A 96,239-nucleotide genomic window follows, 5' to 3' on the forward strand; every position below is an offset into this window, starting at 1 on the left:
GTTTAGACACGGTAAATGTACGACAGGTTAAAGAAAGACTTTCCTCGTGTTGAAAGTAGAAATCTACCACTTGTTGTTTAAATGTTTGGTTATATTTAGTCATAAAAAATCTGCACCTTTGTCTGTTGGATAATAAGTCCAACTTTTGGGGTGCAGATCAAATCACAGTGGCTCTAACTTATAACAGAAATTATTGTATTGCCTGTTCTAATTCAGAAATCATATTTTCTGTTGCTTTTAATCCGCCAAATGCCAAATACCAATTTGCTGCATTTAAATAAATAATATGATTTTGTTGATAAGCTTTTGTTTTCTTAATTAAATCATTATTCAATACAATTTTTGCATTATCCTTTTTATCAGTAATTGCAGCTGTACGATCTACTACCAATAAATAATCTGGATTTTTTTCAACAATATACTCAAAACCGACACTCATACCGTGGGTAGATGATTTGATATTTTTATCTACCGGTGTAAAACCAAATTTTTGATATACCAAACTATAACGAGAAGTATCACCATAAGCACTAATGCGATTTTCATTAACCAATATTAATAAAGCGTTTTTTCCTTTAGTGAATTTATTTAATTCATCCACTTTTTTATTCAATTCTGTAATTTTCTGTTTTACAACTTCCTCTTTATTTACAATTTTTCCTAGAATTTCTAAATTATTGACTAATGATGGGTAATAATTGTTGTAATCATTCTGATAATAAAATACCGGAGCAATCTCTTTAAAACGATCCAACATTTTTTGTTGACGACCGGAAACAATAATTAAATCCGGATTTAATTCATTAATTTTTTCAAATGCTGGTTCAGGCAAAGACCCCACATTCTCAAATTTATCTGATTTAAATGACTCTAAATAAGCCGGTAACGCTGAAGATTTAGGAATACCGACAATACGATCTTCGGCATTTAATTCCCGTAATGTATCCGCTACACCAAAATCTAACACCACAATGCGCTTCGTATCTTGTGGAATAGTCTGCTTACCTATTACCGAATCGACTGTTATATCCGCTGCATAAGCAGAAGTACCAATAAGAAAGCCTAGTAAGCCAATAACAAATTTTAATGATTTTTTCATCATTTTCTCCTTAAATATCGATGTTTTAAATTTAACGGAAATAAGTTGCAATTCTTTGCCCATTAATTTGTTGAATTGGAATATGCATATCATAAATATTTGCTAAAACATCTGTTCTCATAATATTATCCACTGCTCCCTCAGCAACTAATTTTCCTTGCTGCATCGCAATAATATTATCAGCATAACAAGAAGCAAAATTAATATCGTGAATAACTATTACGACTGTCTTTCCTAATTTTTCTACTAACTGACGTAACACTTGCATAATTTGTACAGAATGTTTCATATCTAGGTTATTAAGTGGCTCATCCAATAAAATATAATCCGTATCCTGAGCTAATGTCATTGCAATATAAGCCCGTTGCCGTTGTCCACCACTTAGTAAATGAATTTGTTTATGTTTCAATTCATTTAAATTCATATAATCAATAGCATGAGCAATTGCATTATGATCTTCTGAATTTAATCTTCCTTTACTATATGGGAAACGACCAAAAGAAACTAATTCTTCAATGGTTAGACGTAATGGAATATGATTACTCTGTTTTAAAATCGCCAGTTGACGTGCAATGTTTTCACTCGACTGTTGTTGTAAAGGAATTCCATTTAAAATTACTTCACCTGTATCCGACATCAATAACCTACTAATAATCGCCAGTAAAGTACTTTTTCCTGCACCATTCGGACCGATAAATGCAGTTATTTTTCCTTCCGGAATAATCAATGACACATCATCCACTACTTTTTGCTGTCCGAACTGTTTACTAATATTTCTTAATTCTATTGCCATTGTTTATTTGTCCTAAGTAATAAATAAATAAAATAAACTCCACCGATAAAATTAACCAAAATACTCAATGTTGTTTTAAAGGTAAGTAATTGTGAAACAATAAACTGCCCTAATACCAATACAATAATTGCTATTAAAATAGAAGTAGGAATCAACCATCTATGCTGATATTTCGGCATAAATTCAAAAGTAATATTCATAACCAATAAACCTAAAAAGGTAATAGGGCCAACCAATGCAGTTGCTACTGATATTAATAATGTTACTATAACTAATAACTGTTTAGTTATTCGTTGATAATTGACACCTAAATTTATTGCTTGATCACGTCCAAGTGATAATACATCCAAAACCCTAAAATAACGGATACTAAAAAGAGAAATAGCTATAATCATTATTGTTGCAATCCATAAAATATTGCTATTAATTCGGTTAAAACTAGCAAAACCAATATCTTGTGCAATTTGAAATTCATTAGGATCAATCAATACTTCCATAAAAATCGTCATACTTTGGAATAATGTACCAAATACTATTCCTACTAATAATAAGAAAAACATATTTTGCTGTTCTTGTCTAAATAACAATTGATATAAAACTAACGCAAATAACAACATTACTGCACTTGAAAAGAAAAAGAGTCCAATAGAATCAATGGCAAATAGTGTTGCTGATCCTGAAAAAAATATTATTGCAGTTTGTATAAACAGATATAATGAATCTAAACCTAACACACTTGGCGTTAAAATTCTGTTATTAACCAATGCTTGAAACAGCATTGTTGATAATGCTATTGCTATACCAGTAACAATAATAGCTAATAAAGATAAACTTCGATGTGTTAATGCATATTCCCAACGATTTGGTAATTGGTATAGCAAATAAAAAACAGTTACAACAATCGCAACTACAATCAATAATATAATCTTTAAACGGCAAGAGAAAATATTACGCATTACGATACCTTTTAAATAATAAATAGAGGAAAATAGCACTACCAAAAACGCCAACTACTGCATTAATCGAAATTTCATAAGGATAAATCACAATGCGTCCAAGAATATCGCAAAATAATACGAAAATAGCTCCTAATAATGCAGTATGAGACAAAGTATTGCGTAAGTTATCTCCTAAATATAAGGCAACAATATTGGGGATAATTAATCCTAAAAAGGGAATAACTCCTACGGTAACAATAACAATTGACGATACAATAGAAACAATAGCCAACCCTAAATAAAGTACCTGTTTATAATTTAATCCTAGATTAGTGGCAAATTCTTCTCCCATTCCAATAATGGAAAAACGTTGTGCATAAATATAAGCAAATAATATTGTTGGTATGCTGATATAAAGCATTTCATATCTTCCACTCATAATCAAAGAAAAATCACCTTGTAACCAAGCAGATAAATTTTGTAATAGGTCTTGTTGATAAGCGATAAAAGCGGTCATAGAACTAATAATATTGCCAAACATAATGCCAACTAACGGTACAAAAATAACATCAGTAAATTTTAGTTTTGACAATAAAGTCATAAATAACAATGAGCCGGCAAATGCTGCAATAATTGCAATAGCCGATTTTAATAACATTGAAGCATCAGGAAAGCAAAGAATAGCTAATAAAACACCTTATCGCGCACAATCCATCGTTCCGGCGGTGGTTGGTGAAACAAAGCGATTACGACTAAGTTGTTGTATAATTAAGCCACAAATGCTTAAACCAGCACCGGCAATCAATATACTAATTAAACGTGGAATGCGGCTAATCAATAAAATTTGCCATTGTTCAGCATTAAACTGTAGTAAACCGCTAATAGTGACAGAACTCACACCAATTAATAAAGAAATGATTGATAATACTACTAATAATAACAATAGATATCGTCGTTGAATCATCATTTTATACCGCTTCTAATAAATGATAACAATTCTTATTTTTTGAAAGAATATTGCCACGATAGGAAATGAATTTCAAGTAAAAAATAACCCTGTTATCCATTGGAAATAACAGGGTTTTCACAAAAAATAAACTATGGTATTTCAATTTACAAAGTAGTATTTCTCTAAGAAAAAATTCTGATATCAATTAGTTATATACACTAAATCCATATTTTTCAAACACTTTTGAGGCAGATTCTGTCTGCAAATAGCTAAAAAATGCTTTTGCAGCTTCACTATCATTGCCTCTAATTAACGCTGCCGGATACTCAATTTTAGGGTAACTACCTGCTGGGAAAATACCCACGACCTTTACTTTTTCACTTTGCTTCGCATCAGTTCCATACACCACGCCTAAAGGAGCTTCATCTCTTTCCACTAAGGCAAGCGCTGCTCGTACATCTTTGCCTCGAGCCAATTTAGATTCGATCTTATCCCACAGACCAAGTTTTGTTGTCGCCGCTTTCATATATTGCCCTGCCGGAACGTGATCAGGATCACCGACAGAAAGAAAACTATGCTGCAACGCTTGTATCCAATCCCCTTTTGCAATATCAATTTGCTGCAAATGGCTCTCTTGATTAGCGATCATCACTAAATCATTACCGACCAATACACGGTCTGAATCTTTTAGCAACAACCCTTTCTCTTTCAAATAATTCATCCATTTTGTATTAGCAGAGATAAAAATATTTGCCGGTGCTCCCTCTTCAATCTGTTTTGCTAATGTTGACGATGATGCAAAAGAGAAGACAATCTCATCTTTCGGCGAGTTTTGTTTATACTGTTGAGCAATATCCTGCAACGCATTGGTCATTGATGCCGCAGCAAAAACCGTCACCTGTTCTGCATATGCATACATTGTAGCGATGGAAAATAATGAAGTAATTAATAACTTTCTAAACATTACCGTTCTCCTTTTCTTGTGATGAATAAATTTTCTAACTATTGCTACTTAAGTAAAATCTGTATATCTAACAAATAGATATAAACCATTTGTTGCGCAACGAATATTGACGAAAGTTGTTGCTTAACGGGAATATCAATCACCATATCATCAGACAGACAAACAATCACAGTACTTCCGGCACTATTGGCTTTTATCGTCTGAATCGTTCCTTGCAAACAATATGGAATGCTGCTATTTGCTATCGGCTGTGAGCTTAAAACCAGATCACGCTGGCTAATCAAACATTTTACCGAGCAACCAACATCGATTTTCGATATGGTTGGAATCGCTAACGGTTGTTGAGCTAATTCTACACAAACAAGGTTCTCTTTATTCGCTGTCACTGTTGCCGGGAATAGCCACTGTTTTGCTTGTTCTCTTTGCCACTCTCTTAATACGCCACTATTCCAAATAGTTTCAATATCAGAAAACGCTGCCACTTTGCCGTTCTCTAATAACACCACACGATCCGCCAATGTTTTCAATTCATCCAAACTATGCGTAACATAAAGAATTGGAATATCAATTTCTTGCACTAATCGCTGCAAATAGCGCATTAACTCCTGTTTTCTCGGAATATCCAGTGCGGATAAAGGCTCATCCATCAATAATAATTTTGGTTCGGAAAGCAAGGCTCGACCAATAGCAACACGCTGTTTTTCACCTCCTGACAAGGTTATCGGATAACGATTTAAAAGTTGTGATAATCCTAATAACTCTACAATCGCATTAAACTTTTCTTTTGAAAAAGATTTCATACCGTAGGTTAAATTTCCTTTAACGCGATAATGAGGGAATAGACGTGCTTCCTGGAAAACGTAGCCGATATGACGTTGTTCAATGGGCAAGTTAATCTGTTGTGCGGTATCAACTAACCTATTGTTCTGCAAGCAAATATATCCCTGATCAATATGACTCAACCCCGCAATCATATTTAACACCGAAGATTTTCCGGCTCCGGAACGCCCGAACAACATTGTGATACCCTGTGTCGGCAACTGCAGATCAAGCTCTATCTGAATATCAGGAAACTGTTTTTTAATCCGTAATTCAAGCATAACGTTGCCCTAATTTTTTGTACATATAACGCGCCAACCATTCTGATAATGCTAATGAACTCAAGGATAACATTATAGAAAGTAAGCATAGTTTAAAGGCTTGATCCTCTGCCCCCGGTGTTTGAATAAAGGCGTACATCGCTAATGGAATGGTTTGCGTTTGCCCAACGATATTGGAAACAAAGGTAATCGTTGCACCAAATTCGCCCAAAGAGCGCGCAAAGCCTAACACCATTCCAGCCAATACCCCCGGCAATGCCAATGGCAATGTAATGGTAAAAAATACGCGTTTTGGCGAAGCACCTAATGTTCTTGCCGTTAATTCTAAATGCGGATCAATATTCTCTAATGAAAGCCGAATTGAACGTACAACCAATGGAAATGCCACTACCGCTGAAGCTAACACCGCACCTCGCCAGCTAAAAGCGAACGATAAACCAAACCAATCAAACAGATATTGCCCAATGATGCCTTTTCTTCCCATCACCACCAACAATAAATAACCAATCACCACCGGTGGCAACACTAACGGCAAGTAGACCAAACTATTAAGCAATGATTTACCCCAAAACTGTTTTCGCGCCAATAACCAAGCAATAAAAATTGCAAAAGGCAAACTCCATAGCATTGCATTCAGCGCCACTTCCAAACTTAGCCATAATGCTTTCACTTGTTGTGGCGTAAACATAAAATAGTTTAACCAATCCATACAGAATTTCCCTTCAAGCCATCACTTAGTTTCTTAGACCAACGCCGCGTTTAATTAATTGATAAACAAAGCAATATAAGATTGCAATAAACAACGCCAATACACTGAAAGTGTAATGCAGCGACACATCGCTGATGCCTAAAAAGCCATAACGAAAACCGTTAATCATATAAACGATCGGGTTTAATTTAGATACCCATTGCCAAAATTCCGGTAATAACGAAATAGAATAAAAAACTCCGCCCAAATAAGTTAGCGGCGTTAAAACGAAAGTCGGAATAATAGAAGTATCATCAAATGAACGTGCAAACACCGCATTAATTAAACCGCCTAACGAGAATGTTGCCGTGGTCATCAACAAAATACAGAGAATAACGACCCAAGAATAGACATCAAAACGGACAAAAAAGAGGGAAACTAAGGTAACCAAAAAACCAACAAAAATGCCTCTTGCCATTCCGCCGGAAATATAACCTAAAATGATGATATGTGGTGAAGTAGGCGATACCAATAACTCCTCAACGTTACGTGCAAATTTTGTACTATAAAAAGATGAAGCGACATTCGCGAATGAATTGGTGATTGCCGACATCATAATTAATCCCGGCACAATAAATTGCATATAACTTACGCCATTCATTTCACCGATCCGCCCACCGATTAATTTTCCGAAAATCACAAAATAGAGCATCATCGTGATCACCGGCGGCACTAAAGTCTGTACCCAAATACGCATAAATCGTTGAATTTCTTTGCGTAAAATGGTTTTATAGGCAACCCAAGACAGTGACGACATTTATACTCCCTCCTGTTTTGCTTTATCCGCATCTGATTTATTTAACGCCATACTGACGAACAACTCTTCTAATCGATTTGCCTTATTACGCATACTTAACACCGTAATATCCTGTTTTGCCAGTTCAAGAAAGAGCCCGTTTAATCCCTGTTCACGATGTACTTCCACCTCTAACGTGACAGGATCGACAATTTTCACGGCATAATCACTTAATTTCACCTCAGATACGCTATGCGCAAGATCCAAAATGAACGTTTCCGTTTCCAATTTTGATAACAGAGATTTCATCGAGGTATTTACAACTAATCTCCCCTGCTGAATAATGCCAATATTTCGGCACAGCATTTCCGCCTCTTCTAAATAGTGCGTAGTTAAAATAATCGTGGTTCCCTGTTGATTCAGTTCTTGTAAAAATTGCCACATAGTACGGCGTAATTCGATATCCACACCGGCAGTCGGTTCATCCAAAATTAATAGACGAGGTTTATGCATCAAGGCACGAGCAATCATTAAACGGCGTTTCATACCGCCGGATAACTGCATCGATTTTTGATAACGCTTATCCCATAAATCCAGTTTTTTTAGCCAAATTTCCGCCCTTTTTAAAGCTTCCTGACGAGGCACTCCGTAATAGCCGGCTTGATTAGTCAAAATATCAATCACTTTCTCAAAATTATTGAAATTAAATTCTTGAGGTACAACGCCCAGCTGTTTTTTCAACTCACTCTGTTGAGTATCTAAATCATAACCGAACACTTTTACTTGACCACTCGTCTTATTGACCAAAGAGCTGATAATACCAATTGTGGTAGATTTTCCGGCACCGTTATGCCCGAGCAATGCATAAAAATCACCCTCTTTTACAGTAAGATCAATACCGTGCAAGGCTTTAAAACCATTGCGGTATGATTTTGTTAATTGCTTAATTTCTAATGCAAACATTAATGATCCTTCAATTATTTTCTTATTGTTGATGAAAATGTCATAGGCAGGTAGGATTTTATCGGTATAATGCAAAATGCTCGACAATAATAACATATCTTCAAGATTAAGGTGTAACAATGAAGAAAATCGAACAGCTGTTTGCCAACAATTTCAAATGGGCAACAGAAATGAAAGAGCAACACGCAGATTACTTTGCTCAACTTGCCGAACATCAAAAACCGACTTACCTTTGGATTGGCTGCTCCGATAGCCGCGTTCCTGCCGAAAAACTAACAAATTTAGGTCCTGGAGAACTGTTTGTACATCGCAATGTCGGCAATCAAGTTATCCATACTGATCTGAACTGTCTGTCCGTAGTGCAATATGCCGTTGATGTACTCGATATTGAGCATATCATTATTTGCGGTCATACCAATTGTGGCGGCATTCACGCAGCGATCAGTAACCAAGAACTTGGTTTAATTAATAACTGGCTACTACATATTCGCGATATTTGGTTCAAACATAGCCATCTATTAGGAAAATTGTCACCGGAACAACGTGCAGATGTTTTAACCAGAATTAATGTTGCCGAGCAGGTCTATAACTTGGGAATGTCTTCTATCGTACGCTCTGCTTGGAATCGTGGCAAAAAACTCTCACTTCACGGTTGGGTTTACGATGTTAGTGACGGTTTTCTCATCGATCAAGGTGTAATCGCTACTAGTCGAGAAACATTGGAGATCACTTACCGCCAAGCTATTGCCAAATTACTCTTAGAATATGTTGATCAACCACAATCAGTACCAGATTCCAAACTCAAATAGAAAATCTTAAATCTTGTCGACATCAAATTCGGCAAGATTAATCTCTAATGGTCGTTGATAAAATTTTGCTAATGCGAGGCGAAGTTTTTCCGCTCTTTTTGGTAGCCCTTTTTCCACATAGTTACAAACTTGTTGATATACGGCTTGCTTAAAAGGTTGTGTATTCCCAGGATTACCATTTAAATTATCAACACTAGCAAAATAACGAAAACCAGCTGCATTAGCTAAAATCCATTCCAAAGCTTGCGGCTTTACCTCTACTTTTTCAAATTCTCTTTGCTGATCTTCGCTACGTCCATCAGGCTCATACCAATAGCCAAAATCTACCAACTCTCTCCGTGCTTTACCTGCAACCAACCAATGCGCTATTTCGTGTAAACCACTGCTATAAAATCCTCGTGCAAAACAGATTGCGTGATAAGGTCGTACTTTCGTTGCAGGCAAATAGACAGGTTCATCCCCACCTTTTTCTAATTTTGTATTATATTCTTCATAAAAACAGTGATTAAAAATTGCCATTAAATCTTCTATTTTATGTTCCATTATGCCTTCCCTAAAAAACAATTAATGCCTTAATTACACTAATTAAGGCATTAATCAACAAGCAATTTAACTGATTATTTTAAATTTTGTAACGCTTCAATACGTTTTTCTAATGGTGGGTGACTCATAAATAAACTTGCCAGCCCACTGCTTTTACCATTGATAGCAAATGCCGCCAACTGACCGTTAAGCTCTTCCGGCTCGTGAATTGATTGTAAACGACGCAATGCTGCAATCATTTTTTCTTTCCCTACAAGCCGAGCTGATCCGGCATCTGCGTGAAACTCACGATAACGTGAGAACCACATTGCAATAATACTGGCTAAGAAACCAAATACGATTTCTAATACCATTGATACAAGAAAGTAGATACCTGAATTTGAGCTACTTTCCTCATTGCTACTACGGCTTTGCGCCGCCACACTGGCAATTAAACGTGAAAGGAAAATTACAAACGTATTCAATACACCTTGTAACAATGTCATTGTTACCATATCACCATTACCGATATGGCTCACTTCGTGAGCCAACACAGCTTCCGCTTCATCTCTTGTCATACTGTTCAATAGACCAGTACTTACTGCAACCAAAGAATTATTTTTACTTGCTCCAGTAGCAAATGCATTTACATCCGCAGAGTGATAAATCGCTACTTCCGGCATTGGTAAACCAAGTTTTTCAGTCTGTTGCTTAACAGTATGAATCAACCAACGTTCTGTTTCATTTTGTGGATTTACAATTACTTCAGCGCCAACAGCACGTTTTGCCATTGTTTTTGATAAAAATAATGAAATTAATGAACCACTGAAACCAAATAATGCAGCAAAAATTAACAACCCTGTCGCTTCTTGAGCTCGAATACCCGTGAGCGTTAGAATAATATTAAACACAAATAAAACAGCCATATTTGTGATTAAAAATAAAGCAATACGCATCATATACGATCTTCTCCTTTTCATAATGCTTCTGTGCAAATTGTGCTTTTATATAGCATTTCTTTATCAATTTTCAAGAGTTTAAAAAATTTTTTTATTCAAAATTAATCCCAAAGACTCATTTGCTGCTGTTGATGTGGTGATGGCAAATGAAGGTTCAGACCGATTAAACGCACTTTTCGCCCGTAACTTCGCTGCCAGGCAATCTCTAACAGTTGCTGAAAATTCCAAAATTCACACATCAATCCACTTTTTTCTACTGTTGTAATTTGAAAATCAGAAAATTTTAGCTTTACGCCTAATTTAAAAGATTGTTCTGAAATATTAACAGAGTAACGATGCAAACGTTCTATCAACTGTTGATATAATTTTTCAACTGTCGACAAACTTTGTGATAATTCAGCCAAATCAACTATTAATGTTTCCTCAACTCCAATTGATTTTCGCTCTCTATATGGCTGTACTCGCCTTCCATCATTAGCGTGACTAAATTGCCAAATCCGTTCCCCTATTTTACCTAACTGATCATACAATATATGTCTTGGAAAATGCCGCACATCCTCGCAAGTTATTAGCCCCATTGCAGATAGTTTTTCTGTTACCACCTTCCCCACACCGGGAATTTTAGATAGCGTTAAATTTTTTACAAATTCATCCACTTCACTTGGTGAAATAACAAACATTCCATTCGGTTTATTTTTCTCAGAAGCTATTTTGGCTAAAAATTTTAATGGTGCAACACCGGCTGACGCAGTTAAATGGAGTTCCTTCTCAATATCGTGCCTAATTGCCTGTGCGATCCAAGTTGCCGATCCAGAATAGGCATTAGATGCCGTTACGTCCAAATAAGCTTCATCTAATGAAAGCGGTTCAATAATATCAGTATACCGTTGAAAAATGTGATGTAATTGCCGTGATACCTCTTTATATAGTGGCATATTAACCGGTAACAAAATTAAATCAGGACAACGCCTCAATGCCTGTGCACTGGACATTGCACTATGCAATCCATAACGCCTTGCAATATAGTTACACGTTGCTAAAACGCCACGTTGTTGGGGCAAACCACCAACGGCGACAGGCTGATTAGCTAAAGCTGGATTATCTCGAATTTCTATTGCCGCATAAAAACAATCCATATCAATATGAATAATTTTTTGCACTGTCATTATGTTTTCTTATTAAGTTAATAGATATAAAACATTTTACACAATACTGTATAAAAATACAGTTGTTTACTACTTAACTTCTCTATTTTGAATAAGTAAAAACCAATCACTAGCATTTTATGACTAATAATCAAGCAACTATTCAAAATATGATTTTCATTACTTGACTTACCATTTTGAAATCCGTATTATTCACACCGCTGAAAACAAGCTATCCTGCGGAGGAATGGTCGAGTGGTTGAAGGCACCGGTCTTGAAAACCGGCGAGGATTTACGTCCTCCAAGAGTTCGAATCTCTTTTCCTCCGCCATCTCATTTCTTAAAAAACCGTAAGTTTGAAAAATAACTTACGGTTTTTTGTTTTTACTCTTTATGCCAACCTTGCCGCCACCACTGCTTATTTAATCGTTCTCAATGTCAATGACTATCTAAATGAAATGCTATAAAGCCTCTTCGTTTAAATACGGTAAATTTCTAACATTTTCTATGGCAAGTCACAAAGGATAGTAAAATATTGAATAAAAATTATGAAGATAATAAAAAGACTAAACACTATTTCAATCTAAAACGCCCTCGACTATAACGTGTCTTCAGTAACGCCGTATTGGCGCTTAATGTTGATTGTGTTGTTATCGCTACCTGCAACGAATGTTGCATAGTATGTGCGTGCGTAATTGCAATCGCTAACGCGTCAGCAGCATCTGCTTGTGGAGATGCGGACAAATGCAAAATTTTGGTGACCATATGTTGCACTTGCTTTTTATCCGCCGAACCAATACCAACAACAGTTTGTTTCACTAATCTGGCAGCATATTCAAATACAGGCAAATTTTGATTTGTTGCAGCTACAATCGCCACACCTCTAGCCTGCCCTAACTTTAATGCTGAATCGGCATTCTTTGCCATAAAAACCTGTTCAATAGATAACATATCAGGTTGAAATTGCGTAATAATTTCCGTTACGCCACTATAAATCCGTTGCAATCGGGTCGGCAGATCATCCACAGCAGTACGAATCACACCGCTGCCTAAATAGGTCAGTTGTTTACCCTGTTGTTTAATCACACCATATCCGGTTAAGCGAGAACCGGGGTCAATACCAAGAATAATTGACATAACAGAAAAAATAAAAAAATAGGGCGAATTCGCCCTATTTTTAAAAGTTAAATTATTCTAAAGTTGCAGCAACTTCATCGCTCATATCACCATTGTGATAAACGTTCTGAACATCATCACAATCTTCTAACATATCAACTAAACGCATTAATTTTGGTGCAGTTTCCACATCCAATTCTGCAGTAGTTGAAGGGATCATTGTTACTTCAGCTTCATCAATTTTGAAACCAGCCTTTTCCAAAGCATCACGAACAGCCCCCAATCCTTCCCAAGCTGTATAAATTTCAAAACTGCCGTCATCTTGAGGCTGAACATCATCCGCACCAGCCTCAATTGCTGCTTCCATTAACGCATCTTCATCCGCCTCATTAATTAAAATTAACCCTTTACGAGTAAATAAATATGCTACCGAACCATCCGTTCCCAAGTTACCGCCAGATTTAGTAAAAGCGTGACGCACTTCAGAAACAGTACGTTTACGATTGTCCGTTAAGCACTCAACGATAATTGCTGTACCACCTGGGCCATAACCTTCGTAAACAATAGATTCCATATTGGTATCATCGCCGCCACCAGCACCACGTTGAATTGCACGATTAATAGTATCACGAGTCATATTATTGGATAATGCCTTATCCACTGCTGTACGCAAGCGTGGATTTGCTCCTACGTCCGCACCACCTAATTTAGCTGCAGTAACCAACTCACGAATTAATTTAGTAAAAATTTTACCGCGTTGTGCATCTTGTGCCGCTTTGCGGTGTTTAATATTAGCCCATTTACTATGACCAGCCATGAAAAATCCTCTTTAATTTTCAATAGGTTGATATATTACAAATTTCTCTATCGCTTGCGCGTTATTCCAAGATTTCGTCATCTTAACTGCCTCGTCTGCTTCAACCCAACGATAAGCCAGATGTTCACTTAATATAACATTCTGCTCTTCATTCAACGGCAAAGTAAACCAATATTCATGACAATGCGTTACATTAGGGGCATAACGTTGCCGAAATTGGGCAAAGATTTCAAAATCAACTTCATAATGACAATCGTTTAATTTAAACGGAAGTTTAGAAATATCCAATTGCAACTCTTCGAATACTTCTCGCTGTGCAGCCTGTAATGGAGTTTCTCCCGGTTCCAAACTGCCTGATACCGATTGCCAAAAATCCTGATCGTCTTTACGTTGCAACATCAAGACACGTTTTGTGGTGCGACAATATACCACAACTAAAACCGATTCAGGGTGTTTATATTTCATCATTTATTCAGAAATAGTCGTTTTAGTGGTATTAAATAAATATTCTGGCTTAACAATATCGATTAATCTTGAATATGGAATTAACAATTGGATCTCGCCTTCCGCAAAACTGCCCAACATATAAGGAAAATAATCCAATAATAAGCCGTTATAAGCAAATGCAAAATTATTTGTCGGTTCTGCAATCCACCCACTATCTTCTCTTTCTAAAAGGCGTTTCTCCGCTTTTGCCTGATCCGGTTCAGATTCCGCTACAGAAATATATTCAAGATAGGCATCTCTCAGTAATTCGGAAAATTCTCGTTGTTTACCCGGTAACAAAATATCATCCAAATCTAATAATTTTTTTGTTTTTAAATCAAAATTATAAAAACTTGTACCATAAATACCGTGAGCTCCACCGGTAAAGGCATAGTAATAAGTCACAAACATTGCCAATTGGTTATTTTGTGCAAGAAACCGTGGTTTATATTCTAATGAATATCCTACAGGCATCCCCTCATTACTATCAAACAATCGTTCAACATTTGCTATAAATTCCTTTTTCAATTTATCAACGGGCAATTTATCCCATTGTGCCTGCTTTTCTTCAATTTCTCTATCAGAAAGTGTATAACTATCAAATTTTAATAGTGAACGCGCAGCCTTTTGAAAATAAGGATCAATCCAATCAATATTTGTCTTTAATGTATAAAGATCCATCTGATAACAACGTTCCTTTATACATTTCTCAGCCTGTAAAAATGGCTCAGGCTGTGCAATAACTACTGGAACAACTTCCTTATCAACCGGCAATGAACTTACCGCTTCTGCAGCATTACTTTCTTTACAAGAAAACAGCGCTAAGCCAGCAATTCCCAACAAGCTCCATTTAATGAGATTCATTATATCTCCTTTGTTTAGTCTTTCGCCTTAACTACTTGGATTGATAATTCCTGCAACGCCGCCGGATTTGCTACACTAGGCGCTTCGGTCATCAAGCAGGCTGCTGCAGTAGTTTTAGGGAATGCAATAACATCACGAATATTTTCCGTACCTGTCAACAACATTGTCAAGCGGTCAAGACCGAATGCTAAACCAGCGTGCGGAGGTGTACCATATTTCAATGCATCAAGCAAAAAGCCGAATTTTTCATATTGTTCCTGTTCATCAATACCTAGAATACGGAAAACTGTCTGTTGCATTTTTGGATCAAAAATACGAACGGAACCACCTCCCACTTCGTAGCCATTAATCACCATATCATACGCATTGGCAACTGCATCAACCGGTGATTTTTCCAATTCTTCAGGGGTAACGTGTGCTGGTGAAGTGAATGGATGGTGCATTGCCGCCAAACCACCTTCACCATCGTCTTCAAACATTGGAAAATCAATTACCCATAAAGGAGCCCATTGATCTAATTGAGTTAAGCCACAATCACGACCTAATTTTAACCGTAATGCCCCCATTGCATCCGTAACTACTTTGTAACTATCAGCACCGAAGAAAATAATATCGCCGCTTTGTGCTTGTAAACGTTCAAGTAACGCTGTAACAACCTCTGCAGATAAGAATTTAGCAATCGGACTTTGAATACCATCAATACCGGCATTAACATCATTGACTTTCATCCACGCTAAACCTTTCGCACCATAAATAGTAACAAACTGGGTATACTCATCGATTTGTTTACGAGTAATATGTGAACCATTCGGTACACGAATAGCCGCAATACGACCTTTAGGATCATTTGCTGGTCCACTAAATACTTTAAAATCAACTTCTTTTAATAAATCAGCAACATCCACCATTTCCAATGGATTACGCAAATCTGGTTTATCAGAGCCGAAACGACGCATTGCTTCCGCATAAGTCATAATTGGGAATGTACCTAAATCAACACCTAAAATTTCCAGCCATAAACCGTGAATCATCTCTTCCATAATGGCACGCACTTCCGGTGCAGTAAGGAATGAGGTTTCCACATCAATCTGTGTAAATTCAGGCTGACGATCAGCACGTAAATCTTCATCACGGAAACATTTTACAATTTGATAATAACGATCAAAGCCAGACATCATTAATAGCTGTTTAAACAGCTGCGGAGATTGTGGTAATGCATAGAATTTGCCTTTATGCACACGACTTGGCACAAGATAATCACGTGCACCTTCTGGTGTTGCTTTAGTCAACATTGGCGTTTCAATATCTAAGAAGCCGTGGCTGTCCATAAAACGGCGTACATAACTAGTAATTTTGGCACGTGTTTTTAAACGTTGTGCCATTTCTGGTCGACGTAAATCCAAATAACGGTATTTAAGACGCTGTTCTTCTGTATTATTTTGATTGAAATCTAGAGGTAAAACCTCAGAAGCGTTATAAATCAAAACATCAGTTGCAGAAACTTCCACGTCACCAGTCACCATATTTCTATTAATTTGGTTTTCTGGACGGGCTATTACTTGTCCTTTAATTTGAATACAATATTCACTGCGTAAATTTGCCGCTTTTTCAAAAGCTTGTTGATTTTTTGGATCGATAAAAACTTGTACAATTCCTTCACGATCACGCATATCGATAAAAATTAAACCGCCTAAATCACGACGACGATGAACCCAACCACTAAGAGTAACTTCCTGACCAATATGGCTGCGATTTAATGCACCGCAATAATGTGAACGCATCATAAAATAAATCCTTGTTGTATATAATTTAGCTAAAATAATTTGATTCGGGCGATTATAGCGAAAATCAACCCTACTTTGAATTGGAAAATAGCCTGTTTACGCTTTAATTGCAAGCATAGAACCAAAGTTAAAACATTGAAACCACATTTCAATATGATTGAAACCTATATGTTGCAAAAGTTTCTTTTGATGTTCGATGCTATCAGTCTTCATCACATTTTCCAATGCAGTACGTTTCTGACTTACTTCCAATTCACTATAGCCATTAGCTCGCTTAAATTCGTGGTGCAAATCAATCAAAAGGTCATTGACTATATCATCTTCAAAACGATATTTTTCCGATAACACTAAAATTCCCCCCGAATTTAAACCTTGATAAATCTTAGTTAGTAATGCTTCTCTATCTTCCGGTGGAATAAATTGTAATGTAAAATTCAACACAACCATTGATGCATTCTGGATGTCTACTGTACGAATATCGTCACAAAAAATTTCAACCGGCACCTCGCTATGATAAGCGGCTAAATGTTGTCGACAGCGTTGTACCATAGCTTCAGAATTATCAATACCAATAATTTTAACGCCATCACAATGAACGTTACGGCGTACAGATAATGTTGCTGCACCACGAGAACACCCCAGATCATAAACCTGTGTTTGCGGTTGCACAAAACGAGCCGCCAACATTCCAATAGCCGTAATAATATTAGAATATCCCGGAATTGAGCGTTGAATCATATCAGGAAAAACTTCAGCGACACGCTCATCAAAAGTAAAATCACCCAATTTTTCAATAGGTGCGGAAAAAATTGTATCTTTAGACATATGGATAAATAGGAAAGTAAACTTTTTAACTCAAAAATATAATGGGGGAAATTGGGGTAGGTCGCGGAACGACCCACCCTATAAAATTTATTCGACTTTGAAAATCCAACCTTCCGGTGCTTCAATATCGCCGAATTGAATGCCGGTCAATTCTTTATAAAGTTTTTGGGTAACCGGACCAACTTCAGTTTCAGAATAGAACACGTGGAAATCATCACCATACTGAATACCGCCAATCGGGCTAATCACGGCAGCAGTACCACACGCACCTGCTTCAGTAAACTGATCCAACTGATTAATATAAACATCGCCTTCAATTGCTTTTAAGCCTAAGCGTTTTTCTGCAAGATAAAGCAATGAATATTTTGTAATACTAGGCAAAATGGATGGTGAATATGGTGTAATAAATTCGTTGTTTTTCGTAATACCAAAGAAATTAGCTGAGCCGACTTCTTCAATTTTAGTGTGTGTGGCCGGATCAAGGTAAATACAATCACTAAAATTACGTTTGTGTGCATCAGCTCCCGGAAGCAAACTCGCTGCATAGTTGCCTCCCACTTTCGCAGCACCAGTACCTTGCGGAGCTGCCCGATCATAATTAGAAACAATAAAGTTTGTAGGTTTTAATCCACCTTTAAAATAAGCGCCTACCGGACAACAGAACACGGTAAAAATATACTCCTTCGCCGGATGCACGCCGATATTTTCGCCAACGCCAATCAATAATGGGCGCAAATAAAGTGTCGCTCCGGTACCATAAGGTGCTACCCATTCTTCATTAGCTTTAACGACCTGCTTACAAGCATCAATAAACATTTCTACTGGCACGTGTGGCATTAAAAGACGATCACAACTGCGCTGCATACGTTTTGCATTTTCATCCGGACGGAATAGATTAATTGAACCGTCTTTGCAACGATAGGCTTTTAACCCTTCAAAACATTGCTGACCATAATGCAATGCCGGCGAACCTTCGTGCAGAACAAGTTGATTATCTTTAGTCAGTTCACCTTTTGACCATTTACCATCTTTCCAATGTGCGATGTAGCGATAATCGGTTTTGATATAACCAAAGCCCAAATTTTTCCAGTCAATATCTTTCATAATTCTTCCTTAATTTGTTGTGTCCTAAAAATTAGATATTAATCTACACCATAATAACGGCTTTGCAAGTATTTCTAACTGAGAGTGGGCTTTTTATAAGCAAAAACAAAAAGTGCGACTTTTATCAGCCGCACTTTTTATTATCAAGCGTTAAGGAGAATTTTATTTAACAAAATTTTCACCTAATTCAATGTCTGCTTTTAAAGTCGGCAACATTGCTTCAACTGCTGCTTTTTCAAATTCACTCAATGGACCAATCGGTAATAAGGCTTCAACCCCTTCTTTACCTAAACGAACAGGTTGTGCGAAGAAACGTGCATATTCACCGTTACCTTCAACATAAGTACATTCAACTACTTTTTCACCATTTAATGCACGAATAAGTGATAATGCGAAACGTGCAGCTGCTTGAGCCATAGATAATGTTGCAGAACCACCACCAGCTTTTGCATTAACAACTTCTGTACCAGCATTTTGGATACGTTTTGTTAACGGTTCGATCTCTTCCTCTTTCCATTCAACATAATGAACTTGTGATAATAATGGGAGAATAGTTACACCTGAGTGACCTCCAATAACCGGAACTTGTACTTTGCTAACATCAACATTTTTCAATTCAGCCACAAAAGTTTCTGAACGAAGAGTATCCAAAGTGGTCACACCGAAAAGTTTACGTTTGTCGTAAACACCAGCTTTTTTCAACACTTCTGCAGCAATTGCCACAGTAGTATTTACCGGATTAGTAATAATACCGACACAAGCTTTTGGACAAGTTGCAGCTACTTTTTCAATTAAGTTTTTCACGATACCAGCATTGATATTGAACAAATCAGAACGATCCATACCAGGTTTACGTGCTACACCTGCTGAAATTAATACAACATCCGCACCTTCAAGCGCAGGAGTCGGATCTTCACCGGCAAAACCTTTAACAGTAACCGCTGTCGGAATGTGGCTTACATCAACTGCCACGCCCGGAGTAACCGGAGCGATATCATATAACGCCAAATCAGAACCTGCCGGCAATTGTAGTTTCAATAATAAAGATAATGCTTGACCAATTCCGCCTGCCGCACCTAAAACAGCAACTTTCATTTGTATACTCCTTAATGGTTAGATAAATAATTAATGAAGAAATTCTATGCCTACTGTAACAAATTTTCAAACAAATAAATTCAATATTGAGAGCTATGCCACATTTTCTAACAAAAGTTTGATTTATTTTCAGAAAAAATACCACTCAACTATTTTTATGCAGTATAATTCCAATTTAATCTTCATTTCTGCATTTTTATGCAATTCTTATCTTGGTTACTATGGAAAATAAACAAGAAAAATTATTTTCAGCATTTAAATCTTTATTAGCAGAAGAAAAATTCAGTTCACAAAGTGAAATTGTCAACGCTTTAACCGATATGGGCTTTAAAAATATTAATCAATCCAAGGTTTCAAGGATGTTAGCAAAATTTGGTGCAGTGCGGACTAGAAACACAAAAATGGAAATGGTTTATTGTCTACCGAATGAGTTAAGCGTGCCGACAACCTCCAGCCCATTAAAAAATTTAGTACTAGATATCGATCACAATAACCACCTTATTGTGATTAAAACCAGTCCAGGAGCGGCGCAATTAATTGCACGCTTATTAGATTCCGTCAGTAAAGCTGAAGGTATTTTAGGAACTATTGCCGGCGATGACACCATTTTCGTGTCGCCGACAAGAGATATTCAAATTGATCAACTTATAGAGAATATTCAAGCATTATTCAACGATTCTCTATAATTTCACAAATGGGGAAGAGTATGAATATACTAATTACAGGCGGTACAGGTTTTATTGGTCGAGCGGTATTGAAACAGCTCGAAAGTGAAGGGAATCAAATTACGCTCATTTCTCGTTCACCAGAAATATATCGTTCTCAATTTTCCACCAAAACAACTATTCTTTCTTCTTTATCATCTTTCAAGAATTTAGATACATTTGACGCTGTAATTAACCTTGCCGGCGAGCCTATTTTTGATAAACCTTGGGATAATGAACAAAAGAAATGTTTGATCGATAGCCGTGTACATATTACACAGCAATTGGTTGAACTGATTAACAGAAGCAATCAACCACCACATACCTTTATTTCCGGCTCTGCTACTGGTTATTATGGGCATAATAATCAAACTACACTCACGGAAAAAATGCCTGCTGCTAATGATTTTCAAGGTCAACTCTGCAAACAATGGGAAAATACCGCTTTACAAGCGAATACACGAGTCTGTTTATTACGTACCGGCTTAGTATTAGGCAGTTACGGCGGTCTGTTAGCAAAAATTCTACCGTTATATAATCACTGGTTTGGCGGTAAATTAGGTAATGGTCAACAGATTTGGTCTTGGATCAGTCTTCCGGATATGGTTAATGCGATTATTTTTCTATTAAAAAACCCTCAGTGCAGCGGTGCTTTTAATTTAGTTTCACCAAATCCGGTCAGCAATCAGGAATTCAATAAAACTTTAGCAAAACTGATGAAGCGTATTGCTATCTGCCACGTTCCTGCGTGGTTATTACGCTTAATTCTAGGCGAGCAAGCCTCATTATTGCTAAATAGTCAGAAAGTTTATCCAGAAAAACTGCTAAAAGCCGGTTTTCAATTCACGCTGCCAACCTTAGCAGATGCCTTAAACAAAATTCTGAAAAACTGATTGTTTAAATATTGGTAATCACTGAAATAGCTTGCGGGAGGATCAAATCTCCCGTACTATCGCTACATCTTTTTTGTTTTCATCTCTTTTATTCAAATCGAAAACAAATCTATTTTAATCTTTTTCAATGCATTAAAACGCTGTAATTACTAACAATAACAAAATAAGGATAATGTATGACAGAACAAACTTTTATTTTAGGCAAAGATGCCGCTTTGGAAGATTCTATTTCCAACTTCCAACAAAAATTAAAAAATCTCGGTTTCAATATTGAAGAGGCCTCTTGGCTTAATCCGGTGCCTAATGTCTGGTCGGTACACATTCGTGATAAAGAGTGTCCGCAATGCTTTTCCAACGGCAAAGGTGCCAGTAAAAAAGCGGCTCTTGCATCCGCTTTAGGTGAATATTTTGAACGTCTTTCCACCAACTACTTTTTCTCTGATTACTATTTAGGCAAAAACATTGCTGACAGTGAGTTTGTTCATTATCCGAATGAAAAATGGTTCCCAATTGAGGATCCGGAATTACTACCGAATGGTATTCTTGATAATCAGTTGCTGGATTATTTTGATCCAAATCAGGAACTAACACCGGATCTATTGGTCGATATTCAATCCGGTAATGATGAACGAGGTATTGTTGCATTACCTTATGTACGCCAATCCGATCAAAAAACAATCTATATTCCACAAGCAATCATCAATAATCTCTATGTGTCTAACGGAATGTCTGCGGGTAACACACAAAATGAAGCTCGCGTGCAGGGGTTATCAGAAGTTTTTGAACGTTATGTAAAAAACAAAATCATTGCCGAAGCAATCAGTTTGCCACAAATTCCAAAACAAGTATTGGATCAATATCCCTCTGTGCACGCATCGATTGCTAAATTAGAGGAAGAAGGTTTTCCTATTTACGCATTTGATGCCTCATTAGGTGGACAATATCCAGTTATTTGCGTGGTGTTACTTAACACTCATAACGGCACTTGTTTTGCCTCTTTCGGTGCCCATCCTAACTTTGAAGTCGCATTGGAGCGTACTGTTACTGAATTATTACAAGGTAGGAGTTTAAAAGATCTTGATGTTTTTTCACCGCCATCATTCAATAATGATGATGTTGCCGATCACGCTAACTTAGAAACTCATTTTATTGATTCCAGCGGTTTGATTTCGTGGGATTTATTCAAACAACAAAGCGATTATGAATTTGTTCATTGGGATTTTTCCGGCACAACTGCTGAAGAATATGAAAATCTGATGTCTCTGTTCCACCGTGAAAATAAAGAGGTCTACATTATGGATTATCAACATCTCGGTGTTTACGCTTGTCGTATTATCGTTCCGGGAATGTCTGATATTTATCCGGCTGACGACTTAATTTACGCCAACAACAATATGGGAATGGATTGGCGTGAAATTATATTGGATCTACCTAATTTCAATCACGATCCAGAAACTTATCAGGAACTATTAGCAGAATTGGATGAACAAGCGATTGACGATGCAGTGCGTGTACGAGAATTTATTGGTATCATCGCTCCGAAAAATAGCAGCTGGCAAACATTACGTATTGGCGAATTAAAATCAATGCTTTATCTTGCCTTAGGTGATTTAGAAAACGCATTGGAATGGGCAACTTGGACATACCAAATGAATAGCTCTATTTTTAATGCTGAACAGGCTAACTATTATCGTGCTTTGATTAATAGCCTTGAGTTATTTTTAGATGAAAATCGTGATCCAGCACAATATCGAGAAGTATTTAATCGGATGTATGGTGAAAAAGCCGTTGATTTTGCTTGGAATGCTATTAATGGTGGCAATCCGTTCTTTTTATTACCAGCTAGCGATGAAACATTATCTAATTTTAATGAACATCAAAAATTATTACAGGCATATGAAAAACTACAAAAAGCAAAAAAAGTATTCTATTAATTAACATATCAGGTGTGCTTAAGGCACACCTCAGGTTGCTGACAAGCTTCTATTTTTGTATTACTAAAGTATAACTCCGTATCAAAAACTGCTCTTATCATTAATTTTAATGCCAAACGGTCATATTATAAAAGTCTTGGTTTGTAAAGTAGAGACAATATCAACACTCTTGTCCTTTTGTAAGGATTTATAATATCTTAGTAATTGCTTTTTCAGTCATTTTTCATTATTTATTATCCCTTTTTGTTAAAAATATCATCACTATTCAGGTGAAGATTAAAATAAAAGATAGTAAATCAAATTGGCTAACGTTTAGCGGTTGCTTTCAGTGTGTAATATTCGTAAGCGGATCCCTTAATACCATCAGCAGAAACTGCACTACCACCGTATTCAAGATTAAATCCAATTTTTTCTAAAAGCGGTGTAGCAACGTTCATAATGATATTTGATACTGAAATAGGTTTTTCTGCTTCCGCTTTATTTTCTTTCTGCTCATCTGCCTTTTTAATCTCTTCTAATGTTTTCGGTGTCTAATAAAGTTCGAGTTCTGAATTTGCATTTTACAAAAAATAAAAATTTATTTTTTATCTTCAATATTCACATAATTATTTCTTTTTTATAAAAAGTTTATCCACGACACAACCTGACGCACGGATTTTTCATTGTGCTATTAAAATAATGCTCAACTTAACAAACAGAGAGGGATTTTAATGGAAAATCAATATTATTTAGAAAGCAACGTTATCGATGGGCAAGGGAAGCAGGCAAGATTGAAAAAACTGTTGCGTCAGCTTAATCAGGGAATGCACGAGCGGAAGCATATTCTTGCGGTGAGTTTGTTGGCGGCAATTGCGGGGCATAACACCTTTCTTTATGGCCCACCTGGGACGGCGAAAAGTCTGATTTCTCGCCGTTTAGCCTGTGCTTTTGAAAGCAAAAATTATTTTGAATGTTTAATGAACCGCTTCACCACCCCTGAAGAAATTTTTGGACCGATTTCGCTTAAGGCGTTAAAAGAGGATAATTATGTACGGCAGATTGAGGGCTATTTACCCACCGCAGACTTTGCTTTCTTAGATGAAATTTGGAAATCTAGCCCTGCGATTTTGAACAATTTGCTCACGATTATTAATGAACATTTATTCAAAAATGGGAGCGACCGCATTGATGTGCCGTTGAAATCTTTGATTGCGGCATCTAATGAAATTCCTGAAGAAAATCAAGGCTTAGAAGCACTTTATGATCGCTTTATTGTGCGTATGCTCGTGCCGCCTATTCAAAACAATGCCACTTTCAACCAACTGCTCAATAGCAAGCCGAGTGCAGAAAAATTGTATATCGATCAAGATCTGATTATTAGCAATCACGAAATGCAGCAATGGAGGCCGCAAATTCAAGAAGTGCAACTCAGCGAAGAAACCCTTGAGGTGATTCAGCAAATCCGCCAGCGGTTGAGCCAAGCAGAGCAAGAGAAAAAGAAAAAAGCGTCTAAAACAAAGAAAGGCACGGCAGAAACCACTAGTACCGAAGAAAATACAGAGGAAGAGAAAGAAGAAATCCCATCTATCTATGTGTCTGACCGCCGTTGGCAACGGGCAGCGATGTTATTAAAAGCCTCTGCCTTTTGTAATGATCGCATAGAAACCAATTTTACCGATTTGTTTTTGCTCAAATATTGTTTATGGACAACGCCAGAAAATCGGGAATATATTGCGGAGGTTGTTGATTTAATAATTAGCATTCAAGCTAATAAAAAAACTGGCACGGATTTTATTCAGCTCTTTAGTTTAGAGAAATTAGAGAAAGAGATTTTAAATTTATATTATTATCAAGAAGATATATATCACACTGTAGTATTAGAAAATAGAAATGAATATTATTTTGTTAACATTAATACTTTAGATCATATAAATCCACACTTTAAAAATCTTATTTCTAAAAATATTAATATAATAGAACATATCAATTTTTACATTCCTATAGATAGAAAAATTAATGAATTATTTCACCCTATTGATTATTTAGGAAATGAAATGACAGAGTATAATATAAAAAAATAAAAAATAGTGAATTTATTATTTCACTTAATTTAAGAAAAGATTTTTTCTATTCTAAAATACCTATAATTTTTACACCTGACATTTTATTTAGAAAAAATGACAAAAAAACCATACACACGGAAAAGGAATTAATTTTATCAAGAAAACTAAATAAAAAGATAAAAACAATAGAAAATAAAATCAAGAAAGAGATAAAATCACTCAATATGGAAAGATATTATGATAAAAATATATTTTTATCTTCTAAAGAAAATAAAATAAATTCAATATCTATTATTAAAAATGAAAAAAATTTAGATATAGCAAAATTAGAATTAGAACGAATTAAAAACCTTATACCTATTCAATACAAATAAAATACATTATCAATCCTTATTATAATATAGAGAAAATATGAAACTATCAAAATATCAACAGAACATAATAGATTCAAATAATATTTTAGAAAATGAAACTCAAGCATCAGATCTACTGGCTAAGTATCAGTCATTTTGTCAAGAGATGAAAATATACTTTGATCATAGATTTTGGCAAAAAAAGCTACAAATTGAAAAAAATGATCTTTTCTGTAATTTTATAAAATTGAAATGGAAAAATGATCTTAAAAAACTTGAAGAACTCCATTACATCTTTAATAAAAGCATAGATGAAAAATTAAAAAAAGATCATAATAATTATCTAGAACATAAAAATAACGATGATAAATTTCTTTCTAAATACAAAAAAATACAGAAAAAAAATTATTTTGAAAAATATTATATTAAAATATCAGAATATGAAAATAATTGCTCAGAACTTTTCTTGGCACAAAAAGAACACTTAAAAAATAAAAATGAAAATTTATTTCAAAAAATAATATCTTTCCTAAACCTTAAAAATAGACATAGCTCAGATCCAGTTTATCAACTTCTCAAAGAGTACAAAGATTTTTGTTATGAAAACAATCACATTTTTGATAAAAGATTTTGGAATAAAAAAATAAACTCAGATGAGAAAAGCGAAATTATCTATAAAGATATATTAACACACTGGGCTAAAGAACTAGATAATTTAGAATTTAGATGGAAAAAATTTTGGATATCCTCAGATTCCAAATTTTTAACAAAATGGGGAGATTCATTATTAAACCATATCGATCATCTTTTTGAATCTGGGATTTCATTTGGCAATGAAATTAAAAATATTACTCCACAAGGTCTTGAATTTTTAAAAGAACTAAACAACAAAATAAAAAAGAATAAGAAGATAAAAGATCTTCTTAATTCATTAGGTCGTTCTTTTCAAAAAAGAGATAAAAAGAAGGTGATAAAAAAAGAAATAAAAAAAGAAATAAGGAAAGAGATAGAAAAAGAAATAGAAACTATTGAAAAACATAATCCTATCATTGATTACCACGCAAAAGAAGAAATTACAGGTATTTATTTAAGTAAAGAACTAGAGAATATCTTACCTGCTGAATTAGCATTATTAAACAATGAGGAAAGTGCGGTATTATTTGATCTTAAATTTTTAGAAAATAAATTAATGTGTTTTCAGCAACAAGGAACTACTCTTTCTACGGAAACCGAATATAAAATTAAACATAAAGAAATAGAGAAAGAAGTCGAGATTGAGGTCGAGGTTGAAGTAATGGTAGAAAATGAAAAGCTAGGTCCAGTAGTTTTATGTATCGATACCAGCGGTTCAATGATGGGCGATCCTGAAAATATTGCTAAAGCGATAGCACTTTATCTAGGTCAAGAAGCGAAAGCACAAAAACGGGCTTATTTTATTATTAACTTTTCTAAGCAAATTGTAACTTATGAACATACTAAGAGAAAAACTATTGAAAACCTTATTTCTTTCCTTCAAGGTTCATTCCACGGCGGCACAGATGTCGAACCAGCATTGAACTATGCATTAGATTTGTTGCAACGAAAAAACTATGCAAAAGCAGATGTCTTAGTGATTTCTGATTTTGAAATACCTCCATTTAGCTTAGAAATACACGAGAAGATAGAAATGCAAAAACAGAAGAAAACCAAATTTAATGCCTTAGCTATATCCAGTCAGAACAATATAAATTCGTTACTTTCCATTTTCGACAACCAATGGAAATACTCCCCAACAACAGGCGAAATTATTGATCTTACCAAGCCAACTTCATCGCCATAGCCTATACGAGCAACCATTAAATGCCTATTAACGCAATCAAACAGATAAAAAGCTATTTAGCAAAAATCTTAAATGCCACAACTCAAATGCTGGCATTTTATGACCTCGCTACCAAAAAAATTGCACTTACATTTTTGCTAATCTATGACGGTGTAAATACTCAACCACCGATGCGATAAAAGTCTTTAATTGCAGTGCTTATCATTCACTCTCTAAATCAAAGATCTAGCTTTTTACCTAGATCTTTGAAATCTGAGGTATGCTTAAGGCACACTATTTATATGCTTGCCTGAAAATCTACTTCTTTCCGATAATCTGTAAATAAAGTAGGTAACGTTTTCACAATCGCTTCTAACTGTTTTACTAATGGAAGAAGTGCTGATAACTCACTGTTCACGCTACCTTGTTGTTGTAAATCAGATAATAATTTTGTGACATCCAGCATTGATTGCTCAAATTCCGGCTTACTAAGTTGTGCAAAATTATCCAATATTTCCACAATATGACGAGAAATAGGATATAAATGAATTAGCATCTGTGTATTTAAATGTGAAACTCCCATTTGACTACGAAATGTTCCCAATGCAGCAATATAACTTAGTAAAGCATAGTTTGATTTTAGTAAATCAAAAGCATTGTTTAAACGTGATTTATCCTTGTAACCTTGATAATTAAGATTAGACACAGCAGTATTTAATGCCGTTGCATTATCATGTGCCTGACGGCGAATAATACGATATTTCAGATCATTATGATTACCAAATTGCAACTGCACAATAATCGTTAATAAATATCTCGCATTGCTCTTCAAAGCGTTAATTAACGTATAACTTAAACGTAGATATTTCCAATCCGGCCATAAATAAGAAACAGCTAATCCGGCAATAAAACAACCTATTAAAGTATCAATTGCTCTCGGTAAAGTAGCCGAAGCAATATCAACTCCAATAATATCAAAGCTCATTAATACCTGAATAGTAATAAAGAAAGTGGAAAAACTGTAATTATTGGTGCGGAAAAAGAAGAATAAAGTACTAGCAATCACCACAATTCCCAATTTACTTTCCAAACTAGTGGAAAAATAAGGTAATAATGAGCCGACTAATACACCTAAAATCGTGCCAATAATACGCTGTCTAAGTCGTGCTTGAGTAGTCGTATAATTCGGCTGGCACACAAAAACAGCTGTTAATAAAATCCAATATCCGCGCTCAATCGGCACATTATTAGCAATTAGGCAACATACCGTTACCACAATTGTTAAACGCACGGCGTGTCTGAATAGTTGAGATTCAAATGTACATTGATTTTTAATTACCCGAAAAATATTGGCCAATCCAGTAATACGATCCTGATGAATACGCCAATTAACTGTTGTTGTATCAATGTCTTTTGCTCTTGCATCTAAACGAGATAATTGCTGCTCTATTTTATGGAAACTCTCCAATAAAATATTAAGATTACTCAAATGTTCACAATGAGGAAATTGTTGTTGAAAATGTACATAAGACTGTTGCAACTGTTCAAACGCATATCTGAGTTTTTTATGATAAATAAAGTTTTCATTTTTCTGTAGATGTTTCGCAAACGCCTTGCATATTTTAGCTTGTAACTCAATTAAATAACGAATTCTAAAAATCAAATCACTATATTTCATATCTTCCAATAATTTTGGATAATCAAAATAGTTTGAATTAATTCTTTCGTGAATATCTTGCGCAATAAAATAACTATTAATCAATCTTAATGTTGTATTAGACACATAACCGCCGGAGGAGCGATAAAATAATGCACTTCGACAAAGATTAAAAGCCTGAACCACTTTACTGTTTGTCATCACCAATCGAGTTTGATATCGATCCAAATCCAGCTCTCGATTATCCGGATTAAATAACTCTGCTTTCGCCTGTAAATATTCTGCAAGTGATAAATAGGCTTTAGCTAAATTTTCTTGCACGGGTCGCAAAGGGAAAACCAGATAAACCAACATTGTTAAGAAGCTGTATAAAGATGTACCAACTAAAATAAGCAGTGGATTAATAAACCAAATTTGATTCGGATCATAAGCAAGAATAGTATAAAGTGCGACCACTAAACTACCGAACGCAATCGTATTATAACGTTGTCCAATTGCACCTAACATTGTGAATAAAAAAGTTAAAATCGCCATTATTAAAATAAATAAATAATGATCGACAAAGGTAATTTGAATAACTAAAGAAGAAATAGCAAAGGCGATTAATGTATAAAAAAGATTTTTTAATCTGCCACTTAAACGATTATCTAAATCAACCAAGCCACCGGCAATTGTCCCCAATATCAAAGGCATACTGACTGAAGCAATATTAAAATACCAAACAATTATTGAAACAATATTCACTGCTAAAAAAATAGGAATAATGGCAATAACCTTGCTATTTAACCAATTTGTATTTATTTTTTTTATTATTTGATGAATCATAATTCTATTTTTTAATCAAAAAATTTATTTTGTTTTAAAAAATTCGCATACTCTTTATCCACCACCCGTTGTCCAACCGGAAAGAGTGAAATACGAACCAATTTAAAATGCATAATGCCGGTCGGTATGCCGATAATAGTTAAACATTGAGTTACACCGACAATAATATGCATTATTGCCAACCACCAACCAAACAGAATAAACCAAATAATATTTAATACCGAACCTAGTCCATTCATTATCGGATGTTGCGGTTCAATCTGATTAATATGCACAATATCGTGACCAAAAGGGACTAGTGATAATTTAAAAATTTCCCAACAACTGCGTGTATAAGGCAATGTAACAATTAACATTGCACTAAAAAAAGAGGCGATTAGCCATCCTAATGAAGTGGCAAAACCGCCCAATATAAAATTTAAAAGATTAAAAATAAAATTCCACATATATTATTTCAAGCGCTCCGTTAAATAACCTTGATAATCAGGAATCTGAATTTCTGTTTCTTGCGTGAAGAATGGTGATGAAATTAAAAAATTAGCTGAAGCTTTGGTAATTGCGGTTGGAATATTCCAAACAGTAGCAATACGCATCAATGCTTTTACATCTGGATCGTGTGGTGCGGCATTCATCGGATCCCAGAAAAAAATTAAAACGTCTATTTTCCCTTCGGCAATTAATGAACCTATCTGTTGATCGCCACCCATCGGTCCACTCAATAGACTATGAATATTAAGCCCCGTTTCTTTTTGAATAAGATGGCCTGTCGTTCCAGTAGCCACTAAATGATGTTGTGATAATTGTTGCTGATGAGTTTTACACCACAAAATCAAATCCTGTTTACAATGGTCGTGTGCAACCAAAGCTACTGTTTTCTGCTGCGCCAATTTTCTAGTTGTTTGTTGCATAAATGACTCCTTTTTTATAAAAATAAAGCGGACAAACTGCCCGCTTATTTTACCTTAAATCAATAACTAACCCTATAGGATTATTTTCCTTGTGCCCATTTTAAGAAACGAGCTTGAGTTTCTTTATCTGCCTGTTGATACCAATATTGCAACATTTGTTCTGCAACATTTTCACCTTGAACAGTAATTTTCGCTTTAGTCGCTTTTGCGCCTGCTGCAGTTGGAATCGCTGCCGGCATACTGACTGAAACTAAATTAGGTACAGCTGCCACACCTTGGGAGGCATTGTATTCTGCTAAGTCTTCCACAATACGGGTATCAGGAAAAATACCGGTTTGTTTAAGAATATCCTGTTTACTTGCCACAGTTTGATCTGCACTGGTTTTTACTACAATTTTTGGATCTTTAGCAAACATATTTGCGTTACGCATATTATCTAAACGCGGTGCGCTAATCACTAAATCCTGATTGCCTGCTTGGAAAGTTACAATAATAGGATCAGATTCAAATAGCGTTTTATCTGAACCGTTATCAACTACTTCAGATACACGAACAACAACTTGGTGTTTGTTGTTATCATTGATATTGAAACTGTTTTGAGATTTTGTAAGAGAGGATTTTGCTTTTTCACCATCAATGGCAAGAAGAGAAATGTTTGGTGTTACGGTTACAGTTGCTGCCAAACTGCTCATTGAAACAGTTGCGGCGACACAGGCCAATGCAAAACGTGATAATTTCATGTACACTCCTAGTAAAAGTTAAAGCGAGTTTAAGAAGTCATTATCTTATGCCATTTCTTTTCAAAAGAACATAAAAATTTGGAGGGTTTCGTATGAAAACACAACAATTTATCGTTTATGGTCATGTTCAATGCGTTGGTTTTCGTTATTTTACTTACCGCGAAGCGCAACGTTTAGGTATTTTCGGTTGGGTCAAAAATCAAAATGACGGTAGCGTTGCCGTGTTGGCACAAGGCACGGAACAACAACTTGCTGCCTTTCAACAGTGGCTACAAAAAGGTCCGAAAACTGCTAATGTTTCCCATTTGGAATGTTTTCCGATAACGGAGCAAGAAGCTTTAGAAGAGTTTCGTATTTTGCACTAATTAACGCTCACTTTACTTAATTGGCGATCTTTCCATTTATTAATTATCACAGCAAAGATAAAAAGTATAGCTTGGGTCAATACAATCGTTGCGCCAGTTGCACTATCAAGATGATAACTGATGATAATTCCGCCAATATTGGATAATAATGCGCTTCCTATCGCAATCAATAACATTGTAGAAAAACGTTTACTTAACAGATATGCAGTGATTCCCGGTGAAATTAGCATTGCTACTACCAAAATCACGCCAACGATCTGCATTGCCAGCACGATTGACAAAGATAATAACGACAACAAACCATAATGCAAAAAAGTAGTATTTAATCCCATCACTTTTGCCTGCACAGGATCAAAACAATAAAGCAACAAATCACGCCATTTACTATAAATCAGCACTAAAATCACCGCTCCAATCACTAGCATTTGCCACATCTGTCGACGATCAATGCCCAAAATATCACCAAATAAAATATGAGTAAGATGTTGATTAGTCTGTACCTGACCGAACAAAACCAAGCCGAAAGCAAACATTCCAGAAAATACAATGCCCATAATAGTGTCTTCTTTCAAACGTGCGTGATTTTTCAAAAAACCGATACTACTAGCACAACCAATTCCAGCTAGAAAAGCGCCTAACGTCAATGGTAAATTAAAGATAAAAGCCAACACAATACCTGGCAAAACTGCATGTGAAATAGCATCTCCCATCAATGCCCAACCTTTTAATACCAAATAACAAGACAATACTGCACAGATTGTCGCAATCATTAAAGCAGTTATCAATGAAACCTGCATAAAGGGATATGAAATTGATTCAATTAACCAAGCCAACATTGTGATCTCCTAATGTTTCCGGCTAACGTGATAATAACGTTGCGTAAAAAAGCCGTATTTCGGCGAAAAAGCAAAAGCCAACAAAAACAGTAATGTTTGTAGAGTAACAATAATGCCACCGGTTGCTCCGTTCAGATAAAAACTTAAATAAGCCCCCAAACCACTAGTGAAAAAGCCGAAAGCAACCGCAATTTTCAGCAAAATTTTAAATTTATAGGTTAAGAGATAAGCTGTCGCTCCCGGCGTCACCACCATTGCGATTACTAAGATCGCACCAACGGTTTGCAAAGCTGCAACTATGCAAGCACTCAACAAAGTAAAAAACAGTACTTTTAATGCTATTGGGTTTAATCCACTCGCCTTCGCTTGAATTTCATCAAAAAAGACAAGTAATAAATCTTTCCAAAACAGCAATAACAAAATAAAACTGACCGTCAGAATTATCACAACTTGCCATACATCACTGTCAGCAATACCCAAAATATTACCAAGAATAATACTTTCTACATCCACCGAAGTAGGATTTAATGAAATCACAAATAACCCCAAAGCCAAAAAGGTGGTAAAAATAAAGCCGATAATGGCATCTTCACGCAATGGGGTAATCGCCTTTATCCATAAAATCGCCACTGCTGCCAAAATACCGGAAAAAAACGCACCAATCGCATACGGTAATGACAACGCATAAGCAATCGCCACGCCAGGCACTACCGAATGCGACAAAGCATCTCCGATCAATGACCAACCTTTTAACATTAAATAAGCAGATAAAAAGGCACATACGCTGCCAATCGCCGCACTAACCCAAATCGCTTTAAACATATAATCATATTGAAACGGCTGTATCAGCAGATCCCACATATTATTTTCCTTTTTTACGATTGAATAATGTTGCCGGCGGCTCATTTTTTGTTTTACCATAAAACACCGCTGCCTTTTCATCATCTGTTAACACAGTCACCGCTCGTTCATCACCGTCTTCGTGTAAATGTTCGCTGTGCAACTTGATATATCGCAACACACCACTGAACACTTTTTCCAGATTTTCCTGCGTAAAAGTGGTTGCCGTCGCACCACTGGCAATAACAGTTCGATTAATCATTACCACCTGATCACAATAATCCGGCACGCTACCTAAATTATGTGTTGACACCAAAATTAAACGCCCCTCCTTGCGTAACTGCTGTAACAGATTAATAATAGCTACTTCTGTTTGCACATCTACACCAGTAAAAGGCTCATCCAACAAAATAATCTGGCTTTGCTGAGCTAATGCTCTCGCTAGGAACACCCGTTTTTTCTGACCACCAGAAAGCTCTCCAATTTGGCGATTTTTTAAATGGGTAATATCCATTCTTGCCATCGCCTGTTCAACTGCGACTTTATCTGTTGCTTTTGCCATACGCAAAAAATTCATATGTGCATAACGCCCTTGCATTACCACATCGTAAACAGAAATCGGGAATTGCCAATCCACCTCTTCACTTTGTGGCACATAAGCGACAAGATGTTGCTTCAGTGCTTGTTTAACACTTTTATCACATAATCTAATCTGCCCTTGTTGTGGTGTAATTAACCCCATAATGCTTTTAAACAGTGTTGATTTTCCACTGCCGTTTACCCCAATTAAGGCACAAATGGTACCGCCTTCAAGATGAAAAGACATCTGTTGAATCGACGTATGTCCGTTGTTATAACGTACACTAATATTATCAACTACCAAAGAAGCTAAATCAGTCATTCTGTTTAAATCCTTTTGTTATTGTATTAACTGTGACTGTCAATAAATCAAGAAACGTCGGCACCGCACCATCCGGCTGCGAAAGTGAGTCAACATAAAGCACCCCACCATAATTCGCACCAGTTTCTTTCGCAATCTGTTTTGCCGGCTTATCGGAAATGGTGCTTTCACTAAAAATTACCGGCAATCGATGTTTACGCATCTGTTCGATAACGTGACGAATTTGCTGCGGAGAGCCTTGTTGTTCAGCATTAATCGGCCACAAATATAATTCAGAAAAGCCATAATCTTTAGCTAAATAACTAAATGCGCCTTCACTGGTGACTAACCAACGTTTTTCTGTAGGAATAAAAGCCAACTGCCGTTGAAATTGCTTATCTAATTCAATCAGTTTTTGTCGATAAACCGCTGCATTATGGTTGTAATTATCTTGATGTTGCGGATCATATTTCACCAATGCTTGACGAATATTCTCCACATAAATCATTGCATTTTTCGGCGACATCCAAGCGTGCGGATTGGCAAAACCTTGATAAGGCCCTTCGTAAATGGACAAAGGTTCAACCCCTTCACTAACAATTACACTAGGCACATTAGGCAAATTATTGAAAAAACGCTCAAACCACTGTTCCAAATGCAAACCGTTCCATAAAATCAACTGCGCATCCTGTGCTTTAACAATATCTTTTGGTGTCGGCTGATAATTATGAATATCTGCACCCGGCTTAGTAATCGACTCCACAATAGCACTGTCACCGGCAACATTTTGTGCAATATCCCGAATAATAGTAAATGAAGTAATCACTTTAAACGGTTTCGCCATTGCTAGTGGTGCAATCAACAAAAAAATCAATAATAATGCTTTTCTTAACACCTCATTTCTCCTTATCTTCAGATTAACTTTCACTATCCTACCACAACGATTTCTATTTGAGAATAATTCTCAACTACAAACATTTCGCTGGCTTAGGCAAACCTGCTAATTTTGTTGCCTGTTTTGCCGGCCCATCAGGAAATAAACGCTGTAAATAACGGCTATTCCCTTTGTCTTCTCCCAATTTCTGCGCCATTGCTTTAACTAACATCCGGATAGCTGGCGAAGTTTTATATTCTTGATAAAAATCACGCACAAAATGGATCACTTCCCAATGAGCTTCAGTCAATGTCAATGCTTCACGCTCTGCCAATATTTCAGCCAAAGCGGGAGTCCAATCCTCACTATTTAATAAATAACCCTGTGCATCCAATTCAATTTTTTTACCGTTAAAATCTAACTGTGCCATAATATTCCTCTGTTTTTTAGTTATTGTACAAAATTCTATGTTCAATAATGGATTAAATTACCTATCGTTACAATTTACAAGCCATAAAAAAACCGCATCGATTGATGCGGTTTCTATTACTCACTTAATATTAATCACGATTAGCGGATAAGATATTGAGCAAGCTGACAAAAATGTTATAAAGCGAAACATAAATGCTGACTGTTGCGCGAATATAATTGGTTTCTCCACCGTGAATAATATTACTGGTTTCCAATAAAATAGCGCCACTTGAGAACACAATAAATAAGGCACTAATCGCTAAATGCAATGCCGGAAGATTAAAAATCAAACCAGCAATCATACCAACAACTAACACAATAAAAAGCGAAAACATCATACCGGAAAGGAACGACATATCTTTTTTCGTTGTTAAAACATATGCTGAACAAGCAAAAAAGACTAATGCTGTACCACCTAATGCAGTAACAACAAGATCACCTAATCCTTGGCTGACATAAATATTTAAAATCGGCCCTAAGGTATACCCTAAAAATCCGGTAAAAGCGAATGTAGCTAAAATACCTAAACCGCTGTTGGCGAATTTATAAGTTAAAAATAACAAACCATAAAATCCGACCAACATCACAATTAACCCCGGATATGGCAAATTAAACGCCATTGATAAATAAGCGGTTAACGCGGAAAACGCAATTGTTAACGCCAATAAAAAATATGTGTTACGCAATACACGATTGGTACTCAACACTGAAGAAGCGCTTTCTCGGGTATCAATAACAATTTTTTGTTGCATAAAGTTCAGTCTCCTTAACTATCCAAAAATAACCTGATAACGGTAATAATTTCAACATTAAAAGTCAATCAAAATAGGTGTAAGAAAAGCATAAAGTGTAAAAAAAGCACATAAAGCTCAAAAAGCGTGCTATCAAACCTATTTTTACAAATTTTTATTTACTCGCTCTCTGAACTATACTATATTTCACATCGCTGAAAACAAGCTATCCTGCGGAGGAATGGTCGAGTGGTTGAAGGCACCGGTCTTGAAAACCGGCGAGGATTTACGTCCTCCAAGAGTTCGAATCTCTTTTCCTCCGCCATCCTTTTCATATTATCTCAGATAATCCTTAATATTCTCCTTTTTATTATTAAACTTTATTCAAAGTTTCCGTTGTCTATTCTTCTTTCTTGAACAAGATAAAACCATAAACAAGACTAAATTTCATAAAAAACTCCGCTAGAAACGGAGTTTAGATACAAACAGTTGTTAACATCACAACATCACTCGTTGTGCTATTGCATCGGCAAACTTACCGATACTAATAGCAAAGTAATAAGATTTATTCCAGTCCATAATGGTTTTAAAATTCTGAGATACTAAAAATGCCCGTCCTGCCAAGCCGTTTGGCAACACTAACCAAACCGGATCGGATTGAAGCTTCGCCAATGCCTGTTGTGAAAATCGATCCTGTGGCACAACAATACCACGTTTTAACCAATCACTTACAGATTTGGCTTTATGCTTTTCCACTCCACTTAATGAAGGATCAATCCTAGTAGAAAGCTGAACTTCAACGCCCCACGGCAATTTATCATTCCAACCAACAGTAGCTAAATAATTAGCGATAGAGGCAAACGCATCATAATAATTTGTCCAAATATCAGCGATACCATCACCATCACCGTCTTTGGCATAACTTAAATATGAACTTGGCATAAATTGCGTTTGTCCCATTGCGCCTGCCCACGATCCTTTCATCTGTTCACGCTCAATATGACCTCGATCAATAATTTCCAACGCTTTAATAAATTCCGGTGCAAACAGTGATTCTCGTCTGCCTTCAAAGGCTAATGTTGCCAATACAGACAGTACATCAAAATTACCTTGATAACGTCCGAAGCTGCTTTCCATTCCCCACAATGCCACCAAATATTGTGGTTGCACACCAAAACGGTGACTGGCAGTCATTATTTCTTGATTCTGTTCGCTGAAATAACGCACTGCCAACGCAATTTTATTCATTGTCAGCACTTTATTAAGATAATTGGTCACACCGTTTGGATTAGGTTGATTAGGTTTAGCTGTACGCTTACGCCCTGCCTGCTGTTGATCCAATTCTATTGAACGTTCAACAAAACGGATATTTTGTTGAGAATATGCCACATTGGCATCAACGCCCTGTTTTACCGCCTGTTGGCGCAGATAATCGACATATTGATCAAAGTTAGCAACAGAGCGTGGCTGGGAATAATTAACATCGGATGGCGTTTTATTAGTGGAACTGCCACAACCTACCAATGCTAAGGTGAGAACGGTGAGTACTGCTTTTTTGAACATTTTGCTTGATTATATTGTTAGAAAATTGGGGTGTTATTGTAATGCATTATGGTGAGGATGTTAATGTTTTGGTTTTGTATTGAGGCTTAGATTTCGCCCTAAAGAGCGACCCCATTTTACTGCGGCTGCGCCTTGCACTTCGTGCCGTTGCTAAAGCAACGTTCAACCCGTAGGGTTGTCTTTGCTTGCCCAAAGAGAATGGGGAAAGCACTCTGAGCGCTTGCTTTTCCTCATTCTGGTCAGATTTTCTGGATGGTAAAAAAACAGATTTTTAAATATTTGACTGTTTTTAGTCATAAAAAATCTGCACCTCTGTGTGTTGGATAATCAGTCCAACTTTAGGGTGCAGATCAAAAGTGGGAATAGTTTTTTATCAATCGTAATAAATATTGTAAGTCATCTTGGCTGATATTGTTCCACCTTTTGGTGTTTTATTTGGTAATTTACGATAATAAACCTCATAACGATGCTTAGGCTTTTGATTAATAGTTAATGCCTCCTGATTAAATGAGTAAAAACCTGCCGCTTGATCTCCTGTTGGCTTATTAAAAAAATCACCGTTTGCTATTAAAGGTTGTCTATAAGTTAAATACTGTTTAGTAACTGAATCTTTTACACTTAATACAGTGTATGTATTAGCGGTTTCAGGTGAATGTAATCGTCCAATTGCCCCAACAGACGGTAGCGTGCCTGTATTTTCTGGAAAAAGAGCATCAGTAAAGAGAATATAAGCATTTTTTACACTTCCTCCGGGGCAATTAAGCCCAATATCAAAAGTTTTACCTAGCACTTCGTCATTCTCATTAAGTTCTTTTACAGTCACATCTTTTAGTTTAACCGTTTGGTTATTATCTTCCAGTGTACAAGTTCGAGCAAAACTAAAGGTTGCCTCATTCGCGGAGGTAACTTTTATCATAGAGAATGAGTTATATTTATAAGCCCTATTATCATTAGCTTGATAATCCGCTACGGTATTACCTGATGTCGTTTTATCCACACATAACATCGTAATGATTGCCAAAGGCGTGTTTGCCGGAATAGAAATATCTGCTGGCGTTGAATTATAGAGAAAAGTATCTTTTAGCTTTAGTCTTAAATCAAAAATCAGTGATTCTCCTCTGTCAACAATGGCAAATTGATATGGACCTGTACCGTCAATGGTTACTAGATGATTATTTACTTCCAGTAATCTTCTTTCAAAATACTGACTATTTTTATCTTGTGTATCAAAATATTTAATTTCTAGCCAAAATCGATCCGTTGAATTCGTTACACCGGAGCGTCTCTTACAGTAGTCTCCCGCCATTATTTCACCTATATTCCAACGATAAACCACCTCATTATAACCAACACGATTATAATTAGCGCTAATATATTTTTCTTGTGTTGGTACTCCACTTGGTCCTCCAACATCTATCCCTTCAAATGTATAGGCAAAAGAAAATGATGGTTTAAACAAAATCACCAAAGCCATCATTGATATAAACCAATGAATTATTTTCCCTTTCATTTTTTCCCCTTTTAATAAAACTGGCATTGTATTGGCACGATAAGTAATTTACCGTCTTCTTGTTCTGGTAACTGATAATTTGCTCGACAGTGATGTCCATCCCAACTGAGATGAAGCTCACCTTTTTCAGCAATACCTCTGGTATAAATTTTGCCACCTTGTGCAACAACGCCAATAGATTTCTCATTTTGATCAAATACTTCTGTTCCTAATGGTGGCAATTGTTCTTTGTTTTCGATTTCAAAGAACACGGATGAGCCTGCTGTGGTTGCAAAATTAATTAAAAGTGCTTGGTTAGCACGAGGAATCACTTGTTGCTCGGTCGCAGCTAATTCAACAGAACTCGGCAAATTATTGCCATCTAAACCTATATAATTGATAGTATATGGTTCAACATATGGCACGATACCATTACCAAAATAATCAATTTCATTACCTATTGCGCTATTAATCAACGCACCTTTTGCACCTTTGGCGTGAATAATCGCAAAGTTGTCACCTAAATCATTGGATAATGTAATGCCTTTTGGATGAGCTACAACAGCTCCAGAAGCACCAACAGACATTTGTTGATTACCTTTATTACTACGACTCCATGAACCATTAAGACGGGCAAAAGAACTAGAATAGGTGTTACTAAAAGCAATTGAACTAACATCACTTTGTTGTTGCTTACTGACAGAGAGAGTATAGGTATAACGCTGTTGTTCACCCAATGTACCAGATAATGACGTATAGGCAGAATAGCCATCCTTAACGCTATGGCTAATATCTTGTGAAAGATAAGAGCCATTCGCGTTATCACCTAATGGTAATGATAGAGAAAGATAAATTCGTTTATCATTGTTGCCATCATTATTAATTGATTGAGAAAATGACAGACTATAATTTAATTTCTTGTAATTATTGCTATAGCCAATTTGGTATTCATTGCGTTTTTGCTTAGTTCCCCAATAGGTAAACGTACTTCCAGTAATATAAGCACCACCCCATCCGTCTTTAAATGTTTGACTTACAGATACCTGAAATTGATTTTTTGGGCGATAGCTATTCAATGATAAATTCAGTCCGTTTTCGTAAGCAAATTTCCGTTCATTTGCTAAAATGACATCTTGTAAACTGAAGTAATCGCGTGATAAATAACGATATGCAGCTAAAGTAACGTTTGTATTTGTTGGTTCGATATGCGTGTTATAACTAAAATAAAGATTGTATCCCTTAAATTTTTGATCAAGATTATGAAAAGTTGCATTAGAGAGCGTTGCATTTGCCGCAAATGCTCCAATCGGCGTATTAAAAGAAAGACCTAACAGCTCAGAATGGTAATCTTTAGACAGGATCGCCCCAAGATTCAATGTTAAATTATTAGTTAAACCATACTGCCAAGTGGCTTGTGCAACATTTGTATCAAAAACAACATTACCATAACGATAACGTCCAGCAGCAATTTGATAACGGCTATAGCCTGGACGAATTAATTGTGCTGCCGCCGTATAAGGAACAGTAAAAGTGCGTTTTTCTCCATTTGCTTCTAAAATTTCTACTTGAATATCGCCACCATACCCTGTTGGAAAGAGATCATCAATTGAAAATGCCCCAGGAGGAACAGACACTTCTCGCAATAAATTGCCATTTTGCCGTATGCTGACAACAGCATTGCTATTCGCAACGCCACGAATAACGGGAGCATAACCGCGTTCAGAACTAGCCAACATTCTATCATCAGATGCTAACTTTATTCCACGCAGTGATAAACTATCCATCAAAACGCCATTAGTATATAAATCACCGATAGTTAATTGCCCACGAAGTGCGGCAACATCGTGTTGTAAGTAAGTAGCGATCCGTTGGTAATGAGAATCTTGTTGTGGACTCCAACTCATAGCCCCACGATGACGTAATGCCCAACCAAACAAGTTTATACCTGACTCAATGCCTAGATAGCTTTGATAAAAATTTTGATCACTGTATTGGTAGCGATAATGGCTAGCGTTGTAACGTAAAAATGCTACAGGAATACCATCTTGCCATTGTGCAGGTGAGATATAACCTTTTGGACGTTGCACAACTAGAGCCTGAGCAATATCCACATCTAATCGCAATTGCCCAGCATCAAAATTTACTTTTGCCTCTGGCACTTGTGGTGCAAATAAGCGACATTGCTTAACTTGATGAGTTTTACCTGAAAACGCAGCAGATTTTAAATCTAATAATGTTAACAACGTTGGTGTAGCACAAAGTCCGATAGATTTTTGATCAGGAAGCTCCACAAATTGTAAAGTGATACGCCCACGTAACTCATTATTTACATAAACATCCGCAAGATATTCACCAGCAGGAATGGGATTCCCATAACTGAATCGTTGAATATCAATATTTTTTTGAGCTTCACTGCCGTATAAGAAGCCAGGGTCAAATTCAACGTAGTCACTAGCATAACTATTGATGCAACAACTACTAAATAGCACCAATGATATATAGCTACGTCTAAATTTTGTTAAGGGTAAGAAAATATTTCGCATAATCATTAGGCATTAATGTTGTAATGGGCTGCTTCCAAGTGAATCACTACCATAGTCATTAAGAATATCCCATTGTACAGTAGTATCTTTTCCTGAAGGAACTTTGTTCAATTCAAAAACAGCTTTAGAAAACGGTGCAATCATATTAGCTCGTGAGGTTTTAGCCATATTTTTCCCTTGACCGACACCCGCACCGACATAGGTAATGTAATATGGCGTTGGATTATCCACTTGTAATTGTTTACCTTTTAATTGCCATTTTACTTTGGTGTAAGCTTCTGATGGTGAAAGAGGAAGATTCGCAGGGCGGTAAAATAGCTTAATACGGCTGCGTAATGCAATTTGTAAATAATTTTTGCTCTTATCTTTTGGTGATGGTGGAATATCTAACACATTTAAATAAAAAAGTGATTCCCGATCTGAGGGCAATGATCCCCCTGTATAAATTAAACGCAATGTCTGACCTTTATTCCCATCAACACGAGAAATAGGCGGTGTAATCACAAAGGGCGTTTGAATTTTTTCTGGTGGTGTATTAGCATCACCATCATCAATCCAAGCTTGCACTAATGAAGGTGAGTCGCCTACATTGGTTAATTGAACACTCACATTTTTGGCATCAGACGGATAAATTACCCGCGTGCCTGTAATAACAATATTTGCTGTCGAGGAAGAAGCCCAGAAAGCAGCCAATATAAAAATCGTAGCAAATCTTTTTTTTAACATAAACATCCGCCAACAAATACAAAGATGATAAAAAATCGGGCAGAATATCTGCCCGAAAAAGAACTAGAACATAGATTATTCGTATGCGATCATATAATCAACTTGACCTTTAACATTACCAGCAGTAACACTATTAGTTTCTGCATAATAACGTGCTTTATATTGTAAAGTCGCAGACCCAGTTGGTGAAGAGCCACTTATTGCTACAGTTTTAGAGCCTTGTGCAGTAGCTGATTTAGAAATATCAATTACATTAGTGTTATCGGAAGCATTATTAGCAATTTGAACAGTCACGCCAGTGGCTGGAGTATCAGTGGCTTTATTAACTAAACGCCCTTCTGCACTCACTTTTTGAGGCTCATTAATAAAGGCAGCATAAATTTTTTCGTTAGTAGCAAATGCTCCGCCTCCTGTTTTACTACAATTTGTTAGTTTAATTTCAAATGGAGTATCCATTGCGGTAGCACCTTGGTTAGGCAATGCAGATTTAGAAATTGTAGCTAAGGTAACAGTAATATCAGGAGTGCCTTCATTAATTGTACAAGTAGTATCCACAATTTTACCGTTGATAGTAATAGTGCCTCTTTGTGCTGGTGGATCATCCGCAAACGCACCTTGTGCCGATAAGCCTAAACCAGCGGTAATTAAAGTTGTTAAAAGTAATTTTTTCATTTTTTCAAATACTCCTTCAGGATTAAGTTAATTTACGTAGGAGTATACATAAGTTTTTAGGGGGGGGGGCAAGTAAATTTTACTAAAGAAATGTAAATTTACACGTAAGGATAGAAATATTTAAAAACACCTTTCAAATAAACTCAATATAATCAATATGTTAGCTTGTATAAACAGAAAATTTAATATCACTACTCCATTTGGGCGTAAACAATATAAATAAAGAAAAAAGCAAAAGAGTTGAATGCTCTGATCCCGAAAAGTTTGGCTATTGTTTTAAGGACTGAATTCTATATTGAACAGGACTCAGTCCATTTAATGTTAATTAAATTCTGTTTTCATTGTAATAACGAACATATTCTTTGATAACAAATTCCAGTTCTTCAATGCTTTCGAAGGTGTTGTTATAAAAACATTTCACCTTCATCCGACCAAAGAAACTTTCCATAGCAGCATTATCTAAACAATTTTCTTTCCTCGACATATTCAGCACAATATTGTGCTGAGTGGGTTGTGTTGCGGAAGAATTAACTAATTTTTAAGTGTTTTCAAGAGATTTTCTACCGGCGGAGGCATCTGTAAGTAGAATCCATTTTGCTCAATCTGCTCTTTAACATTTTGATTATCTGTATGAATTAATTTCTTTTTTCCGTCTAAATTGAACAACATCACAAATTGAGGTGTCCCAAAAGCGTTTAATAATGACTCAGGTACTGATGAAAAATCATCTCTTTTTTCAATATAAAGATACATTCCATCTTTTCTGCGACTTTTATAAATAGCACACAACATTGTTATACCTCATTCTGACTATGGCAAAATACTCCCCAATAATTGGCGCTGACATCATCATTAAGCCAAAAATTACCTGTAAGCAGGTTATAGTGATATCCTTTCAATTGCTGACAAGCTAATCCAACTTGGTCGCAATAAGCCAATAATTCCGCTGGTTTAATAAATTTTTCATAATCGTGGGTACCTTGAGGTAACATTTTCAAAACATATTCCGCACCAATCACTACTAATGCCCAAGCTTTCAAAGTGCGATTAATGGTGGACATAAACAATACTCCATCAGGTTTTAATAACTCCCGACAACTACGAATAATTGAGAGCGGATCAGGAACGTGTTCCAACATCTCCATACAAGTAATTACATCAAATTTTTCTGCTTGAAGTTGTTGATGTTGCTGTAAAAAATCCTCAATTGTAGATTGCTGATAATCGATTATTAAATTATTGTCTTGTGCGTGTTGTTTGGCAACGGCAAGTGGCTGTGGGCTCATATCAATACCGGTTACGTTTGCGCCGGATTTTGCCATACTTTCAGATAAAATACCGCCACCACAACCAACATCCAGCACTTTTTTCCCATTCAACCCATTGCTGTGTTGCAAAATATAATTCAAACGCAAAGGGTTTAATTGATGAATTGGTTTAAAATCACCATTTAAATCCCACCAACTCGCCGCCATTTTGGAAAATTTATCCAATTCTTGCTGATCTATATTTTTATTTTCCGAATTTAGCTGTTGCATATTTATCTCCCTTTACTTAGCCCATTGGTTATTATCCAACATCATATCCGCTAAAGTAACTCTTTGTTTGAATTTTAATATTTGCTGTCTTAATTCATCATTATCATTACTTATAGACAACTGCTTCTGTTCTAAAAAAGTAGCTGTTCCGGCAGGACTGATCATACCAATAATTTGTCCGTTACTGACAAATAATGTCGGTGCAGTTGTTTTTGGATGTAATAAAGATTGTCCGAAAGTAGATATCGGCGTATCAATACCCAATAAATCCAACATTGTTGGAAATAAATCATATTGTGAAGCAAATTGAGATTCTCTTTTTGCCGGTAAACTGCCATCCGGTGAATAAACAATCAAAGGAATATGAAACTGCTCTTTTAAATTTTCTGAAGGTAATGAATTTAATGTATGATCCGCAGTAAAAATAAAAATAGTATTTTGATACCAAGGCTGTTTTTCGGCTGCTTTCATAAATTGTTCCAATGACCAATCAGAATAACGAAGAGTATTTAAAAAACCATTTTCATTAGATTGATCATGCGGATAAATATGAAACTCTTCACCAGCATCAGCAAAAGGTTCGTGTGTAGATCCAGTAAATAAAAAAGCAAAAAAAGGTTTACTTTCTGGTGTTTCATTTAATTTATTTAATAAAAATTGTAGGCTATCATAATCCCAGCCGAAATGTGGTGGTTCCTGTGGATATTTTTTTATAATAGGAACATCTTCCTTGCCATAATATTCTTGGAATCCAAGAACATTAGCAATACTGTTTACATTGAAAGATCTACGGTTGGATGTCTGCATCATAATAGTGCGATACTGATGATCATTTAATATTTTACCAATCCTACTTATCTTATTTAATTCTAATCCAAAACCCAATACCGGATGATTATTTAATGCTGGTACAGACGATAGAACTGCTTGAATACCAATAATACTCCTTTTCCCTGCAGCATAATAATTATCCCAAACTATTGATTTTTCAATTAATGAATCGATAAAAGGTGTAACATTATAATTACGATGTGCCAAACCATCAATATATTTATAACTCCAACTTTCCAGTAAAATAAAAACTATATTTTTATAATTTTCTTTCTCATTTGATTGGAATAAAAACACATCATCTCTAAAAGAGATTTGATCTTTTTCTTTATCCGTTAATAAATTTATTGGTCCTAATTTTTCTTGCTTACGGAACTGCTTCCACACAACAAATGGACTATTTAAAACTAGATTAGCTTGTGAAGCTGATATTGTATTCTCGAAAGCATCCGCATAACTAATTGGTCTACCTTGAATAATCATTCCTCGTGCTAGCCAAAAACAAAAAATAAGAAAAGAAGTTCCCAATAAAATGCGAGAAAATATAGAACTCGAATTCAAATTTACACTATTTTTTAATGGATAAATAATAAAAGCAATATAACTTAATATTATCATCCCTAATATAATAAATCCTGAAATGGTGTATAGTAAACGTGATTTAAAAGCAACATCAAAAAGAAAACCTATATCTTTATTAACTAAAAAAATTTCTCTACCCAAATGACGATACACTTCACCAAAATAAGCCAAATCTATCAAAGAAATGATAGAAAAAACAATAAAAAAAATTAGTGAAAAATAAGATAAAACCTTTTGAAATCTTAAAGAACCAATTATAGAAAAAGGTAATATGCTAATTAATAAAATAGGAGACAAGAAAATAACACTAATATTAAGATCAAATCTAATTCCATACAAAAAAGATTGTAATAGCTCTTTTATACTAATCTGATCAAGAAAATAATCTGGATATAATCCAATAAATAATAATCGAAAAAATAAAAATAAAAAAATTGAAAAAATAAGTAATTTTACTGGTAGCTTTAATTGCTGCATCTATTAAGTCCTAATTAAATAATACTGTTTGCAATAAGGTGGCTAATTTTTTATATCCAATAGGATTAAAATGCAATCCATCAGAAGTGAATGCTAAGTCTAATTGATGATATTGATCCTGCAAAACACTGTTCACATCAACCAATGTAATATTTTTATCAGAAAAATAATCTCTCAATTGCTGATTAAAATCATCAATCATCTTACTGTTAACTTCTCGTTTAAAAGCAACATAACTTACTTCCATTAAATAGATTCGACTTTCTGCATTAATTTTTCTCAAATATTGCACTGTTTGATCCAACCAATAAAGCGTATCTTCTGCGTGCCAACCAACACGAAACATTTCATTAATACCTAAAAATATTAAGGTATCTTTTCCTAACCCTTTTATTAATTGCTTCTGTAAAATTAGTTCAACATATTGTTGAGTGGTAATGCCGCCGATGCCTAAATTGTTCACTTCAATATTATTTAACTGTTCAATTTGCCAATAATCCCAAAGAGAATGCCCTACCAATGTAATATCGGAAATACGATTAAAATCTTTAGATTTTTCTCTTATTCTACGTTGAACATTTAATAAAGAAGTTTGATTTTTTATTCTTAATTGCAAAATTGCTTTTACCCATTCATATTCAAAGCTATCTTCAATAAATAATGATCCTTCTTTATCCATCATATAAGTTTGAATATTCACCAACTTATTTAACGTATTAAATGGCAATCGATACAAATAAATTGAATGATTTTCCTGTTTTCTAGGATCAATAGAATATAAATAATCTGTTTCCTGCTGTTCGAATAATCGGCAACATTGCTCGATCTGTTCGGTTTTGCGTAGAGGTGTTTCAGGCATTAAAATCACAGCATAATCATTCTGTTTTGCCATTGGATCTAATTGTTGCCAAATAGTCAATAATGCTTGTACTGAACAAATCGGCTTCTCCACTTTAAAAACATCGATAGGGTAAGTTTTTAAAGCATCTTTATATTGTTGTTTATCAGTAATAACAATAATTCGTTCAAAACATTTTGCTGCCAATGCTGATTCTATGCTATAACCGGCAACCAATTTACCTTCCAGCATCAACACATTTTTATTAATTAAATTTTCTGATGAAAATACCGGAATTAATGCCACTTTTTTCATTTTTATTCCTAAATTTTTCTTAATAATTTATAAACTTTCCCTAATAGTTTTCCCGGTAAAATTCGGGTAAATGCACGCACAAAAAATACTGCTAATGCGCCGATTGGATTCTGTACACCTAATTTTATTTTTAATTTGGCTAATTTCCATTCACTCTTAAAATATTGCATACCACGACGACGATTATACATATTTTGCCCTGCTCGCATTTTAATTAAAATATCAGGCAAATTATGTGCAATATAACCGGCACTTAAAAAACGTAACCATAAATTATAATCTTCTAAAAATAGGTGATGCTGATAACCGCCTACTGCTTGAATTGCTGATTTTTTATATGCCAATGCCATATGGTTGAACGGGCTGCGCACCGGTGCCATTTTTTTGATATCTGCATCTTCAACCGGCACACGGCGAATTGAAGTAACTCCCGGATTAGCCTCATCAAATTCCTCGATTTGTCCACCAACCATAGACACCTCCGGATGGGCTTCGATATAAGCAACCTGTTTCGCAAAACGATCTTGAACACACAGATCATCAGTATCCATCCGGAATACCCATTCATTGCTGCACTCTATCAATCCAGCATTTAGCGCTTTACCTAAACCTACATTCTCTGGTAGCGGCACAATCTTAATCGGTAATTTCTGTTGCCATTCATCAACACAATCTTGCAACTGCTGCGGTATCTGCCCATCAAACACTAAAACAATTTCACTCGCCGGAACAGTTTGTACCGCTAAACTAGCAAAACATTGAGACAAATATTCCGCTTTTTCTTTATAATACAAAGACATCAAAACTGAAAACTTCATTAAAAACTCCTTCACACTCAGTGTGAACGTTGTAAAACTTGCTGATATACATCCATTAATTGTTGTATATGATGTTCAATAGAAAACCCTTTTTCCGACATAATATGAGCATAGTCCTCACGCTTCTGATTCTGTTGCATCACACTAATTGCATCAATCCATTGATCAATATTTTCTATTGAATAAAACTGAACTAAATCGGTAATAGCCACTTCGTTTGTAACTCGATCACTGATCAAATTAGGTAGTCCGTTACATTGTGCTTCCAACACGGAAAGTGGAAACCCTTCAAAAAAAGAGGGTAATAAAAAAAGGTCAAATATATTTAATAATTGCGGTACATCCTGACGAAAACCTAAAAAGACAACTTTATCTTGTAATTTATGCTTTTGCACCCATTGCTTGCACTCATTTTCTCCAGCACCGACACCAATTAAAAACAATTTATAATTTTCCGTTCTTTTCGCTAATATTGAAATTAAATTTAATAAAAAATGATGATTTTTAACAGGTTCAAAATTACCAATATGCCCTAAAACAATAGTATTATCAGATAAATTAAATTGATTACGTAATAATGCTCTAATATCTGCTTTAAAAACAAATTTATTACAATCAATCGCATTATAAATAATTTTATAATGCTGATTTTTAAATAAAAATTCTCCTGCTACCCGACTGCACGCAATTCGATCTGTCACTAATGGTTTTGTTAATGAATAAAATAAACGATTAATTAAGGCTTTAATCTTACTCCCCGAAGGCTGACTGCTGTGTGAATGCAAAATACGTCCTATATGTTTCTGTTTTGCACAATAAAAATGCATAAAAGATAAATAAGGATTATGTGCGTGGACTAAATCAAAATGATATTGTTGATAAAGCTGCTTGGTTGCTTTCCATAATTTTCCGGTAATTAAATTTTTAATTGAAAACATTGGTAGATGATGAAAAACCACACTTGGATTAACTGCTAAAATTTGATTTTCAAATTCGACAAATCGCTGTGGCGCATAATAGCTAATATGCAAGACATAATTTCCTTGTGGGAAATTTTGCGCTACTGTTTTTAAATAACTACCTACTCCACCGTGTACTGCTATACCACAAAAATATAAGATATGTATTTTATTATTCTGCATTTTTCTCTGTTCCATTCGCTAATTCAGCAATATAAAAATAACCAAATAAAGCAATAAAACTCACCATCCCTTTAATCAATAAAATTAAATAAAGACTCAATAAAGCAAAATAAAGCATTGCTCTTGATGGTGTAATTGCCATTGTTTTAGCACACAAATAAGCGTACACAGCAATATTAATAACCACGCCAATAATTCCGGTTGCAAAAATAATCCTCAAATAACCGACATCCGTTCCCATATAATAAAGGCCGTCGACACTATTTTGTGCTAAATAAAATCCGTCACCAACCAACCAAGTTGTCAATGTTGTCGGTAGAATTTGATACATCTCCAATAGAATATCCGTTGATTCTGTTTCTAGTCCTTGTCCGGAAAATAGATTAATAAAGAGTTCTGCTGCAAAGTAGAATAATTTAGAATGCATTAAATCAATTCCAAGTAAATTATTTAATACAGCATAAAGGAACAATAATAACAATAGCAACACGCCCGGAATCAATAAGAAACAAAATAACGCCAATCGATAATAATTAATAAAGTAACGCTGAAAACAGAAAATTACTGCACCAATCGCAATACCGACAAGCACTGTTCTCGCTAACAGTAAACCGACTAAACTGATAAACGCAAATAAAATCAGATCACGAATAAATAAAATACGCTTTCTCCGTTTTGATAAACGGAAACTCAATAAAATTAAAGTGAAGGCATAAATAATCCCTGCTCCAAAAAATTGTGTTCCAAAGCCGATAAATCGATTTCCTTGTTCCAATGAAGCAATGATTAAACCTCGACCTTCACTATATTTAATCAGAAACAATAATAATTGTTGCATAAAAGGCAATATATTGACGCCAATTGTCAATATTGACTGAATTACAACTGCAGTAATCCAGATAGAAGTTAATTTCTGGTAATCAACAGGTTGATAAATCCAAGTAGCAAAACAATAAAGAAAATAAGCAGCAAACAGATAAATAATAGGTGTTAATCCATTTTGGATTAAATAAGCAACTTCAAACCCACTAGGATTTAATAATTTTGCCGGCAATAATGAAAAGGCAAAAGGCACAAATAAAAAAGCTAGCGGCAGTACATTCACTGCGATACGCTCTCGGTTAATATAATTTTGGAATGCTAAATAAAGACCAATTACACCCATCGTAAATGATGGGTGCAATGGAATAAAATTATATTTGATATTAAATAACCAAGTGAGAAATAACCAATAAAATATAATTTTTCTCATTATTTCCCTCACTTAGTTCTACCTATTTTCTCAGCCATTTTAAACCTAAAAGTTTGACCCATCGGGTAAACAACAATTTACCCACTGGATAACTCACTGTTCTGCTGATCTTGCGATAAATATGACACAACATCATTAAATTTAATTGCACAATATTAGCTCTATTCGTAGACAAAGAATATTGTAATATTTCATTATCTGTTAATGATAATTTAAGATGAGTCAATAAATAATGATGAATTTTTGATATTATCTGATTACGTTGCTCAAGATTTTTTGCTAATAGCCGTGTTTCACTATTTTCCAATATGCGGTAATTCAATACCACATCTTTCAAATTAGCAAATTGATATCCTTTCGCTAATAAATGTATCCATAAGCCATAATCTTCTGCACGATAATATTGCTGTTGATAAAAAATATCATCACGATCCAATACAGATAAATTAAACATCACTGTCGGATGATTAAAAGCTGAAGCTAAAAATAAATAAGCTTTTATGTCATTATCTTCTGTTGGTAATGCTAAAATTTCAGATTGAACATTTTCACCAAATGTTTTCATTGCACCACCTAATACGGCAATATTCGGGTGAATTGATAAAAAATCTACCTGTTTTTCAATACGATCCGGCAAAGCTATATCATCAGCATCCATTCGCGCAATATATTTCCCTTGTGCTAACTGGATACCTTTATTTAATGTTGCAATTAAGCCTAGATTTTTTTCATTTTCAATATAACGAACTCGTAAATCCTGCTGAGCAAATTGCAATAGAATTTCCTCTGATTTATCAGTAGAACCGTCATTTATAACAATAACTTCTAAATGGTGGTAGCTCTGTTGCAAAATCGACATTAGCGCCGCTTCAATATATTTTTCAGCATTATAACAGGGAATAATAACTGAAACTAAAGCTTCATTTTTCATTATTTTGACTCATTCAATAAATAACATTGTTCAAAATCTTGTAACCACGTTTGGTAGAATGAGGCATTCTTACCATAAGAATTATCATAAATATAAACTGCTTTCCCTAAAAGAATACCCAAAATAAAACAATGAAGACGTGTAGTATAAATAGTATCGTAATAATTCAGAAAATTAATTCCTAATTCCATATAAAATTCTCGACGATTTTCTATTTTTTCAATCGGCTGGCAATACAACGGCATAAATATCGGCATATGATTAGCGACTTTAAATAAAAACTCTCTAAAGCTAAAAGAAGAAAAATTAGGATTATATTTAATCAGTTGTTTAAATTCTTTTTCAAAACTTGGCCAGTCAGATACAGTAACATTTTCTAATTCGGTTACTTCGTGATAATCTACCTCTATATTTAATTCTTTATCTGTACGTTTTACAAATAATGTTTTTCCACTTTTTTCTTCTTGAATAAAATTATCCAAATTTAAACAAAATGCCATATCAGGCAGCAGTAAGATCTGACACTTTGTAAAATATTTATTCAAAATGCCATAAGAAATTTGATCTCTAGCACAAATAGTTACATTACCGTGTGCATTAAAAATTTCAGCACTCTTTTCTAAATTTTGTTGTGATTGGAAATAAACTGTTTGTGGAAAAACAATAATTTTATTTTCTCTGCAATGAGAAGTAATATTTTCTCTTAATTTTTGACACACTTCCCACACATCACCGAAATTACCACCACCATGAAATAAAATAATATCACTCTTATCGATTTTCTTCATATCGACATTGTAATAAGGCGCCGAATATTTGAGTTTATGTGGAAGTCGAGATAAATACGCCAATTCACCTGCCCAAATTGCTTGATCACCAATATTTTGATGATCCGGAATGTCTAATAATACATAATCTCCATCAATTAATGGATCAAGACGATCATAAATAATTTCACTTAAACGAGATAACTGCTTTCTATTTGGATTAATCATAAAACTCTCTCTTTTAATTTCTGTACGATTTTGCTAAGTAATTGCTGATTTAAAAATAGAGAAATAATTAATGCAATTACAAACAAACTCCAATTAATATAAACCTGATTTAAACTAACAAGATAACAATAGCCTAAACTTAAAATAAGCGGCATCCAGAAAGACTTTATTGTTAAAACTACAGGATAAAAACTTTTTACATCCTGCTGACGAATAACAAATACCAAAATAAAACTTAATAACGTTCCCAATGCTGCTGCAAATAACCCAATATATTCAATTAGGAAATAACTAACCATAATATTAATTACAGCACCAAAAATTGTTGTCGTTAATATTTTTAATGTATTCTTTTTCTGTTGATATGCTATCCCTAAGAATGCACAGAATGAAGTAAATATTGTTGCTAATACCAATATCGACATATATTTCCAAGCTTCATAAAAGCGAGATGAAAAAAGATAATGAATTAATGGTTCACTAATACTGATAAAAATTAGACCTACTGAGAACATAAATCTAGATAACTGTGAAAATGTATTTGTTATTTCCTCAAAATAATCTGCTTTATCCTCTTTTAAAATGATATCTTGCCACGCGAGTAAAAAGAGTGAAAAAACAATCATTAAAATGCTAGGTAATCGTGATGAAACCGCATAAATACCGTTTGCTGCCGTATTTAACTGTTGGAAAATAATATACTTATTTGCCATAGTCATTAACCACCAGCTCACCGCATTGGGAACTAATGGCAAAGAATAACTTAACATCGGTATAATTAATTTTATATCAACATATTTTCCTGATAAATAATGATAAACTTTCCAACGCCATAAAATAATAATATTAACGACAACATTTGCTACAATCATTGCTAATAATATAGCTCGTAACTTATTATCATAAGTCCATAAAAAGACTAATGAAAATAATACTAATAATAACGAATATAAAATACCGATTAATGCAAATTTTTGTATTAATCCTAGTCCACGTAATACTTGTTGTAAAATAAAAAAGAGTGCAGAAAAGAAAAGAAATAACATTGTTTCCACGACATAAGGTTGTGGATAAAAATAAACAATAATCCCCACCACAATAAATACAACTATGGTCACAACTAGGAATAAACTTAAAGCTGTTGTAATTATTTTTCCTGCAATATTTATTTTATTATCTACAATTAACCATCGATAAACTGCATCTGATAATTGTAACGTTATTAATGGAGTAATCAATAAAGCAAAGGTTAAAATTAAATCATATTGTCCCATTTCTACTGTTGTTAGATAAAGTGAAAAAATAGGCAATAATAGAAATGATAAAATTTTTGAACCAAAACTACCAATACTATAGATCAGTGTATTTTTGAGCAACTTATCGCCAATTGTATTAGACATATTAATCTTTCTTTAATACTTTAATAAATAACAAAACTAAACACGATAATATAAATCCAAACAACACACCAATTGCCAAAATTAAACTTTTTTGTGGTTTAATTTTAACCGGAAAACTTGGAGGATTTTTATATTGAAAAATATTTATTTTCAATTTATCAGTTTCATCTACCAATTTTACCAACTCTGCTATCTGTGTTTTTGCTTGATAATAAGAAATAGGATAAATAATATTTTGCTGCTGTATTGCTTCAATTTGTGCAGCTAAATTTTCTCGTCCTAATAAATACAAATAAGGATTATCTAATTGTGTTATATTTTTCGCCAAATCAATATTAACATTGATATTAATATTATTTCCCTTATTTTTCTCTACTAATGCAGTAACATTATAAGCAGTCTGTAGATATTGCAAATAAGTCTGTTTTTCCAACATTAACTGATCAGTAATTTGCTGTTGTTGGTATTTTAAAGCCTTAATTTTCTGTTTAATTTGAATTAATAAATTTTCAATTTCTTGTTGATAAGTAATACGATTGACATATTTTACAAAGCCATCCAATGTTGATTGCAATAGCTGTTCATCATTATCAATAAAGCTAATTTTAACGGATGGAATATCTGCTAAAGCTCTATTTTCTGCTGTAATTACAGTAATATTATTTCCTTTTTTCGTCATATCTGGTGTAATTACTGAAATACTTTTAATTAATCTATTCAAAAGAGCTTGCTTCTGCGTGTCGCTTTGATTTACACTGAGTCGTTGATAAAGGGGAGATTCCAAAAAATATTGTTTACGAGCATCAATAATCGAAATATTATTAACGAACTGATTAAACAAAGAACTTGAAATACCCTGCATAGAAAAAGGCTCATTACTAATTAAGCTATAACGTTGCTGCAAATCTAGCAATGCCTCAATAGAACCATTACTTGCCGGCACTGCTTCAGCACTACTACTCCACTCCGGTTTAATTGTATTTACATAAAGATAAGAAACAAAAGTAAACAATAAAGTAGATAACAAAATCCACCATTTTTTACGCCAATAATATTGAAATAAAATAATAAGATTAAAATTATTGTCTGATCTTACATTAGATTCTGATGTCATACTTGAGATATCCTTTATGCTTTCTTTTTTATGTTTAATCTTAATAAAAAAGATTAACGCATATAAAAGCCATTTGATTATTGGTTGTTATAGCTTAAGATAAATGACTTATTTTACACTTAGCACTACTAAAAATAAATTGAAAAGAAAAAGGCTTATTAATATTTTTAACAAGCCTTTTATCAAATAAGAAGAGCAATTAATTAGTTGAGATCACAACACGACGATTCGGTGCTAAACATTGACGCAATGCCGAGCCTGTTTCTTTTTCACAAGCTTTAACCTGATCTGCTTTCCCCATTCCTATTGCTTGAATACGAGAAGCTGGAATACCTAACGCCACCATCGCATTTTTCACAGCTACAGCACGACGTTGAGAAAGAGCTAAATTATAAGACTCTGAACCTAAACGATCCGTATAACCAGTGATCCAAATCTGTTTATTTTTAGACAATTTATTGACTAAATCTTCAATTACTTTTTGACTTTCCGGTTTTAAGTTGGCTGAATCGAAGTCAAATAGGAAATCACTTGAAAGCTGATACTCGGTACGATCACCACAACCTTCCGGTAACCAGAAGAAAGATTGTGCTTCCATATTTTTATCAAACAAGATTTTATATTGACAAATTTTATGCACACCATTTTCACGATAATTAAATACATAATCCCATTCGTGTACACCAAAAAGCCCTTCAGCAAAATGAGGACGACCAATCAAGTAATAAATCTGATCTTTGTTCATTCCTTTTTCAATCATATGAACATTATCCCAATTTGGCCAAGTTCCTTTTTGAGAACCGTTACTATTGAATAAGCTTTCTTCAATTTTTGGCCATACCGGTTTATCCGTTGTTCCCTCATCACTAACTTTACTTAAATTTCCACAAGCAGACAGTATAATAGATAATGCTGTAGGAATGAGCAATTTTGTCAATTTCATAAACTTTATCCTTTATGTTAAAAATAATAAAAAACACTTTTAATTCTACCGAATAAAAGCACATTTTGCATTTATTTAAATTAATTTTTCTTCACAATTGCCGCAATTTCCTCTGCATACTGTTGAGCAAACTCTTGATCTTCGCATTCAACCATCACACGAATAACAGGTTCTGTACCAGATTTACGTAATAACACTCGACCTTTACCGTATAATTTTTGTTCAACTTCAGTAGCCACCTGTTTAACAGTTTCATTTTCTAAAGGATTACTTCCTGCTTCAAAACGAACATTGATTAACACTTGTGGGAATAACTGTACCCCACTAGCCAACTCATTCAATGATAAACCGTGATTAACCATTGCTGCCAATACTTCCAATGAAGCAACAATACCATCACCGGTTGTGTTTTTCTCAGAAATAATAATGTGTCCAGAATTTTCACCACCTAATTTCCAGTTGCGTGCCTGCATTTGCTCCAATACATAACGATCACCCACTTTGGCACGAATAAATGGAATACCCAACATTTTTAATGCCAATTCCAAGCTCATATTACTCATCAAAGTCCCCACAACACCACCAGAAAGTTTACCGGAACGCAAGGCCTCACGCGCAATAATGAAAAGAATTTGGTCACCATCAACTTTATTTCCTAGATGATCAACCATCATAATACGATCACCATCTCCATCATAAGCTAAACCAACATCCGCTTTACTTTGTACAACCACTTCCTGCAACGCACGCACATCGGTTGCACCACAACGTTCATTGATATTCATACCATCCGGTTTTGTACCGATCTCTATCACGGTTGCACCAAGCTCACGCATAACATTCGGCGCAATATGGTAAGTTGCACCATTTGCACAATCAACAACAATCTTTAAACCTTCTAAACTTAAATGTGCTGGGAACGTACTTTTACAAAATTCAATATAACGACCTGCAGCATCATTGATACGACTAGCTTTACCTAATTCTGCTGATTCTACACAGGTCATTGGTTGTTCTAATAACTCTTCTATAGCTAATTCAATATCATCTGGTAATTTGGTACCGTGGGCTGAAAAAAACTTGATACCATTATCATAATAAGGATTATGTGATGCAGAAATTACTATTCCTGCTTCCGCACGGAAAGTTCTGGTTAAATAGGCAATTGCAGGTGTTGGCATTGGACCAACAAACGCCGCTGACAACCCCGCTGCCGCCAAACCAGCTTCTAATGCTGATTCCAGCATATAACCGGAAATACGCGTATCTTTACCAATTAACACTTTTCTTGAACCTTGGGTTGCCAAGACTTTTCCGGCCGCCCATCCTAATTTTAATGCAAATTCTGGTGTAATAGGATAAGTACCGACACGACCACGCACGCCGTCAGTACCAAAGTATTTACGTTCTGCCATTTTTATTCCTTATTCAGTTTGTTCAAACAGTAAAATGTCGCTATTCTACTCTAAATTGACTATTAATCTGTATGTAAACCCTAAAAATTTATTCAAATTGCTGCTTTTGTCGCTTGCCATACTTTTAAAGCATCAACTGTCGCTTCAACATCGTGTACTCTTACAATATGAGCTCCTTTCATTACGGAAATTAAAGCACCGGCAACACTACCGACTAAGCGATGATTGACATCTTTCTGTAATAGATTACCGATCATTGATTTTCGTGACAAACCAATTAACAACGGATAACCGGTCGAAACAAATTGTTCTAAATGATTCAATAATTGATAATTGTGCTGTAAGGTTTTACCAAAACCAAATCCAATATCCAAAATAATATTTTCTTTTCGTACACCTGCCTGTTCACAAATTGCTGCTCGTTGTAGCAACCACGCCAACACTTCCTCTACTACATTCTGATATTCAGGATCAACTTGCATTGTCTTCGGTTGTCCCTGCATATGCATTAAACAGACTGGTAAATCTAATTGCACAGCCGTTTGTAAAGCCCTCTCTTCTGTTAATGCTCGAATATCATTAATCAAATCCATTCCAACATTCGCAGCGGCTTTCATTACCTCCGCTTTTGAGGTATCTACTGAAATCCAACAATCAAAACGCTGCCTAATCGCTTCAACCACAGGAATCACTCGATCCAATTCTTGCTGTAACGTTACCTCCTCCGCCATTGGACGTGTTGACTCACCACCAACATCAATAATGCTCGCTCCTTGCTTTAACATCTCTTCTGTATGATACAATGCTTTATCCAATGAAAAAAATTTACCGCTATCAGAAAAAGAGTCTGGTGTTACATTAAGGATTCCCATCACTTGTGTTTGAGAAAGATCTAATACTCTTTGATTTTTACTATATAATTCCATTCTTACCTTCTTAAAACAGTTATAAATCAAATCCCTCTATTTTTCTTTTCGCTCTACTCACTACCGGCGTACCCTTGAGCCATTTTCGTAACCAAAAACGATTCGGAGCCAACTCTGTTAGAATATCTTGCCCCAACGGTAATGGTTCACCATAAATTAAGGAAGCTAAGGTTTCTGCCAATAATGGTGCGGAAGTCAAACCTCTTGAACCTAATGCACCCAACAGATATAAATTCGGATAATATGCCGCTTTTACTATTGATTGATGGCGTCGACGTAAATTAAAAATATTATGATAATCCTGAGTTTGTTGAGCAAAATCACCGACATTACCAAAAATCGGCAGTCGATCACGAACATTGCAGCGTACACCTGTTCTCGCTAAATTCGCACTCACATCAATCTCTTCCACCCAGCGTGACGGTGCTAAATTTTGTTGAATTTTTTGCTGATTTTCTCGTTGTTCCTGCTCGCTAAAATCTCTCGTTTCACAATTTCGTATATGACTTGCTCCTAAACAATGGAATTGTTTAGCTGTATCCACAGGAGTTAAATAGCCGTCATAACATAATATTGCTTTTAACTGCTGCAAATGAGGTGAAGTCGGAATTTGGCTAACTTGCCCCCGTACCGAATAGGTAGGTAATTCTTCTGTTTGCGAAAAACAATTTAATTTATGCCCATTAGCAATCACGACTGTTTGATGTTCAAACTGCTGTTTACCACTGAACAACGTCCATTTCCCTTGCTCATACTGCAAACAATCAATATCAGTTTGCGTCACAATTTTTACTCCTTGTCGTTGCAAAAATTGAGCCGTATTCTGCACCATTTGCCGTGGATTCAGCCAAGAAGCGCCTTGAATCACAGCACCATCACAATTTATCTCAACACCTGCTCGTTTACTTAACTGCTCCGCCGTCTGTAACTGGAACAGATTTTCCGGAAAACCACGTTCGGCAATTTTATGCAATTTTTTCAACACTGATGCTTGATAACCACATAACAACACATCACACCATTGATGTTCAAAATCAACCCTGCTTGCTAACTGTTTTAAAAACTGCTGTCCATAAGCAAAAGCATAAGCATAAAATCGGCAATGACGTTCATCATCATCGCTTAATTGCGGATAAAATGCTCCCTGCTTATTGCCGGAAGCATTTAAGGCCGGAGCATTATCCTTACAATATATCGTTACTCGGCAACCTCTCTGAATTAAAGAATAAGCTAAACAGATACTGGCAACACCACCCCCAATAATAGCCACTTCATCCTTTTGTTGTGCCTCTTGTGGTAAATACCAAGGTAACACAAACTCCTGTTTTATCGCCGTAGTTTTCACACCTTGTAGACACTCTCTTTTTCGCCCGAAGCCTTTCCGTTTTTCCACTTGAAACCCTGCTGAAAGTAAGCCTTTACGCACTAAAGAAGCCGATGTAAAAGTAGAAAATGTGCCACCTACCGCTGTTAAACGAAACATTTGTTGAAATAGAAAATCGCTCCACATACTTGGATTTTTACTTGGTGCAAAACCATCTAAAAACCAAGCATTTACACGTTCATTATAATAATCGCCAAGCTGAGGCAAATTCTCATTCAAATCACCAAACCACAAATCCAAATAAATATCTGACGAAAAATGATAACGATAACAACCAGCAATCGGTTGTTGCCAATGAAACAACAGTTGTTGTAACAATGATTGGAATTGAGGGTAATCCTGATAAGCTTGCTCCAATGCAGTTTTAGTAAGCGGATATTTTTCAAAGCTAATAAAAAATAACCGTTTCAACGGTGATTGCGGGAAACTCTCTCTAAATTGATGAAAAAGTTCACAAACCGCAAAAAAGTTTAAACCAGTACCAAATCCGGTTTCTGCAATCACAAAATGTGATGCAGAATGTTGTTGCCAACGCTGCCATAGCGCATTTCCCTGCTGAAAAACATAACGACTCTCTTCTAATCCATCTTCAGCAGAAAAATAAACATCTCCAAACTGTTCCGATTTCGGCGTTTGCACTTCAAAAGAAATCTGTGCAAACGAGATTTTTTGAATAGACATAACAACTCATAACAATCTTTATCAAGGTAGCTAATGATATTATAATGAGCACTCGATTTCACCAAAATCTCCTAATCGGTTGAAACATTTGACTTTATCACCGATAATTTGTGGGCAAATTAAACGCTCTGTCGGATACGAATAATTTCACTATTCTCAGTTTGAATTGTTCAATAGCGTTTTAAAATGGTCTTATCTGTTGGCGGTTTTGCAAAAATTTCTTGTAATCTAGGAAATTCCTAGTATAACAACCAACAATTTTTTAATTTTTATATCAAAAGCGACATTAAGGACAACGAATGAAAAGAGCTGTAATTACTGGTTTTGGCGTTATTTCCAGTATCGGGAATAACAAAGACGAAGTGTTGGCGTCATTATTAGAAGGGAAATCAGGTATTACTACTATGCCGGAATTTGTTGAAGTGGGGATGCGTTCTCACATTGCCGGCACAGTGAAAATCACACCAAGCGAACACATTGATCGCAAAGTAATGCGTTTTATGGGAAATGCTGCTGCTTATGCCTATCTTTCTATGAAAGAAGCTATTGCAGACGCTGGATTAAGCGAAGAGATAGTATCCAACGAAAGAACCGGTTTAGTGGTAGGTGCTGGTACAGGTTCCGCACATAATCAGATCGTAGCTGCTGATGCAATGCGTACACCTCGCGGAGTTAAAGCTATCGGACCTTATGCAGTAACCCGTACAATGGCATCAAGTGTTTCAGCTTGTTTAGCAACTCCATTTAAAATTAAAGGTGTCAATTACAGTATCAGTTCAGCTTGTGCCACTTCCGCGCACTGTATTGGTCACGCAGTTGAATTAATTCAATTGGGTAAACAAGATGTTGTTTTCGCTGGCGGAGCTGAAGAGTTGTCTTGGGAATGTGCCTGTGAATTTGATGCAATGGGTGCTGTTTCAACAAAATATAACGATACTCCGGAAAAAGCTTCTCGTGCTTATGATGCAAACCGTGATGGTTTCGTCATTGCCGGTGGTGGCGGTATTGTCGTGGTTGAAGAATTAGAACACGCTTTAGCTCGCGGCGCAAAAATTTATGCTGAAATTGTAGGCTATGGTGCAACATCCGATGGTTACGATATGGTAGCTCCAAGTGGAGAGGGTGCAGAACGTTGTATGAAGCAAGCGCTGGCTACCGTTGATACTCCGATTGATTATCTTAACGTACACGGCACTTCAACTCCGGTTGGTGATGTAAAAGAACTTGAAGCGATCAAAAATGTCTTTGCTGATAAAATACCAGCAATCTCTTCAACAAAATCAATGACCGGTCATTCTTTAGGTGCAGCAGGTGTACACGAAGCTATCTATAGTCTGTTAATGTTAGAACACGACTTTATCGCTCCAAGCATCAATATTGAAACACTTGATGAACGTGCTGAAGGTTGTAATATCATCACTAAAACCATTCGTAATGCCAACTTACAGACTGTGATGTCGAACAGCTTCGGTTTCGGCGGAACTAACGCAACATTAGTGTTCAAACGTTACCAAGCATAATTTATCATCTATATCTGCATAATAAAGAGATCTAAATGGTTAGATCTCTTTTTTATTTATCACATCTATTGAGGAATAATTGTTGAACTAATTTATGAACAGTTCGCACCTTACTATTTTATTAAATGCAATAGATAAAATCTTAGGTCTGACAAAGGGACAAATAAAAAATTTCTAGCGCTTTCAAAAAGATTGAAGAGTATAAAACAGTTCGTAAAGATTTAATTAAACAGAACAATGAAGATACAGTGACAACAAAAAACCGCCTTTTTATCGGCGGTCTTTTTTTGAAATCCTTTTAGTGGTGCCTAGGGCCTGTACAAAATAATCTTATAAATCAATAATAAAATACTTATTGGGTGCAAAATTGAGCAAGTGATACTAGGATTAAAAATATTTATATATTTGTGATCTAAATCAAAAAAATAGATCAGTTTAGATCATAAAAATGCAAAGTTTTGCGTAAAAATGCGTTAAAAAAGATCTGGTATCAAATAGAAGATCTGTCAGTTAGCAAAAGGAGCTGACCTGTTTGCGTTTTTGCGTAATTTTCTACACATTTATTGTGCGAGCGTGGCGAGGTACGCATCGCGATTTTTTGGTAGCGAACATCAAAAAAAGAAAAAGCTATTGAGAAAACACTCAATAGCTTTTTACCTTTATCTAATTATAAAAATATAAATTAATTTTCTGTGTCTAGCAGTCTGTAATTACTAAACTTAATCAAATCTTGATTAATATTATAGTTATCTCTAAACCAAACATTAATTTCATTGAGCTTCCTTTGTAACGGCTCAATCTCATTAATAAAAAAGACTTTCCCCGCTTTCTCAACATCGCCAAAGCCACCTGTATTATTAGGGATAATACCAAGTAATTGAGGAGGCACTCGGTGCGCGGCTAAGATGTCATCACGACTAGTGTTCTTGACGTTCAAGAATTCATCTTTTGCGGTAATGTCGGAAAGCGGTATTACTTGCAACCCTTTCTCTTTGCCATTTGGCGAATAGATAAAAAGGTTTTTAAAATTACCTTTCCCTTTTGCGGATTTGATTTGTTGTTCCAAATTATCAATACTTGCTTCTGATTGTAGCGGATCAGTCAAATAGATAAGACTTCCTGCATGGGCGCCATTAATATAATATTTGCGGCGAAATAAAGTAGCTGCTTCATTTAAGAATGAAGACTGTAATGCAGACAAATATTCGGGTAAACCGTAAATCTCTTGGTTAAAATCGGGTTGGATAAAGTGATAAATACTGTCTTTGGGAAATTCAAAGTCCTCTACAAAATTAGTGATTTGATAATAGATTCCATCTTTAACACCTTTTCTGACATACTTTGCTAACATAGCTTGCAGTCTAACCGGCATTCCAAATTTATTTTTGTGAATATAAAAATAAGCATTGCCAAAGATCAAATAATCTAAGACAAATCGTTCTAAGTCCAAACGTGAGATTAAATAAGATGTTTGTAATGTGCTTAGTAAAATATTTTTCTTTACTGTGATTGCTGTTGAATGATATGAAGTTGAGTGAAATGCTTTGGCCAAACCAGTAAAGTTAACTGGCGTTGTATAATACTTATTAAGATAAATCGCACTTTCAAAGTAAGATAAAATCTCCGCTTTATCAATAACAGGGATTGGATCATCAAAAGCAAATAGTTTAGGTTGTGTAGTCATTGTTAGTTCCTTTAGTGAAATTCAATAATTCTGGCTGAGGTGTTGGTTTTAGCGTCGTAAGGCTCATTAATAAAGCAGCTCATAATTGCCCACGCAATATCGCCGTGACTGGCTTCTTCCGAGCGATCCGATACATAAGTAATCTGACGCCCAGATTTAGTTACTTGCTTTTTGATGGTCATAAAGCTAGTAATAATATCTTTATCACCTTGATCGAACTCAAAGCGCCGCTTCTGAATAATATTCAACGTTTTTAACACCATCTCATTTTTCACGTCGAGGTTATAAGACAAGCCTTGCACAGTCGGAAAAAACTTGCTCACTAACTGGTAAACACCCTCGCCCATACCCGTTTTATCAACCGTCATTCTCACAACATTATAACAATCACAATAATGCTTAATCCGTGCTGCTTGCTGCTCAAAATCCATACCGTGAAAAGTTTGATAATGCAATAAACGAAATTTACCCCCTTCAACCGCAGGCGGTGCAACGATGACTAGTGCGGCTCTATCACCTGTATAAGCGGGATCATACCCAATCCAAACAGGGCGATTACCAAAAGGACGCTGATAAAATGGGTTAAAATCTTTCCATACTTCCAACGAGTCAATACCACACTTTTGCAAGTCGATAAACTTAAATACACTGCTGTTATCATCGATAAATTGACACAAAAACAACTGCTCAAATTCTTCGACGGAATATTCCAGTTTCAATGCCTCAATATCAAACAGATTACAACCGCCCTCTTCGGCATCATAAATTGTCACAATCTGACGCCATTGCCCATCAGGCATTAACCGACCTGTTTTTAAAAATGTGTGTGATAAATCAAATTCCTTACGTTGATCTGCAGGACGCCCTTTATTGAAACGTTGCCCAGACCAAAAAGGATAAGCGGAGTGTGAAATTGCTGATGGTGTAGAAAAATAGGTTTGCCTAAATTGCTTTTGTGACGCCATACCAGACGCCACCTTGCGAATTTCCTCAAAACGCGGTACCCAAAAGATTTCATCAAAATACAAATTGCCGTGATAAGATTGCGCCGTATTTGAGTTTGTTCCTAAAAAAATCAATTCGGCTTGATTAGGTAATTTGATTGTTTCACCTTTTAAATCAACATCTGCCGTTTTTTTTGCATAATCACAAATGTAACTACGAAATTGTAAAGCTTGTTTTTTGCTGGCTGATAAAAAGATCTGATTCCGCCCTGTTTTTAGCGAATCAATAAAAGCTTCGTGCGCAAAATAATAAGTCGCACCAATTTGACGACTTTTTAAAATATTGCGAATCCGATATTGCAGTCCAGCGTCGTACCACCTGCGCTGATACGCAAACATTTCAGATAAAAAGCCATTAATTAATGCTTCTTCCTGTTCCTCATTAATCGCATTTTTTTCTGCAGGTTTGCGCTCTGCTTTATAACGATTTTTAATATTTGGATTTAAATCAGTTTCATTACCCCCGCCGTTACTATATTTTTTAATACGTGCGATACGTTCCATTTGCCGGCTTAATAGATCAATTTCCTTGAAGTCATGACCCGTCTTATCTTCTTTGTTAATTAACAAACAAAGCCTTGCCTCTAGAGAAACTTCTACTCGCCCAACTGGTGCCGTATCTTCCCATTTCTCGCGTTCTTTCCAACTTGAGATTGTCGAAGCGGGAATTGCTAAGGTTTTCGCAATTTCAGATATGCGATAACCCGCCCAGTACATAATTTGTGCTTGGCGTTTTTGTTCCGCGGATAGTGTTGTTTTAATGTTTTCTTTTTCCATGCGTTAATCATAGATAGCGCATAGAAATTGGCTTGTTTTGTTATTTGTGATTCTCGTTACCACACTAGCCAAAAATAGAAAAATATTTTTAAGCGTTCAATATTGTTGGCAATGTCAAAAACGGAGCAAAAACTATGTCAACAAAATCAAAATGGTTTGTGGTAGCGACTGAAGGCGCAACCGCAGACGGACGCAATATTGAACGAAAATGGCTGGAAGAAATGGCGGTTAACTATGATCCAACACTTTACGGAGCAAGGGTCAACTTGGAACATTTCAAAGGTATTTTTCCTGACGGCGACTTTAAACGTCTTGGCGATGTGTTAGCGTTAAAAACCGAAGAACGCGACGGAAAGCTCCGTTTATTAGCACAAATTGAACCGACAAAAGACTTAATCGAAATGGTAAAAAATAAACAAAAAGTTTATACCTCGATTGAAGTCAACCCAAATTTTGCTGATTTAAACAGTGCTTATCTTGTGGGGCTTGCTGTTACTGACGACCCAGCAAGTTTAGGCACAGAAATGCTCGCATTTTCCGCACAAGCGAAGAAAAACCCATTGGCGCACCGCAAACAAGATAAAGATAACCTGTTTTCAGAAGCGATTGAATTTACGCTAGAGCTTGAAGAACAAGAAAAAGAAAGTTTGTTAGATAAACTCAAAGCAATGTTCACAACGAAAACAAACTCAAAGCAAACAGAACAGCAACTCTACAAAACGTTGGAAGATGTTAGCACGTTATTAACTGAACAAATTAAGCAAGCCCAAGAAGAAAACGAAAATCTTACGCAACAACTTAACGAATTAAGCACTGCGAACATCGCATTAACGCAACAATTACAAGCGTTAGAACAAAAAATCACTACCCTAGAAAAAGAACCCATTGAATTTAATCGCCCAGTAATTACGGGTGCAGAAAAATCAATGATTGAAACAGATTGCTAATAAGGAACGCACAATGAAAAATACTACAAAACAACAATATAATGCTTATGTTGCTCGTATTGCTCAACTGAATGGAATCACCGAAAAAGATGTGGCAGAAGGTTTCAGCGTTGAGCCGACACCAGAACAAAAATTATTTGAGAAGGTTCTTTTAAGTTCCGAATTTTTGCAAAAAGTCAATTCAGTTAATGTTGACGAAATGACAGGAGAATTAATTGGCTTGTCAGTTGCGAATGTTATCGCTAGCACTACTGACACCAACGCTAAAGATCGTGAAACAAAAGATATTGCAAAATTAGACTCTCGCAAATATCTCTGCGAACAAGTCAATTTTGACACTCACATCACTTACCAACGTTTAGACCAATGGGCTAAATTCCCTGATTTCCAACAAAAATTAGCCAATCAGACCCAACGCACCATTGCACTTAATATCATTATGATGGCATTAAACGGCACGAGCCGTTCGGCAACATCAAACCCAAACAGCAATACTTTGTTACAAGATGTTAAAAAAGGCTGGTTACAACAACTGCGCGAAGATATGCCAACGCACGTAATGAATGGCGCAACCACTGAAAATAAAATCAAAGTTGGCAAAGGACAAGGCACAGGCGCAAACGCAGGCAAAGGCTATGAAAACCTTGATGCACTCGTATTAGACGCAACGAACAATTTAATTAGTGAAGTGTATGCCGATGATACCGAATTAGTTGCAATTTGTGGCAGAGAAATCCTGAATGATAAATATTTCCAAATGGTCAACAAAACTACTGAACCGACCGAGGAATTAGCGGGACAAATCATTATGTCACAAAAACAAATTGGCGGCTTGAAAGCAATTCGAGTTCCATACTTCCCCGCTAATGCGATTTTGATTACTCGCTTAGATAATCTATCTGTTTATTATCAAACTCAATCGCTACGCCGTGCGATTATCAACAATCCGAAGCGTAATTGCATTGAAGATTACATCTCGAAAAACATTGATTTCAAAATTGAAGACTACGATTGTGCCGCATTAATCGAAAATATTACTTTCGAGGACGCAGCATAATGACAAGATTATCACCCGCTCAACGCCATGTGCAGCATATCGCTGCACAGTTACAAGGCGAACAACAAGATCTGGCACACCTTAGCGAATACGACAAGATGTTGTACTTGCTAGCACGGCATAAAAAAGATTTAAGCAATATCCAATCAAAAGAAGCCAAGGCGGAATACAAACGCAAAATCTTGCCAGACTATCTCGACTGGATTAACGGCGTCATGCAAGCAGGCACTGGTCGCCAAGATGACGTGTTAATGATGTGGCTTATTTGGGCAACGGATTGTGGCGAATATGAATTAGCGTTAAAGATTGGCGAATATGCACTTTTCCACGACCTCACATTGCCAGAAGGATTTAATCGCGCCACAGCGACCGCAATCGCCGAAGAGTTTGCCGACGCAGCAAGTAAAGCAGCAACATTAAATCAATCATTTGATTTGAATTTATTACTAAAAGCAAATGACATCACTCAAAATAGCGATATGCCAGACGAAAGCCGTGCGCGATTACTGAAAGAATTAGGATTGCAACAAAAAGAAAGTAACCCAGAACAGGCATTAATCAATTTAACTCGTGCTTTATCACTTAATCAAAATGTCGGGGTCAAAGGTGAAATTAAAGCCTTACGCAAAAAATTAAATTTAACCGAAGAAACCGAATAGCAAGAATGCGACCACGCAACGCACGGGGCGGATGAAAAAGCCTCTTCGAGGTGATTAAGTAATCCTCACCCCGTTTTTTAAGGAGTAACAAAATGGCAGATCTTACGATTACTATGTATCCAGATGATGATCTTGCTATGCCAGCGGTACAAAAAAACGTGGAGCAATCGCAACCCGCAAACGACATCATCAATAACGATCCGTTTTACCCTAACATTGAACTGACAGTATTACGCAACGCAATGCGAATTGATAGCAATGTACCAAACGAACGCCTAAAAGAGGCTACATTGCACGCCGTGCTAGATGTCAATGAAGAGTTAACCGCATTTAAAGCGGCACAGCTTGAAGCTAACGTAACCACACTTGCAAACAATCAAAGTGTAATGATTGATAACCAAAATCAACAAACACATCACTACTTGCGTGCGGTTTACTGTTTAGCGGTGGCGACGTTGTACGAGCGATACGCTAGTTATGACTTGACTAACGACGGCGAAAAACGCATGACAATGCTAGAAGAAAGTATCGGCGATTTACGGCGCGATGCACGCTTTGCGATTCGGACGATTCTCGGCAAACCAAAAATCACAGCGACTTTATTATGAAAGTATTTGCGATACAAAACGATAACTTAGATGCGATTATTTACCGTTATTTTGGTCGGGTTGACGGCTTGCTAGAGCCAACATTAGCTCTCAATCCACATCTAACCAACAACGCAATAATTGAAATGGGAACGGAAGTCAATTTACCCGATGAAGAAACAATAAAACAAGGAAAAACGATTCAAACTGTAAATCTATGGGATTAAGTATGAAAGATTCAACGACTTACGCATATTGGGGTGCAGTCCTCTCTTTTTTTAGCGGCTTATCTATCAATGAATGGGCGTCGCTTATCGGGATTGGGCTTGGTATCGCCACATTTTTGGTTAACTGGTATTTCAAAAACGAAGAATTAAAACTCAAACTAAAGAAACAACAATATGATGAAGAAAGCCATTAAATATTGCAGTGTAACGGCAGTGATTGCGCTTGTGTTAAGCCAGTTTGGGACAGAAATCAGAACGTCACATCAAGGATTAGCACTAATCGGCAATGCAGAGGGCTGCGTGCTACAACCTTACCAATGCCCAAATGACGTACTAACCGTTGGAATAGGCTCAACCGAAGCAAGCGGACAAGCAATAGAACAACGTAAACACAGCTTGCAAGAAATCGCAGAACGCTGGGTCAATGATATAAAAATTGCTGAACAATGCGTTAATCGTTACGCTAATGGACAAGCGATGCCACAGGGGGCATTCGATGCTTTAACGTCTATTACTTTTAACGTTGGCTGCACAAAATTACAAAACTCCACTCTATTTAAACTGGCTGCCAAGGCTACACGCCTGCTATGTGCGATCAGTTTACCCGTTGGGTCTATATTGCTGGGCAGAAATCCAACGGCTTAATCCAGCGCCGAAACAAGGAGCGTACATTATGCTTAAACTAACAATCGTGATCGAGGTCATCGTTTTGTTTGCTTGTGTAGTGTTAGCAACATTAAGCAGCACACTGTACGACAAAACAAAGCAGCAACGCCAAACCATCGCCGAACTTACTCAACAATTACAACAAACAACACAACAAATTGATCAATTTAAACAATCACAACAGCGGCTATTAGGATTGCTAGAGCAACAACAGCAACAAGCAACGAAACAAAAGCAACAAATTAACGAGGTGTTACAACATGAAAACAATAAAAGCTGGCGTGATCAGCCTGTGCCTAATGACATTAGCAGCCTGCTCAACACAAACAAAACCAACAACTAACCGCATTATTTGCCCACAAAGCAATCAATGCCAAACGCCAAAAATACAAATTAAAACCAATGGCGATTTAGTAACAACATTAACAGACACATTAAATACGATTGAAATCTGCAAAATTGAAAAACAAGCATTAATTGACTGTATAGAGAATAAAGATGGATCAAATTGACAGAGCTAACGAATTGGCGCAATTAGAACGTGACTACAACTTGCAACAACGACAACAAAAAACAGTAAGGCAAAGTTTAACGCACTGTATCGATTGTAACGAACCTATCCCAGAAAATAGAAGAAAGTTACAGGGCGTAACACGTTGTATTGACTGTCAAACTATTTACGAACAGCAACAGAAGCAATATCGCAAATGAAAAAGCCAGCACAATTAAGAGAAGTAATTGAAAAAGCCTATCCATATTTACGCAATAATCCAGATAGGCTACAAATTTTTATTGATGACGGGCATATTATCGCAACAAATGCCACATCACTAAGCTACGAATATCAATATACCCTAAATATTATCATTACCGATTTTGATAAGGATATGGCGATCATTATCGTGCCACTGCTTGCCTACTTACGCAAAAACCAGAATGAACTGTTTGATAATCCAGCAAAACGACAAGACACAGTTGCCTTTGAAACAGATTTAATTAACCAGACTACTCAAGATTTATCACTTAAAATCAAATTAACCGAACGCGTAAAAGTCGAACAAACCGAAAAAGGTACTGAAATCACTTACCTACCAGAGCCAATCGCAGCCAACGAAACGCTTGAGCGATTAGAACTCTATATCAAAGACGAATTTATTACCTCGGCTGATGGTGAGCATCATGGATAACGTTGATGAATTAACCAATAAATTAAGTGCTTTAATCGCTAATTTATCACCGCAAGCTAGACGTCATCTCGCAAAAAATATCGGGAAGAAAATCACACAATCCCAACGCCAACGTATTACTAATCAACAAAACCCAGATGGCACAAGTTTTATTCCGTGTAAAAATTTAAGAAAAAAGAAAGGGTGGATTAGACGACAAAAGATGTTTGTAAAATTAAAAATGGCTCGTTACTTAAAAGCCAAAAGTACTGCCAATCAAGTTGTGGTTGGCTTTAGCGGTTCTGCAGCAAATATTGCTGCCGTGCATCAATTTGGGCAACGAGGTGTAGTAAACGAAAAACATAATATTTCAACTCAATACGCCAAACGGGAATTATTAGGGTTCACTGATCAGGATAAGGCATTAGTGGAAGAGTTAATTATTCATCAACTATCGATGTAATTTGTAATAAATAACATTAATCAAAATAACAGCAAAGATTATTGCGAAAGTCATCACGAGAGATTGAATGGGATTATCAGATAAAGAATAAATTAGCACAAAAGGCAACGCAAGAATTGTACCTAATAAAAATAGAACAAGAGGACCGAAAAAAATCAAGCCAATAATTTTCCCTATGGTATCTAACTGCTTCGCATATTTGTTCATTATTGGTTTTAGTGGCAATACAAAAAAGCCCATAACAAGAAACATAACATAAACAGCAATTAAACTTGGTAATAACTGAATAAATGTATCAAATGCGAAAGCCATTAAAACAAACGGTAAAGCAACAAAAAAGCCTATTAGAAATAACGGTATTAATAACAATGCCATTTACTTTATCTCCTCTATTAAGAGCATTATTAATAGCATTAATCATTAATGTCAATAAAAATAAGGGCAAAATATGAGTAATCTCAATTTAAATATTTTATTAAGTGCAGTAGATAAAATTACTGCACCGTTTAAAAGTGCAGCAAAAGCTAGTAATACATTATCAACAGCATTAAAAGACCAATATGAACAGCGAAAAACATTAGAAAAACAGCAAAAACTTATTGGTGCTTATCGCGAGTTAGAGAAAACACTCTCTCAAACGGCTAATCAATTTGATCAAGCGAAAACAAAAGCATCGCAACTAAAAACAGAGTTAAAAAATAGCGATAACCCAACAACAAAACTCACAAACAGCTATAAAAAGGCACAAGAGTCAGTGCAAAAGCTGAAAGTAAAACATATTGAACAAATCGCAAAATTAAAAGAAATGCGGACAGCGTTACAGCAAGCTGGTATAAGCAGTAAAAATTTATCGGCAGAAGATACAAAACTAAAAACTAAAATTGATAGTGTTACTAAATCTATTGATAAACAAAAACAATCACTAGAAAGATTAAATAAAGTACAAGCACAACAACAAAAATATCAAAAACAAGTAGAAACTTTAAAAAATACGAGTGATAAAACAAAAGAATTCGGACAACGCTCAATGGTTATAGGCGGTGCTGTATTAGGTACTGGTGCTGCGATGATGAAGCCAGCAGTTGAGTTTGAACAAGCATTTTCAAAAGTACAGGCATTAACCAGGTTAGACAAAAACAGCGCTGAAGATGCAGCAAAAATAAAGGCATTAAGAGATCAAGCGATCAATTTAGGAGCAACCACCGCCTTTACATCATCACAAGTTGCAGAAGCCCAAGGTTATCTAGCAATGGCAGGTTTTGACACAGAAAAAATTCTCTCTTCTATCTCCTCTGTATTAAATGTTTCTATGGCATCAGGGACAGATCTAGCCAGAGTTTCCGATATTATGTCTGATATATCCTCTGGTTTTAAAATACCTGCGAATGAAATGCAACGTGTTGCCGATGTATTAACATATACCTTTACCACTTCCAATACCTCAATAGAAACGCTATATGAAACTATGAAAGAAGGTGGTCCTATTATGTCTGCACTAGGGCAATCATTTGAATCTACAGCAGCAATGGTAGGATTAATGGGAAATGTCGGTATAAAAGGATCTTCAGCTGGAACCGCATTAAAAAATATTGGCTTAAATTTAATCGGTAATAAACATCTCAAAAAATTAGGAATTAGGGAAAAGGATAAAAAAGGTAATATGCGGCAATTACCAGAAATTTTAGCAGAAATTAATAAAAAAACCGCCAAAATGGGTAATGCGGCAAGAGCTGAAATTGTAGAAAGTATTTTTGGGAAGATTGGGATTGCTGCTGCATTAGAGTTATTAAGCCAATCTGATGTAGCACTAAAAGAATATGAAGATAACATAAAGAAAAAAAGCAAAAATACGGGCGAAAAAGTCGCAAAAATTATGTCAGATAATCTAATGGGCGATTTAAAAGGGCTAGATTCTGCCCGTGAAGCATTGGGCATTACCATTTTTGACGGACAATCGAAAGCCTTGCGAGAATTGACACAAACCGCAACAGGTTGGCTAAGAACAGTGAATGAGTGGATCAAAGCAAATCCAGAACTGACGGCTAAGATCGTCAAATGGACAGCTATATTATCAGGTGCAGCGATCGCTGTCGGGGCGTTAAGTGTTGCATCTAGTTTTATACTCTATCCAATCGCAAGAATGGGCTTAGGATTTCTAAAAGTTGGCGGAATAGTACTTTCATTAGGTGGTAAATTCTTAGGATTAATTAGGGCAATTTCTTTATTTGCAATGACGAATCCTATTATTCTTGCTGTTATAGCCATAGTTGCGGCACTTGCAGGCATCGCTTATTTAATCTATAAAAACTGGGAGCCGTTATCGAAAAGGTTTAAGGAAATCTGGGATAAAGTAAAAGTTAAATTTGATGAAACTAAAAAATGGTTTTCCGATTTGCCAAGTGATTTTTTAAAGTTTGGCGAGGATATGATTACTTCTTTAAAGAAAGGAATCGAAGATAAATTTACGGCTGTCACTAATTGTATTAAAGAGAAAGTCGATTGGATTAAACAAAAACTAGGTTTCTCTACAGAAGCAGAAACTAAGATTAATGAAATTAAAGAAAAGGCAGAACAAGAATCGCTACAAAAAGCAGTGCAACAATTCCATGGTGGCACCAATATTTTAATGGATGAAGCTATGCGAGATGTATTAAAACCAAAATGGTCAGGTGGCTACGCAGGCAACGGCGGCAAATATCAGCCAAAAGGGATTTATCACGGCGGTGAATATATTATGACCAAAGAAGCTACAAGCCGCCTTGGCGTGCCATTGCTCAACGCCCTCAACTACGGCAAAAATGCAATGCTTGCCGCAGGGCTTGGTGTGAGTATCGCGACTGCACAACCAATTAAGATAGATAACCGAACGCCGTTAAGTGCAAAACCACAAACTAGCCAAATGGCAAGCCAACCAATGCAGGTAAATATCACCATCAACGCCCAACAAGGACAAAATGCGGTAGATATTGCCAAAGAAGTGGAAAAAGCCCTGTATAGACGTGAACAACAAAAACAAGCACGAGCAAGAAGCGCATTGCGAGATAGAGGTTAAGGGCGAAAGCCCTTTTAAGATTAAGATCTTAAAATTTGTTTTATATTCTTAAGAAAACTTTGTAATATGATGCAATCTGAAAATATAAACAACAGTCTGATGAAGTTTTACTATCTCGCTCATATCAAGGTGAAGATAGTGTAGGTTACACCTATAACCCAGAACACTCTTTTGATGACTTCAAAAAATCAATTAAGATAGTTTGATGAATGAAAATTGATTTATCAAAACAATCTATATAAGGGTGTTTAAATACGCCATCTTGTCTTTGTTTATCTAAAATCCACACCTAAAAGCACTACCCAATCCCGATCAAATCCCCAACAATAGCCCTATTTATCATCTATCAATCGTGCTATGTCCGCAGAAACTAACCGCAGAATTGAAAACCTGATCCGCTATGGCGTGATTGCCGAAGTGGATTGTGCCGCTCGCCGTGTGCGTGTGCAATCGGGCGAAATCTTAACCGATTGGTTGCCTTGGTGTGCCTTTCGGGCTGGCACAACAAAAATCTGGTCGCCCGTAACGGTAGGCGAACAATGTGTGATTTTCGCCCCAAGTGGTGAACTCAGCACGGGCTTTGTGTTAGCGGGGATTTATTGCCTTGAATTTGACACCCCAAGCAACAGCCCTGATGAACACGTTATCGAATTTGCTGACGGTGCCAAAATTGAATACAACCAAGCCAGTTCGGCATTAAAAATCAGCGGAATTCACACCGCACTTGTGCAAGCAAGCACCAGCGTTACGCTTGAAACGCCTGTGGTGAAATGCACACAGAATTTAGAAGTGGCGGAAAATGTGCTTATCGGTGGCAACCTTGCAATGAGCGGTTCAGCAGGCGGTGGCAATGCCGAAATTAAAGGCAACGTGAAGGTGCAGGGTAATGTTAAATCGCAGGCTGATATAGTTGCAGGCTCGGTATCCCTTAAAAATCATACTCACACAGGGGATAGCGGTGGCACAACAGGAAAACCCAATGGATAAACAAACAGGGCGATACCCCAACAGCGAAACGGAACATATTAAGCAATCTATCCAAGATATTTTGCTCACCCCCATTGGCTCAAGGCTACAACGGCGAGATTACGGCAGCCATTTATTTGAGCTGATTGATCGCCCCATCTCTCGTGCTTTAATGCTCCAACTGGCGGCGGCATCGGTGATGGCAATTAAAAAATGGGAGCCTCGCATTGACATTGTGCGTTTTGCAGTAGCGATTAACCCTGACACCGCACAAATCACCGCCGATATTGAAGGGGTACGCAAAAGCGATAAAAAACAGCTTAATTTTAACGATGTAACCTTAGGACGATAAAATAGGATAGAACAATGAGCGAACTGGTGGATTTATCTAAATTAGCCTATCCCAAGGTTTTAGAGGAGCTAGATTTTGAGCAACTACTGGCAGAGCGTAAAGCGGCATTTATCGCCCTTTATCCTGCGGAAAAACAAGATTATTGGCGTGCCGTACTGGCATTAGAAAGTGAGCCAATCAATAAATTACTGCAGGAAAATGTGTATCTCCAACTGCTGGAACGCAACCGCATTAACGAAGCGGCGAAAGCCACAATGCTGGCTTATGCTACAGGGTCAGATTTAGATGTCATCGCCGCCAATTTTAACGTGCAACGGCTGATTATTCAGCCAGCCGATCACAGCGTCAGCCCACCCATTGAAGAAATCAAAGAAAGCGACACCGAACTTCGGCTGCGTTGCCAATTAGCTTTTGAAAGCCTCTCAGTGGCAGGTCCGAAATCGGCTTATATGTTCCACGCCCTTTCTGCCCACGCGGGCGTGGCTGATGTTTCTGTAACCTCGCCTCAGCCCGCCCACGTGAGTGTAACCATCTTAGCCCGCGACGGCAAAGGCACCGCAGAGGAAAGCATACTCAATGCCGTGCGGGAACGCCTTAATGATGAAAACGTTCGCCCTGTTGCGGATCGTGTCACGGTGCAAAGTGCGGTTATTCAAGACTACCAAATTCAAGCCAAACTGCACCTTTACCGCGGGCCAGAATATGAACCCATTAAACAAGCCGCAACCGTCAGCATTGAAAAATATACCCAAGAACGCCGCCGTTTAGGGCGAGATATCACCCTATCGGGCATTTATGCCGCCTTACACATTGAAGGTGTACAACGGGTGGAATTGCTTCAACCGCAAGCGGATATTGTGCTACCCAACCACAAAGCAGGCTACTGCACAAGCATTCATTTAGAACTGGTCACCGCTGATGATTATTGATAAAAACATTCCAAAAATTACACCGCTCTTGCCCGTTGGCTCAAGCGAATTAGAACGTAAAGCCGCCGAAGTGCTGCAAGAGGCAGTGCGGAATCCCATCATTATTGCGGATTTAATCAACCCCGATCGCTGCCCAGAAAAATTTTTGCCCTACCTTGCTTGGGCGTTTTCGGTGGATAAATGGGACGAAAATTGGAGTGCGGAAGTGAAACGCATTGCCATTAAACAATCCTTTTTTATCCACAAACACAAAGGCACCATTGGCGCGATTAAACGGGTGGTTGAACCCATTGGCTATTTGGTTGAGCTAAAAGAATGGTTTCAAACCCAACCGCAAGGCGTGGCTGGCACATTTAGCCTAACGATCGAAGTATCAGAAACGGGCTTAAACGAACAAACTTACAACGAACTGGTGCGATTAATTAATGACGTTAAACCTGTCTCACGGCATTTAACCCATCTTGCGATTGCAATCTCACCAACAGGCAAAATGCATTTTTTTATCGGACAAAATGCCGGTGAAATTCTCACTGTTTACCCCCAATAAGGAACGTTTATGGCAAAGCAATATTATTCCGTGCTCACCGATTACGGCACACAAGTCATCGCCCAAGCTATTGCACACAAGCAACCCTTGCAAATTATGCAAATGGCAGTGGGCGATGGCAACGGGCAGGCAACCACACCAAGCCAACGCCTCACAGCATTGGTGCGAGAAGTGCATCGTGCCAATGTCAGTGCTATCTCTGTTGATCCTCGCAATAACAAACAAATTATTTTTGAATTAACAATCCCTGAAAATGTCGGGGGATTTTGGATAAGAGAAATGGGGATTTTTGATCATCAAAATCGCCTTGTGGCTTATGCCAACTGCCCAGACAGCTTTAAGCCACAACTAGAAAGTGGCAGCGGCAAAGTGCAAGTGGTGCGAATGATTTTGTTGGTTAGCTCATCGGACGCCATTACGCTTAAGGTGGATGACAGCGTGATTTTTGTTACCCGCAGCCAACTCACCCCGCAACAAATCACCGCCACTAGCCAAAACGCCGTGGAGGAAACGGGCCACAGCCACGAAATCGACAAAGCAAGCACAAGCCAAGCGGGTATTGTGCAACTCACCAACGCCACCGATAGCGAAGCAGAAACCCTAGGGCTCACCGCCAAAGCGGGGAAAACGTTGAAAGGGCTGATTGATGCCTTAACCCGCAATCTGAGTAACTATATCCCCAACAGCAAAAAATCTGACGCGGTCACTTCGCCAAGCTCTGACACCATCGCCACAAGCTTTGCCGCTAAAACCGCCTATGACAAAGCAATTGAGGCGGATAATCACGCCGAAAGTGCTTACAATTTGGCTGAAAGCAAACAATCCCCTGCCACAACATTAGCTGGCTATGGGATTGGTGATTTTAAGGTGGGGACATCCACCGGTGATGCCAATGATTGCAAGATTGACGGCAATTATTATTTTGCCAGCGGGCAAAATTTACCGAGTGCGGGGGCGTGGCATATTGCGGCGATGAGTGGCGGACAAACTAACGCTATCCGACAAATTGCCCACAAAGCCAATGAGAGCAAGGTTCAAACCCGTTATTTTAACGGCACGTCTTGGAGCGCGTGGAAAGAGGTGGGCGGTGATGGGGTGCCTGTTGGCTCTGTTGTTGCATTTCCTGTAGCGGTGCAAAATCCGCACGGATTTTTACGCTGTGACGGCTCAAGTTTTGGACAGGAAACTTATCCCGCCCTTTATCAAGCCTTAGGGGTGAACACATTGCCCGACCTGCGTCGCTCTGATGTGGGAATGACGGCGTATTTTGCCACCGACAATATCCCCGAAGGCTGGATTGCCTTTGATGACATTGAAGAGCAGGTGAGCGAACAGGCTTATCCCGAACTGTATCGTCACCTTGTGGCGAAATATGGCAGCCTTTCCGCCGTGCCGAAAGCGAAAGACCGCTTTATTCGTAACGCGGGGGCATTGCTTGCGGTGGGTGAGGTGCAACAAGACGCCCTTCAAGACCACTTTCACTATATTCCTACCGAAGCAGGGGGCGATTATCAAGCCGAGAAAGGTATCACTATCGTCATTCGCGATAGTGATACCACCAATGTGGTGCCAGGTGCGTTTAAGCCTGCACAACAAGGCAGGGTGCAGGCAAACAACTCGGCGGTCGCCGATGGGGCAAGGGCAAAAACCTACCTTGCTTCTACGAAGGATACGACAGAGAAAGATACGCGAACTGCGGAAGAAACTCGCCCGAAATCCCTTGTTCTCAAACTCTGCATTAAAGCACAAAACACCCTCGATGGGGTGCAGTTTTGGATTAAAGCCTTTGGCAATGTGAGCAATGCGGGTGAGCTTGAGGTGAGTCGCTTAGCTCAAGATATGCAACAGGTGAGGTTGGAAAAAGCGGACATTTCGCATACGCATACCGCAAGTGATATAACGGATTTTGATACAGGGGTGGATAACCGTATCGCACAATTATTTACTTACCAAAAAATAGGTAATTTTGAAGTACGCAAATATCCCGATGGCACGATGATACAAACTTGTCGTGATAGACAAGCTTCGAGACGAACATCGAATAATCAATTGTTTTCTCTGACTTTGCCAGTTGCATTTATAAGATACCCAGTTGTTAGTGCCACTATTGAAGAAAACGTAGCATTAAATACTGCAAGAGATGATACCTATATATCATTAAAACAAATCTCAAGAACCAAAATTCAGTACGGCATCTTAGATGATGGAAGTTTATATCAGACAATAGATTGTGTACATATTATAGCGATTGGACGCTGGAAATAAGGATAGAATATGAAAATTTATTATAAAGATGGGTTTTATCACGACACCGCCCCCGAGGGTTCAGTAGAAATTAGCGAAGAAACGTACCGCACTTTACTTATTGGGCAAAGTGAGGGAAAACAGATTATCCCCGATGAGCGGGGCTACCCCGTTTTGATTGAGCCACAACCAAGCCCTTATCACCGATTGCAAGGGGGAAAATGGGTGATGGATGAGGCAAGACAAGGGGAACGGCTCAGCGAACAGCGAAATCAAGTGCGGTCAAAAATTAATGCCAAACGAGATAACTGTGTTGATGGCGGCGTGTATGTGCCAGAAATCGGCAAATGGGTGGATACAGATGAAAAAGGGCGTGCCACCTTGGTAGAAATCAAAGCGGATTTTGACTTAAACGGCAAAACGGAAGAAAACGGCGAGCCACGTATTTTCACCCTGATTTGTGCGGATAACACGGCAGAGCCGTTAGATTTTGACAAATTCAAAGCGGTGTGGAATGCGGCGAAAACGCTCAAAGAAAAAATGTTTGAAAACGCCTATATGCACAAAATTTTGTTAGAACAAGCGGAAAATCCGCTTGAGTATGACTGGTCGATCGGCTGGTCACAAACCTATGAGGAATACCAAAATGAGCAAGAAAAATCCATTTAAAACGTGGGGCTATCACGTTTTGATTGCCCTCGACCAACTTTGCAACGCCTTAACGGGCGGTGGGGCAGATGAAACCTTTTCCAGCCGTTGTTACCGCCGAGCCGTGTTAGAGAGCAAGCCCAAAGCCCGCTGGCGGTTTTGGTTTCGGCTAGTGAATGGGCTATTTTTCGACAAAGACCATTGCAAAACCGCCTATGAAAGCGAGGTGAAACGGCGGCAATATCCGGAGGATTTTCAATTAAGTTAAGTAAAAAAGCGGAATATTCCGCTTTTTATTTAAAGATTTAATAGCAGTGCGATTTTTTGCCGAATTTCCGCTAATTCATCAAGAGCAATTTTGCCTTTAAACTCCGCTTTTCGTACACGCCAGTCAAGACTTTTAATTTGATCCGATAACACCACATTTTTTGGCGTACCGTCAATGGATACCTCAAAAGGATAACCTTTAATTTTCGTTGTGAGTGGGCAGCAAATTAATAAACTGGTTAAGTGATTATAGGCTTTAGGGCTCAGTACCACCGCTGGGCGATGACCTGCTTGTTCGTGTCCTGCTTGTGGGGTGAAATTCAACCAAATAATATCGCCCACATCTGGAATATATTCCTTCATCACCACTCCCCGCCTTCTGCCTCACCAAAATCCACTTCTTGGTGTAAATTGTCAGGGTGAATATTGGCAAGCAATTGGGTTAAAGAGGGTTGTTGTGGCAGCGGGGCAATAATAATTTTGCCATTTTCCACCTGCATATCTACTAGGTGATCCACATTCAATTGCAATTCCGAAAGCACCGGTGCAGGAATGCGAATGCCCACACTGTTCCCCCATTTTTTTATTGTTAGTTGCATAAATTTCTCCTAATAAATGTTTATACATTGTATAATTTTACTTTCAGTAAAGCAATCTCATTATGTCATCTTATTTCTCTGTCATATTTCAATTCACACTCGCAATAAATAGCGGGTCATTTTTTCCCGTTGCACAATAGCCCTAAATTTAATCAACCTCACCAAAAGGGCTATTTATGGACTACTTACACGGCGTGCGGGTCATCGAAATCAACGAGGGAACACGCACAATCAAAACTCCGTCCACGGCGGTGATTGGGATTGTTTGTACCGCAAATGATGCTGATGCCGAGGCTTATCCACTTAACACCCCTGTTTTACTCACCAACCCACTGGCTGGCATTGCCAAAGCAGGCACGCAAGGCACGCTGGCGAAAACCTTAAAAGCCATTAGCAACCAAGTGAACACCCTCACGGTAGTGGTGCGGGTGGAACAAGCCATTGCCGAAGAAGGCGATGACAGCGACGGGGAAAAACAAAAAGCCGCCGACGGCAAAACCACCGCCAATATTATCGGCACGGTTACCGAAAGCGGGCAATACACGGGCTTAAAAGCCTTGTTGGTTGCTCAGGCAAAATTAGGTGTGAAACCGCGTATTTTGGGCGTGCCTTATTTAGATAACAAAGAGGTTGCTACTGAACTTGCAGGGATCGCGAAAAAACTCAATGCCTTTGCCTATGTTTCCGCCCACAACTGCTACACCAAAGAGCAAGCCGTTACTTATCAGAAAAACTTTGGCCAACGTGAAGTGATGGTGATCCACGGTGATTTTGCCGCCTTTGACGTAACCCGCAAACGCACAGAAACGGAAAGTGCGGTGGCAAATGCCCTTGGATTGCGTGCTTACCTAGATAAAACCATTGGCTGGCATAAAGCCATTTCTAATGTGGTAGTTGAGGGCGTAAGCGGTGTAACCCGTGATATTACCTTTGATATTCAAGACACCAGCACCGATGCCAACTATCTCAACGAACACAAAATCACCGTGCCGATTAATTTCAACGGCTACCGCTTATGGGGTTCTCGCACCTGTTCTGACGACCCGTTATTCCAGTTTGAGAATTACACCCGTACGGCACAGATTTTGCGTGATACCATTGCCGACGCTCACGCGTGGGCGATTGATAAGCCAATGACTCCCGCACTAATTAAAGACATTATTGAGGGCGTGAATGCTAAGTTTCGTGAGCTGAAAGCCTTAGGCTACATTGTGGATGCGAAAGCCTGGTATGACGCGGAAATCAACGACAAAGACACGTTAAAAGCGGGCAAATTGTACATTGATTATGATTACACCCCCGTGCCACCGTTGGAAAATCTTAATTTCCGTCAGCGTATCACCGATCGTTATTTAGCGGATTACGCCGCGAAAATCACTGCATAAGGAGTAACTATGGCTTTACCGCGTAAATTAAAATTGATGAACCTATTCCAAGATGGTGTAGGTTACAAAGGCGAAGTGACCGAAGTGAACTTGCCGAAATTGGCAATTAAAACCGAAGATTACCGTGCAGGCGGAATGCTGGGCGATGTTGCCATCGATCTCGGCATTGAAAAGCTGGAAATGGAAGTGAAATTCGGCGGTTTAATGGTCGAGATGAAAGAATTTTTTGGCAGCCCAAATATTGATGGCGTGGCATTACGTTATGCGGGATCTTACCAGCGAGAGGACACAGGCGAAGTGGAAGCCGTGGAAGTGGTGACCCGTGGGCGTTACACCGAAATTGACGGTGGTTCATCAAAAGCGGGCGATGACACAGAAGAAACCTATAAAGCCGCATTGACCTATTACAAACTGATTGTTAACGGCAAAGACTTAATCGAAATTGATTTAATCAATGATCTTTATGTGGTGAACGGCAAAGACAGACTTGCCGTTCACCGCAAAGCCCTTGGTTTATAACAGACACACCACCGCCCCGCAAAGGGGCATTTTTTGACTAATTAAAGGAAAAGAAATGAAAAAAGCCAATCAAAATAGCAAACACGTTACTTTAACCCAAGCCCTTGTGCGTGGTGAAAAAGAAATCCGCGAAATCAGCGTGCTGAAACCCAACATTGCGGCGTTAAAAGGGCTGAAAATGTTTGATGTAATGCAAATGGACGTCGATGCCTATTGCCAGCTTCTGCCCCGCGTGACGTCACCCGCTTTAACCAAAGTGGAGGTGCTGAACCTTGACCCGATTGATTTCACCGCTCTTTGCTCGGAAGTGGTCGGTTTTTTCGTGAAAACCGAACCAACAGAAGCCACAATGGAAGCCTAGCCTCGTTGCTTATTCCTGCCACGGTGGAAGATGCCATTGCCGACATTGCCACTGTGTTCCACTGGCAACCCAACGTGTTTGACGAAATGGAGCTAGAAGAATTAATGCAATGGCGGGAAAAAGCCCGCGAACGGGCAGAATATCAAGAATAAAAGTGCGGTGCAAAATTTGCGAAAATTTCACCGCACTTTTATTAAGGGAAACAGAATGAAAGAAATCATTATTTTTTTATTATACTTTCTGACTATTTTCGCCATTTCTGGAATGGCAACCTTTTTGATGTATCAAAAGCTAGACGGGTGGGACTGGCTGATTTTTATTTTAGTGTTACTACTCAATGCCAAAATTTCCGTTAAGCAGGAATAAACAATGCTACAAAACTTTGCAATGATGGCTTATGGCTTTTTTGTGTTTATGCGTGCCACTGTGCCATTTCAAGAAATGCAACGCACAGCCCAGTGGAGACACCCCACTAACTCGGTGATTGGGCGAATGCCTAAAGCCCAGTTTGTGGGAAAGGAAAGCGAAAGCATCACCATTCAAGGGGTGTTAATGCCGAGTATCACAGGGGGCGAAATGAGCATCGCCACCTTAGAAGCTCTTGCTGAACAAGGCGAACCTTACCCATTAATTGATGGGGCAACATTTAGGGTGCTAGGTTGGTATGTGATCGAAGAAATCAGTGAAACGCAATCGGTGTTTTTTGCTGATGGCAAAGCCCGCCGCATTGATTTTTCTATGAAGTTAAAACGCACTGATGATAGTCTGCTCGCTGAAATTGGTGATGTTGTGAAAGGATTAATCGCATAATGGCTAATGAAGTGATCGATAGTATGTTCGATAAAATCGCTGAAACGAATCATAAAACACCACAATTTAAAATTAGCGTCACCTCTAAGAATAAAAAACAAGAGATTACTAAGATAGTCTCCGAGCGACTTATGCAGCTTACTTTAATTGATAATCGAGGATTCGAAGCAGATGAAATCGATCTACAATTAAGCGATCATAACGGAGCTTTAATGCTACCAAGCCGTGGAGCGATTATTGATATCGCTATTGGTTGGAAAGGCAAACAACTCGTTCCTAAAGGAAGTTATATTGTTGATGAAATACAATATAGTGGCTCACCCGACACACTCACCATTAGAGCAAAAAGTGCTGATTTACGCGGCTCATTGCATAGTAAAAAGGAACGATCATTTCATCGTATTACTTTCGGTAAGCTCATAGAACAACTAGCAAAAGAGAACAATCTCGAACCGTTATGTAGTCCAGATTTTAAAGATAAACTGATTGATCATCTTGACCAAACGAATGAAAGCACAATTAATTTACTATCAAGACTAGCCGAAGAATATGATGCCATTGCTACTGTCAAAAATGGCAAATTACTCTTTATGCCAACAGGCAAAGGAAAAACAGTTAATAACAAACCATTACCACCGATTCTGATTACCCGTCAAGCTGGCGATAGTTTTAATTTTTCATTGATAGAAAGTGATAATTACACCGCGGTACGTGCTTATTGGTACGATATGAATACGGGAAAGAAAGGCGAAGTTATCATTGATAAAAATTCTGAAATTCAACGGAAAAACGTCATTACCAAAACAGGGAAAGTCAGTAAAAACAAACAAAAGGTATTAGTACAGCATCAACCTGTGGAAAGCGACGCTGATCAGATGTTAACTTTACGCAATACCTATACGTCTGAAAAACGAGCTATCAATAGTGCGAAAGCGGCATTTAATAAAATGAAGCATGGTGTTGCCAGTTTTTCTCTCACACTGGCTTATGGACGACCTGAACTTATTCCTGAACTGCCTGTAACTGTGCAGGGGTTTAAAGGAATGATTGATAGCTCGGAATGGATTATCAGCAAGGTAACGCATAATATTGATAAAGACGGGTATATTTCACAAGTGGAGTGTGAGTTGAAAGTTGAATAAACTTGACGAAAAGATATTTATATTTGGAGTAACTATGAACCAAAAGAACAATGAATTAGCACATTTATTTGATCAAAAAATAAAAACTTATGCTAGTAAAACTATCTATCAGCAGAACCAAGCAAGTATTTTGCTAAAATCTTTTAATAAAAGATACATGCCTAATTTCTCTGAACAAGAAGTCATAAATTTTCTAAATAAAGAAATGTCAAGTATTAAAAATGAAGCGACACAATGCAAGTTAGGCAAAGAAAACATGCATAAATTAATAGCAGAAAGATTTAATCAAGTAATAAAAAAAGCTGAGCAACTTAACACTATAAAATCTATTAACAATAAACTAATAATTTTATAAATATATCTGCTAGTCTATAATATTTACTGATTTAGCAAATGCACGCCCTAAATCGCTTATATCTAGAATACCTTTTCCTAAATCAATATTCTTTCCTTGCATATCCTGTTTTATTTCTAAATAAACAGGATCTTTGTAAAAACATTGATAGAATTTCTCATTCATTTCTAATTCATAATTAACACTAACTAACCCCAATCTAATCCAATTATCGACATAGGTAGATATATTCCTCTCTTTTTGGTTGAAATAACCATCTAAAGGCAATAAATGTCTATATAATGTTAGGTAAGTAAACATATCACCAAATATTTGTCTAACATCACAAATAGCTATCCTTTTCTGTTTTAGGATAGTAGAAAGCAACACGGCTTCTTCTGAATTTAATTGATTTAGGATTGAAACATAAGCTGGATGGGTAGTTTTAGTGCTATCAATTGTATTCGTGATTAAATTTTCAAATAACTCCGCTAATTCAACTTCTTCTTGGGAATATACTAGCCCTTCTGTAGCTAACGTTAAGGTAGGTAATGAACCTAATTTAATATCTTTTTCAACAACTCTCTTGATTTTATCACTTAGCCTTTTTTGAGTATCGTGCTCAAGCATAAATAATGATTCAAAGAATTTCTGTGTGCCTTTTTTAAAAGCGACCAATTTATGAAGAACTTTTATCCCTTCATATTTTATTTCTGCCGCCATTAATTTGCTTTCTGCTTCAAAATCTCCAGCTTGTTGTAAACGTTTATCAGAACTATTTTGTAAACTATGGATTTCAGACACTGAATCAGTTTTCATAGATTCTGCTACATTTTTTATATCATCAGTTGAAAATACCATTTTTATATACCATTTATTAAATATTACCCACAAACCTTCCCATAAGGTACACCATCTTTATCGCGATCTAAACGCCTTACTCCGCACTGGTTAAGGTAAGACTTCTCTTCTTCGCAGGAACACATTTGTTTGTAATAAAGTCCTAATTTTGCTGCTTGCCATTTAATTTCATCACCGCAACAATGTTTTTGGCGTAGTTCTGTTATTTCACGCTCAAAAAGGGATAAATTATTTTCTTTGATCCATAACAAACCAAAAGCATAAAAAAAGCTTGCCACTTATGCCTAGTTCATCCGAAGTATTATTTGTAAAAATATTAATTTGATATATTTCTTAACGTTATAACCAAACCCAATATATCTAATATAAGAAACAGTTCAAGAAATGCAATAATCAATGTTAAATATATGTATATATAATGTAAACTTAAATATTTTTTGAAGTGATATCCTTTTTCTATCCTTTTTCCAAACGAATCTTTTTCACATTCTGTTACTAGAAAATCAATATCTTGATGGGGTTCAGAGTCTTTTAATATAGCCTCATATTCAGCTAAGAGTTTTCTAAGTTCTTGGTGTTTATCTTTATCGTGTCTATCTTTATCATCTAATAATTCCTCCTCTAATATTCTTAATTTTTTGGTTAGACTTCTTAGATTCGAGCCACATACTCTTAAATTCTTAATCTTTACATCATAAGATGAATTAGATATTTGTATAGAAAAGACTAATATAATAATAGCTAAAAATATTTGAGATATATCAATTATAGTTTTATATGAATGATTTTGTGTTGGAAAAGCTAAAAACCATATAGGAATAAAAATTAGTCCTAAAGATGTCATTACGATTATTGCAAATGATATATTCTTAAATTTTTCTAATCTATTTGCAGCATTATTTTTACAATTTGCAGTAACTCTTACTGAATATTTAAGTTGATTTAATGCCGATCTATCATTTTTTCCATAATTAAACACTCTATTTTCTAATAATTTACTTATTTTTTTATATTTTTACTAACAAGTAATTCCAATTATGTTAGTAATCTAATTTAGTCTAAAATATTCTTACTCAAGATCCTATCCTTTTTTGTTTAACTCACTTAACTTAACGACAAATACTCTCACACGGTACGCCGTCTTTATCACGATCTAAACGGCTTAGTCCGCATTGATTAAGATAAAACTTCGCTTCTTCGCATGATCTCATTTCTTTGCAATAGCGTTTGCCGTCGTCGCAGCTATATTCTTGTTTTGCTGCTAATGCAGACTGGGTTAATAATAATGCACTGATGATAAGAAGTAATTTTTTCATAAAATCCACCTATTTTTTAATTAAAAATTGAACATATTCATTTAATTTCTTATCGTTATACATTAACTCTTTATATTTATCTGAATGGCTTAATCCAGCTGTCAAAATCTCACTATCTGTCTTCAATACAACTAAATCATTAAATGACGATGCTATATTAAATTTATTCAATGCTTCTAGAGCTTTCTCTCTAGTAACAGTAACTGGTTTTATTTGATAAATATTTTTTAATAATTTAGATGATTCCATATCAACAGGAATAGATGAAACTGTCACTTTATCAAGAGTGGAATAAGTAAAAGTATTATAAACTGCATATAAAAAAGCACGATCAACCATATTTTTTATCACTTCCTTATCATCATTTGATAAAACAACAGGTGATATTCTTAGTTTTAATGGTTTCTTATTCTCAATTTTTAAAGAATTATTTTCATTGTAGTAATCACCAAAGCTATCAAAAATATCAACTGCATTATCAAATTGCACTACTCCAACATCATTTTGAGTAAATTTATAATCTTTTAACTCTTCTTGTGGAGTAAGTGCATAAGTGTTAATACTGAATAATAAAGCAAAAAATAAAACTATCTTTTTCATTTTAAAGATCCCTTGGATTGATTGGTAAAACTCGAATAAACTTGCCGATAATCTGTGCTGTGTCGAACAGATTACCGTCAATGTCGAAATCTGGGTAAAGCGGATTGTCAGATAATGCTTTATAGACGTTGGTAGGTAGCAGCATCAGGCGTTTAATATAGGTTGCCCCATTGAGAGCGAAAATATAAATGCCCTCGGTGTTATAATAGTTAATAGATGCATCAATAAACACTAAATCGCCTTTTTTAATTGTAGGCTCCATTGAATCCGTCGGAACAGTAATTAAAAACAAGTTGTCGGCTTTTTTCTTGCCAACAATATCAGCCAATCCTTGTGGTGAGAAATAGATTGAGCGAATTATCTCTGGATAATCTTCATTTTCAAACCCTTTTGTTGCCGCTGCCGCTTTCACATCAAGTTGATTAATGCAGTAATAGTGTTCATCGTCTGATTCGGGGCTGATGAGTGTAGAAATGTTCATATTTTCTGAATTTTCATATTTATCTAGTTCAGCTGGATTAGTTATTCGTACATCGTCAAACTTATTTCCTTCTCCGGTTTTTAACCAAATAGGATTAACCCCACTGACAATAGCTAAGTTAAGGATATGACTTGCTGGAACTTTATTATTTGTTTTCCAGTTTGAAATACTACTTTTACCGATTTGTAGATAATTAGCTAAATCAATTTCTCTTTTAAAATCACTAACTTCAAGCATTCGTCTGATTATTGCTTCGGCTTTAGTTTCTTTTTTGTCATTCATAATCTAAAAACCATAAAAATAAATTGACACGTTCATAATAAATGAACTAACATAGTTCATATAAAATGAACATATTTAAACAATGTAAACATTTTAACACAAGCAAGGTAATTACAAGAGGATTTTTGTATGAAATTAGACAGCGATCACAAAACAAATAAACGCCGTAATAGCGTTATCGCCGTGCGTGTATCCGATGATCTTAGAGATAAGCTTAGCGAATTAGCAAAAGCAGATAAGCGAACTTTAAGTGATTTTATCCGCATAAAAATCGAAGAGTTATTTAACTGCTAAAGGGAAAGGTGGTTTAAATGAACTCTTTAAATTCTAACCCTTATTCTTCTGACGATAATAAGGATTCATTAAATCAACAGGACGGTAATCATCTAAAGGTATATCCGCTTCTAACATTGGATCAATTGAAATTGCAAGCTGAACGAGTTGCTCGGCTTGTTTATGTTTCCCTTGATCGTGTAGCTTGCGAATCTGATCACGCAAAAAACAAGCCACATCCGCAGGCTGAAACCAATTATTTAAACCTAATTCGTAAAATTGGCGAAGTATTTTATCAGTTAGATGATGGTGTTCAGATTGCTGAAGCGATAAAAGCAATGCCTGATAAAAATAGAGCAAGACCGATTTATCAAAATGTTTCTTTTTTTGAGGTGTTGTGTTTGCTACGGTCGTTTGGGTTGCCACTTGATGGTGAGATAAGTTTTTATCGTCATTTTGCATTTTTTGCTCCTACGTTAGGTGCGTTAGCTGAAAAAAGCGAAAAATTGTTAGGCGAGCTGTTGACATTATTAGTGCTAGTTAAGCTCGCACAACATTATCAAGATTTTAATCCAGATGACAATGAGAAATTTTCTGCATTCATCAAAGCGTCATTTGCTCAATGGGTTAATGGGATTGTTGATGAACTTATTAAGCAAGGTGGTAAATAATGGCAAATATCGATCATCGTTGCACAAACTGCGGTAGTGCAAATTTGAGAGTGAGAACATCGGAGAAAGTCGGGTTGTTGGTTATTGGCACCACGCTCTATTGCAATAGTTGTGGCACTAAGCTGGAGGTAAAGAGCCAGATTACTAAAGTATCAACGCCGACTTATCACGAGCGACCAGAGGCGCTGCGAGCGAATAAGCCGTTATTGCAGTTAGATACGAAAACGGCAGATATGTTCGAAGCAGAACAACAGTCGTAATTCTTTTTTAATTAAAACACTGTGCAAATTATAGCCTTTTTATTAAAGGGCTAGTTTTTTGCACCCTAAATTCAAGGAGTTGAACAATGATTAAACAACCTTATCGCTACAAAGTTTTAAAGCAACAGAGAAACGTATCAACCTTATCAAGCTAGAACAGCGTATTGAAGCGTTAGAACGAGCTGTCGCACAACAAAATCGGATGAATGCACATATTGCAAGCAACAATCAGATTATCAATTTGGCAAATGAAAGTTTGTTAGATCGCGTTGAAGCATTAGAAGCATTGCACTACAAGCCAACGTTTTTGAGTTGGTTGTTTGGGAAATTGGGTAAATAGGAGTCGTTATGTCCGCTGTAGATTTGGCAAGAGATGAATTTTTTAAGTCGTTTCATCGACTTTACAACGAGTCAGAATTTGCAGCGGAACGACTTTTTGAAAAGTTGACGTTAATGCAGAAAACAGCGGTGGCGAGAGCGGCTAATGTTGAGTTTAAGCGGCATTTGCGTGATTACGACATAGAAGATAGACGAAAAATTGGTAACGCTATTCGGCAAATTAAGGCGATTGCAAAGGCATTTAATTTACCCGTTAGCGTAAATGATTTTTTAAAAGTTGATTCAGAGGTGGTGTATGAAGATTAAGCAAAGATTAAGAGTAAACAAAAAGATGGTAGAGGGGGCAATTTATTACTTTGGTGAAAATTGTCGTGGTTATTTGGGGCTTTGTAAAACACGTTCAATTAAAGATCGTGCAGCATTATTAGAGAAAGCGAGGCGCCAGCGTCAAGCAATGGCGGATTATGTGGTGTTGAGAAATAGAATTCAACGTGTGTTAAGTGCGGATTATGTGGTGTTGCACTAAGGAGTTAATGATGAACGAACGTATTTTTTTTCGATCTTGGTGAACGTTTTTGCGTGCAACGTGCGGAAAACGGTCAAGGTTTTTGTAAGACATCATATGCGTTTGATGTGAAACATGGCGTTTGGAAACCTGCGGACATTACAGAATATCCTAATTTTGAGGAGTTGTTGCTCGCAATTTTTAAAGAACAATTTGCTAAGACAGATCGTTCCCCTGTTGCGGTATTTGATGCCGTAAATGCGGTTATGGCGCAAATGAAAGAAGAAGTGATAAGAGTAAGGGATTTATAAAATGACACGCTACGCCACTATTAAACAAGCTGCGGATTATGTACAGGTTGAACGTGTTGCGCCGGCAGGATTAACACCGGTGCAGTATCAACTGTTTAATTGTAGCGATGAGGATATTTTCCGTTTCGGTATCAGCAAAATTCAGGGCTTGCCTGATTCGTTGAGCAAATATTTTGTGAATCGTTATTTGCGGCTCTTCCGCCAAAGTGGACGGTTTGCTGCAAACACTTGGCTACGCACCACATTAGACAACGGTGTGCTTGAGCGTGTTGAGGCGGTGCTTAAACGTCACCCGATCAGCAAAAATGTGACCAAAACCACCGCAAAATGTTATCAGATTGATGATGAAGGTAACCGCATTAAAGGGGCGTTAAAAGAGGTCGCGTTGCACGAGTTTAATCGGCAGGATGTTGAGCGTTTTGCCACACGGATGGCAGATGAGCAATTTGTGCTTTATCAAGATTTTATCGATAACGAGTTGGCAAGTTGCACCGATAAGCAGGCGATTGACGTCAAACTGAAAGCGTTGTACTACAAATTGGCAAGGTTGACCGAGCTTAAGGGCATTACGCCGCCGTTTTGGCATAAATATCATATCGGCAAGATTTTGCGTAAAGAGGTCGGTGCGGCAATTTTGAAAATGTGCGATGAGGAGTGGTGGTGCAATCAGTTGTGGCAAAAGCGTTCATTTTTGCGTGAACATTTGGCAATTGCGGTCGGTCAGGTGCAGGCGAAAGCCAGCCCTTATGCGAGTTTTGAGGCGGTGGCGGAATGGCGTTATCAACGCCGTAAAAATACGGATTTTATCAAACAAATGCAGTTAATCAATGAAGAGGACGAAGAGGAGCAACTCGGACTTGATGAGATGTTTTATAAAACCGTTTCTAATCCTGCAATCCGACGTTGCGAATTGATGAACAGAATGCGTGGTTTTGAAGAGTTGGCAAAAATTTATGGCTATGTGGGCGAATTTTATACCTTGACTGCTCCCTCTTCTTATCACGCTATCCATTCTAAAGGTGGGTTTGTTAAAAACTGGAACTTTAGCAATCCACGCGATACGCAAGACTATTTGTGTAAAGTCTTTGCTCGTATTCGAGCTGCATTAAAACGTCGGGGCATTAATATTTTTGGTTTTCGGGTGGTTGAACCTCATCACGATGGTACACCGCATTGGCATATGTTGTTCTTTATGGAGCAAAAGCACGTTGATACCGTGCGTGAGATTTTTGCGAAATATGCCCTTGCGGAAGATGGCAATGAGGCAGGAGCAAATGAACACCGTTTTACCGCAAAAGCGATCGATTGGGAAAAAGGCTCGGCGACAGGCTACATTGCGAAATATATTGCGAAGAATATTGATGGTTATGCGTGTGATGATGATGTGGACGACGAAACAGGCGAGAAATTAAAAGATGTGGCGAAGAATGTTTGTGCGTGGGCATCTAAGTGGCGGATTCGTCAATTCCAGCAAATTGGTGGTGCGCCTGTTTCGGTTTGGCGTGAATTACGTCGTAAGCATGGACAACTAGTTGGCGATCAACAAATTGATGCGTTAATTCAAGCGGCGGATGACGGCGATTGGACGAAATACACAGAATTGCAAGGCGGTGCGTTTGTCAGCCGTAAATATTTAGTTGCTCGTACTGTTTATGAAGATAGAAAACCGAATAAATATGGCGAAATTAGTAAAAAAATTATCGGTATTTTTAATCAACTTAAGCCTATTTTTGAGTTGATTGGTACGCGGTTGAAAAAGTGGAAACTGGTTAAGAAATCAGTTCTAGCTTCACAAAAGGAATTAGTAAATCATTCGGTGCGTAGCACCGCTTGGAGTTCTGTCAATAACTGTACGGAGGAAGAAGAACAAAAAATAGACAATATTAGTAAGGAGATTAGTTCAGATGAAAAAATAGACGAAGAACAGCAAGTGCAAGCGTTAATCAGTAGAAAAATTGGCTGGCTATTACGTAAGAAAATTCGGTTAACTGATGAAATGTATAACGAATTGGTACGAACTGGTTCAGTAAGAGTGAAAGATGGTCGTTATTTGTCAGTCGATTATGGCGAATTGCGGTTGAGTTATCAACGAAGAAGTGAGGTGAAATTAAATGGATAGACAAATTATTCAAATTTGTTCGAGTTCGGATTCAGGTGTATTTGTACTATGTAGCGATGGATCGATATGGAACCTATGGCAGGGTAGAAAGTGGAGATTATTGCCTGAAATTCCACAAGGTAAACCAAGCTATAAAGCATATCTAGATGAATGTATAAATGATTTAAGAATAAAAGATAGGGTTAGAATTTTATCAGAAGATGAAAAAAAAGAATTATTAGACCTATTAGAACAACGTAAAAAGTATGAATTCTTTATAAGATAATGAGGTAATAAACAGTGGCAACAACCGATAAACAAATACCAACAGATGATTGTCCGCCGTTTTAAGCGAAGGAGTATCAAATGGAACAAGTATCTAATCAAGCACTATTAGAAAAATTGCAGGCAGTAGAAGCGTTATTACTGCAACAAAAAGAACCTCTAACAGAAGATAGTAAAGAGCTTTGGACAGTGGCAGATATTGCGGCTTATTTTAAGTTAAGCGAGCGTCATATTCGTGGTGCTGTAATTGCTGATCCGTATTTTCCGCAACCAGTGCAAGTTCCATCTCAACGGGATATTCGTAAGAAAAGCTTAAGTTTGCGATGGATTGCAGGCGATGTGGTGCGCTATGCAGAGAGGAAAAAGGCGAGGAGAGTTTGACAGTTTTATTTTATCGGGTTGGGATAGCCGCACTTACTTTCCAAAAGCGGCGTCCGCTCCGATAACAGCGTTTTTAGTAAAACCTGATTCCCACAAAAGGAGTGTATTTTTTGATGTTTACTGAATCTGAATATAATTCAATTCCACATCAATTTGCCCAATTTACTGTGTCACAAATTGATTATATTATCGACTTTTCGGCTGATAGTAACATTATTTCGACTCTATTTGTATTAGATAAGAAAATTGAAGATTTGCTAAAAGGGCATAACACATACAGTGTAAAGTTTGGTGTAAAAGCCTATTATGAAAGCAGCGATCCTAATGTAGATTTATATGCACCACCCATTAATCATAATTTTAAAAAGAAAGATATTCTGCAATTAAAAGAACAGCTTGAAATGTTATTATATAAACATTACTTAATCTATCAGCCTGAATGTTATTTTTTTATTGCAGAACGCCCTTCGTTAAGCAGAATGTATCAAAAAATGTGCGACAATCGACATCCACTTATGATAGACTTTCAACCAGTAGGGCAACTAGGTGATAATGCAGATTGCTTTATTATAAAAACACCCAACTATAAGGAGTGATGTTTTATGGCAGAAACAAAACCGAGTGCAAAAGAATTAAAACGTCAAGCAATGCTTGCTTCGCGTTTAGCTTACCAAAAAGCGAAAACAAAATAAGTTCCAAAAGCCACAGGATAATGTGGCTTTTTTTATGTGGAGTCGCACTAATCCAGCAATTTAACCACATCAACCATATTCGGGGCATAGTAAGTATTAAGCAGAATTTTAATATCTCTATGCCCTGATATTTTTGCAAGCGTCATTACATCGACTTTTTTCGCTAAACGAGTTAACGCTTCGCGGCGAGTGTCGTGGAAATGCAAGTTTGCATTATCTAATGCTGCTTTTGCTTTTAACTTTCGGAAATTGGCATCTAGTTGTGCTGGCTTTAGTTGGAAAATAAGATCAGTATCGTCAGTTTTTATTTTTCCCATTTGTTGAATAATTTCCATTGCCACTGATGACAATGGAATATCTCTAGGGTGTCCGTTTTTAGTTTGTGGTAGGTGCAATAACCGTTTATCCATTTTGAGATCTTGCCATTTTGCATTGCAGATTTCTCCAGCTCGCATCGCGGTTTCTAGTGCAAATAGCATTGCGGCTGCAACTCTATTTTGTATCGTTATTGGGATCTGTTGCTTGTCATAATCTGCAACAAATAAAATTCTGTTTATTTCCTCTTCGCTTAATCGGCGTGTTCGTTCTGGCGGTTGGCTCGGTCTTTTTATGTGTTTGAGGGGATTTTCTTTTAGGTATTTCCATTCTGTTACTGCGATATTTAATAGGTGAGATAAAGTATTCCATTCACGTAATACCGTAGCAACACTAACTTTGATCTGACCCCGAA

Annotated in this window: 110 protein-coding genes, 2 tRNA genes and 3 pseudogenes; 51 read left to right on the forward strand and 64 right to left on the reverse strand. The window is 36.7% G+C overall.

Annotated elements, in window-relative coordinates; genetic code table 11:
- Positions 1-190: 190 nt before the first annotated feature.
- The 9 genes and pseudogenes from JP36_RS08245 to JP36_RS08285 form a co-directional block, all read right to left on the reverse strand.
- Positions 191-1,099, reverse strand: coding sequence for a siderophore ABC transporter substrate-binding protein (locus tag JP36_RS08245; protein WP_039173790.1), 909 nt, complete (start codon positions 1,097-1,099; stop codon positions 191-193).
- A gap of 31 nt (positions 1,100-1,130) precedes the next feature.
- Positions 1,131-1,892, reverse strand: a complete 762-nt coding sequence (locus JP36_RS08250) for an ABC transporter ATP-binding protein (protein WP_039173792.1) — start codon at positions 1,890-1,892, stop codon at positions 1,131-1,133.
- The gene (locus JP36_RS08255; RefSeq protein WP_039173794.1) at positions 1,883-2,848 is read right to left on the reverse strand and encodes an iron chelate uptake ABC transporter family permease subunit; all 966 of its coding nucleotides are present in this window, start codon (positions 2,846-2,848) and stop codon (positions 1,883-1,885) included. The genes JP36_RS08250 and JP36_RS08255 overlap by 10 nt, the downstream gene beginning before the upstream one ends.
- Positions 2,841-3,797, reverse strand: a pseudogene (locus tag JP36_RS08260) (ABC transporter permease). Before JP36_RS08260 ends, JP36_RS08255 begins: the two are co-directional and overlap by 8 nt.
- Positions 3,798-3,984: 187 nt before the next feature.
- Positions 3,985-4,743, reverse strand: coding sequence for a molybdate ABC transporter substrate-binding protein (gene modA, locus JP36_RS08265; protein WP_039173796.1), 759 nt, complete (start codon positions 4,741-4,743; stop codon positions 3,985-3,987).
- 44 nt (positions 4,744-4,787) lie between these two features.
- Positions 4,788-5,843, reverse strand: coding sequence for a molybdenum ABC transporter ATP-binding protein (gene modC / locus JP36_RS08270; RefSeq protein WP_039135871.1), 1,056 nt, complete (start codon positions 5,841-5,843; stop codon positions 4,788-4,790).
- Entirely contained in the window at positions 5,836-6,552 is a 717-nt protein-coding gene (gene modB / locus JP36_RS08275) for a molybdate ABC transporter permease subunit (RefSeq protein ID WP_013745082.1), read from the reverse strand. The genes modC and modB overlap by 8 nt, the downstream gene beginning before the upstream one ends.
- A 25-nt stretch (positions 6,553-6,577) precedes the next feature.
- A complete protein-coding gene (locus JP36_RS08280) occupies positions 6,578-7,348 on the reverse strand; it encodes an ABC transporter permease (RefSeq protein ID WP_013745083.1) in 771 nt (256 codons plus the stop codon).
- Complete coding sequence (locus tag JP36_RS08285; protein WP_039089483.1) at positions 7,349-8,290, reverse strand: ABC transporter ATP-binding protein; 942 nt, start codon at positions 8,288-8,290, stop codon at positions 7,349-7,351. It lies immediately after the preceding gene.
- 119 nt (positions 8,291-8,409) lie between these two features.
- On the opposite strand from JP36_RS08285, the gene can reads away from it, so the two are divergent.
- A complete protein-coding gene (gene can / locus JP36_RS08290) occupies positions 8,410-9,099 on the forward strand; it encodes a carbonate dehydratase (protein WP_039173798.1) in 690 nt (229 codons plus the stop codon).
- A 6-nt stretch (positions 9,100-9,105) separates the two neighbouring features.
- On the opposite strand, the gene JP36_RS08295 is transcribed toward can, so the two are convergent.
- The 3 genes from JP36_RS08295 to dinB all read right to left on the reverse strand — a co-directional run bounded on the left by JP36_RS08295 (position 9,106) and on the right by dinB (position 11,746).
- Positions 9,106-9,642, reverse strand: coding sequence for an elongation factor P hydroxylase (locus JP36_RS08295; RefSeq protein WP_039173800.1), 537 nt, complete (start codon positions 9,640-9,642; stop codon positions 9,106-9,108).
- Between the two features lie 74 nt (positions 9,643-9,716).
- Positions 9,717-10,580 (reverse strand): protease HtpX, encoded by an 864-nt coding sequence (htpX, locus tag JP36_RS08300; protein ID WP_039173802.1) that lies wholly within the window; start codon positions 10,578-10,580, stop codon positions 9,717-9,719.
- Positions 10,581-10,681: 101 nt separating this feature from the next.
- Entirely contained in the window at positions 10,682-11,746 is a 1,065-nt protein-coding gene (dinB, locus tag JP36_RS08305) for a DNA polymerase IV (protein WP_039173803.1), read from the reverse strand.
- A 220-nt stretch (positions 11,747-11,966) separates the two neighbouring features.
- Between dinB and JP36_RS08310 the strand changes: the two genes are divergently transcribed.
- Positions 11,967-12,056, forward strand: a tRNA-Ser gene (locus JP36_RS08310).
- 242 nt (positions 12,057-12,298) lie between these two features.
- Here JP36_RS08310 and ruvC read toward each other — a convergent pair.
- From ruvC to mdh, 8 genes are all read right to left on the reverse strand, one after another.
- On the reverse strand, positions 12,299-12,862 hold the full coding sequence (gene ruvC / locus JP36_RS08315; RefSeq protein WP_039173805.1) for a crossover junction endodeoxyribonuclease RuvC: 564 nt from the start codon (positions 12,860-12,862) through the stop codon (positions 12,299-12,301).
- Between the two features lie 52 nt (positions 12,863-12,914).
- Entirely contained in the window at positions 12,915-13,658 is a 744-nt protein-coding gene (locus tag JP36_RS08320) for a YebC/PmpR family DNA-binding transcriptional regulator (RefSeq protein WP_039173807.1), read from the reverse strand.
- Between the two features lie 12 nt (positions 13,659-13,670).
- Positions 13,671-14,123, reverse strand: a complete 453-nt coding sequence (gene nudB, locus JP36_RS08325; RefSeq protein WP_039173809.1) for a dihydroneopterin triphosphate diphosphatase — start codon at positions 14,121-14,123, stop codon at positions 13,671-13,673.
- A 3-nt stretch (positions 14,124-14,126) separates the two neighbouring features.
- Positions 14,127-15,008 carry a DUF3298 domain-containing protein gene (locus JP36_RS08330; RefSeq protein ID WP_039173811.1) on the reverse strand — a complete coding sequence of 294 codons (882 nt, stop codon included), beginning with the start codon at positions 15,006-15,008 and terminating at the stop codon, positions 14,127-14,129.
- A 14-nt stretch (positions 15,009-15,022) separates the two neighbouring features.
- Positions 15,023-16,792: an aspartate--tRNA ligase gene (aspS, locus tag JP36_RS08335; RefSeq protein ID WP_039173813.1), complete on the reverse strand. Its 1,770-nt coding sequence runs from the start codon at positions 16,790-16,792 to the stop codon at positions 15,023-15,025.
- Positions 16,793-16,888: 96 nt separating this feature from the next.
- On the reverse strand, positions 16,889-17,617 hold the full coding sequence (gene cmoA, locus JP36_RS08340) for a carboxy-S-adenosyl-L-methionine synthase CmoA (protein WP_039173814.1): 729 nt from the start codon (positions 17,615-17,617) through the stop codon (positions 16,889-16,891).
- 87 nt (positions 17,618-17,704) lie between these two features.
- The gene (locus JP36_RS08345; RefSeq protein ID WP_039173816.1) at positions 17,705-18,721 is read right to left on the reverse strand and encodes a branched-chain amino acid aminotransferase; all 1,017 of its coding nucleotides are present in this window, start codon (positions 18,719-18,721) and stop codon (positions 17,705-17,707) included.
- A 162-nt stretch (positions 18,722-18,883) separates the two neighbouring features.
- Entirely contained in the window at positions 18,884-19,816 is a 933-nt protein-coding gene (mdh, locus tag JP36_RS08350; protein WP_039173818.1) for a malate dehydrogenase, read from the reverse strand.
- A gap of 221 nt (positions 19,817-20,037) precedes the next feature.
- Between mdh and argR the strand changes: the two genes are divergently transcribed.
- From argR to ycaO, 3 genes are all read left to right on the forward strand, one after another.
- A complete protein-coding gene (gene argR / locus JP36_RS08360; RefSeq protein WP_039173821.1) occupies positions 20,038-20,502 on the forward strand; it encodes a transcriptional regulator ArgR in 465 nt (154 codons plus the stop codon).
- A gap of 20 nt (positions 20,503-20,522) precedes the next feature.
- Positions 20,523-21,413 (forward strand): TIGR01777 family oxidoreductase, encoded by an 891-nt coding sequence (locus JP36_RS08365; protein ID WP_039173823.1) that lies wholly within the window; start codon positions 20,523-20,525, stop codon positions 21,411-21,413.
- Between the two features lie 176 nt (positions 21,414-21,589).
- On the forward strand, positions 21,590-23,347 hold the full coding sequence (gene ycaO / locus JP36_RS08370) for a 30S ribosomal protein S12 methylthiotransferase accessory factor YcaO (protein WP_039173824.1): 1,758 nt from the start codon (positions 21,590-21,592) through the stop codon (positions 23,345-23,347).
- A gap of 305 nt (positions 23,348-23,652) precedes the next feature.
- On the opposite strand, the gene JP36_RS11860 is transcribed toward ycaO, so the two are convergent.
- The gene (locus JP36_RS11860) at positions 23,653-23,784 is read right to left on the reverse strand and encodes a hypothetical protein (protein WP_013745100.1); all 132 of its coding nucleotides are present in this window, start codon (positions 23,782-23,784) and stop codon (positions 23,653-23,655) included.
- 273 nt (positions 23,785-24,057) lie between these two features.
- On the opposite strand from JP36_RS11860, the gene JP36_RS08375 reads away from it, so the two are divergent.
- From JP36_RS08375 to JP36_RS11530, 3 genes are all read left to right on the forward strand, one after another.
- The gene (locus JP36_RS08375) at positions 24,058-25,407 is read left to right on the forward strand and encodes an AAA family ATPase (protein ID WP_052119475.1); all 1,350 of its coding nucleotides are present in this window, start codon (positions 24,058-24,060) and stop codon (positions 25,405-25,407) included.
- A 393-nt stretch (positions 25,408-25,800) separates the two neighbouring features.
- On the forward strand, positions 25,801-27,561 hold the full coding sequence (locus JP36_RS08380; protein ID WP_039173826.1) for a VWA domain-containing protein: 1,761 nt from the start codon (positions 25,801-25,803) through the stop codon (positions 27,559-27,561).
- Between the two features lie 20 nt (positions 27,562-27,581).
- Positions 27,582-27,740, forward strand: coding sequence for a hypothetical protein (locus tag JP36_RS11530; RefSeq protein WP_155275202.1), 159 nt, complete (start codon positions 27,582-27,584; stop codon positions 27,738-27,740).
- A 98-nt stretch (positions 27,741-27,838) separates the two neighbouring features.
- On the opposite strand, the gene yccS is transcribed toward JP36_RS11530, so the two are convergent.
- From yccS to JP36_RS08400, 4 genes are all read right to left on the reverse strand, one after another.
- Positions 27,839-30,022: a YccS family putative transporter gene (yccS, locus tag JP36_RS08385; RefSeq protein ID WP_039173828.1), complete on the reverse strand. Its 2,184-nt coding sequence runs from the start codon at positions 30,020-30,022 to the stop codon at positions 27,839-27,841.
- A gap of 11 nt (positions 30,023-30,033) precedes the next feature.
- Complete coding sequence (locus JP36_RS08390; RefSeq protein ID WP_039173829.1) at positions 30,034-30,468, reverse strand: YccF family protein; 435 nt, start codon at positions 30,466-30,468, stop codon at positions 30,034-30,036.
- 3 nt (positions 30,469-30,471) lie between these two features.
- Positions 30,472-30,930 carry a methylglyoxal synthase gene (locus JP36_RS08395; protein WP_021462214.1) on the reverse strand — a complete coding sequence of 153 codons (459 nt, stop codon included), beginning with the start codon at positions 30,928-30,930 and terminating at the stop codon, positions 30,472-30,474.
- Positions 30,931-31,010: 80 nt separating this feature from the next.
- Entirely contained in the window at positions 31,011-31,670 is a 660-nt protein-coding gene (locus JP36_RS08400) for a curli polymerization inhibitor CsgI-related protein (RefSeq protein ID WP_039173831.1), read from the reverse strand.
- Positions 31,671-31,762: 92 nt separating this feature from the next.
- Here JP36_RS08400 and JP36_RS08405 point away from each other — a divergent pair, with 92 nt between their 5' ends.
- Positions 31,763-32,035, forward strand: a complete 273-nt coding sequence (locus JP36_RS08405; protein ID WP_039135299.1) for an acylphosphatase — start codon at positions 31,763-31,765, stop codon at positions 32,033-32,035.
- Here JP36_RS08405 and JP36_RS08410 read toward each other — a convergent pair.
- From JP36_RS08410 to JP36_RS08435, 6 genes are all read right to left on the reverse strand, one after another.
- A complete protein-coding gene (locus tag JP36_RS08410) occupies positions 32,032-32,871 on the reverse strand; it encodes a metal ABC transporter permease (protein WP_039089467.1) in 840 nt (279 codons plus the stop codon). The two genes, JP36_RS08405 and JP36_RS08410, sit on opposite strands and share 4 nt — an antisense overlap.
- Before the next feature lie 9 nt (positions 32,872-32,880).
- Complete coding sequence (locus JP36_RS08415; RefSeq protein WP_039086362.1) at positions 32,881-33,732, reverse strand: metal ABC transporter permease; 852 nt, start codon at positions 33,730-33,732, stop codon at positions 32,881-32,883.
- Position 33,733: 1 nt separating this feature from the next.
- A complete protein-coding gene (locus JP36_RS08420; protein WP_021462219.1) occupies positions 33,734-34,612 on the reverse strand; it encodes an ATP-binding cassette domain-containing protein in 879 nt (292 codons plus the stop codon).
- Positions 34,605-35,435 (reverse strand): metal ABC transporter substrate-binding protein, encoded by an 831-nt coding sequence (locus JP36_RS08425; RefSeq protein ID WP_197494802.1) that lies wholly within the window; start codon positions 35,433-35,435, stop codon positions 34,605-34,607. Before JP36_RS08425 ends, JP36_RS08420 begins: the two co-directional genes overlap by 8 nt.
- A gap of 124 nt (positions 35,436-35,559) precedes the next feature.
- Positions 35,560-35,895, reverse strand: coding sequence for a TusE/DsrC/DsvC family sulfur relay protein (locus JP36_RS08430; RefSeq protein WP_018345889.1), 336 nt, complete (start codon positions 35,893-35,895; stop codon positions 35,560-35,562).
- Between the two features lie 130 nt (positions 35,896-36,025).
- Positions 36,026-36,688 (reverse strand): Bax inhibitor-1 family protein, encoded by a 663-nt coding sequence (locus JP36_RS08435; protein ID WP_039089462.1) that lies wholly within the window; start codon positions 36,686-36,688, stop codon positions 36,026-36,028.
- A gap of 214 nt (positions 36,689-36,902) precedes the next feature.
- On the opposite strand from JP36_RS08435, the gene JP36_RS08440 reads away from it, so the two are divergent.
- Positions 36,903-36,992: transfer RNA gene (locus JP36_RS08440), tRNA-Ser, on the forward strand.
- Between the two features lie 173 nt (positions 36,993-37,165).
- Here JP36_RS08440 and JP36_RS08445 read toward each other — a convergent pair.
- The 21 genes and pseudogenes from JP36_RS08445 to mnmC form a co-directional block, all read right to left on the reverse strand.
- The gene (locus JP36_RS08445) at positions 37,166-38,230 is read right to left on the reverse strand and encodes a lytic murein transglycosylase (protein WP_039173833.1); all 1,065 of its coding nucleotides are present in this window, start codon (positions 38,228-38,230) and stop codon (positions 37,166-37,168) included.
- Between the two features lie 373 nt (positions 38,231-38,603).
- Complete coding sequence (locus JP36_RS08450) at positions 38,604-39,767, reverse strand: fimbrial protein (RefSeq protein ID WP_230589039.1); 1,164 nt, start codon at positions 39,765-39,767, stop codon at positions 38,604-38,606.
- Positions 39,752-42,262, reverse strand: a complete 2,511-nt coding sequence (locus JP36_RS08455) for a fimbria/pilus outer membrane usher protein (RefSeq protein WP_039173835.1) — start codon at positions 42,260-42,262, stop codon at positions 39,752-39,754. Before JP36_RS08455 ends, JP36_RS08450 begins: the two co-directional genes overlap by 16 nt.
- A gap of 12 nt (positions 42,263-42,274) precedes the next feature.
- Positions 42,275-42,988, reverse strand: a complete 714-nt coding sequence (locus JP36_RS08460; RefSeq protein ID WP_039173837.1) for a molecular chaperone — start codon at positions 42,986-42,988, stop codon at positions 42,275-42,277.
- 75 nt (positions 42,989-43,063) lie between these two features.
- Positions 43,064-43,660 carry a fimbrial protein gene (locus JP36_RS08465; protein WP_039173839.1) on the reverse strand — a complete coding sequence of 199 codons (597 nt, stop codon included), beginning with the start codon at positions 43,658-43,660 and terminating at the stop codon, positions 43,064-43,066.
- 325 nt (positions 43,661-43,985) lie between these two features.
- Positions 43,986-44,147 (reverse strand): annotated as a pseudogene (locus tag JP36_RS11355) (IS3 family transposase); the annotation flags it as partial.
- A gap of 44 nt (positions 44,148-44,191) precedes the next feature.
- The gene (locus JP36_RS08470; protein ID WP_013745120.1) at positions 44,192-44,452 is read right to left on the reverse strand and encodes a YcgL domain-containing protein; all 261 of its coding nucleotides are present in this window, start codon (positions 44,450-44,452) and stop codon (positions 44,192-44,194) included.
- 2 nt (positions 44,453-44,454) lie between these two features.
- Positions 44,455-45,198 carry a bifunctional 2-polyprenyl-6-hydroxyphenol methylase/3-demethylubiquinol 3-O-methyltransferase UbiG gene (ubiG, locus tag JP36_RS08475; protein WP_039173841.1) on the reverse strand — a complete coding sequence of 248 codons (744 nt, stop codon included), beginning with the start codon at positions 45,196-45,198 and terminating at the stop codon, positions 44,455-44,457.
- Between the two features lie 12 nt (positions 45,199-45,210).
- Entirely contained in the window at positions 45,211-47,088 is a 1,878-nt protein-coding gene (locus JP36_RS08480) for an LTA synthase family protein (RefSeq protein WP_039173843.1), read from the reverse strand.
- A 10-nt stretch (positions 47,089-47,098) separates the two neighbouring features.
- Complete coding sequence (locus JP36_RS08485) at positions 47,099-48,241, reverse strand: GDSL-type esterase/lipase family protein (protein ID WP_039173845.1); 1,143 nt, start codon at positions 48,239-48,241, stop codon at positions 47,099-47,101.
- Positions 48,242-48,249: 8 nt separating this feature from the next.
- On the reverse strand, positions 48,250-49,059 hold the full coding sequence (locus JP36_RS08490; RefSeq protein WP_039173846.1) for a glycosyltransferase: 810 nt from the start codon (positions 49,057-49,059) through the stop codon (positions 48,250-48,252).
- A 17-nt stretch (positions 49,060-49,076) separates the two neighbouring features.
- On the reverse strand, positions 49,077-50,201 hold the full coding sequence (locus tag JP36_RS08495) for a glycosyltransferase (RefSeq protein WP_039173848.1): 1,125 nt from the start codon (positions 50,199-50,201) through the stop codon (positions 49,077-49,079).
- Complete coding sequence (locus JP36_RS08500) at positions 50,191-51,453, reverse strand: hypothetical protein (protein ID WP_039173850.1); 1,263 nt, start codon at positions 51,451-51,453, stop codon at positions 50,191-50,193. The genes JP36_RS08495 and JP36_RS08500 overlap by 11 nt, the downstream gene beginning before the upstream one ends.
- A 22-nt stretch (positions 51,454-51,475) precedes the next feature.
- Positions 51,476-52,384 (reverse strand): glycosyltransferase family 2 protein, encoded by a 909-nt coding sequence (locus JP36_RS08505; RefSeq protein ID WP_039173852.1) that lies wholly within the window; start codon positions 52,382-52,384, stop codon positions 51,476-51,478.
- Positions 52,384-53,379 (reverse strand): polysaccharide pyruvyl transferase family protein, encoded by a 996-nt coding sequence (locus tag JP36_RS08510; protein WP_039173853.1) that lies wholly within the window; start codon positions 53,377-53,379, stop codon positions 52,384-52,386. Before JP36_RS08510 ends, JP36_RS08505 begins: the two co-directional genes overlap by 1 nt.
- Entirely contained in the window at positions 53,376-54,779 is a 1,404-nt protein-coding gene (locus JP36_RS08515) for a lipopolysaccharide biosynthesis protein (protein ID WP_039173855.1), read from the reverse strand. The genes JP36_RS08510 and JP36_RS08515 overlap by 4 nt, the downstream gene beginning before the upstream one ends.
- 1 nt (position 54,780) lies before the next feature.
- On the reverse strand, positions 54,781-55,893 hold the full coding sequence (locus JP36_RS08520; protein WP_039087575.1) for an LPS O-antigen chain length determinant protein WzzB: 1,113 nt from the start codon (positions 55,891-55,893) through the stop codon (positions 54,781-54,783).
- A 199-nt stretch (positions 55,894-56,092) separates the two neighbouring features.
- On the reverse strand, positions 56,093-56,836 hold the full coding sequence (locus tag JP36_RS08525) for an OmpA family protein (RefSeq protein WP_039087573.1): 744 nt from the start codon (positions 56,834-56,836) through the stop codon (positions 56,093-56,095).
- 80 nt (positions 56,837-56,916) lie between these two features.
- The gene (gene glmM, locus JP36_RS08530) at positions 56,917-58,251 is read right to left on the reverse strand and encodes a phosphoglucosamine mutase (RefSeq protein ID WP_039173857.1); all 1,335 of its coding nucleotides are present in this window, start codon (positions 58,249-58,251) and stop codon (positions 56,917-56,919) included.
- 92 nt (positions 58,252-58,343) lie between these two features.
- Complete coding sequence (folP, locus tag JP36_RS08535) at positions 58,344-59,177, reverse strand: dihydropteroate synthase (protein ID WP_039173860.1); 834 nt, start codon at positions 59,175-59,177, stop codon at positions 58,344-58,346.
- Positions 59,178-59,196: 19 nt separating this feature from the next.
- Positions 59,197-61,236 carry a bifunctional tRNA (5-methylaminomethyl-2-thiouridine)(34)-methyltransferase MnmD/FAD-dependent 5-carboxymethylaminomethyl-2-thiouridine(34) oxidoreductase MnmC gene (gene mnmC / locus JP36_RS08540; RefSeq protein WP_209434487.1) on the reverse strand — a complete coding sequence of 680 codons (2,040 nt, stop codon included), beginning with the start codon at positions 61,234-61,236 and terminating at the stop codon, positions 59,197-59,199.
- Between the two features lie 305 nt (positions 61,237-61,541).
- On the opposite strand from mnmC, the gene fabB reads away from it, so the two are divergent.
- Positions 61,542-62,762: a beta-ketoacyl-ACP synthase I gene (gene fabB / locus JP36_RS08545; protein ID WP_039173864.1), complete on the forward strand. Its 1,221-nt coding sequence runs from the start codon at positions 61,542-61,544 to the stop codon at positions 62,760-62,762.
- 682 nt (positions 62,763-63,444) lie between these two features.
- On the opposite strand, the gene JP36_RS08550 is transcribed toward fabB, so the two are convergent.
- A complete protein-coding gene (locus tag JP36_RS08550; protein WP_052119477.1) occupies positions 63,445-64,446 on the reverse strand; it encodes a phage portal protein in 1,002 nt (333 codons plus the stop codon).
- A gap of 11 nt (positions 64,447-64,457) precedes the next feature.
- Complete coding sequence (locus JP36_RS08555; RefSeq protein ID WP_039173868.1) at positions 64,458-66,227, reverse strand: terminase large subunit domain-containing protein; 1,770 nt, start codon at positions 66,225-66,227, stop codon at positions 64,458-64,460.
- Positions 66,228-66,361: 134 nt separating this feature from the next.
- Here JP36_RS08555 and JP36_RS08560 point away from each other — a divergent pair, with 134 nt between their 5' ends.
- The 12 genes and pseudogenes from JP36_RS08560 (at position 66,362) to JP36_RS08610 (ending at position 71,999) form a co-directional block, all read left to right on the forward strand.
- Positions 66,362-67,174 (forward strand): GPO family capsid scaffolding protein, encoded by an 813-nt coding sequence (locus JP36_RS08560; protein ID WP_039173870.1) that lies wholly within the window; start codon positions 66,362-66,364, stop codon positions 67,172-67,174.
- 13 nt (positions 67,175-67,187) lie between these two features.
- Positions 67,188-68,231 carry a phage major capsid protein, P2 family gene (locus JP36_RS08565; protein ID WP_039173872.1) on the forward strand — a complete coding sequence of 348 codons (1,044 nt, stop codon included), beginning with the start codon at positions 67,188-67,190 and terminating at the stop codon, positions 68,229-68,231.
- Positions 68,231-68,890, forward strand: coding sequence for a phage terminase small subunit (gene gpM / locus JP36_RS08570; RefSeq protein WP_039173875.1), 660 nt, complete (start codon positions 68,231-68,233; stop codon positions 68,888-68,890). The genes JP36_RS08565 and gpM overlap by 1 nt, the downstream gene beginning before the upstream one ends.
- A gap of 92 nt (positions 68,891-68,982) precedes the next feature.
- Positions 68,983-69,498 carry a head completion/stabilization protein gene (locus JP36_RS08575; RefSeq protein WP_039173877.1) on the forward strand — a complete coding sequence of 172 codons (516 nt, stop codon included), beginning with the start codon at positions 68,983-68,985 and terminating at the stop codon, positions 69,496-69,498.
- Positions 69,495-69,704 carry a tail protein X gene (locus JP36_RS08580; RefSeq protein ID WP_039173879.1) on the forward strand — a complete coding sequence of 70 codons (210 nt, stop codon included), beginning with the start codon at positions 69,495-69,497 and terminating at the stop codon, positions 69,702-69,704. The genes JP36_RS08575 and JP36_RS08580 overlap by 4 nt, the downstream gene beginning before the upstream one ends.
- 2 nt (positions 69,705-69,706) lie before the next feature.
- The gene (locus tag JP36_RS08585) at positions 69,707-69,898 is read left to right on the forward strand and encodes a phage holin (protein ID WP_052119478.1); all 192 of its coding nucleotides are present in this window, start codon (positions 69,707-69,709) and stop codon (positions 69,896-69,898) included.
- Positions 69,879-70,390, forward strand: a pseudogene (locus JP36_RS08590) (lysozyme). The gene JP36_RS08585 and the pseudogene JP36_RS08590 overlap by 20 nt, the downstream one beginning before the upstream one ends.
- Positions 70,378-70,713, forward strand: coding sequence for a hypothetical protein (locus JP36_RS08595; RefSeq protein WP_039173882.1), 336 nt, complete (start codon positions 70,378-70,380; stop codon positions 70,711-70,713). The pseudogene JP36_RS08590 and the gene JP36_RS08595 overlap by 13 nt, the downstream one beginning before the upstream one ends.
- Complete coding sequence (gene lysC, locus JP36_RS11985) at positions 70,670-70,882, forward strand: Rz1-like lysis system protein LysC (RefSeq protein ID WP_418904668.1); 213 nt, start codon at positions 70,670-70,672, stop codon at positions 70,880-70,882. Before JP36_RS08595 ends, lysC begins: the two co-directional genes overlap by 44 nt.
- Positions 70,869-71,081 carry a TraR/DksA C4-type zinc finger protein gene (locus JP36_RS08600; RefSeq protein ID WP_039173884.1) on the forward strand — a complete coding sequence of 71 codons (213 nt, stop codon included), beginning with the start codon at positions 70,869-70,871 and terminating at the stop codon, positions 71,079-71,081. The genes lysC and JP36_RS08600 overlap by 14 nt, the downstream gene beginning before the upstream one ends.
- Positions 71,078-71,557 (forward strand): phage tail protein, encoded by a 480-nt coding sequence (locus JP36_RS08605; RefSeq protein ID WP_039173886.1) that lies wholly within the window; start codon positions 71,078-71,080, stop codon positions 71,555-71,557. The genes JP36_RS08600 and JP36_RS08605 overlap by 4 nt, the downstream gene beginning before the upstream one ends.
- Positions 71,550-71,999, forward strand: a complete 450-nt coding sequence (locus tag JP36_RS08610; RefSeq protein WP_039173887.1) for a phage virion morphogenesis protein — start codon at positions 71,550-71,552, stop codon at positions 71,997-71,999. The genes JP36_RS08605 and JP36_RS08610 overlap by 8 nt, the downstream gene beginning before the upstream one ends.
- On the opposite strand, the gene JP36_RS08615 is transcribed toward JP36_RS08610, so the two are convergent.
- On the reverse strand, positions 71,988-72,374 hold the full coding sequence (locus JP36_RS08615; RefSeq protein WP_039173889.1) for a hypothetical protein: 387 nt from the start codon (positions 72,372-72,374) through the stop codon (positions 71,988-71,990). The two genes, JP36_RS08610 and JP36_RS08615, sit on opposite strands and share 12 nt — an antisense overlap.
- A gap of 73 nt (positions 72,375-72,447) precedes the next feature.
- On the opposite strand from JP36_RS08615, the gene JP36_RS08620 reads away from it, so the two are divergent.
- From JP36_RS08620 to JP36_RS11685, 8 genes are all read left to right on the forward strand, one after another.
- The gene (locus JP36_RS08620) at positions 72,448-75,051 is read left to right on the forward strand and encodes a phage tail tape measure protein (protein WP_039173891.1); all 2,604 of its coding nucleotides are present in this window, start codon (positions 72,448-72,450) and stop codon (positions 75,049-75,051) included.
- A gap of 357 nt (positions 75,052-75,408) precedes the next feature.
- The gene (locus tag JP36_RS08625) at positions 75,409-76,038 is read left to right on the forward strand and encodes a phage baseplate assembly protein V (protein ID WP_039173893.1); all 630 of its coding nucleotides are present in this window, start codon (positions 75,409-75,411) and stop codon (positions 76,036-76,038) included.
- Positions 76,031-76,369, forward strand: a complete 339-nt coding sequence (locus JP36_RS08630) for a GPW/gp25 family protein (RefSeq protein ID WP_039173896.1) — start codon at positions 76,031-76,033, stop codon at positions 76,367-76,369. Before JP36_RS08625 ends, JP36_RS08630 begins: the two co-directional genes overlap by 8 nt.
- Before the next feature lie 14 nt (positions 76,370-76,383).
- On the forward strand, positions 76,384-77,298 hold the full coding sequence (locus JP36_RS08635; RefSeq protein ID WP_039173898.1) for a baseplate J/gp47 family protein: 915 nt from the start codon (positions 76,384-76,386) through the stop codon (positions 77,296-77,298).
- Positions 77,288-77,845 (forward strand): phage tail protein I, encoded by a 558-nt coding sequence (locus JP36_RS08640; RefSeq protein WP_052119479.1) that lies wholly within the window; start codon positions 77,288-77,290, stop codon positions 77,843-77,845. The genes JP36_RS08635 and JP36_RS08640 overlap by 11 nt, the downstream gene beginning before the upstream one ends.
- A 9-nt stretch (positions 77,846-77,854) precedes the next feature.
- Complete coding sequence (locus JP36_RS11360; protein ID WP_081964362.1) at positions 77,855-80,110, forward strand: phage tail protein; 2,256 nt, start codon at positions 77,855-77,857, stop codon at positions 80,108-80,110.
- Between the two features lie 9 nt (positions 80,111-80,119).
- Positions 80,120-80,758 (forward strand): DUF4376 domain-containing protein, encoded by a 639-nt coding sequence (locus JP36_RS11680; protein ID WP_039173900.1) that lies wholly within the window; start codon positions 80,120-80,122, stop codon positions 80,756-80,758.
- Positions 80,736-81,005: a hypothetical protein gene (locus JP36_RS11685; RefSeq protein WP_039173903.1), complete on the forward strand. Its 270-nt coding sequence runs from the start codon at positions 80,736-80,738 to the stop codon at positions 81,003-81,005. Before JP36_RS11680 ends, JP36_RS11685 begins: the two co-directional genes overlap by 23 nt.
- Positions 81,006-81,034: 29 nt before the next feature.
- Here JP36_RS11685 and mazF read toward each other — a convergent pair whose 3' ends face one another.
- Both mazF and JP36_RS08665 read right to left on the reverse strand, forming a co-directional pair.
- Complete coding sequence (gene mazF, locus JP36_RS08660; protein WP_234702174.1) at positions 81,035-81,367, reverse strand: endoribonuclease MazF; 333 nt, start codon at positions 81,365-81,367, stop codon at positions 81,035-81,037.
- Positions 81,367-81,603, reverse strand: coding sequence for an AbrB/MazE/SpoVT family DNA-binding domain-containing protein (locus tag JP36_RS08665; protein ID WP_039173908.1), 237 nt, complete (start codon positions 81,601-81,603; stop codon positions 81,367-81,369). The genes mazF and JP36_RS08665 overlap by 1 nt, the downstream gene beginning before the upstream one ends.
- A gap of 176 nt (positions 81,604-81,779) precedes the next feature.
- On the opposite strand from JP36_RS08665, the gene JP36_RS08670 reads away from it, so the two are divergent.
- The 8 genes from JP36_RS08670 (at position 81,780) to JP36_RS08700 (ending at position 86,175) form a co-directional block, all read left to right on the forward strand.
- Positions 81,780-82,988, forward strand: a complete 1,209-nt coding sequence (locus JP36_RS08670) for a phage tail sheath protein (RefSeq protein WP_039173910.1) — start codon at positions 81,780-81,782, stop codon at positions 82,986-82,988.
- Positions 82,989-82,997: 9 nt separating this feature from the next.
- Entirely contained in the window at positions 82,998-83,507 is a 510-nt protein-coding gene (locus tag JP36_RS08675) for a phage major tail tube protein (RefSeq protein ID WP_039173911.1), read from the forward strand.
- Between the two features lie 55 nt (positions 83,508-83,562).
- A complete protein-coding gene (locus JP36_RS08680) occupies positions 83,563-83,868 on the forward strand; it encodes a phage tail assembly protein (protein ID WP_039173912.1) in 306 nt (101 codons plus the stop codon).
- A 74-nt stretch (positions 83,869-83,942) separates the two neighbouring features.
- Positions 83,943-84,020 carry a GpE family phage tail protein gene (locus JP36_RS08685; protein ID WP_418904669.1) on the forward strand — a complete coding sequence of 26 codons (78 nt, stop codon included), beginning with the start codon at positions 83,943-83,945 and terminating at the stop codon, positions 84,018-84,020.
- Between the two features lie 55 nt (positions 84,021-84,075).
- Positions 84,076-84,234 carry a hypothetical protein gene (locus JP36_RS11535; RefSeq protein WP_156106933.1) on the forward strand — a complete coding sequence of 53 codons (159 nt, stop codon included), beginning with the start codon at positions 84,076-84,078 and terminating at the stop codon, positions 84,232-84,234.
- A gap of 3 nt (positions 84,235-84,237) precedes the next feature.
- Complete coding sequence (locus JP36_RS08690) at positions 84,238-84,678, forward strand: phage tail protein (protein WP_039173915.1); 441 nt, start codon at positions 84,238-84,240, stop codon at positions 84,676-84,678.
- A gap of 23 nt (positions 84,679-84,701) precedes the next feature.
- Positions 84,702-85,820: a phage late control D family protein gene (locus tag JP36_RS08695; protein WP_039173954.1), complete on the forward strand. Its 1,119-nt coding sequence runs from the start codon at positions 84,702-84,704 to the stop codon at positions 85,818-85,820.
- Positions 85,821-85,854: 34 nt separating this feature from the next.
- A complete protein-coding gene (locus tag JP36_RS08700) occupies positions 85,855-86,175 on the forward strand; it encodes a hypothetical protein (RefSeq protein ID WP_039173916.1) in 321 nt (106 codons plus the stop codon).
- A 9-nt stretch (positions 86,176-86,184) separates the two neighbouring features.
- On the opposite strand, the gene JP36_RS08705 is transcribed toward JP36_RS08700, so the two are convergent.
- From JP36_RS08705 to JP36_RS08730, 6 genes are all read right to left on the reverse strand, one after another.
- Positions 86,185-87,015 carry a DUF4393 domain-containing protein gene (locus JP36_RS08705; RefSeq protein WP_039173918.1) on the reverse strand — a complete coding sequence of 277 codons (831 nt, stop codon included), beginning with the start codon at positions 87,013-87,015 and terminating at the stop codon, positions 86,185-86,187.
- Positions 87,016-87,038: 23 nt separating this feature from the next.
- Positions 87,039-87,293, reverse strand: a complete 255-nt coding sequence (locus JP36_RS11990; RefSeq protein WP_039173919.1) for an excalibur calcium-binding domain-containing protein — start codon at positions 87,291-87,293, stop codon at positions 87,039-87,041.
- 38 nt (positions 87,294-87,331) lie between these two features.
- Positions 87,332-87,994, reverse strand: coding sequence for an SLATT domain-containing protein (locus JP36_RS08715; protein ID WP_039173921.1), 663 nt, complete (start codon positions 87,992-87,994; stop codon positions 87,332-87,334).
- Positions 87,995-88,124: 130 nt separating this feature from the next.
- Positions 88,125-88,331 carry an excalibur calcium-binding domain-containing protein gene (locus JP36_RS08720; RefSeq protein ID WP_039173923.1) on the reverse strand — a complete coding sequence of 69 codons (207 nt, stop codon included), beginning with the start codon at positions 88,329-88,331 and terminating at the stop codon, positions 88,125-88,127.
- A 9-nt stretch (positions 88,332-88,340) separates the two neighbouring features.
- On the reverse strand, positions 88,341-88,931 hold the full coding sequence (locus JP36_RS08725) for a hypothetical protein (RefSeq protein ID WP_039173924.1): 591 nt from the start codon (positions 88,929-88,931) through the stop codon (positions 88,341-88,343).
- A gap of 1 nt (position 88,932) precedes the next feature.
- Entirely contained in the window at positions 88,933-89,694 is a 762-nt protein-coding gene (locus JP36_RS08730) for a LexA family transcriptional regulator (RefSeq protein WP_039173926.1), read from the reverse strand.
- Positions 89,695-89,823: 129 nt separating this feature from the next.
- Between JP36_RS08730 and JP36_RS11540 the strand changes: the two genes are divergently transcribed.
- From JP36_RS11540 to JP36_RS08780, 12 genes are all read left to right on the forward strand, one after another.
- A complete protein-coding gene (locus JP36_RS11540) occupies positions 89,824-89,988 on the forward strand; it encodes a ribbon-helix-helix protein, CopG family (RefSeq protein ID WP_156106935.1) in 165 nt (54 codons plus the stop codon).
- 17 nt (positions 89,989-90,005) lie between these two features.
- Positions 90,006-90,638, forward strand: a complete 633-nt coding sequence (locus JP36_RS08735) for a hypothetical protein (protein ID WP_039173928.1) — start codon at positions 90,006-90,008, stop codon at positions 90,636-90,638.
- A gap of 50 nt (positions 90,639-90,688) precedes the next feature.
- On the forward strand, positions 90,689-90,898 hold the full coding sequence (locus JP36_RS08740; RefSeq protein WP_234702176.1) for a hypothetical protein: 210 nt from the start codon (positions 90,689-90,691) through the stop codon (positions 90,896-90,898).
- 202 nt (positions 90,899-91,100) lie between these two features.
- Positions 91,101-91,238, forward strand: coding sequence for a hypothetical protein (locus tag JP36_RS11545; RefSeq protein ID WP_156106936.1), 138 nt, complete (start codon positions 91,101-91,103; stop codon positions 91,236-91,238).
- 8 nt (positions 91,239-91,246) lie between these two features.
- Positions 91,247-91,543: a hypothetical protein gene (locus JP36_RS08745; protein ID WP_039173932.1), complete on the forward strand. Its 297-nt coding sequence runs from the start codon at positions 91,247-91,249 to the stop codon at positions 91,541-91,543.
- Complete coding sequence (locus JP36_RS08750; protein ID WP_039173934.1) at positions 91,533-91,763, forward strand: hypothetical protein; 231 nt, start codon at positions 91,533-91,535, stop codon at positions 91,761-91,763. The genes JP36_RS08745 and JP36_RS08750 overlap by 11 nt, the downstream gene beginning before the upstream one ends.
- A 53-nt stretch (positions 91,764-91,816) precedes the next feature.
- A complete protein-coding gene (locus JP36_RS08755) occupies positions 91,817-92,053 on the forward strand; it encodes a hypothetical protein (protein ID WP_039173937.1) in 237 nt (78 codons plus the stop codon).
- Between the two features lies 1 nt (position 92,054).
- Positions 92,055-94,172, forward strand: coding sequence for a replication endonuclease (locus JP36_RS08760; protein WP_039173939.1), 2,118 nt, complete (start codon positions 92,055-92,057; stop codon positions 94,170-94,172).
- On the forward strand, positions 94,165-94,437 hold the full coding sequence (locus JP36_RS08765) for a hypothetical protein (protein ID WP_039173941.1): 273 nt from the start codon (positions 94,165-94,167) through the stop codon (positions 94,435-94,437). Before JP36_RS08760 ends, JP36_RS08765 begins: the two co-directional genes overlap by 8 nt.
- An 80-nt stretch (positions 94,438-94,517) precedes the next feature.
- Entirely contained in the window at positions 94,518-94,817 is a 300-nt protein-coding gene (locus JP36_RS08770) for a hypothetical protein (protein ID WP_039173943.1), read from the forward strand.
- A gap of 113 nt (positions 94,818-94,930) precedes the next feature.
- Positions 94,931-95,413 (forward strand): hypothetical protein, encoded by a 483-nt coding sequence (locus JP36_RS08775; RefSeq protein ID WP_039173945.1) that lies wholly within the window; start codon positions 94,931-94,933, stop codon positions 95,411-95,413.
- Positions 95,414-95,419: 6 nt separating this feature from the next.
- On the forward strand, positions 95,420-95,509 hold the full coding sequence (locus JP36_RS08780) for a hypothetical protein (RefSeq protein ID WP_018347392.1): 90 nt from the start codon (positions 95,420-95,422) through the stop codon (positions 95,507-95,509).
- 47 nt (positions 95,510-95,556) lie between these two features.
- On the opposite strand, the gene JP36_RS08785 is transcribed toward JP36_RS08780, so the two are convergent.
- Positions 95,557-96,239, reverse strand: a 683-nt coding sequence (locus tag JP36_RS08785) for a site-specific integrase (protein ID WP_039173948.1), incomplete at its 5' end; no start/stop codon positions are given.

This window comes from Gallibacterium genomosp. 1, assembly GCF_000771875.1.
Lineage (GTDB): Bacteria > Pseudomonadota > Gammaproteobacteria > Enterobacterales > Pasteurellaceae > Gallibacterium.

Bases quoted from the DNA above. Each gene is read 5' to 3' on its own strand.
- JP36_RS08245 (WP_039173790.1), bottom strand. From the start codon at position 1,099: ATGAAAAAATCATTAAAATTTGTTATTGGCTTACTAGGCTTTCTTATT.
- JP36_RS08250 (WP_039173792.1), bottom strand. From the start codon at position 1,892: ATGGCAATAGAATTAAGAAATATTAGTAAACAGTTCGGACAGCAAAAA.
- JP36_RS08255 (WP_039173794.1), bottom strand. From the start codon at position 2,848: ATGCGTAATATTTTCTCTTGCCGTTTAAAGATTATATTATTGATTGTA.
- modA (WP_039173796.1), bottom strand. From the start codon at position 4,743: ATGTTTAGAAAGTTATTAATTACTTCATTATTTTCCATCGCTACAATG.
- modC (WP_039135871.1), bottom strand. From the start codon at position 5,843: ATGCTTGAATTACGGATTAAAAAACAGTTTCCTGATATTCAGATAGAG.
- modB (WP_013745082.1), bottom strand. From the start codon at position 6,552: ATGGATTGGTTAAACTATTTTATGTTTACGCCACAACAAGTGAAAGCA.
- JP36_RS08280 (WP_013745083.1), bottom strand. From the start codon at position 7,348: ATGTCGTCACTGTCTTGGGTTGCCTATAAAACCATTTTACGCAAAGAA.
- JP36_RS08285 (WP_039089483.1), bottom strand. From the start codon at position 8,290: ATGTTTGCATTAGAAATTAAGCAATTAACAAAATCATACCGCAATGGT.
- can (WP_039173798.1), top strand. From the start codon at position 8,410: ATGAAGAAAATCGAACAGCTGTTTGCCAACAATTTCAAATGGGCAACA.
- JP36_RS08295 (WP_039173800.1), bottom strand. From the start codon at position 9,642: ATGGAACATAAAATAGAAGATTTAATGGCAATTTTTAATCACTGTTTT.
- htpX (WP_039173802.1), bottom strand. From the start codon at position 10,580: ATGATGCGTATTGCTTTATTTTTAATCACAAATATGGCTGTTTTATTT.
- dinB (WP_039173803.1), bottom strand. From the start codon at position 11,746: ATGACAGTGCAAAAAATTATTCATATTGATATGGATTGTTTTTATGCG.
- ruvC (WP_039173805.1), bottom strand. From the start codon at position 12,862: ATGTCAATTATTCTTGGTATTGACCCCGGTTCTCGCTTAACCGGATAT.
- JP36_RS08320 (WP_039173807.1), bottom strand. From the start codon at position 13,658: ATGGCTGGTCATAGTAAATGGGCTAATATTAAACACCGCAAAGCGGCA.
- nudB (WP_039173809.1), bottom strand. From the start codon at position 14,123: ATGAAATATAAACACCCTGAATCGGTTTTAGTTGTGGTATATTGTCGC.
- JP36_RS08330 (WP_039173811.1), bottom strand. From the start codon at position 15,008: ATGAATCTCATTAAATGGAGCTTGTTGGGAATTGCTGGCTTAGCGCTG.
- aspS (WP_039173813.1), bottom strand. From the start codon at position 16,792: ATGATGCGTTCACATTATTGCGGTGCATTAAATCGCAGCCATATTGGT.
- cmoA (WP_039173814.1), bottom strand. From the start codon at position 17,617: ATGTCTAAAGATACAATTTTTTCCGCACCTATTGAAAAATTGGGTGAT.
- JP36_RS08345 (WP_039173816.1), bottom strand. From the start codon at position 18,721: ATGAAAGATATTGACTGGAAAAATTTGGGCTTTGGTTATATCAAAACC.
- mdh (WP_039173818.1), bottom strand. From the start codon at position 19,816: ATGAAAGTTGCTGTTTTAGGTGCGGCAGGCGGAATTGGTCAAGCATTA.
- argR (WP_039173821.1), top strand. From the start codon at position 20,038: ATGGAAAATAAACAAGAAAAATTATTTTCAGCATTTAAATCTTTATTA.
- JP36_RS08365 (WP_039173823.1), top strand. From the start codon at position 20,523: ATGAATATACTAATTACAGGCGGTACAGGTTTTATTGGTCGAGCGGTA.
- ycaO (WP_039173824.1), top strand. From the start codon at position 21,590: ATGACAGAACAAACTTTTATTTTAGGCAAAGATGCCGCTTTGGAAGAT.
- JP36_RS11860 (WP_013745100.1), bottom strand. From the start codon at position 23,784: ATGAACGTTGCTACACCGCTTTTAGAAAAAATTGGATTTAATCTTGAA.
- JP36_RS08375 (WP_052119475.1), top strand. From the start codon at position 24,058: ATGGAAAATCAATATTATTTAGAAAGCAACGTTATCGATGGGCAAGGG.
- JP36_RS08380 (WP_039173826.1), top strand. From the start codon at position 25,801: ATGAAACTATCAAAATATCAACAGAACATAATAGATTCAAATAATATT.
- JP36_RS11530 (WP_155275202.1), top strand. From the start codon at position 27,582: ATGCCTATTAACGCAATCAAACAGATAAAAAGCTATTTAGCAAAAATC.
- yccS (WP_039173828.1), bottom strand. From the start codon at position 30,022: ATGATTCATCAAATAATAAAAAAAATAAATACAAATTGGTTAAATAGC.
- JP36_RS08390 (WP_039173829.1), bottom strand. From the start codon at position 30,468: ATGTGGAATTTTATTTTTAATCTTTTAAATTTTATATTGGGCGGTTTT.
- JP36_RS08395 (WP_021462214.1), bottom strand. From the start codon at position 30,930: ATGCAACAAACAACTAGAAAATTGGCGCAGCAGAAAACAGTAGCTTTG.
- JP36_RS08400 (WP_039173831.1), bottom strand. From the start codon at position 31,670: ATGAAATTATCACGTTTTGCATTGGCCTGTGTCGCCGCAACTGTTTCA.
- JP36_RS08405 (WP_039135299.1), top strand. From the start codon at position 31,763: ATGAAAACACAACAATTTATCGTTTATGGTCATGTTCAATGCGTTGGT.
- JP36_RS08410 (WP_039089467.1), bottom strand. From the start codon at position 32,871: ATGTTGGCTTGGTTAATTGAATCAATTTCATATCCCTTTATGCAGGTT.
- JP36_RS08415 (WP_039086362.1), bottom strand. From the start codon at position 33,732: ATGTGGGATCTGCTGATACAGCCGTTTCAATATGATTATATGTTTAAA.
- JP36_RS08420 (WP_021462219.1), bottom strand. From the start codon at position 34,612: ATGACTGATTTAGCTTCTTTGGTAGTTGATAATATTAGTGTACGTTAT.
- JP36_RS08425 (WP_197494802.1), bottom strand. From the start codon at position 35,435: ATGGCGAAACCGTTTAAAGTGATTACTTCATTTACTATTATTCGGGAT.
- JP36_RS08430 (WP_018345889.1), bottom strand. From the start codon at position 35,895: ATGGCACAGTTAGATTTTAACGGTAAAAAAATTGAATTGGATGCACAG.
- JP36_RS08435 (WP_039089462.1), bottom strand. From the start codon at position 36,688: ATGCAACAAAAAATTGTTATTGATACCCGAGAAAGCGCTTCTTCAGTG.
- JP36_RS08445 (WP_039173833.1), bottom strand. From the start codon at position 38,230: ATGTTCAAAAAAGCAGTACTCACCGTTCTCACCTTAGCATTGGTAGGT.
- JP36_RS08450 (WP_230589039.1), bottom strand. From the start codon at position 39,767: ATGCCAGTTTTATTAAAAGGGGAAAAAATGAAAGGGAAAATAATTCAT.
- JP36_RS08455 (WP_039173835.1), bottom strand. From the start codon at position 42,262: ATGCGAAATATTTTCTTACCCTTAACAAAATTTAGACGTAGCTATATA.
- JP36_RS08460 (WP_039173837.1), bottom strand. From the start codon at position 42,988: ATGTTAAAAAAAAGATTTGCTACGATTTTTATATTGGCTGCTTTCTGG.
- JP36_RS08465 (WP_039173839.1), bottom strand. From the start codon at position 43,660: ATGAAAAAATTACTTTTAACAACTTTAATTACCGCTGGTTTAGGCTTA.
- JP36_RS08470 (WP_013745120.1), bottom strand. From the start codon at position 44,452: ATGTTGTGTGCTATTTATAAAAGTCGCAGAAAAGATGGAATGTATCTT.
- ubiG (WP_039173841.1), bottom strand. From the start codon at position 45,198: ATGCAACAGCTAAATTCGGAAAATAAAAATATAGATCAGCAAGAATTG.
- JP36_RS08480 (WP_039173843.1), bottom strand. From the start codon at position 47,088: ATGCAGCAATTAAAGCTACCAGTAAAATTACTTATTTTTTCAATTTTT.
- JP36_RS08485 (WP_039173845.1), bottom strand. From the start codon at position 48,241: ATGAAAAAAGTGGCATTAATTCCGGTATTTTCATCAGAAAATTTAATT.
- JP36_RS08490 (WP_039173846.1), bottom strand. From the start codon at position 49,059: ATGAAGTTTTCAGTTTTGATGTCTTTGTATTATAAAGAAAAAGCGGAA.
- JP36_RS08495 (WP_039173848.1), bottom strand. From the start codon at position 50,201: ATGCAGAATAATAAAATACATATCTTATATTTTTGTGGTATAGCAGTA.
- JP36_RS08500 (WP_039173850.1), bottom strand. From the start codon at position 51,453: ATGAGAAAAATTATATTTTATTGGTTATTTCTCACTTGGTTATTTAAT.
- JP36_RS08505 (WP_039173852.1), bottom strand. From the start codon at position 52,384: ATGAAAAATGAAGCTTTAGTTTCAGTTATTATTCCCTGTTATAATGCT.
- JP36_RS08510 (WP_039173853.1), bottom strand. From the start codon at position 53,379: ATGATTAATCCAAATAGAAAGCAGTTATCTCGTTTAAGTGAAATTATT.
- JP36_RS08515 (WP_039173855.1), bottom strand. From the start codon at position 54,779: ATGTCTAATACAATTGGCGATAAGTTGCTCAAAAATACACTGATCTAT.
- JP36_RS08520 (WP_039087575.1), bottom strand. From the start codon at position 55,893: ATGACATCAGAATCTAATGTAAGATCAGACAATAATTTTAATCTTATT.
- JP36_RS08525 (WP_039087573.1), bottom strand. From the start codon at position 56,836: ATGAAATTGACAAAATTGCTCATTCCTACAGCATTATCTATTATACTG.
- glmM (WP_039173857.1), bottom strand. From the start codon at position 58,251: ATGGCAGAACGTAAATACTTTGGTACTGACGGCGTGCGTGGTCGTGTC.
- folP (WP_039173860.1), bottom strand. From the start codon at position 59,177: ATGGAATTATATAGTAAAAATCAAAGAGTATTAGATCTTTCTCAAACA.
- fabB (WP_039173864.1), top strand. From the start codon at position 61,542: ATGAAAAGAGCTGTAATTACTGGTTTTGGCGTTATTTCCAGTATCGGG.
- JP36_RS08550 (WP_052119477.1), bottom strand. From the start codon at position 64,446: ATGACTACACAACCTAAACTATTTGCTTTTGATGATCCAATCCCTGTT.
- JP36_RS08555 (WP_039173868.1), bottom strand. From the start codon at position 66,227: ATGGAAAAAGAAAACATTAAAACAACACTATCCGCGGAACAAAAACGC.
- JP36_RS08560 (WP_039173870.1), top strand. From the start codon at position 66,362: ATGTCAACAAAATCAAAATGGTTTGTGGTAGCGACTGAAGGCGCAACC.
- JP36_RS08565 (WP_039173872.1), top strand. From the start codon at position 67,188: ATGAAAAATACTACAAAACAACAATATAATGCTTATGTTGCTCGTATT.
- gpM (WP_039173875.1), top strand. From the start codon at position 68,231: ATGACAAGATTATCACCCGCTCAACGCCATGTGCAGCATATCGCTGCA.
- JP36_RS08575 (WP_039173877.1), top strand. From the start codon at position 68,983: ATGGCAGATCTTACGATTACTATGTATCCAGATGATGATCTTGCTATG.
- JP36_RS08580 (WP_039173879.1), top strand. From the start codon at position 69,495: ATGAAAGTATTTGCGATACAAAACGATAACTTAGATGCGATTATTTAC.
- JP36_RS08585 (WP_052119478.1), top strand. From the start codon at position 69,707: ATGAAAGATTCAACGACTTACGCATATTGGGGTGCAGTCCTCTCTTTT.
- JP36_RS08595 (WP_039173882.1), top strand. From the start codon at position 70,378: ATGCTTAAACTAACAATCGTGATCGAGGTCATCGTTTTGTTTGCTTGT.
- lysC (WP_418904668.1), top strand. From the start codon at position 70,670: ATGACATTAGCAGCCTGCTCAACACAAACAAAACCAACAACTAACCGC.
- JP36_RS08600 (WP_039173884.1), top strand. From the start codon at position 70,869: ATGGATCAAATTGACAGAGCTAACGAATTGGCGCAATTAGAACGTGAC.
- JP36_RS08605 (WP_039173886.1), top strand. From the start codon at position 71,078: ATGAAAAAGCCAGCACAATTAAGAGAAGTAATTGAAAAAGCCTATCCA.
- JP36_RS08610 (WP_039173887.1), top strand. From the start codon at position 71,550: ATGGATAACGTTGATGAATTAACCAATAAATTAAGTGCTTTAATCGCT.
- JP36_RS08615 (WP_039173889.1), bottom strand. From the start codon at position 72,374: ATGGCATTGTTATTAATACCGTTATTTCTAATAGGCTTTTTTGTTGCT.
- JP36_RS08620 (WP_039173891.1), top strand. From the start codon at position 72,448: ATGAGTAATCTCAATTTAAATATTTTATTAAGTGCAGTAGATAAAATT.
- JP36_RS08625 (WP_039173893.1), top strand. From the start codon at position 75,409: ATGTCCGCAGAAACTAACCGCAGAATTGAAAACCTGATCCGCTATGGC.
- JP36_RS08630 (WP_039173896.1), top strand. From the start codon at position 76,031: ATGGATAAACAAACAGGGCGATACCCCAACAGCGAAACGGAACATATT.
- JP36_RS08635 (WP_039173898.1), top strand. From the start codon at position 76,384: ATGAGCGAACTGGTGGATTTATCTAAATTAGCCTATCCCAAGGTTTTA.
- JP36_RS08640 (WP_052119479.1), top strand. From the start codon at position 77,288: ATGATTATTGATAAAAACATTCCAAAAATTACACCGCTCTTGCCCGTT.
- JP36_RS11360 (WP_081964362.1), top strand. From the start codon at position 77,855: ATGGCAAAGCAATATTATTCCGTGCTCACCGATTACGGCACACAAGTC.
- JP36_RS11680 (WP_039173900.1), top strand. From the start codon at position 80,120: ATGAAAATTTATTATAAAGATGGGTTTTATCACGACACCGCCCCCGAG.
- JP36_RS11685 (WP_039173903.1), top strand. From the start codon at position 80,736: ATGAGCAAGAAAAATCCATTTAAAACGTGGGGCTATCACGTTTTGATT.
- mazF (WP_234702174.1), bottom strand. From the start codon at position 81,367: ATGAAGGAATATATTCCAGATGTGGGCGATATTATTTGGTTGAATTTC.
- JP36_RS08665 (WP_039173908.1), bottom strand. From the start codon at position 81,603: ATGCAACTAACAATAAAAAAATGGGGGAACAGTGTGGGCATTCGCATT.
- JP36_RS08670 (WP_039173910.1), top strand. From the start codon at position 81,780: ATGGACTACTTACACGGCGTGCGGGTCATCGAAATCAACGAGGGAACA.
- JP36_RS08675 (WP_039173911.1), top strand. From the start codon at position 82,998: ATGGCTTTACCGCGTAAATTAAAATTGATGAACCTATTCCAAGATGGT.
- JP36_RS08680 (WP_039173912.1), top strand. From the start codon at position 83,563: ATGAAAAAAGCCAATCAAAATAGCAAACACGTTACTTTAACCCAAGCC.
- JP36_RS11535 (WP_156106933.1), top strand. From the start codon at position 84,076: ATGAAAGAAATCATTATTTTTTTATTATACTTTCTGACTATTTTCGCC.
- JP36_RS08690 (WP_039173915.1), top strand. From the start codon at position 84,238: ATGCTACAAAACTTTGCAATGATGGCTTATGGCTTTTTTGTGTTTATG.
- JP36_RS08695 (WP_039173954.1), top strand. From the start codon at position 84,702: ATGTTCGATAAAATCGCTGAAACGAATCATAAAACACCACAATTTAAA.
- JP36_RS08700 (WP_039173916.1), top strand. From the start codon at position 85,855: ATGAACCAAAAGAACAATGAATTAGCACATTTATTTGATCAAAAAATA.
- JP36_RS08705 (WP_039173918.1), bottom strand. From the start codon at position 87,015: ATGGTATTTTCAACTGATGATATAAAAAATGTAGCAGAATCTATGAAA.
- JP36_RS08720 (WP_039173923.1), bottom strand. From the start codon at position 88,331: ATGAAAAAATTACTTCTTATCATCAGTGCATTATTATTAACCCAGTCT.
- JP36_RS08725 (WP_039173924.1), bottom strand. From the start codon at position 88,931: ATGAAAAAGATAGTTTTATTTTTTGCTTTATTATTCAGTATTAACACT.
- JP36_RS08730 (WP_039173926.1), bottom strand. From the start codon at position 89,694: ATGAATGACAAAAAAGAAACTAAAGCCGAAGCAATAATCAGACGAATG.
- JP36_RS11540 (WP_156106935.1), top strand. From the start codon at position 89,824: ATGAAATTAGACAGCGATCACAAAACAAATAAACGCCGTAATAGCGTT.
- JP36_RS08735 (WP_039173928.1), top strand. From the start codon at position 90,006: ATGAACTCTTTAAATTCTAACCCTTATTCTTCTGACGATAATAAGGAT.
- JP36_RS11545 (WP_156106936.1), top strand. From the start codon at position 91,101: ATGAATGCACATATTGCAAGCAACAATCAGATTATCAATTTGGCAAAT.
- JP36_RS08745 (WP_039173932.1), top strand. From the start codon at position 91,247: ATGTCCGCTGTAGATTTGGCAAGAGATGAATTTTTTAAGTCGTTTCAT.
- JP36_RS08750 (WP_039173934.1), top strand. From the start codon at position 91,533: ATGAAGATTAAGCAAAGATTAAGAGTAAACAAAAAGATGGTAGAGGGG.
- JP36_RS08760 (WP_039173939.1), top strand. From the start codon at position 92,055: ATGACACGCTACGCCACTATTAAACAAGCTGCGGATTATGTACAGGTT.
- JP36_RS08765 (WP_039173941.1), top strand. From the start codon at position 94,165: ATGGATAGACAAATTATTCAAATTTGTTCGAGTTCGGATTCAGGTGTA.
- JP36_RS08770 (WP_039173943.1), top strand. From the start codon at position 94,518: ATGGAACAAGTATCTAATCAAGCACTATTAGAAAAATTGCAGGCAGTA.
- JP36_RS08775 (WP_039173945.1), top strand. From the start codon at position 94,931: ATGTTTACTGAATCTGAATATAATTCAATTCCACATCAATTTGCCCAA.
- JP36_RS08780 (WP_018347392.1), top strand. From the start codon at position 95,420: ATGGCAGAAACAAAACCGAGTGCAAAAGAATTAAAACGTCAAGCAATG.